The sequence below is a fragment of the Legionella londiniensis genome (assembly GCF_001467825.1).
Lineage (GTDB): Bacteria > Pseudomonadota > Gammaproteobacteria > Legionellales > Legionellaceae > Legionella_A > Legionella_A londiniensis.
Window position 1 is genome coordinate 1 of record NZ_LNYK01000010.1, and the last position, 112634, is coordinate 112634.

The following is a 112634-nucleotide window of genomic DNA, read 5'->3' on the forward strand; positions in this document are numbered from 1 at the left end:
TGACTACTATTCCCTTGAAATTGTGAAAAATAACAGTTTACGGATTTTTTTATTGTATTCAATTTAAATGGTGATTGAGCCTAACACAATACCTTCAAGCAGAAGGATTTGAAGTTAGCTGCGCCCATGACGGGGAAATTGGGGTTAAAAAAGCACTGAATCAACCCCTGGATGCGATTGTTCTTGATGTGATGTTGCCGAAACTCAATGGCTTTGAAGTCTTAAAGGCCATTCGCGAACATCTTGATACCCCTGTTTTAATGTTGACCGCTCGGGGCGATGATATAGACCGTATCGTGGGGCTGGAAATTGGCGCTGACGATTATCTCGCAAAACCTTGTAACCCGAGAGAGTTGGTTGCCCGTATGCGTGCGATTTTGCGCCGTGCCCAAAAAGCTCCCATGCACCGTCCGGTCATAGAACATGGAAATATCATGATAGACTGTTCAAAGCGTACGGCAACCATTGAGGGCAATCCGCTGGAATTAACAAACACAGAATTTAATATTCTGGAAATGCTGATGAAATCCCCGGGCCAGGCCTTTTCCAAGGAAGAGTTGACCGAATATGCCTTGGGCCGTAAATACACAGCTTATGACCGCAGTATTGATGTCCATATCAGCAATTTGCGCAATAAACTCGGTCAAAATAAAGCAGGTGAAGACTGGATTAAAACAGTTCGTGGTTTTGGTTATTTATTCAATGCGTAGTTTATATTGGAAAATATTTCTCTCTTTTTGGCTTGCTACGATTCTTATCATTTTAACCACAGCCTGGGTTACCAGCGAAATTGCCAAAAAATCTTCGATTCCTGCCCGCGAACAGTTATTTATGGACAGTTTTGCTAACGCAGCAGTTGTGACCTATGAAGCAGGACGTCATCAAGCATTAAAAGACTGGATGGCCAAAACCGGCTTGGAAAGGCATATGGAACTTTATCTGCTGTCAAGCAAAGGAGATATAATCGGTAATCAGCGCCCTCCTGCAAGCGTCAAGAAAGTGGCTGAAAACCTGAAGGATGATGAATTAAATGCCGGCATCATTAAATCAGGTAATTTAATCGTCAGTCATGAAATCCTTTCAACCACAGGCGTTGCCTACCGGCTGGCCGCGGTCAGTGAGAAACCTCTGGCTCATTTTGTCCAAATCCCCTGGGCAGGCCTGTCTCTTCGACTGCTTATCGCCATATTTATCAGTGGCCTTATCTGCTACCTCTTATCAATCTATCTTACCCAACCGCTCCGCACTTTGCGGCTTGCCGCCAAATCGATTGCACGCGGAAATCTAAAAACACGTGTTGGGCATTTCGCAGGGCACAATAAGGATGAAATTGACGAATTAAGCGACGAATTCAATCATATGGCTGAGCAGTTAGAAGCGCATATTCACTCTAAAGAGAGATTGCTACAAGATATTTCTCATGAATTGCGCTCTCCTTTAGCGCGTTTGCAAATGGCAATCGCAATTGGCCGCCAAAAAACAAATCATAGTGCAGAACAAGAATTTACCCGCATGGAACTCGAATGCATGCGCCTTAACACCCTCATTGGCGAAATACTTGAATATGCAAGGCTTGAGAAATCGACCAACACCTTGAAAAAAACCATGCTCGACTTGAAAAAGTTACTGTATGACATTATTGAAGACGCTAATTATGAGTTTCCCTCATCGCTAACCCGTGTTCAACCGGGACAAATAGATGATTGCCGCATTATGGCGGATGAACGCTTAATTCGCCGTGCCATCGAGAATATTTTGCGCAATGCGTTGCGATACTCATCTCCTGAAGAAGCCGTTTTCGTTTTGCTCTATCAAAAGGATGAAACAGCAACAATTGAAATTAAAGACAGAGGTCCTGGAATACCGGAAAATGAATTAACCAAGGTTTTTAATCCTTTTTACCGGGTAGACACATCCAGGGAGAAAAAAACCGGCGGCTTTGGTTTAGGGTTAGCCATAGCCCAACAGGCTGTAAAACTCCATGGCGGTGAAATTGAAGCAAGAAACCGCAAAAAGGCAGGATTGTTGGTTAGAATCATATTGCCCCTAACCAATAAACTCTATAAACAAACAAAACAATAGCCAAAAGGCTCTCCTCGCATCATGACTTCGTGCGTCTCATAGTGATACATTTAGGGTGCTGTTATGCTTTAGTATCATGATAACCGCCTGTTTCCCCTTGTGCATCAAATTCTTTATGAGTATAGTTCGTCCTTTCAATGAAGGAAAATTGTATGAATGAGTTAATTCAGAGGATGATCAAGGAAGCAAGCCATGCGCTGCAAAATGCGTACGCTCCTTATTCTCATTTTGCTGTTGCATGTTGCTTGCGAAGCAATGATGATTTGTTTACTGGCGTCAATGTAGAAAACAGCTCATATGGCCTGACCATTTGTGCTGAATCTTCTGCAATCAGCCAAATGATAGCGGCAGGAAAGCAGCGAATTAATGAACTTGTGCTCATAGCCGGCAATAATCTTCTATGTTCACCCTGCGGTGGATGCCGGCAAAGAATATATGAATTTTCCGACCTTGATACAAAAATACATTTATGTAGTCTTGAAACGGTTTTAAAAACAGCAACAATCGAAGAATTGTTGCCGTTAGCTTTTAACATGAAGTCTTAGAGAAATAAAAATGCTACAAAAAAACATAACTGACGCTCATCGTGCCGCAGAACTGATTAAACAACAACTCCCTTCTTTTTCCCCTAAAATTGGTGTGGTGCTTGGTTCAGGGCTTGGAAGTTTCGCCGAACAACTCGACGAACCAACTTACATTGATTATGAACAACTTCCCGGTTTTCCAAAATTAACTGTACATGGCCACAGCGGCAAGATGGCATTAGGGCACCTGCATGGTACCGGCGTTGTTTGTTTGCAAGGTCGCGCGCACTCTTATGAAGGCCCAAGCTGTGACTATGTAAAAACGTATGTTCGTACGTTAAAATTACTGGGATGCGAGTACTTTTTAGCCACGAACGCATCAGGATCGCTCCGTGAGGATGTAGGACCCGGCGAGTTAATGCTTATTACTGATCACATTAATATGCAGCCTGGCAATCCGCTGGTAGGTCCCAATGACGAAGAATTCGGACCTCGCTTTTTTCCCCTCGATAACGCCTATGACAAAGAATTACGCGAAAAATTTTTAAAAATTGCCTATGAAGAACATATTTCGCTCCATCAGGGCGTTTATTTGGCCGTTCTTGGGCCTAATTATGAAACTGCTGCAGAAATTCGGGCATTTCGTATTTTGGGTGCCGATGCTGTAGGCATGTCAACAGTCCCGGAAGTCTTGGTGGCCAATCATTGCAGGTTAAAAGTAGGTGTTATTGCTACCATCACCAATTATGCCACGGGACTTGCCAGCAGCAGCCACAGTCATGAAGCAGTTGTATCGATGGCATCCCAGGCTGCAGAAAAGTTAAATAGATTGATTAAACGAATCATCATGGAACTATAACGTGACCTGGGAAAAGGATTTTACTGAGGCCATATCCAGTGCCGCCCTGCATGCGGGCAATATGCCAGATAATAAGCAAATTATCAGCTTGATTGATCTAACATTGCTGAACAATAACGCATCCCTGGATGAGCTGCATGCATTAGCTGCAAAAGCAGAACGCTATTCTGTCGCTGCTGTTTGTGTTCTACCCAAACATTTAGATGATATCCCTCAAGAATGGCAGATTAAGCGGGCGACAGTAATCAATTTTCCAGGAGGCAATCAAAATCGTCACGATGCGCTTTTAGCGGTCGAAGCCATTATTAAATCTCGCAAAGCAGATGAAATTGATTATGTGTTCCCCTATAGTGCTTATCTTAACGGTGAACATGATTATGCACTATCCTGCTGTCATGAACAGTTTAAACTTTGTCAGGCAAACAACGTAATTTTTAAAGTGATTTTAGAAACAGGCGCATTTCCCGATATGGAACGTATTCATCAAGCAAGTTTAGATATAATAGGAAGCGGCTGCGATTTCCTAAAAACCTCTACAGGCAAAATCCCAGAAGGCGCAAGCCTTGAAGCGGCTTTTGCCATGTTGCAGGCAATCAAAAGCAGGAATGCAAGTTGCGGCATTAAAATATCCGGCGGAATCAAAACCAAAGCGCAAGCTTTGCAATATATTCAACTTGCACAATTCATGTTGGGAAGGCAAGCAGAGCAAAGCTGGTTCCGGATTGGTTCCAGCAGTTTATTAGATGATTTGCTTTGAAGCAGAGGCTTGTGAATAATGCAGACAGGAACAATTTAAAAAATGGTCTACCGACAAATGTCCAAGAGGCGCAGTACAGGTCATTATTATTAAGATCTAATATGTCCTTCACCAAGGACAACCCATTTATAACTTGTTAATGCGTCTAAAGACATGGGCCCACGGGCGTGCAATTTTTGCGTGCTAATTCCTATTTCAGCGCCCATGCCAAATTGGCCGCCGTCGGTAAATGCGGTAGAAGCGTTAGCATAAACAGCCGCGCTATCAATATGATCCAGAAAATAACTAATGCTTGCTTGGTCTTCAGCAATAATTGCTTCGCTATGACCAGAACTGTGCTCCATAATATGATCTACAGCTTCTTCTAATGAACCAACCGTTTTTATTGCCATTTTATAGGATAAAAACTCTTGGCAAAAATCATCTGATGTTGCTTTTCGGAGTAATTGTTTTGGATAAAAAGAGGTAAGTGCCTGGTGACTCGGTTCATCCGCAAAAATTTCAACCCGTTTATTAGCAAGTGGTTCTACTATGAGCGGTAAATCAACCAGGCAATCCTGATGGATAACCAATATATCGAGCGCGTTGCAAACACTGACTCTTCTTGTTTTAGCATTATCAATAATTAAACGGCCCTTCTCCACATTGCCGCTCTTGTCGAAATAAACATGAACAATGCCCGCGCCTGTTTCAATAAAGGGTATTCTTGTATGCTCACGTACAAAATTTATCAATGACTGGCTTCCCCTTGGAATGCACACATCTACAAACTGATTTGCTTTTAAAAGAATATGCACCGCTTCTCGCTCCTGGGGCAATAAATAGATAAGAGATTTATTGATACCGTGTTCATGCAAGATCTGATGAATCAATGAAACGAGGAATAGATTGGTGTGATAGGCTTCCTTTCCACCTTTCAAAACACATGCATTACCTGTTTTAAAGCATAAAGTAAAAGCATCTATCGTGACATTCGGTCTCGACTCATAAATAATGGCAACGACTCCCAATGGAACAGAAACTCTCTGAATGATTAAGCCATTAGGAAGTTTTTTTTGATCCAAAATTCTTTTTTTTGAATAAGGCAAGGAAGCGACTGTTTCAACATCTGCTGCTATTGCTTCAATACGTTCTTTAGATAAAAGCAACCGATCATGCTTTGGATCGTCTTCATGAATCAGTTCCAGGTCTTTTTTATTTTCATCAATAATTTCATTGATAGAATGACGTAATCGATTTGCAAGATCTAATAATAGGTTATTCTGCTTTTCTTCATCAATAAATCTTAAGCTGTAACTGGCTTTTTTGGTTGCTTGAAGCTGGTTGGTAATTTCTTCCGTCATGAAAGCCTCTTAAAAAATATGTAAATGATCATAATGAATAAATTCAGGCTTTGATGATTGCCCTAAATACTCATTTAGTTTAGCCGCATCGTATTTTGCAAGGCCAATCCCGATTTTTTCATTATTCGGCGTCATTATTTCTACCAGATCCCCTCGTTTGAAATGACCAGTAAATTTTTCAATTCCAACAGGCAGGATACTGATAATTCGTTTATTTTCTTTTATAATTTGTAATAAACATGAGTTTATCGTAATTGATCCAGTCTTGTTTTCACTATAAGCAATCCATTTTTTTATATTCGACCTCTTTTTAACAGGTAAAATAGTTGTACCCAAAGGCTCATCTCTGAGGATGCGCGTAATTACCGAAGGATGATTAATGCTGGCTATATGGGTTGTTACTCCCAGGCTCGACATTTTTCGAGCCGTCCCAAGCTTACTAATCATTCCGCCTCTGCCGTGAAGACTTTTTACAGCAGAAACTTCAGGCCAATCACGCATCGGATTAATAATTGAAATTAATTCTGAGCCGGCTTCATCAGGATGTTTGGTATAAACACCTTCAACGTTGCTCAAAATAATTAATTTATTTGCGTTTATCATTGCCGCGATAAGACCTGAGAGTTCATCGTTATCAGTAAACATCAGCTCTTCAATAGCAACGCTGTCATTCTCATTGATAATAGGTACGATATTCCTATGATCCAGAATTTCACGAAGTAATCTTGAAATATTTAAATAGTGCTGTCTCGTTTGAAAGTCTTGCTTTGTGAGTAACAATTGAGACGCAAGCATGTTATGTTTTTTTAGCATAGAAGCGTAAACATGCATCAACTCATATTGCCCTAATGATGCCAGAACCTGTTTTTCTCCTATTGAACTGCCATATTGACGACCAAGAAATTGGCGTGCGGCTTTGCGGCCCGAGGCAACAGCGCCTGAGCTTACTAAGACAACCTGATGGCCGGCTTTTTGCAGTTCAACAATCTGTTCAACTAAATGAAGCATAACAGGTTCAAATGGTGTTCCATCATTTGATAAAATGCTTTGAGTTCCGACTTTAATGACAATTTTCATGTTTGGCTCATTTTAATGAAGCTTCTTTCCATTAGGAACTTTGGGATCAACAGTAATCAAGCAAATCGCCCCATTCTCATCAGAGAAACCAACTAATAAAAATTGAGACGTAAACCCGGCAATATTTTTTTCGCCAAGATTGACACATCCTACAATAGAACGGCCTATAAGCGATTCTGGCGTATAATGTTTTGTTACCTGTGCTGAAGTTTGCAAGACTCCAAACTCAGGACCGAAGTCTGCCCATATTTTATAAGCAGGTTTTTTCGCGCGGGGGAATTCTTCCGCTTTAATAATCGTTCCTGATCTTAAATCTACTTTTAAAAACTCTTCATACGATATATTCATTTCATCAATCCTTCATTTATCTTCTTGCATACAAACAGAACAAGACCCATGCCAGCACTCCCGTGAAGCCAACTCTTCTCCTGATTTGATTCAACAGATCTCAATTTAATGCGCCATAAGCGCTATCCACATCAGTGTTCCATACCCGATATTCAAGTTAAATGCTTTAAAGCAAGCTTCTCTTTCGCGGCTTTTGACCAGTTTTTGCTGATAAATTAACCATAATCCTGCAATAAACCAAAAGCCAAAAAACCAGACTGTGAATTTTGCTTGATATGCCAAGGCGAGCCAAAGTGTGTGAAATATCCCTTGCAACAGCAGAAGAGCCAGGGAATCAAACTCAGCCAGTAACACTGCTGTGGATTTGACGCCAATTTTTAAGTCATCATCACGGTCAACCATGGCATACATGGTGTCATATGACATGGTCCATAAAAGGCATATCAGCATCAAAAGAGCCATATTAAAGTCGACAGACTTACCAGAAGCGCTATAAACCATCGGGATACTCATGGAAAATGCAATCCCCAGCATCAACTGAGGCGCCTGAAAAAAGCGCTTGCAAAAGGGATAAATCAGGGTAACTGGCAGAGCTAGCAAAGCATAGTAAAAACAGGCTATCGGCAATTGCAATACGATAAGACAGGCAGCCATCAATAATACGATTAACAGTACTGTGGCTGCCCGCAAGCCAATTTGCCCGCTGGTTAGTGGGCGCATTGATGTTCGTTTCACGTGTTTATCAATATTTCGATCAGCAATATCATTCACCACACAGCCCGCCGCCCGCATGAATATGGTTCCTAAAAGAAATAACATTACCAGCTTGGCTGGAGGATGAGCATTATTAGCAAGCCACAGAGCCCAGGCGGTCGGCAGCCAAAGCAGCGCTATGCCAACCGGTTTATGAAACCGCATCAATTTAAGATAAGCCACCATGTTCATCCGCATACCTTTCAATACCTGGCATCAGCAATTCTGCCAGGTAAAATGGGAATTGCTCATGTAACATAAAAACAGACAGGCGAAGCCAAATAACCTCTGCCGGCAACCGCAATCCGGGATCAATCCAATGATATTCTATATTGTTTTGATTAACCCCATAACCACAAAACAGGACTCGCTTAATATTGGGGTTATCAAAAATAATTTCGCCCAAAGATTCATACTGCAGACGCAAAAAAAGATGATCACCGGCTTGATAAGTATACTCAGGGATAACGGTGCGGGCATACCAGCAAGGTTCACCGTTAGAATGCATCATGATTTCACGGCACAATACCTTTTTATCATGAATAAGCAGCGCATAGTTATCCCACCAATCGCTTGGTCTCCAGCATTGATTTAAAATTTCAAGCCGGGCGTCTCCAGAAACTGACTTGAGTTTTTTGGTGAGCGAATAAGGATAGCTTAACCAGGTTTTCACATTTTGAGATGGCTTGCAAGTCACTTTTAACAATGAATCAGTGTTCAACAGCATAAAAACAATCATCAAAAAATTTCAGGCCTTTGCTTGGTGATGATCATGCTACAGTGAGGGAATTATGACAAGTATTATCTTCTTACGAACATATGCGCTCTATGCCTTGGGACATAAACAAAAGTGCAAACGCTGATATTGCAAATGAAATAGTTGCTAATAAAATCTCTAATTACAGGACCCAGTCACAACACTTAAACGGCCGCTGGACGACACATTGACCGTGCGCGCATTATTGCCCGTACAACCGGTTGCTCTCAAGTTCAGGGTAGAAGCTCCACTGCTTACGAAACCTGAACCATCATAACTGATGATGCTGGAAGTTGAACTGATTGTTGTTCCATTGGGCACTGCCTCGGCAATTTTCACTAAATCATTGGCTGAATCAATGGCATTGTTATTATCAGAATCGGTAAATACAATCCATCCTTGATTCCATTGAGTATTGCTTCCGCATGCTGTGAACGCATTATTAGCTGCAGGACAGACAGAAACCCGCACGCCTCTCTTGACAGCTTCCATACGAGCCATATTTAAACTGGCTGATAATTTATTGGTGATGGAAACTACCTTATTATTTTGAATCAAGGCCTGGTAACCTGGAACGGCCGCAATCAGAAATATTGCGCCTATCGCAAGAACGGCAATAAATTCAACTATTGTAAATCCTTTCATAGAATTCAGGCTTCACTACATTTTCCCACCATTGTGTATAATTATAGGACATCAATTACACGTTTGTGTTTTCATTCGTCCCAAACGATTGATGATCAACCGGTAACACCCGCTTTTGTTACTCACCAGGAAATGTCCATTAATCATGCTGTTTTTTATGCCGGGTGAAAAAAGTAAAAAACTGTTCGATTGCAAGCCATGCCACCGAATATCACACCCTTTCATTGCCGATTGCCCCCATTCATGAATCATGGTTGGGGATAAGCGCGTCTGGCGGATGCCGTCATCCACAAACAGCACTAAACCGTTTTTCCATTGATTCATACCAGATTTGGGAGCAAGCACAACTTTTCTGCTATAAATTAAGGCCTGATTTCTTGAAAAAATAACGATGCTTTTGAGTTCACTCACGGCAGCTTGCAGATGATTTCTACTCAGGATTGACTGAACAAACGGAGGCGCAAAAAAGAATAACATCAATAAAATGCCAGTAGACACCAGTAACTCAAGCAGGGTAAAACCTGATTTTTTATAAAAGCAAGGCGCTTTTTTGAATATATACAATGCTTAAACCTTCCATGGAATTAGGCTTTGCCCAGTTATGTCCAATAATCCTTATTCTTAAATGATAAACCGCTCAAAAATTGTCTGACTGCTAATAAGTCCTGGTATGCTTTTTTCTTATCTGCAGGATTGCGAAGCAGGTAAGCAGGGTGGTAGCTGACAAGAACCGGTTTTTGCTGGTATTGGTGAATTTTATTTCTCATTGCGTTAAGCGGCAATGTTTTCCCGATCAAACAGGAGCCGGCAAAGCGTCCAACAGCAAGTATCAGCTTAGGGTCAATCAGTTTTATTTGCTCCCTGAGAAAACCTGTGCAGGCATCAAGCTCTTCCCTTTTCGGATCACGATTATCCGGTGGACGGCATTTAAGCACATTGGCAATATAAACATCTTCTTCCATCAGGCCAATGGTTTTCAGCATTTTATTCAATAATTGCCCAGCCTTTCCAACAAATGGCATTCCTTGTTTATCTTCATAATACCCTGGCGCCTCTCCAATAATCATTAAATTACTGTTTGGGTTTCCCCGGGCAAAAACGGTGCGTGATCGGGTTTTATGGAGTGTGCACCGCTTACATGCTGCAACTTCTCTTGCCAGCTTCTTAAGCTTCTCATCATTGCAGGGATTAATCTGCCGCTCAACCCAAACATCAATTCCCATTTGCTGAAGATAGAAGTTGCGTAGCTGTTGGTCATGCATAATAAAAATTTCAGGGTAAGCTTGATAAAATTGATTTTACCATTTCAGAAGGGTTTTCGGCCTCTGTTATCGGTCGTCCTATTACCAGGAAGTCACTGCCAAGTTTAACAGCTTGTTCTGGAGAAATAGTGCGCTTCTGATCATTTTTTGCTGTATTGGCAAAACGAATGCCCGGTGTAACAGTTAAAAAATCATTCCCGCATGCTTCTTTAATCCTGCGCGCCTCTAAAGCGGATGAAACCACGCCATCCAAGCCAGCCCGCCTTGCCAGTAAAGCTAAATTCAAAACCTGGTCTTCAAGAGAATTTTCTATGCCAATTGAGGGTAACTCCCTTTGTTCCATGCTGGTTAATACCGTAACAGCTATCAGCAAGGGACGCTTTATACCAAATTCATCGAGTGCATTCTTAGCGGCAGCCATCATTGCTAATCCGCCTGATGCATGGACATTGATCATCCATACTCCGAGTTCAGCAGCAGCCACGCACGCTTTGGCAACTGTGTTTGGAATATCATGAAATTTTAAATCCAGAAAGACTTTAAAACCTCTTTTTACCAAATGGCGGACCAATTCAGGTCCGAATAATGTGAACATTTCATTACCAATTTTTAAGGCGCATTGAGCGGGATCAATTTTGTCAACCAATTCCAAAGCCTTATCTTTAACATGGTAATCAAGAGCAACAATCAGCTTTATAGACACGGGTTAATCACCCTCCAGGCCATGAATGGGTTTAATTCTACCCCAGTGTTTGCAACTTGGACAGTGCCAATGCAGCAGCTTACCGCTGAAGCCGCACTGCCCGCACCGATATACAGGTTTATTGTCTATAAATTTGCTGGTGATATCATAAAGCATTTGTAATTTATCGCGAACTTTTCCGTGTGCGGATTCCAAATGCCAATAAATTAAGCGGTTAAGTCCGCGAATTGAAGGGTGTTTACTTAATTGCATAGAAACAAAATCAATCGCATAATCGATATTATTCTCCTGCCGCAGATATTCACCTATCACAAAAATAACGGATGCCCTCGGATTATCAACCATGGTGTCCATTAAATACGCAATGCATTCATCCATTGCGTCTAACTCGCGATAGCAGCGCACCAGAGGCTCAATAATTTCTGTTAAAAATTCCGGATCCTGTTTTGGAACTTGTTTTAAAGCGTGGATTGCAAGTTTATATCGGCCTTTTTTGATTTCGAGGTCAGCAAGCATTAGGCTTGCACGTACGGAACGCTTATCAATTATTAATGCCTGGCGAATAACATTGTAGGCTTTATCAAAAGAATTTTCTTTCAAAGCCTGATTTGCCATTTCACAATAATAATGGGCGGCCTGCGAAGCCATGGAGACTCCCGTGCTGGTTTCTAACCGCTTGCAGATTTCCAACGCTTTTTCCCAGGCTTTTTCCTGCTGATATATCGCCAACAATCCATGCAGGCTGCAGGTCTCTTGAGTTCCTCCAAGTTCGAGTACTTCAGTAAAAATGCGCTCAGCACGATCAAACACACCGGCACTCATGTAATCATGCCCTAATGCCATCAGGGCCTCTTTTCGCTGAAGCACGCTTAGTTGGGGTCTTGCGATAAGATTTTGATGAATGCGAATGGCCCTGTCTACTTCACCGCGACGGCGGAATAAGCTACCCAGCGCCAAATGGGTTTCTACTGTATCACTGTCAACTTCCAGCAGTTTAATAAACACATCCACTGCTTTATCAGGTTGTTCATTTAAAAGATAATTCAAACCAACAACATATTCCCGCGATAAGCGATTGTCGAGCTGCCTCCCTTTATTAAGATAATTGCGGCTAGCAACCCACCAACCTGACCAGGCAGCTGCAGGCAATAATAATGGCCACAAATTAATCATTAAAATCTCCGCGAAGGTTTTTATCAGTTTTTTTAATTTAAATAAATCCTGAATATCCTGTGCCTTTTATATTTAATTTTGACAGCAACATTGAACGGTTTTTACTATTTTAATGCCATTCCCGCAAAGGCGGAAACCCACGCTTCACCTGACAGCACCAATTTTCAAAATAGCTTCCAGCGAAGCGGGAAGACAATAACCAGTCAACATTCAATAAAAACGGTACTAATGTTGATCTCTCAAGGGAATAGCACGCAAATTTCTTATTTCTTTTTCATTGATCTGTAATTGGCTTTTTAATTTACGGTATTCCAATTTTAACCGCCAATATTTAAATAAACAGATTATATAGCCAAGCAGCATACCTGCGCCAAACATCAAAGTCAGAAGTAAAGAAGTCGGAAGTGTAAAACGGGTAAAATAAAAATTAACCTGCATTGGTGCGGCATTGAGTACTGCAAAGCTGACGCCCGCCAAAACCAGTAAGAGATAAAATACAATCATGACTATCCGCATGCAATCATCCTTTTTAAATCGTGGAAGAGACTAATACACCAGAATCCTTGGAAGATAATGATTGTCACTCCATTTCAACAAAAACACAACCCGTCGAATAGCAATAATTCAGACCGTCATAAATCAGATTGACTAACCATTCTACATGTTATCTTTTTTGACCTATAGGCATTCAGGTGTGTAATTACAGTAAAAAAAAAGCGTAGGTAAACTACGCTTTTTTAAAAAATCACAAAAATTATTCACCTTCTTTGGAGCCCATTTTTTCCTTTAACAGATCTCCTAATGTGGTAGTAGCTTCGCCACTTCGAGAATATTTTTTAATGGCTTCAGCTTGATCCTGAGCATCTTTTGCCTTAACAGAAAGTGAAATTGTGCGATTTTTTCTATCAATGTTGATAATTTTTGCTTCAACTTCATCGCCCTCTTTGATCAAGGCAGAAGCATCTTCCACTTTTTCTTCAGAGAGATCATTTGCGCGGATTGTGCCAAAAACTTCATCAGCAAGCTCAACAACCACGTGTTTGGGATCCACAGCTGTTACCTTGCCTTTGACAATTGAACCCTTGCCATGAGCATCAACATAACTGGAGAAGTTATCGCCTTCCAGTTGCTTCAAGCCCAAGGAAATGCGCTCTCTTTCTGCATCAATACCAAGAATAACTGCCTCAAGCTCCTGGCCTTTCTTGTATTGCTTAACTGCTTCCTCTCCAGGCATGTCCCAGGAAATGTCAGAAAGATGAACAAGCCCATCAATGTCGCCTTCAAGGCCAATAAAGATGCCAAAATCGGTAATAGAGCGAATTTTTCCGCGAACTTTTTCGCCTTTGCTGTGATTTTGCGCAAATTGCTCCCAGGGGTTGCCAACGCATTGTTTCATACCCAGAGAAATGCGGCGACGCTCTTCATCAATTTCAAGAACCATTACTTCAACTTCATCGCCGAGAGACACAACTTTACTTGGATGAACGTTTTTATTTGTCCAGTCCATTTCAGACATGTGCACAAGACCTTCAACGCCTTCCTCGATTTCAACAAAGCAGCCATAATCAGTGATGTTGGTTACTTTTCCATGCAAGCGTTTACCAATTGGATATCTTTCAACCAAATCAACCCAAGGATCGTTGCCTAATTGCTTCATGCCAAGCGATACACGATTGCGCTCGCTGTCAAAGCTTAATACTTTAACTTTTACATCCTGGCCAACGCTTAGTACCTCACTTGGATGTTTAACCCGCTTCCAGGAAATATCCGTGATATGCAAGAGACCGTCAATACCGCCCAGATCAATAAAGGCGCCATAATCGGTAAGATTTTTTACGATACCATGCAGCACCTGGCCTTCGTGCAGAGATTCAAGTAATGCCTGACGATCAGCGCTGCTTTCCTCTTCAACTACCGCACGTCGGGAAACAACAATGTTATTGCGCTTGACATCCATTTTAATGACTTTGAATTCAAGCTCTTTGCCTTCTAAATAAGATGGGTCTCTAACTGGTCGAACATCCACCAATGAACCGGGCAGGAACGCACGAATAGAACCAATCTCTACTGTAAAACCGCCTTTTACTTTACCAGAAATTAAACCGGTAACCGTTTCGTTATTCTCATATGATTTTGATAGTTTACGCCATGCTTCCTGACGTTTTGCTTTCTCGCGAGACAGTATTGTTTCGCCGTGACCATCTTCAACCGAATCCAAAGCAACTTCGACTGAATCTCCAATACTAATTTCAATATCGCCGTTCTTGTCTTGAAATTCTTCAATTGGGACAATCCCTTCCGATTTTAAGCCGGCATTTAACGTGACATAGTCATCGTCAATATCAATGACTTTTGCTGATATAATTGCACCGGGATAAAACTGGGTCCCTGCGATACTTTCTTCGAATAATTCTTTAAAACTTTCAGACATGTTAATAAACTCTTTAGTAAAAAAATGGAATCAGAGATCCTCTCTTCATCCCCCCATTATCGATATTATTGATTTAATATACGATCATTAACTAATTTTAATACATAGTTAAATACTTGTACAACAGTTAGCCGCGTTGTATCCACAAAAACCGCATCATCAGCCGGCCTTAGCGGAGCATGAGCACGATTCTTATCCCTCTCATCTCGTGATCTGAGTTCTTCAGCGACTTGCGCGAGGCTAACATCATTTTCCTTTTCTTTCAACTGTAAATACCGCCGCTTGATTCTTTCTTCTTCTGTGGCATATAAATAAATTTTCAAATCTGCATTGGGAAATACAACTGTGCCCATATCCCGTCCATCTGTAACAAGGCCGGGGGGCCTTGCAAAATCCCGTTGTTTGGCAAGCAAGGCTTCCCGTACCTCAGGAATACTGGCTACTATTGAGGCATCCTGACCGCACTGTTCAGAACGAATTTCTTCGCTTACGTCTTTTCCTTCCAGAAATATCCGGCATTTCGAATCGTTGGTCTTAAAATGAAAATCAAGATCTCCTGCAAGCGCTGCAAGCTTGTTTTTTTCAGACAACCCGATATTTTTTTTATTCGCAGCCAGTGCCAGTACACGGTAAATTGCGCCGCTATCTAAAAAATTCCAATTCAGATGATTCGCTAATCGCAAACTGATAGTCCCCTTCCCAGTGCCGCTTGGTCCATCCAGGGTAATAATCGGGACATGGTTATTGGTCATAATCGGTTTCCTGCATTCTTATTGTTGACTGATTGCCAGATTGACTTGGCGTGCGGTATCCAAAAAACTTGGAAACGAGGTAGCAACGTTCATGCAATCTTTAATCACAACCGGTGATTTTGCTGCAGCGCCTGCAATTGAAAAAGCCATCGCTATACGATGGTCTTTTCTGCTGTCGACCACTCCGCCGCCAAGAGTGCCTCCTTTTAGAAAAACGCCATCATCGAGTGCCTGAGCTTCAATGCCAAGGCGCTGCAATCCATCGACCATGGCAGCAATGCGATCACTTTCTTTTAAGCGCAGCTCTCTCGCTCCGTGCAATAACGTATGTCCTTTGGCGCATGCGGCAGCAACCAGAATAACTGGAAATTCATCAATGGCAAGAGGCACAAGATTGGCAGGAATATCAATTCCTTCAAGCGGGGCATGACTGACACATAAGTCAGCGACCAACTCTTCGCCGCACAAACGCTTATTGCTAAAGCTGATGTCTGCGCCCATTAGCTGCAATATTTGAATAATACCTGTTCTCGTAGGATTTATACCCACATTTCTGATGAACAGCTTAGATCCTGGAATGATGGTTGCCGCAACAATAAAAAACGCTGCTGAAGATATATCTCCAGGCACAATCACATCTGTGCCCTGACACTCACTTGCAGCATTAATAATGATCGCATTATCCATTTTTTGCAAAGGATAAGAAAAAGCGGTCAGCATTCTTTCGGTATGATCACGCGTCAAGCCAGGTTCAATGATACAGGTTTCACCTTCTGCATACATGCCGGCCAAAATTAAACAGGATTTAACCTGGGCGCTGACTTCAGGCATTTCATAGGTAATGCCCTGAAGTTTCTGACCACCATGTATTCGGATGGGCGGCTTGCCGTCGGCAGTAGCAATATCTGCACCCATTTTAATCAAGGGACGTGCCACCCGCTCCATCGGTCGCAGCATTAAGCTCGCATCCCCCGTTAATTCGCTATCGAAGGGTTGAGCCGCTAAAAGACCGGAAAGCAAACGCATCGTGGTACCTGAATTGCCGCAATCAATTACTGATGATGGGGCTTTCAAGCCATATTTTCCAACGCCGTGTATGATAACTCTTTTAGCGACAGGCCCTTCAATACGGACACCCATGTCTTGAAATGCCCTAAGTGTTGCCAAACAATCTTCGCTTTCTAAAAATCCGTTGATGCTGGTGATGCCTTTGGCAATTGCGCCCAAAATTAATGCCCGGTGAGAAATAGATTTATCGCCAGGTACGACGATATCCCCTTCAATTGCCTTAACTGGCTTACTGATAAAATCATAGGGTGTCATGAATGGTGCTCCTCTGCAAAACACTGCATAAACTCTATCAGAGAATCAACGCCATCCATGGGCATTGCATTGTATATGCTCGCTCGCAACCCGCCTGTAATCCTGTGGCCTTTTAGGGCAATCAAGCCGTTTTTTCGCGCCTGTTGTAAAAACAGATCCTCAAGATCTTTGCGTACCAACGAAAAACAGACATTCATGATGGAACGCGCGTTTTTTTGCACTTTACACTCATAAAAAGTTGATGTATCAATAAATTGATACAGTTTATCAGCCTTCAGGCGGTTTTTCCTATATAATTCCCTTATCCCGCCCTGCGTTTTAACCCATTGGAACATTTTTGCAGCCAGGTAACAATTAAAAACAGGAGGGGTGGCATAAAGCGAATGATTTTGTGCGTGAACCCGATAGTCGAGCATGGTAGGGATTGGGTGGCTGGTTTTTTTTTCCAGTAAAGCGCTATCAATAATCACAATGGTTAGTCCGGCAATAGCAATATTTTTCTGTGCTCCGGCAAAAATTAAGCCATAATCCGAGACATTGATAGGCTCGGATAACAGACAAGAAGTCATATCAGCCACCAGGGGTATCCCGCCGGCATCTGGCTTTTCATGAAATTGCACCCCATTTATGGTTTCATTAGGGGTATAATAGAGATATGCGGTATCGTCCTGAATTATCCAGTCTGCAGGAGATGGCAGAGTGAAAAAATTCTGAGGAGAAGAGCTTGCGACACAATAGGCTTGTCCTGAACATTTTTGTGCTTCTTCATAGGCAAGTGATGACCAAACTCCCGAGATAATATAGCCCGCCTTTTTATCGTTGGCTAAAAGGTTCATTGGAATCATTGCAAATTGCGTTCTAGCCGCACCGCCTAAAAACAAGACATGATAGTTTTCGGGAATATTAAGCAAAATGCGCAAATCAGTTTCAGCTTCGCGCATTAATTGCTTGAATTCATCTGAACGATGGCCTATTTCAAGAATTGAAGCGCCTTGCCCCCGCCAATCAAGCAATTCCTCCTGCGCTTCTTTTAAAAGAGACTCTGGCAACATCGCAGGACCCGCACCAAAGTTGTATGGCCTACTCCTCTTCATCCTGAATGTCTTCAATTCGCTGCATACCCACGACCCGCTCCCCAGGGCTGACATTAATTAATCTCACCCCTTGCGTATTGCGGCCGATGACTGAGATTTCGTTCACTTTAATCCGAACCAAAGTTCCCTTATCGGTTATCAGCATGACTTCATCCTGTTCATTGACCTGCAAGGCTTTTACTGCCTTTCCATTGCGTTCGTTCACTTGAATGGAGATGACTCCTTGCCCGCCCCTGCCAGTGATGCGGTACTCATTCAGATTTGTCCGTTTGCCATATCCAAACTCAGTTGCAGTGAGTATTGTCCCTTCTTCATTATGAACAACAACCAGTGAAATCAGGGATTGCTTTTCTCCCAATCGAATTCCTCTGACACCTCTTGCGGTTCTGCCCATGGGACGGACATGAGATTCTTCAAAACGGATTACCTTTCCTGCATCACTGAAGAGCATAATGTCTTTGCTGCCGTCTGTAATATCCACGCCAACCAGCAAATCGTTCTCCTGCAAATCAATTGCAATAATGCCATTTGTGCGCGGCCTGCTGAAAGCATTCAAAGGGACTTTCTTAACCGTACCGTTTTTTGTTGCCATGAATACATAATATCCTTCCTGATACTCTCTTACAGGCAACATAGCATTGATATATTCCTTTTCAGCTAGAGGCAGAACATTGACAATTGGCTTGCCGCGGGAGGTTCGGCTGGCGAGCGGCAATTCATACACTTTCAACCAGTATAGTTTGCCAAAGTTGGAAAAACATAATAATGTGTCGTGTGTGCTGGCAATAACCAACCGCTCAACAAAGTCTTCTTCCTTAACATGGGTAGCTAACTTTCCTTTTCCGCCACGGCGTTGCGCCTGATATGCAGACAGGGGCTGATATTTGACATAGCCCTGGTGCGACAGGGTAACCACGACATCCTCTTCAGTGATCAGATCTTCAATCGTCAAATCTTCCTGAGAAGCAATGATTTCAGTACGGCGGGCATCACCGAATTGCGCTTTCATCTCAAGCAGCTCTTCACGGATAACCTGCATCAAACGCGCAGGCGACGCAAGGATTGCTAAAAGTTCCTGAATTTGCTTAAGCAACTGTTCAAATTCATTAATAATTTTATCCTGCTCAAGGGCTGTTAAACGGTGCAGCCTTAAATCGAGTATGGCCTGAGCCTGTGCCTCAGATAAACGATAACCTTGCTCGCTAAGGCCAAACTCTTGCGGCAAATCATCCGGGCGAGAACCGAGATTAACCGTTTTTTCAAGCATGGCCTTCACCATTCCAGGACTCCAAAGCCTGGCAAGCAGCGCTTCTTTGGCATCCTGAGGTGTAGGTGATTTTTTAATGAGCTCTATCATTTCATCTATATTGGCGAGCGCTATGCCTAAACCTTCAAGAAGATGGGCACGGCTTCTTGCTTTTTTCAGCTCAAAAATACAACGGCGGGTAACCACTTCACGGCGATGCTTAATGAATGCTTCAAGAATCTCTTTCAGATTCAATGTCCTTGGCTGGCCATCAACCAGAGCAACCATATTAATGCCGAACACATTCTGCATTTGAGTATGAGCATATAAGTTATTGAGCATCACCTCCGGAACTTCACCGCGTTTAAGCTCAATGACGACGCGCATGCCTTGCTTGTCAGATTCATCCCGTAGGCCTGAAATACCTTCCAGTTTTTTTTCACGAACCAGCTCAGCGATTCTTTCCACCAAACGAGCTTTATTAACCTGGTAAGGCAATTCGGTAATGATGATGGCCTGCCGGCCAGTCTGTTTTTCGGTTTCAATTTCTGTACGGGCGCGAATTAATATGCGCCCGCGGCCTGTTTTATAGGCTTGTACAATTCCTGTCCGGCCATTAATCATGGCAGCGGTCGGAAAATCAGGTCCGGGAAGGATCTCCATGAGTTCATCAATGCCGATTTGCGGGTCATCGACTAAAGCAATACATGCATTAATAAGCTCGCTGAGGTTATGCGGAGGAATATTGGTGGCCATCCCTACGGCTATGCCGGATGAACCGTTAGCAAGCAAATTGGGAATACGCGTGGGCAATACTACCGGCGCAAACTCAGTTTCATCATAATTGGGGCTGAAGTCTACCGTTTCCTTTTCAAGGTCGGCGAGCAAGGCATGGGCAAACTTTGACATTCTAACTTCTGTATAACGCATCGCCGCCGGCGCATCCCCGTCTACAGAGCCGAAGTTACCCTGCCCGTCCACCAGCATATAACGCATTGAAAAAGGCTGCGCCATGCGCACAATGGTGTCATACACGGCCGTATCGCCATGAGGATGATATTTACCGATAACATCCCCCACGACCCGCGCTGATTTCTTATACGGTTTATTCCAGTCATTACCGAGCTCGCTCATTGCATAAAGCACCCGCCGATGAACTGGTTTTAAACCGTCACGCACATCCGGCAAAGCACGCCCGACAATGACGCTCATCGCATAGTCAAGATAAGATTGTTTTAATTCATCTTCAATATTAACTGGTATTATTTCTCTGGCTGATACCATGGCTGGGATACATCCTCACATGATCATTTAAGAATGAGATTAACTTGCTAAGGATAGCACGATAAGCTATAAGAAGTCAGCTCATGCAAGAAGTTGTTACTGATTTTTGAGTTGTAATACAATGGGCAATGCTTTTGCAATCATTCCATCCATAAGCTCATGAACATTCGTCGCAAACGCTCCAGTTTGACGATTGGCCAAGGCAAGGCTTAATGATAAGCAGCGGTGTCCCAGCAGCTTTCCAAATCCCAGCAACGCTGCAGTTTCCATTTCAAAATTGACAATTTTTAGACCGGCAATTTTGAAATGAGCCAATTTTTCTAGTAATTGCGGAAATCTCAAGGGAGCGCGAACTTGCCTTCCTTGCGGGCCATAAAAACCGCCACAGGTTGCCGTGATTCCTGTTGTACCGAGATGGGAAAATTGCTTTAACAACCATAAATCTGCTTCAGCGAGATAAAATGGTCCGGATTCATTTGCCAGATAGAGTTCCATTTCGCGATGCAATTCGCCAAGCTGGATTGAATAATCATATTTATAATAATCAAATAATGAGTCAAAACCGACAGCATATTGCGTAAGGTAGATATCGCCTGGCTGACAGGACATCTGTAATCCGCCCGATGTCCCAAGGCGTATGACAGTCAGCTTTTGCGGATGCGAATAAGGCGTTCGGGCTTTTAGATCAATATTAACCAGCGCATCGAGCTCATTCATGACAATATCGATATTCGGAACCCCGATTCCTGTAGATAATACGCTTAATCGCTTGGCGCCAATATATCCAGTGTGGGTCACAAATTCACGATGTGATCTTTCTGTTTCTATCTTGTCAAAATGCCTGCTCACCTGGGCAACACGTCCTGGATCGCCTACTGTAATCACTGTATCTGCCAATTCTTCAGGAAGTAAATCCAGATGATAAACCGCACCTCTTTCGTTTAAAGGTAATTCAGCTTCAGAAATCATGTTATTAAATAAATTGACTGTGAAATGTCATTTTTATATAGTTCTCGGCAATATTGCAAGACTGCAAATATCACAAAGATAATTTGCCAGCGTCAGATTTACTTTTATGTAAAATAAGCTACCCTATTCTTCATTCTATTGAATAATCTCCGTCTGACGATTTGCTGGCAGCCCTAATTTAACAGGAGTCCATATGACACAAGATACTGCAAAATTGACATTGCCTGGGCATGACCCAATCGATTTACCCATTTTAACCCCGACCCTCGGGAAAAAAGTTATAGACGTAAATGATCTTGGATCCCATGGTGTGTTTACGTTCGATCCAGGCTTTGTCTCCACAGCTTCCTGCGAATCAAAGATCACATTTATTGACGGTGAGAAAGGCGTATTGCTTTATCGTGGCTATCCTATTGAGCAGCTGGCTGAAAAAAAGGACTTTCTTGATGTAAGCTATTTGTTGCTGAATGGCGAACTTCCCGATAAAAACGAAAAGACAAAATTCAACAGCTTAATTAATAACCATACCATGGTACATCAACAAATGTATCAATTTTTAAATGGATTTCGACGTGATGCGCACCCAATGGCGATTATGGTCGGCATCGTCGGTGCATTATCAGCGTTTTACCATGAGTCAATGGATCTGAATAATCAAAACGATCGCTATACCGCTGCCGTTCGTCTAATTGCAAAAATGCCAACCATGGCTGCCATGAGCTACAAATACTCAATAGGACAGCCTTATATGTATCCGCAAAATAAAATGTCTTATGCAGAAAATTTTCTGCACATGATGTTTGGCGTTCCCACAGAAGCGACCACACCCGACCCGGTCATTGTCAAAGCAATGGATACTATTTTTACACTGCATGCTGATCATGAACAAAATGCCTCTACCTCCACCGTGAGGCTGGCTGGCTCAACAGGAGCCAATCCTTTTGCCTGTATTTCTGCCGGCATTGGCGCTTTATGGGGACCTGCACATGGCGGAGCCAATGAAGCGTGTTTAAACATGCTTCGCGAAATTGGCGATGTAAGCCGAATCAATCAATATATTAAGCGCGCCAAAGACAAAGATGATCCGTTCCGTTTAATGGGCTTTGGACACCGCGTTTATAAAAGCTACGATCCCCGTGCCAAGGTCATGCGCGAAACATGCCACAATGTTTTAAAAGCTGTTGATGCTCATAATGAGCCTTTATTCAAATTGGCTATGGAATTGGAACGGATCGCATTGGAAGACGATTATTTCGTTGAGAAAAAATTATATCCCAATGTGGATTTTTACTCAGGGATCACACTCAGCGCAATTGGTATACCTACCAATATGTTTACTGTTATTTTTGCGCTGGCGCGAACTGTGGGCTGGATGTCCCACTGGATGGAAATGACAGCAAGCAAATCACGAATCGGCAGACCGCGCCAATTATATACTGGCGAGAAACAAAGGGACGTGGAATAATGATTTTCCCGCATCTTTTCTGATTCAGAAAAATTATGTGCTCCTCGGGTCAGAAAAGATGTAGAAATACGTAAGGAAAACTTTTAAACCCGGTTATCAGGCGAATATGAAAAAAACAATCGTTGAAATTTATGCGCTTGCAGTATGTTTCTTCACCATTATTTGTTTTTCATTCACAATCGTTTTTATGGCATATAATATTATCCGCGCTCTTGCCCCTTCATTCACAATCAGCGCATGGCAGTATGCAGAATATCAATCAAACGAACAATTTTGCAGTGGCGGAATAGTAACTTTTGATTCTGGTTCCAATAAATCAACTTCTAAATGTGGGGATAAATCTCCAGAAGAAATAACGAAATTAAGATTGAAAGCCTATACAAATGTGCTTGCTATAGAACAAAAAACCGCCATGCAAAATATAATTTATGCCTTGATTCTCTTACTCACCATCATGTTCATATATGTTTCCCATTGGCGCATCGCACGCAAGGCACGGCAATAATAATTCACAAGCAGACTTATCACGAAATGCAGGCAGCGGGGGATGTCTTGATTCCCCCATATTGCGCCATGCCAATATAGGCTATCGTGTATGCAAATAGCTGGTTTTTAATAAAAATAATGAGTATTCTATGGCGGTGTTTAGCTTAATGGAGATAAGCCGTGACAATTGTGGCAAGTTTTGAAATACCTTACCGCCAACTGCTTGATAAGCATGGCAAGTTATTAGGCCCCCTCCCTGCTTTTGCGCAAAAACATTCTACATTGATTGAATTATACAGGATGATGGTCCTGACTCGAACATTTGACAAGAAGGCGATAGCTCTGCAGCGTACCGGAAAGATGGGAACCTATGCCCCTATCAATGGTCAGGAAGCGATATCCACTGCAATTGGCCATGCCTTAAAACCCGAGGATATCCTTGTACCTTACTACCGAGACTATGCAGCTCAGTTCCAGCGCGGCGTTAAAATGTCTGAAATCCTAAGCTACTGGGGTGGAGATGAACGCGGCAGTGATTTTGCCTGCCATTCTCAGGACTTGCCCATCTGCGTTCCAATTGCGTCACAATGCCTTCATGCAGCAGGCATTGCTTTTGCATTTAAGCATCGCAAAGAGCAACGTGTGGCTCTGGTGACCATTGGGGAAGGCGGAACATCGGAAGGAGATTTTTATGAAGCGATGAATGCTGCCGGCAATTGGAATTTGCCTGTTGTATTTGTGGTTAATAACAATCATTGGGCTATCTCGGTTCCAGTAGAAAAGCAAACAGGAGCAAAAACCATAGCCCAAAAAGCAATTGCTGCGGGATTCGCAGGCATCCAGGTCGACGGAAACGATATTCTTGCGACTCGTCAGGTTGTTGAAGAAGCAATTGAGAAAGCAAGAAGCGGTGCTGGACCGACACTGATTGAAGCCCTGACCTACCGGCTATGTGATCATACGACTGCGGACGATGCAACAAGATACCAGCCCAAAGAAGAGGTAGAGCAGGCATTAACCAACGAGCCCATCAGTCGGTTTAAACAATTTCTGTTACATGAAAATATCTTAAACGCTGAAGAAGATAAAAAGCTGCACGATGACTGCGCCAAAGAAGTTCAAAAGTCTGTGGAAGAATATTTAAATCGCACACCGCAATCAATCAGCAGTGCTTTTGATTATCACTTTGCAACTGAGCCTGATTATTTAATTGAGCAAAAAGCAATTGCCATGGAGGAAGCAAATAATGCCTGATATTACCCTGGTTGAAGCAGTGACGCAGGCACTTGCCTATGAACTGGCGCATGATGAAAACGTGTTGGTCTTCGGCGAGGACGTGGGGAAAAACGGAGGAGTATTCCGAGCGACTGAAGGATTGCAAAAGCGATTCGGAGAAGAGCGTGTTTTTGACTCTCCTTTAGCGGAATCAATGATTGCCGGACTGGCTATTGGCATGTCTTTGCAGGGATTAAAACCAGTCGCTGAATTTCAATTCATGGGTTTTATTTATCCCGCAATGAACCAGATAATTTCTCATGCAGCCAGGATGCGTAATCGAACGAGAGGCCGCCTACATTGCCCTCTTGTTTTTCGAGCGCCATTTGGCGGCGGTATCCGCGCGCCTGAGCATCATTCTGAAAGTACGGAAGCTTTATTTGCTCATATTCCCGGCTTGCAAGTGGTTATCCCTTCCTCTCCCAAACGAGCTTATGGCTTATTGCTCGCCGCGATAAGAAATCCGGATCCCGTCATATTCCTTGAACCCAAGCGGATTTATCGGCTTGTTAAACAGCCCGTTGAGGATAATGGGGAAGCCTTGCCAATTGGAAAATGCTTTATTTTACAAGAAGGAACTGACGTAACGCTTGTTAGCTGGGGAGCAAGCATCCATGAAACCCTGCAGGCAGCAAAACAGCTAAATGAAGAAGGCATATCGTGTGAAGTGATTGATGTCGCTTCAATCAAGCCACTTGATATAGATACAATTTTAGCTTCTGTAGAAAAAACCGGGCGATGCGTTGTCATTCATGAAGGGGCAAAAACCTGCGGCGTTGGCGCAGAAATCAGCGCACAAATCATGGAAAATTGTATGCCGGATCTGATTGCTCCTGTACAGCGGGTCACTGGCTATGACATCGTAATGCCATATTTTCAATTGGAAAAGCACTATCTGCCCAGCGTCAAGCGCATCAAAGACAGTGTTATGATCATAATGGAGTAAGCATGAATATATTTAATTTACCCGATTTGGGCGAAGGTTTGCCAGATGCAGAAATTCATGAATGGTTTGTCAAGGAAGGTGATCATGTAAAAGCCGATCAACCTTTGGTATCGATGGAAACCGCAAAGGCTGTTGTTGATGTTCCAAGTCCACAAGATGGCGTGGTTATTAAATTCTTTGGAAAACCAGGCGATGTTATTAAAACCGGCGAACCCCTGGTTGCATTTGCAGCAGAAGAAGAAAAAACCAGGGACAAAGGCACTGTTGTTGGCAATCTCGAAGAAAGCAGCGACATCAGCGAGGATAATTTTATCATTGGCGGTTCCAGCGATACCCGCTTAAGAATGAAAACAACCCCGGCGGTTCGGATTCTCGCTAAAAAACTGGGCATAGATCTTGCCAGAGTCAAAGGCACAGGAGAAAAAGGTCTTATCACACGTGAAGATGTACAGAAAGAGGCGGACAAACAATCAAAACCTCCGGAAGGATTTGAACCGCTGCGCGGTGTTCGCCGTGCCATGTTAACCAGCATGACCCAATCGCACAGGGAGGTGGTACCTGTTAGTATTTTTGATGAGGCAGATATTGAATGCTGGCCATCGCAAAGTGATATTACGGTGCGCTTGATTCGTGCCATTGTTTATGCCTGTAAACAAGAGCCCGCATTAAATGCCTGGTTTAGCGCTGAACATGCTGCGAGACGTTGTTTTAATGAAGTCCATCTGGGGCTCGCCATGGATACGGAAGATGGCCTTTTTGTTCCTGTCATTCATGACGCTGCAAATCAAACGGATGAAGAGTTAAGACGGATAATTGATGAGTACAAAAATACAGTGCGCGAACGTTCAGTTCCAGGTGAAAAACTCAAAGGGGCTACTATCACGCTTTCCAATTTTGGCAAGTTTGCGGGTCGTTTTGCAAGTCCCATCATTGTGCCGCCTACAGTCGCCATTCTTGCAGTCGGGCGACTATATCGGGGAGCTGTGAATCACGATGACAGGGTCGCTGTACATCGGCTTTTGCCTTTATCTCTCAGTTTTGATCATCGTGCCGTAACTGGCGGAGAAGCTACTCGCTTTTTGGGAGCAGTAATAAGCGCCTTACAAAAATCTGAATCGTAACATTGTGAATGCCTCACTGCCTGGAAAGTGAGGCATTTTAAAATTAAACCTGTTTTTCTCTATACGCTAAGGTTTGTGCTCACTTCAGTAGTTGAACTCTCTTCTTCTTTTTTATCTTGATTTTTGGAGTCATTATTCTCTTTTGGCTCATTCTGGATTAGATTTTGGCTGGAATGACTGCTTTCAGTAATATTTGTTTGTTTTTCTTGATTTGAAAGTTCTTTTCTCTTTCCATCAATAATGTCTTGAGCTGCTTGAACCAAATAGTCATTTAACGATCCAAACGATTTTTTATGTTTCTCACATAATTGTTTGTTGTCTTGGATCAATTGATCAATACTCAGCAAAATGATTTCTTTAACAGCTTCTCTGTATCCTTTATGATTCTGTCCATCAAGCAGCACGCTTAAAACATTTTGTTCTTTTTGTACTGTTTCCTTAAGCATTGAGACATCAATGCGCCTTGCATATTGAGCATAGAGGTTAAGAACTTCGAGTTGGGCGGTGTTGTATTCTTTGTGATCTTCGCCAGAAGCCAACACTTCCAGAATCTTTTTACAGGTTTTAATGCGTTCACTTAACAGTGTTTCTTTATTTTTCCGTACCAGATTGTTATCCGTGATTTTTGGATTGCTCAAAAGACCCTCTTCTGCCTCTAATTTACGGGCAATATTTAACGCAAAGTAACGGGCAGCATGATAGAGAAACAAATTGAGCGGTTCATTATTATCAGGTACATCTAATAAGTTTTCTTCATTAAGTTTTTCATATAATTTTATTTCCATTGTTAAAAGTGTTGAAAGGGCATTACCGCTGTTCCCTTCATCATAATTCTTTTCACTGCTTTTTTTTGACAGTTCTTTTTGGCATGTCTCTATTAAATTTGTAATGTTAGTTGCCGCCGTATAATCATCATGGTTATCTTCAATTTCTTTAATTTTGCTTTTTAAAGCATTTAATTGCTCACGCTTGGTTTCTGATAAGGCAAAATCCCTGCCATATCCAAAAAAATAAAGCGCATAATTAGATAAGGAATAATCCAATTGCTTTGTTGTTTTTGTGACTTTATCAATTTCTTCCGTAATAATATTCTGAATAATTGTACGATATATAGTCATGGATACTCTCCTTAGTAAGCAGCTTTTCTATCATAACAACTTTATAAACTTCTGCAATTGTTTCAGTCTCTTACAAATTGATCTGGCGTGGGGTGTAAATCATCCTGATTTTTGCAAATCTAAAAGAGAAGTTTTCGAAGCTTTGGAAGACACTTTTCAGTCTATTCAAACGACAAATCACACACCAGCTCACGAAGGACAGTCGTTGCAAATCCCCCTTTTGGCAAGATAAAGGACATTGTATTATCCCTGAATTGAAATTGACTCGGATAGAGTACCATTGAGCGGTATGATTTTTTTAATCCATGCTCCTCGAGTTTCAGACACCATTCTTGCCAAGGTTCAAGCGCTTTGCTTTCAAGGTCAAGCGCGTCATCCTGGATGCGTTTTTTATCCTGACCCCAAAGCGGTGCCGTAGGATAAATATCACGCGCGCTTACGCGACGCTTAATTTCATCGTCAACTTCATCTAATCGGAAAATACTGTTAGTACCTGAAAGCATCATCAGATCACCGTTCACCGGCTGATCCCAGCAATCATTTAAAACACGGTAACTCAACACTTGATTAAATAAAAATGCCCGCGCTGCTGAATAATAGATGCTCCGTAAATGACGGTTTTTTACTTTTTTATTTTCAAACAATAAACTATAGGCATGGTTTAAATTACTGCATTGATTTCCAAACCGCTGCGGCCCAAAATAATTCGGCACGCCTCTTTTTATAATCTGCCGGATCCGCATATTGATGTCAGACTGGTCACATTGAAAATCCTGAATTTTGATAGAGAAGCGGTTTTCTTTTAAAGCGCCAATTTTGAGTTTTTTATGATGACGCACCGCTTTTAGCAGATGATAATTTTCTGAATTGAGCTGATTGAGATCAGGATCAGGCATACCAGGCAAATGCACGCTAAACCACTGTATGGTTCGCGCAAATTTATCTTTAAGGCCGGCATAAGATATGCGGTTTATATCTACTGCCAATTTTTGTGAAAGAATCCTAATCATTTCTTCAGTAGTCAGTAACTTTTTTTCAATCTGAAGAAATAAATGCTCCCCTTCGCCTGCAGGTTCAAACCCTAAAATTTCCTCAACGAAAAAATCTTCCGGACAAGCTTTAATTTTACCGCTTGATTTAGGACTGCCATAAGCAAATGCTAATTCATGCATCATAGGAAACTCAGTAACTGATGTAATTAAATTTAAAGGATCAACCAGCAGGCATTATTTTAATTTCGGCCTATTTTTAAATCAATTTATTCATTATTCGAGCTTATTGCTGATCCCAGGAAAGCATAAAAAGCTATATGAGACAGATTTTACCCTATGCTATAATAATGATGCATTTCTATATACATTACAGGGATTAGTATGAATCGACAGGAAAAAAAGAATACGGTAAAAGAAACCGCACTCAATCGTATATAAATGCTTTTATCATCAACAGCTTTTATTTTAGGGTTAGCTGCGCTTTTTTGGAGTGCTGAACGATTTATACGAAGCGCGGCATATGCTGCAAAATATTTTCATCTCCCCCCCTTGCTTATCGGTATGGTTATTGTCGGCTTCGGAACTTCTGTTCCTGAACTTGCCGTTTCCATATTGGCCGCAGCTCAGGGAAATCCAGGCATTGCTATCGGAAATGCCTACGGTTCAAATATTATTAACATTGCGCTCATCCTTGGCCTAACTGCCCTGCTCAGCCCTGTCATTGTCCATTCATCAGTCATTCGCCAAGAATTGCCTATTCTAATCGGGACTACAGGTTTGTCCATATGGTTACTTTGGGATATGAGAATCTCAAGGCTTGATTCTTTATTGCTACTCATTTTGTTTTTTGGGTTAATTTGCTGGAATATCCTGCAAGGGATAAAAAAGCACAATGATGCCTTGGAAATCGAAGTCGCTCATGAACTGGCCCAGTATCAATTAACCATTCAACAGGCGATGATGTGGCTAATCACCGGATTAATTCTGCTGATAATCAGTTCCAGGGTACTGCTGTGGGGCGCAGTCAATATTGCTCATCAATTTGGCATCAATGAAACGATCATTGGGTTGACGATAGTCGCTTTTGGAACATCTTTACCAGAGCTTGCGTCCTCCATCATTGCTGTACAAAAAAATGAACATGATCTTGCTTTAGGCAATATTATTGGTTCAAATTTATTCAATACATTAGCTGTCGTTGGCTTCGCGGGCATTATATCACCGATGGCGGTAGAGCCTTCAGTTCTTTACAGGGATATGCCTGTGATGAGTTCGCTTACGGTTTTTTTATTTATCAGTTGCTTTAGTATTAAAAAACCGGGGTTCATTAACCGTTTTGAAGGTTTGATATTACTGATTACTTATTTTCTTTATACCGCATTTCTTATATATACCCTATTTTGATTGCAAAAAACTCTCTGATTGTACCGGGCTCGGAATAAGATCATGCCGTTTTGATTCAATCCTGTCTTTCTAAAATATCTGAAGTTTTTTCTATTAAGAGATAAAATGAACCAGAGGCATACGGACAGATGGTTTTCCTAAGACTCATGGTTTAAAAAGTAATTGTTCAAAACCTCTAAAACAAGAGGTTTTAGAATTTGGCTGCCTGCAAATTGATTTTGCTCTTTATGAGGAGGATATTTATCGGTTAAATTACCAACAAAGATGTATTTTTGGGTGCCATTCTCAATAAATCCTATAAACCAGCCATCACGTAAAGTATGATCATCTGTTGTTAAATCAGCCTTATGAATCCCAGATCCTGTTTTGCCAAATAATGCCGCTCCATTTTTTATCCTGCCAAGATACATGTTTTGTTCAGTATTGATCAGTGCTTGATTTGATACAGGGAGCTTTCCAGTTAACATATTCTTTATAAATTCAAGTTGTTCATTTGCGGATATTTTCAAACTGCTGGATAACCATGCCCTGCTTAAGCCATTATTGAGGCCAGGATCGCCTGTGAAATCCTGATTACCGTAATTAAAATCTGCCAGATATTGTTTGATATTCGCTAAGCCGAGCTTTGGTGTGATTTCTTGCGAAACCCATACGGCAGAATTTTCAAGCCAGCTTCTTGGATTTTGATTTTGATTCCAGGCAGGCAATTCCCTTTGTTTGCCGTCCCAAAGAAATACAGTTTGCCGCGTAATGACTTTTTGATCAAAAGCCATTAAAGATAAGGCAATTTTGAATGTGGAATCTGGCGCTATTCTTTGCTTACAACGTTCATTCGGATTATGGTGTAAAAGGATTTTGTTCTGATTGAGGCTGTAGAGAATAAAACAAACATCATACTCCTTAAACTTATCTGCCATGTAAGAGTCAATAGTTTGTGCGCTAACAACATGATTCAGCATGACTATGATGCACATAGAAAGAAATTTCATTTTTTATGATTCCTTTTTGCCGCTTCTTACAGGCAAATCATTTAAATTAAAGATTTTTAAAACATGGCTCAGACTCATTGGAGGAAATGTTTCTAGTCCTATTTTGAGCTGGGGCAAACAGGCTTAATTGGGGAAGTGAACTTTCTCTTTTTGCATCAATACCATCACTTTTGTTCGCTTGAGATTTGAATTGGTTTTTTTTGTTATTTAACTGTAATTCTCTTTCGTTTCTCTGCACTCTACTGCTTGCGTTTAGTAATTGAGGAATGATCCTAACTTCATTCGCCTGATTATCCAAAGCCCCCAAACCTTGTTCCGGGGAAGTCTTGTAAACATTTGCTCCCTTTTGGGATAAAAACCGTATCAAAGAATCTGCGTTACTGTCTTCCCAGCTGACGCCTGAAGTGAAATCACTATCAGGAGTATTTTCATAATGGATAAATACGGCCTTATCAGGTAAAACAGGCATAGACATCTGCTCCATCACACTTAGTCCCCCGCCGCGAATCACCACGCAATTGCTGCGGGTCATAATCGGTGCCATTTCCTGATCAGTCTGATGGCCAAGAAGAACCAGCTTATTCCTGATGTTGACTTGTTCGACAGAAGAATATGTTTTAATAATCTCTTCAACCTTCCTTGAAATATGCTGGTTTAGTCCGCCAAAAATAAAAATATGATCATAATCTTTTTCAAGGAGGCATTTCACATAGTCTACAGTGGCAGTAGCTGCCAATGAGCCAATCATGATGGATGCAACTTTCGCGTTGGGATTAATAGTTATTTCTTTCAAACTGTAACTGGATGATTTTTCATCCTCAAATAATCGATAACCAAGTGTTACCGGTTGGTCTGTCACGGCAAAATTTTTTAAATTATCATCCTTAAAACCTTCCCTGACTAGCGGATTTTTAAGGGGATCAATATTATGAACCGCTTTAAAGCTCTGCTCCTGTCCAAAATAGGCAGCTTCCATGCATTCACTGATATTCACTGCATGTATTTCAAGCAACTGCTGCTGCCTGGATGACAAGTCATCCAAATTTTCCATAAAATTCGTGCAACCTGGCTCAGGTAAATCAGTTAAGTATTGATCAATATAAATGGAAGGGTAACCTGTTTTCTTGTTCCTGTTAAACGCAGGCAAAAATTCTCTATTATAATAATCTACAGCATCACATAACGCTTTTAACGAAAGGGCTTGAGTTGAAACTACCCTGGTAAATGGAGTCTTATTCGTGGCTGCTGTAATTAATAGATCCAGTGTTTTATGATAAACCGAATGATAATTATTTTCTTCAACGGAAGATTTGTTTGTCAAAAGCTTCTTTAAACTTTTTGTGCTTAAGGATAAGTGGCTGGCATTGTTTAACGCGGTAAACTCATAGCCTGCATCATAACAATCCTTCAATACATCTATATAAGGGCGATGTATAGGTTTAACAGTCTCTCCTTCCTTACATTGCTCCATTTGCTGAATTTTAGACATTTGATCCCAAAAGGTATCATAATCCGGCAAATCGGGATAACCAATCCAGTTCAGAATAAAACCAACAATTGCCCCAATCACAGGAACAGAATTTATCCATAATGCTGCTCGTAAAAAAATAGCAGTTAACGAATAAGGTTTATCTTGATACAGTTCGGCTCGATGCTGCGTAATAACAACAGATGGGTTATCTTTTTGAAGTTTATTAATAATTCCCTGGGCAGCCGAAATATGACCCGCCCCTCCGCTGCAGGAAAAAATTAGCGGACGCTCAACAATATTGGATGGGATGCTTATCATGTCATCCGCGCGATTTTCCACTTTCACTTCCATAGAATGGCTGGTTTTCTCGAACTCGAATTTCTGTTTCAGCTGATTAATAAAATAGTCATGATTCGTGTATTCCTCCCGATGGCCTAATTCGGCTATCAGATCGGTTCGCGATATAAAATGCGGCCCACGATACCCGGGCCTTTTAATAACATCATATTTAGGCTTGAAGTTAGGGGAACATTCCGAGCCTTCGCGCCCATCTTCCATTGACGCAATGGAACTCAACTGATCATGGATGATGCCGTCATATACATGTTGTTCATTGTCGCGAACAACAGAATAAATCTTGTCTTCATCTGGAATTTTTTCCCATGCGCTGGCAGCATCAACATGCCAGCCCGCTAGCCATAAAACAGGCGCGCTAATCAGATAGGCAATACCCGCTAATACAAAGCGTAAATAAGTTAATGGGTTCCACCAGTTAGCATTTTGTATTTCAGGTGCAATAAAACCAAATATCAAGCGGGGTAAAGAACGAAATGAACGTTCATTATTCAGTTTAACCTTATTTCCCTGGCTATGGAGTTCAGCTGCGGCAATGGTTGCTATAGCGCCGCCCAAAGACATGCCATCGAGACAAATGTTCTCAGGCCTTGCTCCAAGAGCTGTTAACCGCTCTACTTGAGCCCGGACATCATCAACCATATTCTTCAAAGTCCAGATTTGGCCTCGGCTATAATCAGTGCCTCGATAATTAAAGCTTATGGCGGTCGCGCCTAAATTTGTTGCTGTATATTTTAAATCCTTAATCCAATTAATATAGTTTTGATCGCGGGCAAGGCAGGTGATAACAAATTTTCTATCACGCATGTCCTTTAGGTTTTCTCCAGGAGCTGAAATTTGCACAGAATCGAGCTCAGCATTATCAGGCGTTTTTAAACTGAAAAATTCAATATTATTCTTTTTTGCATCTTTGTAAGCTTTCGCGCCATATTTATTGTCCAGCTGTTCATAAACATAGGCCCGCATCTTTACATCTAAAAATTCCATCCCTTTTAAATGAATATGAGACCAGTCAAATTTCCGATTGACACAGTTTTTTTCAGTGCAAGTGCCGTTGATTAGGTTATCAATTTTATCCAGTATCGAATCAACATATGCCTTATCTTTTTCATTTTCGTAGCAGAGCCTGTTTCTTAATCCGGAAGATAACCCTATGCTGCTTTTCAGTTTAATCAGCATATCATCCAGCCACTTTATTGATGGCTGCTTGTTAAAATTAACAACTGCTATATCCTCTTCAGGTTGATTACTGGTTTTTGTAATATGAATGGTTCGTTGTTTTGGAACGAAGCGGTAGTTAACCACCAGGTGGGCAATATGCTGCGCCAGAAAAAAAGAAATAATCCAGTTGAATATCTTTAAAGGGAGTAATAGAAAATTGAGCAAAGTTCGCCATAAGGAAAGCTTTTCTTGATTTAATGTATAATAATAGTGCTTTTTATCCATAAAATGGCCATCTAGTCAGAATTTAAATTAAAAATTAAAACCAGGCGATTATAATAAAAGACAGGAAAAATTGGCACTATTTTTTCAATATGAGCTTCTCGTAGACACTTTCTTCGGATCGTATTGCCTCTACCCTATTGATAAATAGGGTAAGTTATTTTTAATAACCTTAACGATTCCTTGTTCATTTATGTATACGACCAGAGGCTACTGACACTCCCAAATAAATAATTTTTTAAATTTCTCCCAAAAAGATTCTCCAAGCACAAAAAATCCGGTAATGGTAATCAGATCCAGGATAAAATGGGTCAACAAATACGCCCGGTTGCCTAAAATTAAAATCAATCGCGGAGCAAAATAAGTTGCAAGCCAACTGATAACAATGCTTCCAAAAAATAACCACAAACCCACTTTATATTGAACTTTCCCGACAGGCTTTACCGGCCGCTTTACTCTAAACCAGTCTTTTATTTTTTGCTTGATTGCCGTAATTGCTTCTTTTCCAGCCAAAGCCGCGCCTAAAATCAGAAACAATTCCGGCCCTCCTACCAAAAAAAAGCCAATTAAAGTGGCAGAGTAACTTGCGGATAAATGAAACATGGGAACCAAAAACGTCCCAAGCGGTAAAATGCAACCTAATACAATTAAAAATATACCTGTTTTATATCGAATGGTTGTTTTTTGCTTTGTCATCGCAGGCCTTGAAATTGTAAACAATAAGAATTAATTGGAATTTAAAATTTTCCAGTGCAAATTACTAAATTTGGCTTATCTATGTAATACTATTATCTCTAATTTCTTTTATTGCAAGCGCTTAAAAAAGGGATGTGCATGCTACAGCAATTCAATTATCAGTTTCATCTCATCATAACTCTGATTGTCTTATTGTTTGCGCTGATAAGTTTTATTCGTGAAAAAATTCCTGCCTATATTACAGCGCTTCTTGTGATGGCTGCCTTATTGTTTTTTGGTGTTATCAGTACGGGAGAAGCCCTAAGCGTTTTCAGCAATAGCGCGCCCATAACCATTGCTGCCATGTTTGTTATTGGTGCGGCATTAAAAAACACCGGTGTGATTGATCTGATGGTTCATTATATTATGCAAATTGCAGAAAAGCGCTTCTGGTTGGCGATAGCCGGATTTTATGGCTTTGTTTTAATTGCTTCCGCGTTCATGAACAATACCCCAATCGTGATAATCATGACGCCGGTAATCATTATGATAACCAGGAAATTTAATCAGTATCCCTCCAAATTTTTAATTCCCCTCTCTTATATTGCCATCATGGGAGGGACTTGCACTTTAATTGGAACATCGACCAATTTGCTGGTCAATGGAATTGTTATCTCATCAGATGTTCCTTCATTTAATATATTTGATATTACTATTCCGGGATTAATCATGGCAGCTGTTGGCATCCTGTTTCTTTTAGCATTCGGCCACAGATTGCTGCCCGTTCGGCCATTATTCACCGAAGAAATATTTACACCTGAGAATGGAAACAAGCATTTTATTGCCAATGCAATGGTCTTGCCAGATTCGAGGGCAATTGGTAAAACCCTGGATGAACTGGGGTTTCCAGAGAGCAAAGATTGCTTTGTAATCGATATTATCCGAAAGGACAAGAGCCTTTCGGAAACATTGCCTACCCCTCAAAAAAACATAAACTTGTTATTAAGAACCATACCATTGCAGCCGTTCGACAGGATTTTAATCCGCTCAAATAAGGAAAAATTAATAGCAATCAATAAATTACAAGGACTGATTTTAGGCGAAAGAGAAGGTTTGTCCGCTCTTCGAGAGACTAAAGAGACGATTATTATGGAAGGAATTGTCGGCCCGGACTCAAGGCTGATTAATCATCACATCAGCTCGTCATGGATCCGACGGCGTTACAACTGCCATATTTGGGCACTCCATCGAGACAATAAAATTATTAAAAAAAACTTCTACAAAATACCCCTGAAATTTGGTGATGTGTTGCTGATTGAGGGCACACATGAGGACTTGGATGATTTTTTTAAAAATGAAGAAGTCTTGAGCCTTACAAAATTTAAAAAAACGTCATTCGATAAAAAAGGATTGATAGCGCTTTTTACTATTATTTCCGTTGTTGTTTTTTCAGCGCTGAACTTTATGCCCATCACTGGCCTTGCCTTGATAGGAGCCATACTGGTTATAGTCACAAACTGCATTACAGCCCAGAAAGCCTATGAATCAATCGACTGGCGAATTCTAATGCTGATTTTTGGGATGCTCAGTTTATCCACCGCAATGGAAAATACAGGGATTGCTGAATATATTGTCCAAAATACCGCAGCCTTTACAGCTCAGTTTGGCCCAAGGGCCATTCTTGCATCAATATATATGATGACCAGTATCTTAACTGAGTTCATGACCAATAATGCGGTAGCAGTATTAATAACCCCCCTGATTATCAGCCTTACCATAAAATTAGGCTTAAATCCCGAGCCTTTTATCGTCGCGATTATGTTTGCTGCCAGCGCAAGTTTTGCTACCCCGCTTGGCTATCAGACTAATACTTATGTCTATAATGCAGGTAATTATCAATTTCGCGATTTTTTGAAAATTGGCATTCCAATGAATATCATTAATTTTATCACTGCAATTATCGTAATACCGTTATTTTGGGATTTAAAGAGAGCAATATAATGGATTATACAATGTTTACCCCATATAAAGGCCTGATTGGAGGATTTTTAATAGGACTTAGCGCGGTTTTGCTGATGTGGTTGAACGGCCGCATAGCAGGCGTGAGCGGGATGGTCCATGGTCTTTGCCCTCCAGGAAAAAAAACTGAATACTGGCGCATTGCTTTTATTCTTGGCCTTCTTGTCGGCGGGTTATCTTTTCAGATGTTTCCAGCCATTCAATTTTCCTTACGTACCCATTATCCAGTTATGATTTTGTTGCTGGGCGGTTTTTGTGTTGGCTTTGGAACGCGTATGGGGCATGGTTGTACTGCAGGGCACGGCATTTGCGGCATTGCCCGTTTATCCGCACGCTCCATCGTTGCAACCCTTACTTTTTTTATATCCGCTGTTATTACAACAATAGTCTTCAGACACATCATAGGGGTTTATTAATCATGAACCGCTCAATAGCCGCTTTTTTTACAGGGATGATCTTCGGAACCGGACTCAGTATATCCAATATGACAAACCCATATAAGATTTTGAATTTCCTGGATTTTTTTGGGCCATGGGATCCAACCTTGCTGGTTGTCATGATTACGGCTCTTATCACAGCTTTCATTGGGTATCAGATGGTTTTTAAAACAAAAAAACCGGTTCTCGAGCAAGTGTTTCATATCCCTCAAAAAACCAATATTACAAAAGGCCTCATTATTGGCAGCATTATCTTCGGTATAGGTTGGGGTTCCACAGGCTACTGTCCTGGTCCATCGATCACTGCTCTTTCCACCGGCAATCCAGATCCTTTATATTTTGTACTCGGAATGGTATTGGGTTCACTCGTTTATTGGATGCTTTTTGAACGGCGCAGTTAGGGGCTGTGCGCTTATTATTTGCCGGGGTATACTGATGAATTTCAATGAACGCTATTTTTTATGATCAACTTAAATCTTATTGGCATACTGCTCATTACCGGCTTATTTCTGCAACTTATGATTCTTGTTTTTCTTCTTTTGCGGCAAAGCCGCGTTCAGCAAATATTGACTGCAACGCTTCATCAGCTGCAACTGGATGTACAAAATGCCTACCTGAGCAACCAACAGGCAGTTTATGAGAAAATCTCCCAAGGCCATCTGACCAGCCAGCAACTCATTGCTGAAACAATGCAGCGCCAGATGACGGACGTTCGTGAACAAATAAACCATAGCTTTAAGCAGCATGCCAATGCTTTAAGTTCCCATCTGCATGCCCTGACCGAAGAAATCCGCAATCATCTGCAAGCGCTCACGCAGCAGGTTAACCATCGCCTGACTGAAGGATTTGAAAAAACTTCGACTACTTTCACTGATGTTGTTCGCCGCCTGACCATTATTGATGAGGCGCAGAAAAAAATTACTGAATTATCAACCCACGTGGTAAGCCTTCAAGATGTCTTGGTGGATAAACGCGCCCGGGGTGCGTTTGGCGAAGTGCAGTTATCCACTTTGATCGCCAATGTGCTTCCGAAAACACATTATGCGATGCAATACACCTTAAGCAATCAAAAAAGGGCAGACTGTATTTTGTTTCTGCCAGAACCTACAGGAAATGTCGTAATTGATGCGAAATTTCCTTTGGAAACTTATCAAAAATTGATGAACGCTGATATCAGCGTAACTGAAAAAAAATCATTGCAGCAGCAGTTTCGACAGGATTTACAAAAACATATTAAAGATATTGCTGAAAAATATATTGTTCCCAATGAAACTAGCGATGGCGCCGTCATGTTTCTTCCGGCAGAAGCCATTTTTGCAGAAGTGCACGCCAATTATCCCGAAATCGTCAGTCTCGCTCAGCGTTTGAAAGTCTGGATTGTATCGCCCAGCACTTTAATGGCAGTACTGACCACTGCCAAAGCAGTCTTAAAAGATGATGCCACCCGTAAACAAGTCCATATTATTCAAAAACATCTCCACTCATTGGCTGATGATTTTCAACGTTTTGAAAAACGCATGGATAAATTATCCAAGCATATTGATCTGGCCCATCAGGATGTCAGTGAAGTGAACACATCTGCAAAAAAAATTACCCAGCGATTCCAAAAAATAGAATCTGTAGATTTGGAATCGTCTGATAAGGCATTATTAGAGGAGCACTGATAACTGTTCGCTAAAAATTGATTTGCCGGATGTATGTGATATCCTAAATTTAATCCTAACAAAAAGGTTAACAATGCGACTTTTACGTTTGCCTGTATTCTTCTTATTGCTTGCGGCGCTTGCCGCATCAGCACAGAATTCCTGTGTCAATGATTACTGCACGAACCCCTGCCCAAAGCCCACACCGCCTCAATATAGCTCCTGTCCGGGCTGCTGTGAAAATATGGGAGGCATACATTACTGCGACTCTTCTGCCGGACGCTTTGTGTGCAAAAACGGTTATTATTCTTCCTGCTATTGCACGCGTCATGCAGTGATGGATTTACAAAAGCTTGAGGGTTGCTGTTTATGGAAAGGCGGCGTTCTAACCACCGATATACGATCCGGCCTGGTTATCTGTAACAACGGCGGCGTCTCTGAAGTCTGCAGTTTACAGACTTTTGAAGAGCGAGTGGCGGCCTGGTAATCTTCCTGGCTATCCTGTATGTAAACCTGCGTAATTTTTTTAAAGATATAGACTAAAATTCTTTCACTATACTGGACAACTTATGTGCGAACCATCATAATCGCATCCTTTTTAAACCCTATAGAGCAACGTCTGAATTTCATACGTTGTAATTTCTTTTAAACTGAAAATGCCAAAACCTCTCATTGAAATTCAACAACTTAACAAGTCATATGGATCTGCTGCCATATTGGACAACATTTCTTTGTCGGTTTATGCAGGCGAGTTTTTAACTCTACTCGGCCCTTCAGGTTGTGGAAAGACAACCCTTCTGCGCATGATATCGGGTTTTGAACAACCTTCATCTGGCCGTATATTGATTAATGGGCAATGTGTTAATCACCTGCCTCCACAAAAACGGGATGTTCATACGGTATTTCAAAGTTATGCCTTGTTTCCCCATCTCTCTGTCTTTGAGAATGTAGCTTTTGCCTTGCGCTGCAAGGGCGTGGCCGAGGATGAAATCATCACCCGTGTTGATGAAGCGTTGAAATTGGTTCGTCTTGAGGCTTTTTCTCAACGAAGAATAAAACAATTAAGCGGCGGCCAGCAACAACGAGTTGCCATAGCACGGGCAATTATTAACCGCCCTCAGGTTTTATTGCTTGATGAACCGTTAAGCTCTCTGGATTATCGCTTGCGAAAAGCCATGCAATATGATCTGAAGCAATTGCAAAAAACCCTGAACATGACATTCATTTTTGTTACTCATGATCAGGAAGAAGCGCTGTCCATGTCTGATCGCATTGTCATATTTAATCATGGGCACATCGAACAAATCGGAACTCCACGAGAGGTTTATGAAACACCAAGCAATTTATATGTTGCCGGTTTTATCGGAGAAGCCAATATATTTGATATTGAAGTCAAAGCATTAACAGACGACAGCCTATGGACTGAAATAGAATCTATTCCGTTTCAATGCAAAAACTCAGGCGGTTTTCAAGTCGGGGACAAGGTTCATTTAATGATTCGCCCGGAGGACATTCGCGTCTGGGAACCGCATGAGGTTTCAGATCCCGCAGGAATGTTGCCTGGAAAAATCGTCGATATTATTTATAAAGGCTCAACTGTTGACCTGAAGGTTCAGCTCACATCAGGCAAAATCATCAACGCCTCAGAGTTTTTTGATGAAGATGATGATAAATTGGAATACACCCTCAATGAGAGTGTATGGGTGCATTGGTTCTCTGGCTGGGAAGTGTTATTGCCTTATGAAAACTAGGCCTTGGTCAATTTATTTTATCTACATATGGCTTATTGTATTCAGCTTGCTTCCGTTTGGTTTGATCTTGTTTGCAAGCTTTCTGACGAAAGATCCGAAGCATCTTGTTTCCCTGCCTTTTACACTGGAAAATTATTATAATTTGTTATCTCCTGTTTTTGGTAAAGTCTTCCTGCGCTCTGCCTTAATGGCCGCAGTAACGACCTTTTTTTGTTTATTGCTCGCTTATCCATTCAGTTATTTGCTGGTGAAATCAAAACATCAATCCGCATTATTGATCTTAATCATCATTCCTTTCTGGACAAGCTCGCTTGTCCGCACTTATGCGCTTATGGCCATACTAAAATTCAAGGGTATTTTGAATACTATTTTGCTTAAGCTACACCTTATCAGTGAGCCTCTTACCTTGCTTTATACCAATTTTGCGGTTCTCAGCGGACTCGTATATAACCTTTTTCCTTTTATGGTTTTGCCAATCTTTACCAATATGGAGCGGTTTGATTTTCGTCTAATCGAAGCCGCTAAAGATCTGGGCGCAAACAAATGGTCTATCTTTTTTCGGGTATTTTTGCCCAATACGGCACCAGGAATTATTTCAGGATGCCTGTTGGTTATGCTGCCTGCCATGACATTATTTTACATCCCAAACATTTTGGGCGGTGCGAGATCCATTTTGCTCGGCAACATGATTCAAAGCCAGTTTTTAGTATTAGAAAACTGGCCACAGGGTGCCGCGACCAGCACTGTATTAACTGCATTATTATTGTTACTGCTGTTATTCTATCGCAGGCATAGCAGGGAGATGATTCATTGAAATCGTTTTTGCAAAAAACATACCTGGCTGCGGTTTATGGCTTACTCTATTTTCCGATTTTAGTGCTGGTTGTCTTTTCAGTGAACCAGGCCAAATTTTCTCTGCAGTGGAAAGGCTTTTCATTTCGTTGGTATATTGAACTCTTTCATGATTATGAACTTTGGTCCGCCTTTTTAAATTCGGTTTTTTTAGGATTGAGCGCTTCTCTTATTGCATCAATTCTCGGCTTACTGGCATGTGTCCACTTATTTTTATATGGGAGCCGGCACAGGCGTTCTCTGTTTGCAATTTTACTGCTTCTCATCATCATTCCTGACTTGGTGTTGGGCGTGGCACTTCTGATATTTTTTAATGTGATGTCCATTCCATTAGGTTTTTTCAGCTTATTGATCGCACACATTACTTTTTGCATCCCATTTGTCGTGTTAACCATCAATAGCCGTATCCACACCCTGGATGCCAATATTTATTTTTGCGCACTGGACCTGGGCGCAAGCCGATTGACCGCTTTGGTGAAAGTGTTATTGCCCTTATTATGGCCTGCCGTCATGAGCGCCTTTTTGCTCTGTTTTACTTTATCTTTCGATGATGTCATTATCAGTTACTTTGTGGCAGGACCAGATTATAACATTCTGCCGCTTACAATTTTTTCTTTAGTACGAGCAGGAGTCACGCCAGAACTAAATGCACTGTGTTCCATAACATTTTTTATCTCAATGGCTCTGGTTGTCACGGCTCATCAGCTAACAAGGAAATCAATATGAGACTTAAGTACTTTCCCCAGAATCAACTTTCTGGTGATGAGCTATTATGAAGAGCTGTTTTTTTAGCCTGATATTGCTGGCTTTCCTTGCCAATCCCCTTCATGCAGAAAAAATTGTTAACGTCTATGTTTGGGGCGGCGAAATTCCCAAAAAGGTTATTCATCAATTTGAGAAAGAAACCGGCATTCACGTGAACTTTTCTACCTACGACAGCAATGAGACAATGTTTGCCAAATTAAAAGCAAGCAGAAAAAACCCATATGATGTGATCCTTCCTTCAGGATATTATGTCGAGCGCATGAAAAAACAAGGCATGCTCACTGAATTGAACCATGAAAAACTGCCAAATATCAGTAATCTCGAACCTTTTTTTACAACGAACGAATTTGATAGAGGCAACCAATACAGTGTACCTTTCATCTGGGGTGCTACGGGAATTTTTTATAACAAGGACCGGGTTCAAAATCCTCCTGAATATTGGGGCGACCTATGGGATCGGCGCTGGAAAAATAAACTTTTATTATTAGATGACCCCCGTGAAGTATTTTCCATAGCTCTCTTAAGTCTTGGTTATCATCCCAATGATAAAACACCTGCCCATATTCACAAAGCTTACTTAAAATTATTGACCCTGGTTCCCAATATTAAGCTTTTTGCCAGCGAAAGCGTGATGGCAATTATGATTGATGAAGATGCAATAGCCGGATCTGCCTGGAATGGAGATGCTTTTAAGGCTAATCAGGAAAATAAGCAAGTTCAGTTTGTTTATCCTAAAGATGGATTTGTTATCTGGATTGATTGCCTTGCAATTCCCAAAAATCCACCTCATCCGATAGAGGCCTACCAATTCATTAATTTTTTACTGCGCGGTGATATTGCAGCGAAAGTCGCGCTAAAAGAAGGCCATGCCATCACGAACCGGAAGGGCAAGGCATTACTGCCGAAAGCGATTAGCCAAAACCAAGTGGTCTATCCCTCAGAAGAAATTCTGAAAAAAGGTTATTTTCAACGCGACGTGGGGGATAAAACCGCGACACTTTATAATCAGTATTGGGAGCAGCTAAAGCTCGCTTTTTGAGGCTTACGCCTGTCGATTTGCTCCCTCCTGCAATTTTTTTTGCCGCCCAAGAGCCTCTCCCAAGCATAATGCCATAAATAAAATAAAGAAATAACCTGAGCCTGAATAAAACAGTAAAGAATCAGACAGGTTCCCCGCCATAAACGGCAAAAGAATAGCAAATGCCATTGCTCTCATAGTATCCAGTCGATAAGCAGCTGCCAGTAAACTGGCAAAGAAAAACAGCAAGGCAGAAATTCCAACAAGGCCAAATTCCGCAGCAACAAGCCAGTAAAAACTATGAGGCTCAAGAAGCCTTCTATCCCATGAAGGCACGGGTTTCAATTCGCTGAATAAATAAGTAAAACTACCGGTTCCATTACCCCAATAGGGCTGGTGCATAAATAATTGCCTGGCAAAAGAATGAAACTGTAATCGATACCCTACTGATGTGTCTTTTTGATTCTGGCTATAACTTTGCAAATCTTCGACTATCTGTTCAACTCTGGTTTGTATGCCAGGATGTTCATAGTAAATGATTGCCAGTAAAGAACAGGATATCAAAAGAACAAGCAGACCTTGCCTCCACGAAAAAAATTGCACAATGAACAAGATGAGAAGAATAAGATAAATGACATACCCCGTACGCCCCGTATTCACAAACCAAATCTGATAACTGAATAAACCAAACAGCAATCCATAAATGAGGCGATTTCTTCCTGCTTGGCGAAAGGCTAATAACAGGGACAGATAAGCAGAAAACGCTATCATATAACCTGTCATGATATGGTTACGAAATACATGACCGGGATCGTCAATACCAAATGGGGAAACACTCCAATATTTATAAATTGAAACAAGTGCGGTTATGGTCATCGCCAATAAAAAAGCATTGAGCGCGTATTTTCTTGTGTTCTCATCACGAAAGCCAACAGCAAGGATGGGAAGAAACAATAATTTACTGTATTTTTCAAGCACCAGTATCCTTTCGCTGTATAAAGCAGGACTCCACAGGCAGGCAATAAGCGCTATAAAAAATAAAAATAACGCAGCCTTGCACCAGCCATGGGAAAAAACATCGCGTAATTGCTCCCGATGAGCAGGCCAAGATAAAACGAGAATAACTGAAGAGACTAAAAAAATACTTTTTGCTGTGGAGCTGATGGGCAAAGCCAAAAACAAAAGCCCGAGAGATGCTGTTATCAAGGTTTGAAAAGAAGCTGTTTGCAAAATCCTTTGCTGAGCTGACATCATGCTTTCTTATCCTCCACGTCAGGCAATTCATCAATCAAGTGATCAGGATAGAGTTGCTTCAATCCACGATACAACGTCCCCTGAGCATTCATCACCGCAAAAATAAACCCTTCTTTCCCATCAAGAAATCCCCTTTGCAATACAAAGCAGCGAAAAAACATCCACACGGTTCCAACAGCAGTTTTAGTAAAGCTGATTTTCTTTTTTTCCTTAATGCGTATTTTTGCGCTGTAAGAAGAATACCGGTTTAGCTTGTAAAGCGCGTGACTTAAATCACGAAAGGAATGATGGCGGATGGGCGTACTGATTTTACCGATTCTTGCATCCTTTGGCAGAATAATTTTTTCATGGACAATATCATGGCTGTATCTTGCACCCTGTCGTTTGAATAAGCGGATATGCCGTTTGGGACTTGAAGAGTATCGCAAAGCCTTGTTATAAAAATACATACGGATTGGGATGCGGTAAGCATCTGCCTTATTGGATTGAATGGCTTTTTCAATAGCATTTTTAAGCAATTCATCAACCGATTCGTCGGCATCTAGATTTAAAACCCATTCCCCTGAGGCATAAGCCAGGGCACGTTGTTTTTGAACCCCATATCCCTGCCAATCTGTTTCGTATACTTTATCTGTATATTCTTTAGCGATTTGCACCGTGCTATCGCTACTGCCTGAATCCAGAACAATGATTTCACCTGCAAAGCTTACTGACTCTAGACAGCGTCTAATATTCAACTCTTCATTTTTGGCAATTATAATGACACTCAGCATGTCTTTTTATCATTTTAACATCTAAATAGGGTTCATTTTAGCCGAACCACACTTGAAATGTAAGCTTTCCACGATAGAGCCAGCCTCAGGCTAGTTCGGCACTCCTTCGCGGTGGCTGTAGGTTTCAAAATAGAGTTTGCCGTCTTTCATTTTCAAAATCACATGGCCGCCATTGGTTAATTTTCCAAAGAGTAACTCTTCAGCCAAAGGTTTTTTAACATTATCTTGGATAAGGCGTGCCATTGGGCGTGCGCCCATGGTTTTGTTGTAGCCGTGTTCAATCAACCACTCCCGTGCAGGTTGCTCAACCTTAAACGTCACGCCTTTATTACTCAGTTGTTCTTCAAGTTCCATGATAAACTTGTCGACGACAAGTCCAATGGTTTTTACATCCAGTGCCGTGAAGTTGATGATGGCATCCAGGCGGTTTCTAAATTCCGGGCTGAATTGACGTTTAATCGCTGCCATCCCGTCATCGCTGTTATCCTGCTGAGAAAAGCCAATAGAGTTTCTGCTGATTTCCTGGGCACCAGCATTACTGGTCATGACCAAAATCACGTGCCTGAAATCTGCCTGCCGGCCGTTTGTATCGGTTAATGTGCCATGATCCATGATTTGCAATAAAAGATTGAACACATCAGGGTGAGCCTTTTCAATTTCATCAAGCAATACCACTGAGTGAGGGTTTTTGGTAACCGCTTCAGTCAACAAACCTCCCTGATCATATCCCACATAGCCAGGAGGTGCGCCAATTAAACGAGAAACCGTGTGTTTTTCCATGTACTCAGACATATCAAAGCGCAATAATTCAATCCCCAAAACGTTTGCCAATTGTCGGGTTACTTCTGTTTTACCGACTCCTGTGGGACCTGCAAAGAGAAAACAGCCAACAGGTTTTTGCGGCTCCCTGAGACCTGAACGGGCTAATTTAATAGCCGATGCCAATGCCGTTATGGCATCATCTTGTCCGTAAACCAACAATTTTAAATCTCGTTCCAGGTTGCGAAGGGTATCTTTGTCACGCGCTGAAACTTTTTTGAGCGGAATCCTTGCAATTTTAGCAACCACATTTTCAATTTCAGTCACACTGATGATTTTCTTACGTTTATTCGCAGATAATAAATTCTGATATGCGCCAGCCTCATCGACCACATCAATGGCTTTATCCGGTAAAAAGCGATCGTTGATGTATTTTGCCGATAACTCTGCGGCAGCACGAAGCGCTGGAATCGTAAACTTAACATTGTGATGTGACTCAAGCCTTCCTTTAAGCCCTTTTAAAATTTCAAATGTCTCATCAACGCTCGGTTCTGAGATATCAATTTTTTGGAAACGCCTGGCTAAGGCACGGTCTTTCTCAAAAATTCCACGATACTCCTGATAGGTTGTCGAACCAATGCATTTCAATTCACCGTTGGCCAAGAGAGGCTTAATTAAATTTGAAGCATCCATCACACCGCCGGAAGCTGCCCCTGCTCCGATGATGGTATGAATTTCATCGATAAATAGAATTCCGCCATCATGTTCGCCAAGCTGTTTTAACACAGCTTTCAGACGTTTTTCAAAATCTCCCCGGTATTTTGTTCCAGCCAAAAGCGCCCCTAAATCCAGAGAATAAACAACACATTTTTTAATGGCTTCTGGGACTTGGCCGTCTACAATTCGGCGGGCAAGGCCTTCTGCAATCGCGGTTTTTCCAACGCCGGCTTCACCAACCAGCAGGGGATTGTTTTTTCGCCTACGGCATAAAACTTGAATAGTACGCTGAATTTCTTCATTGCGTCCGATTAGGGGGTCGATTTTACCCATTCTGGCGCGCTTGTTGAGATTCATACAATAGCTTTCCAAGGGAGACTCATTACCCTCGGCAGTCATCATATCTTCATCCATAGCCGAATTCATATTGTCCTGCAAATCATTATTCTGATATTTGGAAACCCCGTGAGATATGTAATTGATCACATCAAGCCTTGTGATGTTTTCTCGGCGCAGGAAATAGACAGCCTGACTCTCTTGCTCACTGAATATAGCCGCCAATACATTAGCCCCGCTTACTTCAGTTTTACCTGCAGACTGCACGTGGAAAACTGCCCGCTGCAGAACACGCTGAAAACCAAGCGTCGGCTGTGTTTCCCTGTCCATCTCATCTTCGGGGATTCTCGGCGTTGTTTCATCAATAAATTCAGTTAAATCACGGCGCAAGGCTTCAATATTAGCATCGCAAGCCTGCAGCACATTTCCTGCTGCTGGATTGTCAAGCAGCGATAAGAGCAAATGTTCTACCGTCATAAATTCATGACGTTTTTCTTTTGCTTCTTTAAAAGCCAGATTTAAGGTGAATTCAAGCTCTTTGTTTAACATGGTCGCTGCTCCTCCTATCCAGCAATGCTTCAATCCGGTTCCATGCTGCATAGCAATGGATGTTCATTTTTCCTGGCGTAATCGTTGACCAGGGCTACTTTGGTTTCGGCTATATCCCGTGTAAATCTGCCGCAAACACCGCGTCCTTGGAAATGTACCTGTAGCATCACCTGTACTGCGGTTTCTTCATTAAAATGAAAAAATCGTCTCAATACCTCAACTACAAAATCCATTGGGGTATAATCGTCATTCAGTAAAATGACCTTATATTTTCTGGGTTCTTTAAGAGCCGGAGCGGCTTTAGATTCCGCGGTCTTATGCTCTACAATTTCCCCCAAATACCACCTACTCATGACAAACACCCTTTATTAAATTTATAGACTTTCAAGATGAATTTAGCCAGTAAATATACCCTAAACTTCATAAGAAAACGCATACATGTTTAAAATATTTGAAGTGATTATGAAAAAATATATAACAACTTGTTTAAATTTAAAAAATCAATCTGGATGTGCTATGATTATATTTTAAACATTTCTGAATCATATATCCGGGTGCAAGAAGGGATGGGAGGGGTTGTTAGAGTTTTATCTTGAGGATGATTTTGAGTTGGGCACGGCTAACCAGGCCATGCCCTTTTTAAATTTACATATGACTGATAACGGCTTCACCAAAACCTGAGCAACTCACACAAGTTGCATCCTCCATTAAGCGCGCAAAATCATAAGTTACTGTCTTTGCCTGAATGGCTCCTTCAACGCCTTGAATGATTAAGTCAGCTGCTTCCTTCCAGCCAAGATGACGAAGCATCATTTCTGCAGATAAAATAATCGAGCCTGGATTGACTTTATTTTGTCCGGCATATTTTGGTGCCGTTCCATGTGTTGCTTCGAATACGGCAACGCTATCACTCATATTAGCTCCGGGTGCAATTCCAATACCACCCACTTGAGCTGCCAGGGCATCCGAAATATAGTCACCGTTCAGATTCAGCGTTGCAACGACACTGTATTCTTCAGGCCGCAATAAAATTTGCTGCAAAAAAGCATCGGCAATAACATCTTTAATGATAATGGATTGGCCATTTTTGGGGTTTTTAACTTCAAGCCAAGGCCCGCCCTCAAATTCAACAGCATCAAAATCATCCTTGGCAACCTGATATCCCCATTCTTTAAAGGCGCCTTCAGTAAACTTCATAATGTTACCTTTGTGGACGAGAGTTACCGAATCACGGTTGTTATCAATAGCATATTGGATTGCCGCCTTAACTAGCCTTGAAGTCCCTGCTTTAGATACAGGTTTAATGCCGATGCCGCAGTGCTCTGGAAAGCGGATTTTTTTGACGCCCATCTCTTCCTGTAAAAACCGAATGACTTTATTGGCTTCCTTACTGTCGGCTTGCCATTCAATACCTGCATAGATATCTTCAGAATTTTCACGGAAAATGACTATATCTGTATTCCAGGGTTCTTTTACTGGACTTGGCGTACCGGAAAAATAGCGCACAGGCCGCAGGCAGACATAAAGATCAAGTTCCTGGCGAATGGTTACGTTTAAAGAACGAATCCCGCCGCCCACAGGGGTAGTAAGAGGGCCTTTTATGGATACGAGAAATTGCTTAATTGCCTGTAACGTCTCATCTGGCAGCCACTTATCCTTGCCATAAACTTTAACTGCTTTCTCTCCAGCATAAATTTCCATCCAGGAGATTTTTCTTTTACCTTCATAGGCCTTTTTTACTGCCGCATCGACAACCTGGATCATGACGGGACTTACATCAACACCTATCCCATCACCTTCAATATATGGAATAATTGGTTGCTCTGGAACATTGAGTGTTGAATTAGAGTTTAATGTGATTGCTTCGCCTTCACGGGGTACTTGTATCTTATCAAACATCATTAGAACCTCTTTGTCTGTTAAAGTGGGTCATCATAGCATGCGAAACAGAATTTTTCATTCCGAACCCTTACGGATGAACAAATAGTTTCGGCAAAAGGATTTTATCAGCCAGGCTTTTAAACCAGGGCCACAACAACATAGTCATTGCAGCGCGGCATAAACCGGGCCAAAACTCATAATGATACCCCTGGAAGGCATCCAGTATAATAAGCAAGAATTGATATACATAACAAAAAAAGCCTACAAGAATAATTTGCTGAGTCGGGGAAAAAAAGCTAAACCGGCGCGCTTTGCTTGCGGCAAGCCAGGTCGTCAAAAGCATTGAAAAGGCATGTTCGCCAAGCGTTGTCACGAGTAAAACATCAAGACACAATCCAATTAAAAATACTGCCGCGACGTTAAAATATTGGGGCATAAAAAATTGAAGATAAAGAACCAATATAAACGCCCATGACGGCCTTAAATCCCCAAGAAATTCCGGCAAGGGAATAATAGCCAGAACAAAACTGAGGGAGAGCAGTAATAAAAAGCGCGGTTTTAAAAAAATCATACATAGTCCCGATCAGTCATGCGTCTCATCCTGAACTTTAATCCGTTCATTGATTTCTTCGCTCAGCTTTGCATGTTCTTCTCCCTGCCATAATAACAGTACCAAGCGGTTGCGGTTGAGCATCGCAATCGGCTCTACATTCACAATGATAAACTCTTCGCCCGGTATATTTTTTATTTCCCTAACCCGGCCAACCGGATATCCTTCCGGATAGCGCCGACCCAAACCGGAAGTAACCAAGAGATCACCTTCAACAATGGAGGACGTTTTTGGAAGATTAATCAGTGACAATTCACTGATATTGTTTGTTCCAACGAGAATCGCACGTTCACCAGTGCGGTTGTTTCGCACAGGCACGGCGCTTTTGGAATCGGAAATTAATAAGACCGTGCTGGTCATCGTGCCGACATCAATAATTTGACCCATAACGCCTTTTGCATCAAGTACAGGCTGCCCCGGGAAAACCCCATCACGTTTACCCTTATTGAGCACAAGCAATTGTCGGGATGAGCTCGTATCTACGGCCAGAATCTCCGCAGCCATCGCTTGAATATTTTGATTTGCCGTCGCCAGCAGCAATTCTTTTAACTGGGAATTTTCATTACGAATCACCCGCAGTTTCTGCAATTGCGCCTCAAGCATGGTCTGTAAATAACGAAGGTGCATATTTTCATCAATTAATGCCTTTTTGCTGCCGACCATAGAACGCACCCAGCTAATAATACGCACTGGATAGTCAACTGCATACTGCAGCGGGGCAACAAATAGCGACACGCCGCATCTCAGTCCATCAAGATAACGGTAATGAAAATCTGCAATCATGACCGTAAACGACAAAACCACGGCAAGCACGAAACTTAAAGTTGCGTGCTTGCCGTGCGTAAAAAGCCGGTTACGTGAATTATTCGGTTGAAAGGAAATCACCGCCGCGCAAATCCATGGTTTCCAACGCTTTGCCACCGCCTCTTGCCACGCAAGTCAGGGGATCTTCTGCAACAAGTACCGGCAAGCCGGTTTCTTCCATAAGCAAAGTGTCCATATTTTTTAACAATGCTCCGCCGCCTGTCAGCACCATGCCGCGTTCAGCTATATCCGCAGCAAGCTCAGGAGGGGCCAGCTCCAGAGCAGCTCTCACAGCGCCTACAATCCCGGATAGTGGTTCCTGCAAGGCTTCCAAAATTTCAGCGCTGGTTAACGTAAAACTGCGGGGAACACCTTCAGCCAAGTTTCTTCCGCGCACTTCAATTTCGAATAAATCGCGGCTGGGAAATGCGGAGCCAATTTCATGTTTGATACGTTCTGCGGTGGTTTCGCCAATCAGAGTACCGTAATTACGGCGAACGTAAGATACAATAGCATCATCAAACTTGTCACCTCCAATGCGGACAGATTGGTGATAAACAATTCCGCTTAAAGAGATAATTGCCACTTCTGTGGTTCCGCCGCCAATATCGACGACCATCGAGCCGCTGGCTTCCTCAACCGGCATACCAGAACCCAGGGCCGCGGCCATCGGTTCTTCTATTAAAAATACTTCACGCGCACCAGCCCCCATGGCAGACTCACGAATAGCGCGCCTTTCAACTTGTGTTGAACCACAAGGCACACACACCAGCACCCTGGGGCTTGGCCGTAAAAAGCGATTTTCATGAACCTTATGAATAAAATGCTGAAGCATTTTTTCTGTTACAAAAAAATCCGCGATCACGCCATCCTTCATCGGCCTTATGGCATTGATATTGCCAGGCGTTCGACCCAGCATTCGTTTTGCTTCCAACCCTACGGCTGCAACCCGCTTTTGACCAGACTCATTGCGCAGAGCCACAACAGAAGGCTCATTAAGTACGATGCCTTTGTCCCGCACATAAATCAGCGTGTTAGCCGTCCCAAGATCAATTGACAAATCATTGGAGAATATACCTCTCAACTTCCTGAACATGTGTTCTGTTTCCTCTTTTTTTTGGTGTGCACTTTAACTCAATTTTGGATAAAAATCGACTGATCTTTAGCAAGAATTTCTAGAATAAAAAATGACTATATACTGAATACAACATTCGTTTAATTTTATCCCATCGAGCCTCTTACCGCTTTTCTCCTGCAGAAGGAGAAAAAAGATAGGAGAAAGATTAAACGAACGTTGGACGAGAGGCATGCTGGACGCAGAATATCGAAATAATCCTGGCTAATGCATTAACTCAGTTAATGCTCCAAATTGAACCCTCTGAAATCGAACTATTCTACCGCAAAGACCGCTTCGAGTTCAACCAGATGCGCTTTGACAAACTTTTCACCCAAACCATGGACGCGAGCCAACGTTTCAAGTGATTTGAAAGGGCCATGTTCATTGCGATACTGGACTATGGCTTCCGCACGCTTTTTTCCTATTCCTTTAAAGGAATGCGCGAGCGCTTTTGCATCTGCCTGATTAATGTTAATTTTAGCTGAGGAAACTTGAGACGAGCTGGCCGCAGGCTCCGTAGCGGCTGCACATAAGACAGGAGTACACAATGCAATAAAAAGAGACAAGACGATTGCTTTCATGAAAATTTCCTTATTTTAGATTGGACTTAAATTCAAGTTCCTGTTTTCTTTCAGGAACTTAAAAAATTAAACCATGAAATGTCCTGAATGTCGAGTTTTTGTATTCACTCAAGGTCTTTATGCAAAAATTGTTGGTGGAGAACATCGGATATACAGGCCGTGATTTTTTTTGCCATATCCAAGTGCAGAAATTCATTCGGGCCATGTGCATTGGAATGGGGGCCCAAAACGCCGGTAATCATAAACTGGGCTTTAGGAAACTGCTTGCCAAGCATTGCCATAAATGGGATAGTGCCGCCTTCCCCCATGTAAACAGGGGGTTTATTAAAGTATTTCATTGATGAGTCAAAAATGGCTTTTTGCAGCCACTTGGCCATTAAAGGCGCATGCCATCCTTCTGCGCTATCTGTGATATGAAAGGAAATTTTTGCCTGATAGGGCGGATCCCCGGTCAGCACTTTTTGCATTACCTGCGCTGCTTTTTCAGCATCAACCAAGGGCGGTAATCGCATGGACAGTTTGACGCTCGTGTATGGTCTTAAGACATTACCGGCATCAGCGACAGGAGGAAGGCCATTGGCGCCGGTTACGGCCAAATAAGGTCTCCACGTGCGATTTAAAATCAATTGCTGACAATCTGAATCCAAAGGTTTAACTCCCTCGTGCAGCGGAAATGCAGTAAATACTGCGTCGCCCAAAACTTCAGCACATTTTGCAGCCTCATTCACGCGCTGCGGAGGAATCTCGCAATATAATTCATCGAGAATGATTTCCCCGGTTTCCTGATTTTCAAGACGGCTGATTAACTGCCTGATGACCCTGAAACTGTCGGCAACAATACCGCTTGCGCTGCCTGAATGAACCCCCTCTGAAATCAAGGCGGCAGACAATTCGCCTACAACATTACCCCGCAGCGAGGTAGTTATCCAAAGCTGTTCATAATTACCGGCTCCTGAGTCAAGGCAGATAACCAGTTTTGGCTCGCCGATTATATCTCTAAATTGCTTGATATAATGGGGCAGATCGCAGCTGCCGCTTTCTTCGCTGCCTTCAATGATGATCACGCATCGGTCATGAGAAAGATGGTGTGTTTTTAAAGCGCGAATAGCTGTCAACGCCGAGTAGACAGCATATCCATCATCGGCGCTGCCCCTTCCATATAAGCGTCCCTCTTTGAGAACGGGACTCCAGGGGCCTAAACCATCGTGCCAGCCTTCCATTTCAGGTTGCTTGTCCATGTGGCCGTATAATAAAACTGTGTCATTCGATTGTCCGGGAATATCTATTAAAATAAGCGGCGTTCTGCCCTCAAGGCGCAGGACATCGAGCTTCATCCCCTCAACTGAATTTGCCCTGCACCAGGCAGCAAGATGCTCTGCTGCCTTATTCATATGTCCATGCTGATGCCAGTCTATGTCAAAATGCGGTGACTTATTGGGTATTTTTATAAATTCGCAAAGGTTTGGGATAATATTTTCCTCCCATTCCTTGTTTATGAATTCATACATAGCGCTTTGATTTGGCATGCACAGTTTCCTCAAGGATTCCGATAATTTGGTTTGACGCAGAATCAATCTGGAGACTTTTAATTTTAGCAGTAATTGCTTCCCTGTTTTGATAAACCTCGTCAATAGCTTGCAAAAGTGTATCTGCTGCTAATTCTGTTTCATTAATAACCCGACTGATCCCCTGTTGTTGAAAGTAACAGGCATTTTGCACCTGATCGCCCCGGCTGACGCTGGAAGAAAGCGGAACCAGAACGTGAGGTTTCTGTAATGCCAGTATTTCATAAAGCGCGTTGGCGCCAGCGCGAGAAATCACCACATCACTGGCCGCAAAAAAATCAGCCAGTTCTTCCGCGGCATATTCAAGCTGATAATAACCTGTTTTTTCATAATAATCAGGATCAACTTTCCCGCGGCCGCAGAGATGGATCACCTGAAAGCGCTCGCAAAGGGTGTCTATTGCCTCGCGAACACAGAGATTTAATAATTTTGCTCCCTGACTTCCCCCAATGACCAGGAGACAGGGCTTTTGATTGTTAAAATGGCAGCGGCTAAGCCCGTTTTCTTTTTTGCCTGAGAATAGAGCTTGTCGTAACGGTGTACCCGTGATTTCAACTTTCTGCATATTCTTAAAATGTTTCTTTGCAGCGGCAAAGGTCAGACAAATTTTATCAACAAAAGGAAAGCTCAACCGATTTGCAAGTCCCGGGGTTATGTCTGATTCATGTGCAATTATAGGAATACGGTTTAACCAGGCGCCAACAACGACGGGGAAAGCAACAAACCCGCCTTTAGAAAATACAACATCGGGCTTTAATCGTTGCAGCAACCGCCAGGACTGGATGATGCCAAGAAAAATTTTTAAGGGATCTTGAAAGTTTTGCCAGCTGAAATAGCGACGAAGCTTACCTGAACTCACAGCATGGTATGGTATATGAATTGCGGAAATCATCTCTTTTTCAATGCCGTCTTTTGATCCAACATATTCAACCTGCCAACCGCGCTGCTGTAGTGTTTCAATCAAGGCAATATTAGGATTTACATGCCCTGCGGTACCGCCGCCTGTTAAAACAATTTTTTTATTCATGTCATTCTACCAGCAAGCTTAGGTCGATGGCTTTTATGGATTTAGTGATGCTGCCAACAGAGATATAATCCACTCCAGTTTCTGCAAATTGGGATACAGTTTCCAGATGAATACCGCCTGATGCCTCAAGCTCGCAGTTCTTTGGCTGATTCATTGCGACTGCCTTTTTTATCATATCAAGGCTGAAATTATCCAGTAAGATGCGATGCGGCCTGGCGGATAAGGCCTCTTCAAATTCTTCCAGTGTTTCAACTTCAACTTCAATCAAAAGATCACTTCGTATTTCTTTTGCTTTTGCCACAGCACGCTTGATAGAACCGCACGCCTTGATATGATTTTCCTTAATTAGAAAAGCATCGTACAAACCAAAGCGGTGGTTAAGCCCGCCTGCGCAGGCTACTGCATATTTTTGTGCCATTCGCAAACCAGGCAATGTTTTTCGTGTGTCCAGCAAGCGTGTTTTATACCCTTTTAAACATTCAAGAAAACGATAAGTCTGAGTGGCAGTCGCAGAAAGCATTTGCATAAAATTCAGTGCGGTACGCTCTGCTGTCAACAGACTTCGAGCATTACCGCGCAAGAGGCAAAGTGTTGTAGGTTCAGACAGAAAGCACCCCTCCCGAACCTGCCAGGAGAGTTCAATTTCAGGATCAATTTCCGCAAAGACCGCCTCAACCCAGGGTATGCCGCATATAAGCATTGCTTCGCGGGAAATGATTTTAGCGGTAACGGTCAGTTCCCTGGGCAATAACAAGGCAGTTACATCACCGGTTCCAATGTCTTCAGCCAAAGCCTCGCGAATTTCAGCGATTATATGTTTTTTTTCAGGAAGCATCGCGTTTCCTCTTCTTTTTGCCATAGCGTGACTTAAGCCAGGGAGGAGCCAATAATGTTGTCACCATCACCATCAAAATAATCGCAGAAAAAAGCTGATCAGAAATAACGCCTATCGACCTCCCAATCGATGCAAAGACCAATCCCACCTCTCCCCTTGGAACCATGCCCATTCCAATTAAAAAACGGTCATCACGAGAGTTTGCCCCTATCCCGCTTAATAATTTTCCAATAATGGCTGCAGCAATCAATCCACTGGCCATTAACAACACATGCCAATCGAAAAATAATTCTATTTTCACCTGGATGCCAATGAGCATAAAAAAGAGAGGAGCCAAAACGAACTCCAGGGGCGCTACCAGATCTTTAATACTTAAGGCATTTTTATGATCTTTTTCCCGCTCAAAGAATCCATCATGAATGATAATGCCTGCGGCAAATGCACCAATAATAGTTGCAAGCTGCACTAATGTTGCAAGCCAGGCAAGAAGCATGACAAAAACAAAAGAAATAAATAATTTCACTTCCCAAATTTCAAGGAATTGAAAATATTGCACCGCCCGTTGCAAAACCCATGGCCCGATGAGCAATGAAAAAGAAAAAAAGAGTATGGCAGAAATGATAATTTGTGCTACCTGCATCAAATCAACGACATCGCTTATCACAATACTGCTGACTATGGCCAATATGACCAGCCCCAGAATATCATCGAGCATTGCCGCACCAAGAATGGTCCTCGCCTCACGAGTCCGCAGTTTTTTTAATTCTTTAAGAACGCGCGCCGTGATGCCTACGCTGGTAGCAGAAAGCGTGGCAGCAACAAACAAATCTGCTTTAAAGGTAGAGTTAGGAGCAAGGATATACATCGTCAGCAGCCCAAGAATAATTGGGGCAACCACACCTATAATAGCAACCTGCATGGACTCCCGACCGGTATGTTTCAGCTCCTCGACAGAAGTTTCAAGTCCCACCATAAATAATAAAAAGATAACGCCATAACGGGACAAAATATCAACAATATATGCAGTTTTAATCAAATCAATTGCGTTGGAACCGCTTAAGGCAGTTGCCACTTCCGCCGCGTAATGGCTGTTAGCGATGCTGATTTTGATGGCTTCAGGAAGCGCCACCCCATGCAGCATATCCGGCATAATATTAAAAATTGCTGATCCTTCCCGCAAAATAACAGCAAGATTCATCCCAAAAAAATAACAAAGATTGCCGACTAACGCGCCCATCACCAATTCGCCAAGAACGCCTGGCTGGTTAAGCCGCTGAGCAAAATAACGGCCCATGATTCCAAAAAGAAAAATTAAGGTAACCCATAGAATAACAGGCGCGACCGGATCAAGATGGGTACCGCTCATTCCTGCATACACAACGGCAGGAAACAAAATGGCTGTTAGAAACCAATATCGCTTGTATTTAGATTGCATGTTCATGTCGCATTCGTGAATTGTTATCCTGCCTTATGCTCTGCAAGAAACAAGCAGGTTTCCAGAACAGAATCAGGATTCAGTGAGATGCTTTCAATCCCCTCCTGCATTAGCCATTCAGCAAAATCCTGGTGGTCAGATGGCCCCTGCCCGCAAATGCCAATATATTTCCCTTCTTTTTTACAGGCGGAAATAGCCATATGCAAGAGCATCTTGACCGCGTCGTCCCGCTCATCAAACTGGGAAGCAATTAATCCTGAATCCCTGTCAAGTCCAAGTGTCAACTGGGTCAAATCATTTGATCCAATAGAAAAGCCATCAAAATATTTTAAAAACTCATGAGCCAGTAAAGCGTTTGCGGGAAGCTCGCACATCATAATGATACGCAATCCCTCTTTTGTGCGCTCCAAACCATGTTCTTTCAAGATTGCAATCACCTGTTGCGCTTCCATAACGGTACGCACAAAAGGAATCATGATTTCCACATTCTTAAACCCCATGCGTTCGCGAGCTCTTTTTACCGCCTCACACTCCAGCGCAAAACAGTCTGCGAAATCGGAAGATACGTATCTTGAGGCGCCGCGAAACCCAAGCATTGGATTTTCTTCACGAGGCTCGTAGAGATATCCGCCAATCAAATTGGCATATTCGTTTGATTTAAAATCCGAAAGCCGGACAATAACGGGTTTAGGATAAAAAGCTGCAGCAATGGTTGCAATGCCCTCTTTTAAGCGCTCAATATAAAATTCCACAGGGGAAGGATATGCCGCGGTCTTATCAGCAATCGTTTGTTTCAATTCTTTATCGCTTAGGAAATCATATTGAAGTAAAGCTTTTGGATGAATGCCAATTGTATTGGAAATTAAAAATTCAAGCCTTGCTAACCCAACTCCTGAATTTGGAATCGCCTGAAACGCAAACGCACGTTCAGGATTTCCGACATTCAGCATCACTTTAAGGGGCAATTCAGGCATGGTGTCTACATCTAATTTCGTATGCTCAAAAGCCAGCAATCCCTGATAAACATAACCATTATCTCCCTCGGCACAAGACACGGTTACTTCCTCGCCATCCCTGATTGAATGAGTTGCATCCCCGCACCCTACTACAGCTGGAATACCAAGCTCCCGCGCAATAATAGCAGCATGGCAAGTGCGCCCGCCGCGATTTGTTACGATGGCGGCAGCACGTTTCATTACGGGTTCCCAGTCAGGATCCGTCATATCTGAAACCAGAATATCACCCGGCTCAATCCGATGCATTTCACTGATGTCTTTGATCACTCGAGCCCGCCCTTGCCCTATTCTCTGACCAATGCTTCGCCCTTCTGCCAATATCACTCCTGTTTCCTTTAAACGATATCGTTCTAAAACCTGCTTGCTGGCGCGGCTTTTCACGGTTTCGGGCCTGGCCTGCAGAATGTAAAAATTGCCATTCACTCCATCTTTAGCCCATTCTATATCCATTGGCCTGCCGTAATGATCTTCAATAATCAGCGCCTGGCGAGCCAGTAATTCAATTTCCTCTGACGACAGGGAAAACTGCCGCTGGGCTTTCTCTTCAACTGCAATGGTTTTTACCGTCCTTTCCGCGCCTTCCTGGTCATAGACCATTTTTAAGGCTTTAGTGCCTAAATTGCGGCGCACAATGGCTGATTTTCCTGCGCGCAGCCCTGGCTTGTATACGTAAAATTCATCGGGATTAACAGCACCCTGAACCACCATTTCCCCAAGGCCGTAAGAAGAAGTAATGAAAACCACGTCCTCAAATCCCGACTCGGTATCCATGGTGAACATGACGCCGCTTACCGCAAGATCACTGCGCACCATTTGTTGAATGCCGACTGAGAGCGATACTTCCTGATGGGCAAACCCATGATGGACGCGATAGGCAATTGCCCTATCATTATATAATGATGCAAAAACAGTTTTGATAGCCTGCAATACCGCATCAATCCCGCAAATGTTAAGCAGAGTCTCCTGTTGCCCTGCAAAAGACGCGTCAGGCAAATCTTCGGCAGTCGCAGAAGAGCGAACCGCAACACTGAAATTTTCATGCCCAATAGAGTTTGCAAGATTTAAATAGGCAGTGCGAATTTCATCCTCAAAAGCGCCAGTAAAGGAAGATTTAAGGATCATCTCGCGGATTTGCTTCCCAACTGAAGCGAGTTGCCGGACATCATCGACATCCAAGTTTTCCAATAATGCCGAAATTTTTCTGTTTAACCCATTATGGGAAAGAAATTCCTGAAACGCTTCAGCGGTTGTGGCAAAACCACCGGGAACTGCAACGCCAGCTGAGGACAAATGACTTATCATCTCACCTAAAGAGGCATTCTTTCCGCCAACCTGGGGCAGATGATTGATGTTCAAGTCTTTAAATTCCATTGTGTATGCAGTAACCGCCATATCTTATCCCAGTTTTAATAAAATGAAGGTCATTCTACTTAAATTACCCTATTTTGTGAATTGCATGTGTGCTGTTTTAATATTCACATCTTAGTCCGCATCTAATATCATATGGGCATTTCTGATTGCCAAGAATTGCTAATGACCCTATCTGCCTTAACAGCCATATCGCCCATTGACGGACGCTATATCAAAAAAACCCGTCCTTTATGCGCTTATTTTAGTGAATTTGCTCTGACTTATTATCGCTTACTGGTTGAAATCCGCTGGCTTGAATCATTAGCTGCCAATAGTAAAATCCGCGAAGTACCAAAGCTTAAAGCACAACAAAAAACATTTCTGCAGGATCTGCTGACCAATTTTGATGAAAGCGAAGCTTTAAAAGTAAAGGAATATGAAAAGCAAATCAATCATGATGTGAAAGCTGTTGAATATTACTTGAAAGAAAAACTTGAACAATCTGAATTCCTTGAATTACGTGAGATTACAGGGTTTATTCATTTTGCCTGTACTTCTGAAGACATTAATAATCTTGCTTACGCCCTCATGATGAAAGAGGCTATTGGGCATGTGATTTTGCCTACTTTGGCAGAAATTACAGGAAGCATCACGCTTCTTGGAAAGCAGCATGGCAGCATCGCCATGCTGTCTCGAACACATGGCCAGCCGGCAACACCCACTACAATTGGCAAAGAACTGATTAATTTTGTAGCCCGTCTAAAACGGCCGCAGCAGCAATTGGCAGAAGTTTTAATTGCCGCAAAATGTAACGGTGCTGTAGGCAATTATAATGCCCATATGATAGCTTATCCCGATATTGACTGGCGAAAACACTGCGCGAATTTTGTGAACTCCCTGGGTCTTTCGTTCAATCCCTATACCACCCAGATTGAGCCGCATGACGGTATCGCTGAAGTATCACACCTCATGATTCGCATCAACAATATCCTTTTAGACTACACCCGGGATATCTGGAGTTATATTTCTCTTGGCTACTTTAAGCAAAAAACCGTTGCTGAAGAGGTTGGGTCATCCACGATGCCGCACAAAGTCAACCCGATTGATTTTGAAAATGCCGAAGGCAACCTGGGTCTGGCCAATGCCTTATTTGATCACTTTGCCAGCAAGTTAACCAAATCCAGGCTGCAAAGGGATCTTTCAGATTCTACCGTAATGCGTAACCTTGGAGTTGCTTTCGCTTATACGCTCATTGCTTTTCATTCTATTGCAAAAGGGAATGATAAATTGCAAATCAATAAAAATGCACTGAAAAAAGATCTGGAAGAGAACTGGGAAATTCTTGCGGAAGCCGTGCAAACCGTAATGCGCCGTTATCATATACCCAATGCCTACGAAAAGCTCCGCGACCTGACCCGCGGGCAGGGAATAAACCGCGAGAATTTACAGGAGTTTATCCGTTCATTGGATATTCCCCCTGATGCCAAAGAGCAGTTACTCTCGCTCACTCCGCATAAATATACCGGACTTGCTTCCCAGCTGGTCAAGGCATTTTCATGAATAATGCATTATCCCAGCAAGGGCAAACCTATGAATACGACGCCCTCGTCATTGGCACGGGGCTTGCGGGCCTTCATTACTGCATGCAATTAGTGCAGTTAGAGCCTCATATTAAAATTGCACTCATCAGCAAAGATCAGGCTTTGGAATGCAACAGCCGCTATGCCCAAGGGGGGATTGCCGCTGTATTCTCCCCTGAGGATACAATGGAGTCTCATATTGAAGATACTCTACAAGCTGGAGACGGCTTATGCTACCGGCCTGCTGTTGAATTTATCATCCGCCAGGGGCCTGAAGCCATCAAGCAATTACAACGCTATGCCATTCAATTTAATAAAAAGCCGAATGGCAGTTATGAACTGGCAAAAGAAGGAGGCCACTCTCACCGGCGCATTTTTAACTGCGGCGATCAAACCGGGTTAAATACAGTTGAAGCTTTAATTGAAGCAAGCAAGCTGCAAAACCAAATTCATTATTTTGAATATCATGCAGCCATTAATTTAATTACCCATTACCATCCCCACCGTACGGATAATCAAGGAGAAGTACTTGGCGCCTATATTCTTGATTGCAACAAAAACCTCATTCACACTTTTTTGGCCCGCTGTGTTGTACTCGCTACTGGCGGCGCTGGAAAAACGTTTCGTTATACTACAAATCCTATGGTCGCAACTGGCGATGGGGTTGCCATGGCTTATCGCGCTGGCGCGCGGGTAGGAAATATGGAATTTTATCAATTTCATCCTACTTTACTACACCATCATACCTTGACTAACTTTTTGATTTCAGAAGCTGTTCGCGGCGAAGGCGGAATCTTAAAAAATGCCGACACGGGAGAGCGCTTCATGAGCCGCTATGCTCCTAACCAGTTAGAACTAGCCACCCGTGACGTTGTAGCCCGCGCCATTTTCACTGAAATAGAACAAAGCGAACGCAGTTATGTTTATTTGGACATTACCCATCAATCCAAATCTTTTCTGCAAAAACGATTTCCTAAAATTTATCAAACGCTCCTTTCCATCGGCATCGATATGAGCCAGGATATGATTCCTGTGGTACCCGCGGCGCATTATCAATGTGGCGGAGTTTTGACTGATGTATATGGCCGCACTGATCTCTTTCGGCTTTATGCGATTGGTGAAGTCGCATTCACAGGGCTTCACGGCGCAAATCGCCTCGCCAGCAACTCACTGCTTGAGGCTGTGGTCATGGCTTCAAACGCTGCGCGCTGCAGCATAGAAGATATCCGCACTCCCTGGAAATCGACAGGTTCTATCGCCAGCTGGAACTCCCCAGGAGAGGTCAATATGCGCCGCGCCAGTCAAATCAACGCCCACTGGCGGAGTTTACGTGGCGAAATGACCTCTTATGCGGGCATTGTCCGGACTGAGGCAGGCCTTCAAGATTTGCTACAATTAATATTGAAAAGAAATAAAATAATCGAAGAATATTACTGGAAACACAGTATTACCAGAGATTTAATTGAATTGCGCAATATCATCCTGAACGCTGAATTAATTGTCCGGGCTGCCTTGTCCAGGAGAGAATCCCGGGGAGGACATTATCGTGAAGATTTTCCTTATAAAAAGCCGGAGACTCAGGAAAGCATTGCCCGTTCCAATTCACCGCAACCCCCTTTTATATGATTGTCAGGTAGTATATGTTTAAACAAGATGTCTCTTATCAGCCCGAAAAAACGTTGATGCACATTCATCATGACATGAGCATCTGCCAGAGTGATTACCCCCTCGATTGGTATCAGGAAGAGTTTATTCCTTATGCTGAAGAATATCAGGCTTTACCTGATCGTAAACTCAGCACAGTGCTGTCCTGGATGAAGCCCTACATGAAGAAAGCTGAGGCGCATTTTGGCGATCAATTGCTTCTTCTCGCCCATTATTATATGGGAGGAGAGATAGTGAGGCTGGTGGAGCAATTTGGCGGCAAGGTGGGTGATTCTTATCAACTGGCGCTCATGGCTGCCAATCATCCTGAAAAATCCATCATTATTGAATCAGCTGTGCATTTTATGGCTGAATCGATCAGCATTCTTGCCAATCCCGGGCAACAAGTCTATATCACAAATCCCAAATCCGGCTGCACCATGGAAATGCTTGCCAAGGATTTTATGGTTGAGCCTGCTTTTCTTGATTTAAATGAACGATACGGCCCAAAGAACATATTGCCTGTCTGCTATATGAATACTTCAGGGCGCGTAAAAGCCATGACCGGTGCCCAGGGAGGCGCTGTATGCACGAGTTCGAATGTTAAAAAAATATTTCAATGGGCAAGAAAGCAAAACAAGAAAATACTTTTTATCCCCGATCAGCACATGGGCGAAAATGTCGCCTGGTGGCTTGGGATAAACAACATTGCCTACTGGCCAGGCGGCACTCAAGGCGCGCAATATTCTTTGCTTGCCCAAGATAAAGAAACCATTTCACAATTTGATAGAGCTGAATTGATCCTGTTTGCCAGCGAATGTGCTGTTCACACTTACTATGAACCGGAAATGTGTGATTACTGGCACGGTCAGGGTTATACCACAGTCGTTCACCCAGAATGCCGCAATGATGTCATCCGCCTGGCAAATTATGCAGGCTCTACTGCATTCATTTGGGATTTTGTCGCAAATGATAAAGCAGGCACCAAACGCTATGCAATCGGTACGGAAAATCACCTGGTGGAAAATCTAAAGCAGTTTTGTAAACCCTTAGGCATTCAAGTTGTCAATTTGGCAGAAGTGCCGGCTACTCTCTCACAAAAAAGTATGGGTTGCGGCTGCGCTACGATGTCGCGTAATGATCCGCCTCATCTGGTTGCTTTGGTTGATCTGCTGCGCCAGGGTAAAATGCTTCCCTATAATGAGGTTAAAGCAGGCGATGTAGTGAATGAATTTACCGGGTTAAGAAACCGGCTGAAACAATTCGATCAAAACTGGGTCATCCACAACGCAAAGAAGGCATTGCAGATGATGATTGATATTACTGAGGAAAGAATTTAAATCCCACATCTGCAGGGAATCAAAAACACTTAGAAATAAAATAAACAAGCCGCAACTGAGGCAGTACACTCATAACCGCCAAGTGTTTTATGCCAGTTATAATCCATACTGGCCGGCACATGGACGCTTGCTTGTTTCCAAATGGTGTAATAACCCAAAGAATTTTCATAGGTGCAGGCGACGCCGTGGCCTCTGCCCGCAACCAAAATATTGGCACGAGTGAATTGAGTCCCTTCTTCTCCCTGCACACTGTTTTCAGAAAAAGGACTTAACTCCCAGGATGGCGGTACTTCACCCCAAAGTAAAGAGCTATTACCGGGATCAGGACAATTTGCCGCAAACGCGGCATTCATGCACAGCAGTAAGACTGAACCAAAGAGAATTTGTTTTTTCATTCACACCTCAATCACGGGTTTTGGGATAATGCCGATTTACTGAATAAACGATTGCGCTACGCCGACTATATCGCAATTCTTTTCCCTGCCGCAAGAGATCATATTCCTCCTGCTTTTTCGTCCCGTATGAAGAAAATTTTTAAAATACCCATTGTATCAGTAAAGTTCTTTGCTATAATGAGCCACCTGTGCCGGGGTGGCGGAATTGGTAGACGCGCCGGATTCAAAATCCGGTGGTGGTGACACCGTGTGGGTTCGAGTCCCACCCTCGGTACCATTGAATAATTTAAAACACTTCTCAATCATTCACAAAAACACCTAATTTGCTGATTGCCTTAATCTTATTGAGTTATTTTCAACGAGCCGTTATTTTTAATATTGAAGCGAAATGATTCACAAAACTTGTATTACCTTTACCCTGAGCCGCCGTGTCAAAAATTAATACTGTTAACTGCTTTGACTTGACTGATTGAATGGCCATCCCAAAGATATTCAAAATGTTTTCCTTGAACGGGAATAGTTAATGCCGGCGGTCTTAGAATTGCAGCGCAGAATGAGTTCTGGCTTCGAACACTTGGGTAATATATTCCCCATTGATTGTCATTCTTTACTTTTTTTCCAAATGCTTGACTAATCTTGTATTGATTTGGATTTGGGTTCAATAAATGATGATACTCGCTGCCTGTTATATCAACTAGAGGCTTTACAACGTTTGCGACATATTCCCGCATGGTTATTTTGCAAGCAGGCTCGTTGGAAGCGCTATAAAACAGCTCACGGTGAAAAACTGTTTCCTTTATAGCAGCCTTTTGCGAATCTGCCGCATAATAAATACCAAAGGTTTCATCGGAGAATCGAGATGGATATCCGATATGGGTAAAAGCCGCCATAAGTGGTGTAGCCCCTTGCCCTCCTACCCAATCCTCCTTAGGCACTAAATTCAGTTTTCCATATTCTGTGCTAAGCCTGTCATTTGTAAGTCCCTCAAGAGCTGCTATTTGCTCTAACTCCTCCCGGTTCTCTGCCCAATCAAATAGAGAAACCGGCGGAAACTTGGAAGGAAGGATTCTATGAACTCTCTTTTGTACATCGATGTAATGATACACTTAATACCCTCGCCAAAAATCCAAAAACCGCCTTACCTCGGACAATCTTACGATACTGCCTTCCAGCATAAATTCTTTTGGTGTTTTTCCATAGAAAGGCGGCAGTGAGTTATTGCGGATTATCCAGCTCATAGCTTGCTGCCTGTCATCAAATAGAATGACAAGAGCCTTATAGATACCTAATAAATAGGAAATACGCTCTAACTGATCCCGATTTAATTTTCCTTGATAATGCCCAATGCCTGCATAATAAGTTGCCTTGGGTATATCTCCCATCAAGATCATAGCTTCTCTGGGTTTAAAGCTAAATTTATATACAAGTTGTTTTAAAGATTTCCATGCGATAGCATCTGAAATCTTCAGTGAATTTGCAGTTGCCAGTTGCACTGTGTTCTCCCGTTAATTTTTTATAATGTTAGTCTAAATTTAGATTTTTGTCTAATTTAAGACTAAATAAACAACCATGCCAGCCGCATCTAAAGACCAAAATATGACAGATTGGCTATCGACAATAAAACCTGATACTGTAATAGGGTTTTACCGCAAAGATAAAGGACTATTGGCTATGGCTACTTTTTTTGGATATGAGTTTAATATGCCGTCTCTACAAAATATTTTCGGTGCCGCAACCTCATCCTCCTGCGCGCGAAACGCCGGGCGTTTGAATTTGGGAGCGCAAGTTTTAGGTTCGAGCCTTAGCATCATTCCAGGCTCAAATATTCCTGCTAAATTTTCCCAAATATTAATTTCAGGGTTTACAAGCATCCGCCCGGAAACCCATGTTCCAGAAAGACTCCTTCATATTCTACAAGCCTTAATCGCAGCGACTGAAATGGGATTAGAAATTACTTTGTTGTTTCAAAACCAACAATGTCATGACTTAACATACAATATTTGTAAAGCAGCCTATCTAACAAAACTTCTATACGCAGGCATCCTGACGACAGGGCAAGTTTTCAGTGAAATATCTAAAGATCCATATGTCCCGAACACTCAAGATCAAGAGCAGCAAACAGAGCACTCACATAATCATAAAGAGCAGACAAATGAGGCACAACATGATGAAAACCGCACACAAGTTATCACCATTTAATTGCCTGGTTATAAGGATTAATTCCACCAAATTCGGTAAATTTGATATCATCATTACCAGGGAACAGCCCTATTTGAGTACTGAGCTATCCTTGTACTTCAGCCATCTGCCACAAGCTACGATTTAAAATGAGAAGGAAGGGAATAAAGCCCAGTGCCAGTAAAACTGAAATTTGATACAAACCTACCCAGCCAAACCAGGATTGCAGCAGCGCCGCAACTGGGCCGGAAAAAACCCGGGGGATTGTTGCCAGTGTCGCCAAAAGAGAAAATTGTGTTGCAGTGTAGCGCTTATCGACAATACGCATAAACAATGCGACCAGGGCGGTAGTTGCCATGCCGGCCACAAAATTATCGCACACTATCGCAAATGCAAACAAAGTCAGATTTTTTCCCGCAATTGCAAGGAGCACAAATAAAGAATTAGCCATCGCCTGCATAATGCCAAACCACATGAGCGCCCTGTAAACAGGCCATTTGGTTAGAATGAATCCGGCAGTTAATCCACCGGCTAAAATTGCAACGATCCCCATGAACTTATTCACATACCCAATTGTCGACAAAGAAAATCCCACACCCTGGATTAAAAAAGGCATAACAATACCGCTGGTGGTAGTAGTAAATGCTTCTCCAAATTTATAAAAAAGAATAAAAAGGATAAGCGAGACAAAGCGCGGTCGGGTAAACAGTTCTTTAAGGGGAGCAAAATACGCGTTTACCATAGAAATTTTTTCAGTCGATTTTGAAGGTTCAGGGCTATAAAATACAGCCGCCATGCCAAAAATCATCAAAAACCCCATGAGGCGGTAGGTCACGGCCCATCCCGCATACTGCGCAAGAATCAATGCCAGACTTCCAGAAACCATCAGGCCCAACCGATAGCCGAAAGTAGCATAAGAAGCGCCAAGGCCATGTTCATGCAAAGGCAAATATTCCGTACGATGCGCTTCAATCGCCATATCCTGAGTAGCTGCAAAACAGGCAAATAAAAACGCCAGTACTGCGAGCATCTGAGATGAATCTTCTGGTGAAAACCAAGCCATGAAGTTGAATCCCAAAAGCAGTACCATTTGGGTCGCAAGAATCCAGCTTCGTCTTTTTCCCAATGAAGTCAGCGTATAACGATCAAGAAGAGGCCCCCAGAGAATTCGATAAACATAAGGAAGGCCAACAAGACTTAATAATCCAGTTGCCATGATTGAAATGCCAGATGCAGAAAACCATGCTTGCAAGGTACTGGTAAGTAGTGATAAAGGGAGGCCGGAAGAGAATCCCAAAACAAAAACAATAAATAGACGTTTATTCATATTATTTTTTCTTAGGCTGGCTCAAGTGAAAGTAGAGCCTGGGCTACAGAAAAGGATAAATAATAAAATTCTGCTCAGTTACTCCATGTAAGCTGGGAGTATTTCAAAACCATCTCTTTTTGCAACCCAGCGAAAACTCAATAGGTAATGGCGAGTGCAATTTGCACGCTTATAAAATATTCACCTGAATAGCTAGAGCCGCCATCCAGATGAATTCAATGTATTTTCAAAAATGCGTGCTAATTACGCTTCACTTTTATTGACTTCAAGTAAATGAATTTTAAATATCAAGGTTTCATTTGGTCCAATTGGCCCGCCAACACTGCGTGGACCGTATGCCAGATCTGAAGGGACATAAATTTCCCATATCGCGCCTTCTGACATTAATTGCAGTGCTTCTGTCCAACCGGGTATAACCTGGGAGAGCTTGAATGTCGCGGGTTTACCTGTTTTTTCAGTGCTGTCAAACACTTCGCCATTAATCAGGCGTCCGGTATATTCGACAGTTACAGTATCCTCTTTACCGGGCTTTTTTCCGGAACCAGATTTAATGATTTTATATTGCAAACCGCTCGGCAAAGTTACAACGCCTTCTTTGGCTTTATTTTCTTTCAAAAAGGCTTCACCCTTTGCTTTATTTTCTTCGGCCTGCTTCTTGTATTCGGCCGTGCGCTTGGCCATTAAATCCTTTTGAAACTTATCAAGTACATCCCGCATCTGATCTTCAGTCAACAAAGACTTATTGCCGCTGATACCGTCTTGCAATCCTTTGACTAAAATTTCGGGATTTACATCAATGCCCTGGCGTTTAAAATTTTTTCCAAGATCAATGCCAATGCTGTACGAAAGCTTATCAATATCGCTATCCAGCGCAGGTGTTGTGGTTGCAGCCATTGTTGTTGTCATTGCAAGACTCATCGCAGCAGCAGCGACCAGTTTCATTTTCATAACTCATCCCCTTTGTCTTCCATATGATAAATAATGCAAAAATGCCCAGCTATTTTGCCTAAACTAAATTTGAAATACTAGGGTTTGGCAACATTTTATGCGATACGAGGAAACTCTAATTATGGAGAAAGAATAAATGTTATGCTGGCAAATGGTTCAGGCAGATCAATTGCCTGAACCAAAATTGATAACCGGTTTTAGACAAACATGCGCTGAACTGCAAGCAGCTCATTTTTCCCCTTGCAATGGGCAATCATGGCATCCCCTCTGGACAACAATTCATTGACCAGCGGTTTGATATGGCCAGGCACTGCGGACATTCCCTCACGCAAGGTTTTAATCAGATTGCTTAGCTTTTCTTCCGTAATAGCCTCATCTCCGGCATGTGCTTCTTTAAAATTAAAGACAGCGTTTGATATTTTCCGAAGCGCTTCCCTGTGACGTGCCGGATTACTGAAAAAATTACCAATCTTTCTTAAAATGTCGTTATTCCTTGGATCATCCGGGCTAAGGTAAGTTTCCTCACAGTGATTTGATAATGCGGTAAAGAGTGACCCTGCCAGGGATTTGAATTGTTCCTGGTGTACCTGTTGATAAACCTGAAACTGTTGCAGATGCGTCTTGTCTTTAGACCAGTGGCGAAGCACCATATCCTGCATCTGGTTTAACGTGTTCAATAAGCGGCTTTCTCCTCCACGGTTGATCTTAAACCAGCGAGGACGCAATGTATTTTCTTGCAGATCAGCTTCGAGAATAAGCATTTTCGTCTGCATGATGGCCGTTAGCACAGCCTGGTATCTGCTCTGCCCATCAATTCCTGCATTAAAACTGTCATCTATACCCTGTTGAATTTGATCACACTCCATTCTCCTGGTAATTGATTTAAACCAGCAGGATCGGTATTTAGCCAGCAACATATTGAGATCAGATTGCAATTGGTTAAAATCCGTATTCGGCTCAAACACCGAGGCGGAAGGATCAGCAATTGTTGCCAGTTCATCCGTCAAACGCAGCAACTCACTGTGCTGACCTCCGGTTAAATCAGAGATCCGATGCACGCTTTTGCACGGCTCACCCAGCAAAGTCTTGGTATGATTCGTATACCGCTCATAAGCAAGGCTTAGAAGCTGATTATTGGATTCCATATCCCACAGGGTTTCCTCACCGATTTGGGTTTCGGATACGGCATCATCCTTGTTAAAGACTTGCTGATAATGAAGATGCATATAAATGCTTCGCTCTTTTTGGGTATGTTGATTAACAAACTCAAAATATTCTGTAAGAGAAGCATCCCCAAACATGGCTTCTGGCTTGGAGTTATTGCGAGAAGCTACCTCATAGAAGCGCTTCATGACTTTCAGCACATCTTCTCTGGCTTCTTCACTGACAATCTTTGTTGCCAAAAATTCTGCTGCATTATCAAACAGCGGCATGGCAGTAATAGTGCCGTCAAATAGTTTAAGCAAAGAGTGTAAAATGGCCTCTTCTTTGCCTTTAAAGCGTTCAATACCTCGAAGTAATACGGTTATATCTGCATTTTGATGGTTTTGCCTGTACTGATGAACCCGCATTAAAAGCTCTGTCAACAGATCGATTTTAGCCAGCGGTATTGATTCATCGCTGAGATATTCCATCAATGCAGCAAGAAGCTCAGGCTGGCAATCAAACGCTTCTTTGTATTTTTCTGTATCATCCAAAAGCTTCATCAAGCGCGTATGATTCAATCCAGAGAGCGCCCTCAGCAGACCTTCTTTTTGGTTGTTTAATCTATTTTCAATAAAATGACGCATACTCTCTAAAGAAACAGCATAACCTCCAAATTGCTCATTTTTCTCCTGCTTTGTCGTTAATATTGTATCCAAATGGTTCCAAAGCTCTAATAATTGTCGGCTATGCATGACTATTGCATCAATTGACATCGCTTTGAAACAAATGGTTGTAACCTCAAACCAGGATTTGCCGCCAAGCTTAATGCTCCACTGCAAAAAGCCGTTCAGGGATCCAAGCGAATGTTTGCGCAAAGCCAGCTCTTGCCAGAGAGCCCGCAATTCCTGGGTATATTCACCATCACCTTTAGCCCACCAGGTATTGGTTTGTTTCATGAGAGTCAAAAACGTATCCCAGTTTTCCCCTTCCTTGCAATGCTCCATGACCTGACAAAAATCAAGCAAAAATGGAACTCTTTCTTCTTTTGGCAAGGTACCAGCCCAGTTTTCCAATTGCGCCAAGGCACGAAGGCGCTGCTCGGGAGCGTTCTGGATAGCTATATTTAATTGCCTTAAGGCGGGGTCAAGTTCTCCCTGTTTTAGATCAAAGGCTTTCACCAACCGCCAGATAGCGTCAAAATGCCGGTAGCCAAGATGTTTGCTGTGCTTCAGGCGAAGCTTGAGTTCATAAGGCGCATCTTGATGCATATGCATCAGTTCAGGCAGATGCTCAATGTACTCTCCCACCCACATTTCCTGCTCATGCACTGTGAATTTTTGCAGATCACCTAGATGCTGAATGACCGGCAATGCGGCATGCCACCGCTTTTCTGCAGGCAACAGGCTTGGTGCGCGCAAAAACTGCAAAATGCCTTCTTGGTGTTCTGGCAATAGATTGTTTAATGCTTTCTTGCAGGCAAGCTTGGTATTTGCGCTCACGCCGTCAAATAACCTGCCCTCAGGAATTTCTATTTCAGAATGGTCAAGGATTGATTGCCATTCCTTGGATGGCTTTTCGATTTGTTCTACAGCAATTCGTAATTTTTGCAGAAACTGTGAGAAAGAATCGCAACTTGCAGCATCCCTTGCAAACTCCATCAACCTGGCTTCATTCTTTTCAAGAATAGCGAGCCACCCTGGTATTGTTTTTTCCAGTTTCGCATCATGGGCATCAAACTTTGCCAGTACACGGCAAATCTCTGCTTTTGCCCAATCCCTCATTGAATGCTTTTGTTCAGGGCGCGGTACAACGAGTTGAATCCTGGTCTTTGCATGCCGATTAAGTTGCAAAGGCTTGATATCCTGTTTTAGCGCTTGCTGGCATTGGTTGGAAAAAATATGAGTCCCACGCTCAATTTCCTGGCCAATGGCTGCTATTTTTTTATTTACACCAAGCTTGTGATCGCTGCTGATATCAATCCATTTTTTATCCAGTTCTTTTAATAACGCGCTGAATTTACTGGTTAACTCCGAGCGAATTTTAGGATCATCAATTTGACCTAAATTTTCCATACCCCAACTTGATAACTGCGCAAGATAACTTCGATAGCCCTGATTAGCTGCGTTTTGGAGGGCAAACACATATTCGCGAAGCAACATAACCCGTTCAAAACATCGTTCAGCATCAGAACTGCCGGCAACCTGCTTTAATTTTTCATCAACTTCAGCCATTGATTTTTTTGCCAAAAAATTCACTTGTTGCAATAAAGCAAATTCTTCGTTTTCCAATTCAGAATTGATATAAAACTGAAATACTTCTCCTTCGGCACCATTTCTTGCAGTGCGTCCGCCTTTTTGCAATTTGTCGTTGGTATCGCTGACATCAAACAGAAAAACAGCTTCAACGCCAACATTATCCCCCCGGCCAAAACCTGAAGCCACAAGCCCTACAGCCTGCTGTTTTTTACCTCCCCGCCATTGCTCTAAAATCTCTTTATCTTTTAAAACTTCAGGAGCGCTCCTATGCTCTTCGTTGGTATAAAAGATAAATTGCTTAAGTTCCTGCTCAGTTAATTTTTGCTTAAGTTGCGCTTCAATTGTTTTAACATGCTTGTCATTTTTACAGGAAAAAAGAATGGACTGCCTGTTTTTCAGGCAAATGCGAATCTGCTTAACCAACGCATCCAGGCGTTGATTCTCGTTTTCATAAAATCGAGGTTTATGCCATAAGCGTAAATCACGTTGATTGGTTGGAACCTGCAGTACCTCAGTACCTTGCTCAGCATGTAAAGCCGCAGCCTGGGCTGCAGAAATGGTACCGGAAAACCCTTCCCATTGGCCCCAAAGCTCGCGCATGCGCTGGGCTGCAACCTGAGAGCTGATAATGTTGCTTTCCGGGTGAATATGGAAATTCTGTGCTTCTCCTCTCTGCCTTGCTTCCGTATTCAAGCGCACAGCAAGCAACTGCTGAACGCCCGCGCTAAACGTTGAACCAATCATTTTCTGATTATCAGATGAAAGCGGAATAATTTCCCTCATCGGGTAGGATTCATCACCCACTTCAATATTTTCTTCGCGGACAGTAAAGCCAACTCCCCATTCCAGGGCGTGCGTTTCATGCGCTGCCTGCAACCATTGCACCAATTGTAAGGGATCGCGGACGATCCGGTCCAAAATGTTTTCACGCTCTTCATTGCCTTCTGCAGCCTGTTTTAAGGCCTTATAAAATTCCTGAAGTATTTTTACATCAATTGTTTTTGTCTGCATCAAGAACGTTTCATTCTGCTTGTAGAAAGCGTTGACTTCCTGATAGAACCAGGTCATCTGTTTTGGCGTTTTGCCGGTAGGACGCGCATAGTTGTATTCTGTTTTCGTCCCTTCTTCAAAGCGAATAAAGTCAAACTCATCAAATAAAGCAACCCGTTTATGAATCTCTATCCTGACCGGCGTTCCAGAATAGCTTTGTTCATCAAGAAACAATGAGATATCGCCAGTGGTTGAGTAGCGTATTTGACTTTTAACATAATCATCATGCGATGATTTGGGGTGAATATAGGCGGTCTTGAGATTAAGGTAGTCAAAGAAAGCTTTGTAATCTTCGAGATCCCGCTCTGCAAGCGTTCTTTTTGCGGTACAGACATCAACAGTTTTACCAAGACCGGCATGTCTTGCCGCCCGCATTGCAATAAAGTGACTCTTGCCTTCGCCAGTTTTCAAAAGCACTATGCGTGATTGGGCATTCATACAACTGTCATTGGCTATCAATGAAAATTGCTGGGCAAGGTGGGGATATTTTTGCGTAGTACGACCCATCACTTCAAACAACACAGCCCAGATTTGTGCTGCATATTGAGTGCTATCCGGGTGTTTTCTCGTTTTATCAGAAAGCTCCTGATAAGCCTTCGCCAGTTCTTCCTGACTCATGTGAGCCACAGAATGTTCATATCCATCGATACGCTCAGAACCATTTTCCAAATGCTTCAAATGAGCAAAAATCAGTGTCAAACGAGAGGCATCGGAGAGAGAGAGGCTCGTTTTCTTTTCTCCTTGCATCACAGTTGCCTCTGAAATCATACGCTGCAAATCGACTTCACGCATGGCGCTGACTGTTCCATAATCCACGCGCAACAGGGAATAGGGATGACGTAAATATCCATCAAGGCACTCTTTAAAGCTTAGATGATTATCCTTTTGTTTTTTCAAAAGCCTAAGTATGTCTTCAGCTGCAGGTGAGGGCTGCCTGGGATAGCAGGCTGCTAAAGAAGCCAAGTCCTCAAGAGCCATCTCACCTAAACGGCTCACGAGTTTTGGCGCCTTTTTATTTAACTCGTATTCATACACATCATGGTCTTTCAAACCGGGATGCAAGGCGCTGTAAGCAATGATTTTTAAAATAAGCGCCTGTTTTTTTTCATCCTGAATGGATGATTTAATCTGACTATACAATTTCTCCTCATGCTCACGGGCACTTAAGGCTTTCATCCATATCGCCGTGATATCAGACCAATCAGATAAACCGGAACCTTCGGCATGCTGCAACAGCCAGCAACAGCTATGAAAGCGTGATTCAAGCTCGTTATTGTGTTTGGCCTTGGCCAAAATTTCCAGGACATGCCCACGGCTTGCGGCATAGGTCTCCGTAGATAAAGTAGCCATAATCTGGTTAACCAGTGCGATCCGACCTTGCCAATTAAATTCTCTGAGCGCAAGCTGACACAGCCTGGCTTGCTCATCACGCTCAAAAACCGTATTTTTCAAAATATTTTTGATGGCAATTTCTAAAGAATTTGGAAAATTCCTTTCCACACTGTCGATTGATTTTGCAGATATTGCCTGCTCTTTAAGCAATACTTTTAACAATGAGATAGGGAATGAAATTTCTTCATTTTCGGGCTGCAAGGCACGAAGCATTTGATAAAAATAACTTGCGCTCCAGTATTTTCCTTCATCGGTCTTTTCAAGGGTAGACAATAAAGGTTCAATTTCATTCAAGTAAGTGCGATTGAGCTGCAATCGTTTCAGAAAACGCATGATGGGTTGTAAAGCTTCTTTTGCATCTGACTCAATCGGCACTGCAATATGCCCTTTGATAAAATTCCACAAACGAGCTTCATGATCCACAAAGAAATTAAGCTCATGGGGTCCATCCTGCTCTCTGGTAGTCAAGGCTCTGAATTCACCGTTTTTTGAATATTTAAAAAGAATATTTTGCTCATTTAACGATTCGATAAAACGAATACGAAATCCAGCTGTTTTGCCTGGCTCTTTATTCATTGCCTTGAGGCAGTCAATGAATGCTTGCCAGTTTTCATGGCTCTCTAACGCTGACAAATCGCTGTTTTGGTAATCAATGGATAATAACTGCCTGATCAGAAGATTTAATTCCTGCATTACCACAGGTTTAATTTCATGCGTGGCCTCATAAAACTGTTTTAAGTTATCGGTATTATAGACACCAAAAAGAGTTGCCAGCTTGAATCCTGCAAGATAGAGTGACTCTGGATATCCAATATCAGGCTTAAGGGAGCCCTCTGCCCCTTTAGCAAACAAGGCATAAAGCTTATCAAAATCCTTTTTCTCTCGGTGCTCACATTGATACAGAATACTGAAGGCTTCAAGAAACGTACCGTTGGGATATTGCTTGAGAATATTCCCTATATTCTGCTGCTTCATAAACTCAGTAAGTGCTGCCATTGCTTCCAGACTGAGATTTAACTGCTGATTGCCGAGTACATAAACTGCCTGATGCAGGTGCAATGCGATAAGCTGAAATTGAGTTGCATCCACTTTTTGCAAGGTTTGCAAAATATCGTTTATATCATGCGCATTATACTGGGTGTAGAAGAGCCATATTAAATAATGCCTGGAGACAAGTTCTGCATTGCCCAGAGCCTGTACGAGAGTCCTGTATGCTTCATGGCTAAACCGTGACTGGGAAGCCAAAGCCCGCTTGATATTAAGCGGCGCGTCACCCATTCCCCACTGGTACAGATTAGTCAAATCCGGAGCATAGGTAGGAGTTCCTCCTGCAAAATCATATAACTTCAGGTCTTCACTAAAACGCTTAAAGTTTTCATGCTGAAGGGCATAATGGACACCGCCATGGGTTAGATCGAGCTTTCCGAGGCTGGCTAGAAAGCGCTGCTGCTCATCGGCATTAGGAATATGCTTGAGACTTGCGAGGATTCTATCCATACAAATCAACATATTTCCTGGCTCGACTGCGTCAAATTCATTGCCTTTCAGTTCGAGTCCTAACTGCTCCAACTCAGCCGTGAAGTAGTCAAAGCCGCGCCAAAGGGTTTCAATGCTTTCCCAGTCAACTCCCTGCATTTGTTTGGTTAACACGGCTTGCAAGGCAAGCTTTTTGCCCAGCGCTTGATTGGGATTTAATTTTGTCATCATGTCATCCAGCGTTTTAAAGCAAGCGGGAGACATAAAGCAGTTAAATGTGTTTGTTGTGCTTAAAACAGATTGGTGGAAAACAGCGAAAAATCCCTCGCCCAGGGCATTTTCAATTTGTGAAAACTTGCGTAACAGCAAAGTGACGCCAGAATCGCCATATCGGTAGTAAACCTGCCCTATGGCGCGCAAAAATTTCTCATCAAATCGATGCTGATCCAACCAAATCTGAAGTTCTTTTGGCTGGTTTTTAAATAACAGTTGGCTGATTTCCTGATTCGATAGCCTTATCGTTTTCTCATCCAACGCTAAAAATTGCTTAACTCCCTCTTCACCAGCATAATGCCAGGCCTGCAAAAATATCAGCCAGTTATTGAGAATTTTTTGCTTAGCACCGACTTTGCTGCCAAACACGGATGATAAAATAGAGGATTGCTCAAGCTTTAACGACGGATTATTGATTTTAAAAAGCTCATACTCTTTAGAGTAATCTTTCTGCTCTAGCTGTAGTTGCGCAAAAAGCTTAATGTGTTTCCAGGCACTCTCATCAAGTTTATTCTTGCTTAAGTATTGTTTTAAATCAAATTGGCGGAAATCCCCTTCCCAGGATTCTGCCTTAGGTTTTCTGGCATCTAAATTAATTGTCAGATTAGTTTGTGTATTCACATAGGAAAGTTCAGGGCTGTAACATAAAATCAAATGTCCATTTTTTGAGCGTTGCGTATAAAATCCTTTTGGCAAGTTATCAAGATTTAATCCGGAAGCAAGCTTGCCATGCTTGCGTAATAATGCCTTGGCCGCATCCTGGGTCATGAATTTGATGACATGTTGCGCATCCACTTTGGGCGCAGCATTAATCCAGGTGTGGAAAAATTTCTGCAGCAAGGTTTCATGTTCTTGCTTTAAAGGAGCATACCGTTCATCAATATCGTTTTCTTCCTGATATTTTTTTAAAAAACCACCCAAAAGACGGTCGATATTTGTGTAATCAACCAGTTCTTCGGCAATGGGATCCTCAATGACATTAATAATGACTTTTTGCTGCTCCTGCTGAATCTGACGGTTTTGTTCAATTTGCATTTGCTGCTGCAGCTGCAATTGAACAACGCCGCCCTTTTTAAGAGGCCAGGTTTTATCAAAGTCATTAAAGTTCAGCTCATTAACTTCTTCTTCAGAGTCATAGTCTATGTCATCGTTTATTTCATCTATAACATCCTGCTTTTCTTCGGCCAAAAAAGCAGTAAAGTCACTCTCTTTTTCTATTTCCTTAAGTGTTTTTCTGCCCGCCAGTTCATGGCGATTATGCAAAATAATGTCATTTAACAATGAATACTGATTGTAAAGCAGTTTCAAATCGCCTTTCTGATTCTCTTTATCTTCAAGTTCAGGAATAACCACAAGGCTGGTCCATGATTCTTTCACGGCAATTTCAGATAATTTTTGCAAAAACTGATAACGCGCTTGTAAATCAAAATCGTTCGTTAAAAATTCAGTGAGCTTTAGTTTTTCAAATCGTTCAAGCTTATTGATTTCACCGAGCATGACGCATAATAACTCGTCATTTCCCGGATGATAGGCAATACCGAGCTCATTAAAAGGAAAGTACTCATTCTTCTTGAGGTAATTAATGAGTTCTTGCAGATACTCTTTAAACTGATGAGGCTCACATGAAGCATAAAACTGAGGTTTGTTGCGGCCATAAACCCGCTCAAGAAAATCACGCTCTAGGGGATCTGATAAAAAGCCCAGTAAATGCTTTAATCCCAAAAGTCCCATCTCATGAACGCAGCGCTTAAAGAGCTGATGTTCCTTTTTGAGTTCAAGAATCGCTGGTTCTTCATGTAAATGTACCAGCCAGTACTTTGCAGCCTGACGCCAGTAATCATCGATCAGCGGCGGCAGGTAGCCTTTTTCTTTAAGCCAGCGATTGCGGGCAAGGATTGGCAGCAATTCTGCCTTAACAGCAGTCAAAGAAGAATTACCCCCAACAATGAATTCCGTGACGAATGCATTGTTAGTCATATTTTGCACAATAAATTGTTGCTCTTCTCGATTCAAAGCGAAAGGACTGGGCAAATCGATTTCAATGCGTCGCTTTTTAGACTTGGCCCGCATCAGTGCCAGTACCATCATGCTGGCATAATATTCATCCTTCGAACCTGCGCGGCGCACTGTTTGGGGTAAAAAATTGAGCCATCTATGATTCGCTTTTGTTTCTATACAGAGACTTTCATGCGCTTGGGATAATGAAAAAAAATCTATTTTTTCAGGAACCGTCAACTTAATGGAGGCAGCATCTTCATGAACAAGCTGCGGGTAATTTTTTTCCTGGCATTTTTGCATCGTTCTTGCAAAACCAGGGGGCAACGTGCGCTGTGCGCGATTATTACTGGATTCAAGAGTTTCAGTAGGATCTGAATGAGCCAATATTTTTAAAACATGAGAAATATCACCTGCGCAAAACCGCGCCTTTTTTATTTCTCCCAAGACGCTTGCGCTGGCAACTTTCACCAAAGGCGAAGAAGGATACATTTCATTTGCTGGAGGCAAAAGCATTTTAAAGCCTTTGCAGGCAAAAAGATCATATTCCGTTTTATCGAGTTTATAGCTTAATCCAGGGTTATCCCCGCCAAAATGAAGCAGGATAAAATCTTTTAAGAGAGAGGGAAAATCGGCATCAACATCAAAATTCCAGGCATGGGCAATGTTTTGATCAAGCCACGCGATGGCTGCATATCCTGTAGATGGCAGGCTGTTTGCGGTGGATCCAAGGTAATTTTGATGGTTAATTTTGAGATTCAGGTTAGATTCTAAAGATTTTTTTTCTCGTTCAGTCAGCGGCGATTCGCAATAAACCCGCGGTTCAGATTGAGACAAATCTATAACGCCCCATTTGGGTACTGATTTTAAATCGTGATTAAAGTTAACCAACAAAGCTTTTTTTTGTTTCAGGGCTTCTATATCCAAAAACGGCATATGTTGTAAATGCACAGCCGCAATTTCATCTGCAGTATTTTTCTTTTTTAATTTTCCGATGCCACAAATGAGGCGTTGCATGTCTATCAAGCTTAGAGGTTCTGCGATTCTTAACTCTTCAGTCGCCATTTTTTCAAGAAATGCAATTTGCCTTGTCTGTTGATTGCCGGCAGACGGTACAAAAATAAATTGTTTATAGTCGTAGTTATCGATATTCTCTTGTAGTTTTTGAACCACTTCCCCGACCGTGTATAACTCCTCCAGCTCTTTCATGCAGGTTTCAAAAAAACGCCAGTAACTGCCTGTGTTTTCATCCTTCCTTGCCTCAAGCTCCAATGCATCGAGCCGGAAAATATCACCAAAATATTCATCAATTGCTTTGGCAATGGTTTCAAAATTTTCAACATTCAATTTTGCTTTAAGATGAGGATAAGCATCGGCGTACATAGTAACGATCTTCCAAGTATTGAGATAGAATTAGGGCAATGTTGTTTGTTGCGTAATTACATCTGCTTAAATTATGGATGGTTAGTATAAATTAAATACTTTATTTCAGCAAATATAATTCTGGACTTTGGCCATTTTTGATTTTTGACTTAAATCAATCTAAATTGTTGATTTGTCATCCCCGAGAAAGCAGGATCCATGTACAAATTGGCATATAATTGTCTTGAAAGATAGATTCCCGCCTTCGCGGGAATGACAATATCAAAAATCGCTAAAGTCGAGTTAATTTACGCTTGCTTAATCGGTCATAAAAAAATCAATAATAAAACTATGCAAATATTAACTGTCAGTGAACTAAACCGCGCGGTTCGAAATCTGCTCGAATTTGAAATGGGTGAAATCAGTGTAAAAGGTGAGGTTTCTAATTTAAGTAGACCTTCTTCCGGACATTTCTATTTCACTCTGAAAGATGAACATGCGCAGCTGCGCTGCGTATATTTCAGAAACCGCCACCATACTGCTCCTTGCAGCTTGCAGAACGGCTTGCAAATGATGGCTAAAGGAAAATTGAGCATTTATGAAGCCCGCGGCGATTACCAGCTGATTGTTTCTGAACTTTCTGAAATGGGCGAAGGTGATCTGTTTCGCCAATTTGAGCTTTTAAAAAAGAAACTGGCGCTATCGGGTTTATTCGATACTGCAAAGAAAAAACCTTTACCCCGATTTCCGCGATCCATCGGCATCATCACATCAAGCAGCGGCGCTGCACTCCGCGATATCTTAACCACTTTAAAAAGACGATATCCGATTGCAACAGTCATCGTTTATGCCAGTGAAGTACAGGGCAAGCAGGCAGCACCTCAATTGATTAAGGCGCTAAAAGCCGCAAACCTGGATAAACGATGTGATGTTTTAATTCTGGCTAGAGGGGGCGGCAGCATAGAAGACTTATGGGCATTTAACGACGAGAAATTGGCTTATGCCATTGCTGAAAGTTCCATTCCTGTTGTTTCCGGCGTCGGCCATGAAACAGATTTTACCATTGCAGACTTTGTTGCAGACTTTAGGGCAGCAACCCCAACCGCCGCGGCAGAAACGATAACTCCAAGTTACACTGATCTGTTCAATTACCTAAAGGATATGGAGACAAGGTTGTATAATGCAATCCTTCGGCTCCTGCAGCATAAAAAATTGTTGCTGAAGCATCAAATGGAAAAAATCATCGCGCCCAGGTGGCTGATTGAAACCCAATGGCAAAAACTTGATTACCTGACCAATCATTTACATCGCAATATGCAGCATAGCTTGCAGGAAAAAAAACATAGGCTGCATTTTTTACTCAATCGCTTAAAGCATCAAAATCCCAGAATCTTATTAGCGCAAACTAAAATACACCTGAAGTTGCTTGAAGAAGAAATAAAACGGCATGCCATGCGGCAAATTACTATTTATCGGCAGCATTTGCAGACCTTGCTTGCCACTTTGCATGCGGTCAGCCCTTTAGCTACACTCGATAGAGGGTATGCGATTGTCAGCCACCAACAAAAGATCCTGTTTTCTTCAAGTCAGGTTGAAATAGGCGATGAAGTCGATATACGCCTGGCGCAAGGAACATTGTGCGGTAAAATTACGGGAAAAGGAGATTAACAGCATGAATTTTGCAAATAAACTAATCAGTTCCTGGGCTTTATTCTTATTTTCTACAGGCAGCATATATGCCGCAAATCTGCCGGAAAACCATGCAGTCAACGGCGGCCTTACAATTGTACCCATAGATATCAAGGAGAAACCTGAAGTATTTTACAAAAATTGCCGCATTGCTGTCACTGAAAGCCCCAAGCCAAATCAATGGCTGCTGGTGGTTGGAGTTCCCCTCGATAATAAAAACCCAATACAGGAATTAGAAATGATTAAGCCGCATCGAGGCAGCATTCCTTTTCACGTTAGCAATAAATATTACCCAACCCAGTCTTTAACCATCAGCAATCAGCGTAAAGTTGATCCGCTAAAGGCAGATCGAAAGCGCATTGAAGATGAAAAAAAACGTATGGCTGATATTTTTGCCCAATATTCAGGAGAAAATCCTTTCAAAGAATCATTTTCAGCCCCTGTACATGGCCCAATCAGCAGCCTTTTTGGCTTAAAACGGGTATATAATAAAAAACCGCGCGCACCCCATACTGGATTAGATGTCGCAGCACCTGAAAACTCCCCGGTGAAAACCATCAGTCGGGGTACAGTTGTTGATGTGCATGATTATTTTTTTACCGGTAATACTGTTATTGTTGATCACGGCATGGGTATTTTTTCTCTATATGCCCATCTAAAGGATACTCATGTGGAAAAAGGCCAAAAACTGAAGAAAGGCGATTTAATCGGTACAGTAGGAATGACAGGCCGTGTTACAGGACCGCATTTACACTGGTCCATGATCATGAATGAAACATTTGTTGACCCTTTGCTTTTTGTCTCAGCCCAAGAAATTCGCACGATATCTGAGAAACCCCAAAAAAAGGATGGACAGTAGGCTTTGTTAGCAAAGCGCAATATGGGAAGAGAGATTTATTGTTCCCGGATTAAGATCTTCGGTCTACGCCGGGCTACCTAATCTGGTTTAAATATATGCTCCAAGAATTAACCATCAGCATGCAAAGGATTGTTTATCAAACCCAGGCGAATCTGCCGACCCTTGGCATCATCATACTCATTCCCTGGATAACGTATATCCTTACCCTTTTGAACAGGCGGCTGTTATGTCTTGGCATTTATCCACGCAGGATGCATGGTTTATTGGGTATTGTATTTTCTCCCTTTTTACATGCAGATTTTAACCATCTTTTTTTTAATACAATCCCGCTGCTTGTGTTGAGCAATTTTTTGCTTATCAATGGCCTTGCTTATTTTATTTGGGTGACAGCTGCCTTAATCCTCATCAGTGGATTATTGCTCTGGTGTTTTGGCAAGCCTGGCTTGCACATCGGTGCAAGTGGCGTCATTACAGGGTATTGGGCAATTCTGGTCAGCGATATTTACCAGCAAGGAACCCTGACAGCTACCCTGCTTGGCATCATCAGCGCCTATTATTTTGCAGGCATTTTTTTAGGCGTCTTTCCCGGCAAAAAAGGCATCTCCTGGGAGGGACATTTGTTTGGTCTTCTTGCCGGATTTGGTTTAAGTTATTTTCTTGCTGCAATTTAGGTTCTGCGCATGCCATCAATTATTTACCATTTTTTGTATAATGTGATATATACTTTCGCTTTTGTAAAAACTACGTGTTAACGCTTTATCATGTCCAAATCGATTTTAATTCCTGCAACTTCCAGCAAATTTCAAATCTGGGGCCAACTGCACGGCAGCAGCCTGTCTTTAGCTCTGGCAGAATTTTGCGAGAAAACTTCAGGAATAAAACTTGTTATTGCTCCGGATAATTTCACTGCAGGCCAGCTTCAGGAAGAAATCCGTTTTTTTCTGGCAAAAGATAATAACCCTCAGGAAATTTTGGTTTTCCCGGATTGGGAAACTTTGCCCTATGATCAGTTTTCGCCCCATCAGGACATTATCTCAGAGCGTCTCTCTACCCTAAATCGCCTTTCCCAAACCGCTAATGCCATAGTCATCAGTGCTGTAAGCACGCTGATGCACCGTATCTGCCCCCAAACATTTTTGCATCAGCACAGCCTCGTTCTCAAACATGGGCAAAATTTAAATATCGAACAGTTTCGAAAGCACGTGCAGCATGCGGGCTATCATTGCGTCAACAAAGTTCTGGAACACGGAGAATTTGCCGTTCGCGGTTCAATAATTGATATTTTTCCGATGGGAAGTCATCTACCCTATCGAATCGAATTATTTGATACTGAAGTGGAAAGCTTGCGCCAATTTGATCCAGAAACACAGCGAACCATCGACAAGATCAAAGAGATTCAACTGCTGCCTGCTCGTGAATTTCCCTTAAACGACCAAAGTATTACTTTATTTAGGCGCTCATTTCGCGAACAATTCTCCGGCAACCCAAGTCTTTGTCCTGTTTATGAGGCAGTGAGCAATCATCAGTTTCCCCATGGCATTGAGTATTATTTGCCATTATTTTTTGAAAGCAGCGCTGTCTTTTTTGATTATTTACCTGAAAACTCCACCGTTTGCCTGATTGAGTCAATACCGGAGCAGGCAGAGCAATTCTGGCAGGAAGTCAATAAGCGTTATGAGCAGCGAAGCTATGATATCACGCGCCCAATCCTGAAGCCCAATCAGATGTTTATATCACCAACCGAATTCCTGACTTCCGCCAGGCAATACCGGCAATTGCGTATTTATCACCAAACCCAGGATAAAAAAGGAGCTCATAATTTCAACATAAAAAAAGCGCCTCCCTTGCCGGTTGACCGACAGTCGCCTGAACCATTACAGAGTTTGCGCAAGCATATGGAAGAAGACACCTGTCGATACCTCATCGTTGCAGAAAGCCCAGGACGCCGGGAGGTATTGCTGGATCTTCTGAAACAAAGCGGCATCAGTCCTAAAATTCAGCCAACATGGCATGATTTTCTGCATGACGACAGCAAAATCAACATAGCGGTGGGCCCTTTAATCTCCGGCGCAGAATTATTGGACAAGCATATTTCGATTATTGTTGAATCTCAATTATTTGGCGAGCAAAGTACCCCCCAAAGACGCAGTGCCTCAAAAGCAATCGATCCGGATTTAATCATAAGGGATCTGGCAGAGCTTCGTATTGGCGCGCCCGTCGTGCATCTTGAGTTTGGCGTGGGCCGTTATCAGGGATTACAAACCATTAAAAATCAGGGGCACCTCAATGAATTTTTAATTTTATCCTATGCAGGGGATGATAAGATATATGTTCCGGTCACCTCGCTTCACCTGATTAGCCGCTACACGGGCGCCGACAGCGAACATGCGCCATTGCATCGCCTCGGCAGTGATCAATGGCAGAAAGAAAAGAAAAAAGCAGCCGAAAAAATACATGACGTTGCCATAGAATTACTCGATATTTACGCCAAACGGGAAGCAAAAGCAGGTTTTACCTACCGTTTCGATGAGTTTGAATACCAGCGTTTTGCCAGCGGCTTTCCTTTTATTGAAACTGCAGATCAGCTGCGTGCCATTCAGGAAATCATCAAGGATATGGAATCACCCCGTCCGATGGATCGCCTAATCTGCGGCGATGTTGGATTTGGTAAAACAGAAGTCGCCATGCGTGCGGCTTTCCTTGCTGTACAGAATGGCAAGCAGGTTTGTGTTCTGGTACCAACCACCCTGCTTGCCGGACAACACTTTGAAAATTTCCGCGATAGATTTGCTGATTTCCCCATAACCATTGAACTGCTTTCCCGATTTCGTAGCGGCAAAGAAGCGGATCGTGTGATTGAGTCGTTAAAAGATGGACGGGTGGATATTGTTATTGGTACCCACAAATTATTCCAGAAAAATATTCATTTCAAAAATTTGGGTCTTTTAATTATTGATGAGGAACACCGTTTTGGTGTTAAGCAAAAAGAACATATTAAATCACTCCGTACTCAGGTAGATATACTGTCTATGACCGCAACGCCTATCCCGCGCACCCTGAATATGGCCATGGCAGGGATTCGGGACATTTCGTTAATTTCCACACCTCCTGCCAAACGCCTTGCGATTAAGACTTTTTGGCAGGAGCGAAATGATTTTGTATTACGGGAAGCTGTATTGCGTGAAATCCTCCGGGGAGGGCAGGTTTTTTTCCTGCATAATAATATTGAGACCATTGACCGGATCGGTCAGGATATTCAGGCTCTGGTTCCAGAAGCGAAAGTAAAATGCGCCCATGGCCAAATGCGTGAACGCGAACTGGAACGCATCATGTCTGATTTTTATCATCATCGCTTCAATGTGCTGGTATGCACAACCATCATTGAAACCGGTATTGATATCCCGACCGCCAATACGATTATTATTGACCGCGCGGATAAATTTGGCCTCGCCCAGCTTCATCAACTACGTGGCCGCGTAGGCCGCTCCCACCACCAAGCCTATGCTTATTTGCTGACACCAAATAGAAAATTATTAACGGCAGATGCGATAAAACGGCTTGAAGCCATTGTCTCTCTGGAGGATCTGGGAGCAGGATTTACTCTTGCGACCCATGATCTTGAAATCCGTGGAGCGGGTGAATTGCTGGGTGAAGAGCAAAGCGGAAACATGCATGCAATCGGCTTTAATTTATTCATGGAAATGCTCGATAAAGCGGTCAATGATCTTAAAGCGGGAAAAACTCCGGCACTTGCCGCACCCATGCATGCAGGTCCAGAAATTGACTTAAGGATAAGCGCTATAATTCCCGATGACTATATTGCAGATATCCATACCCGCTTAATCATGTATAAACGAATTGCCAATGCCAAAAGTAAACAGGAACTACGTGATCTGCAAGTTGAATTGATTGACCGCTTTGGCTTATTGCCAATGCAGGTTAAATACTTACTTTTAGTGACGGAATTAAAATTACTTGCTGCCAATTTGGGTATTAACCGCATACAGGTAGCAGGCCAGCAGGGCAAAATTGAATTCAATGAATCACCCAATATTGATGCCGGCGTATTGATCAAATTGATTCAAGTGCATGCTGCACGGTACCAGATGGATGGTCCATCACGTTTAAAATTTACGCTTGATAATACAGCTCACGAAGCCCGTATTCATGAAATTTTTGATTTACTGTATAGGTTAGGTCAAGTTCCAAAGCAATAAACTATCCAGCACTTTATTCCCAGATTATGGCATTGTGTTTTTCAATGGCTTCCTGAATAAAGTCATGATAGCGGTCTTCAACTACTCTCCGTTTGACCTTGAGTGTTGGAGTCAAAATATTGTTCTCAACAGTCCATTCATCCGCAACCACCAGAACATGGCTGATTTTTTCGTAATTTTTTAAATCATGGTTGGTCTGATGTAAACGCTCCTGTAAATAATCTTTTATCTCATCCTTCGGCATATTTCGAGCTTTTTTGCTTAAATCAACCAATAAAACATTGCTTGATAACTCCCGCCCCACCAAACATAAATTTTCTATGAAATCATTTTGCGCAAATTTTTTTTCGATAGGGGTTGGCGAGATGAATTCCCCTTTCAGATTTTTAAATTTTTCTGATAGCCGTCCTAGAATCTTGACACGCTGTTCTTCATCAATCTCGACAATATCGCCTGTACGAAGCCAGCCATCCTCGGTAAATGCCTCTTTGGTTGCCTCTTTATCTTTAAAATAACCTTTCATCAAACAAGGACTTTTGATTAAAAGCTCATCTTTTTCACCTTTTTTTATCTCAACCGCAAGTCGCGGCGTACCGACATACTTAGGCTTACGGTTCTCAAGCATCGATAAAGTGGCATAGGCAAAATTTTCAGTCTGTCCGTAACCTTCCTGGATTGGAATATCAAGTTTATCGAAAAATTTCAATATGGAGACAGGGAGGTGGGAGGCGCCAGAAAAAAACCCTTTGCACCGTTCAAAGCCCAGCTCATGTTTGATTTTGTTTTTAATCAAGCCTGAAACAACAGGGATCTTCAACAAAATGTTTAACAGGGCAGGCGGCAGTTTTTGTTCAATTTTATTCTGAAATACATCCCAGATGCGTGGAACCGCGGCAAAGAGAGTTGGTTTTACCTCACGCAAATTTTTAGCAAAGGCGTCAAGGCTTTCGACAAAAGATACATCACATGAAATGTTGATGCTGCCAAGCTGAATTGCCGAGCGTTCATAGACATGGGCAAGGGGCAGATAAGATAAAAGATGATGATGAGCAAGCCGCGCAACTCTGCTGATATCTTCAGGAAACAGGGTTAAATATTTCGCGATGATTTCATGCGTATACATCGCCCCTTTGGGTTTTCCTGAAGTCCCAGAAGAATAAATAATCGTGTACAGGTCTTCCCGTTCAGGCAAAAGAATTTCTTCCAAAGGTTCGCCCTGCATTATCTCCCGCCAGCGAAACGTTGTTTCAAGGTCGGAATAGTAATCAAAATCAACAGTTTGAATATTATCAGGGATATGTCTTCGGGATGCTAAATGATTATCAAGTTTACCGACAAACACCAGCTTGACCTCAGCATGCTCCAGTACATATTGAATGCTTTCTTCATGCTGATTGGGAAATAAGGGCACATTCACCATGTTCGCGAGGCTGATGCCAAAATCCGCGATAAACCATTCGGCACAATTTTTTGAATAAATGGCGATGTGCGTTCCTTTTTTAAGGCCTGAATTTTTAAGAAATGCGGCTACCTGACGCGCTTTATGCATAACCTCAGCCCAGGTATATTCATGCCATTGACCTTCCCGCGGCTGCCTCAGGTAAATTTGCGATGCCCGTTTTTTTTCGTGTTCAAGTAAGAGATGGCATATTGATCCTGTGAATTCTTCTGATTTCATCCCTGCTCCTTGGCAAAATAACCTCAATTCCCGCGGCAGTAGTTTAAAACTTTAGCCTGTCTCGCCACAAATAATATGAATGATATTGTTTTGCATTACAAGACTTCATGTGTTGAGTTCCGCAGTCATGACAGTAGAATGCTTGCTGAATAAAAAATAAACTTCAAAGGATCAGAGTCAAACCATAAAAAAAGCAATTTATCATCCCGATAAAGCGTCTTAGCCTAACCGGATTATCCTGCCTGACTCGGCAAAAGCTTCATATACGGGTTCCACCCACGGTAAGCTCATCAATTTTCAAAGTAGGTTGCCCAACACCCACAGGAACCGATTGGCCGTCTTTACCGCAGACGCCCATACCTAAATCCAGTTTCAGATCATTGCCAATCATGCTGATTTTTTTCATGACATCGGGACCATTGCCGATTAGGGTCGCGCCTTTCACCGGTTTGGTAATCCTGCCGTTTTCAATCAGATACGCTTCACTCGCTGAGAAAACAAACTGGCCTGAAGTGATATCAACTTGTCCTCCTGAGAAATTAGCAGCAAAAAGGCCTTTTTTAACCGAACGGATAATTTCATCAGGCTCGTAAGAGCCGGCAAGCATATAGGTATTTGTCATTCTGGGCATGGGAGAATGAGCATAAGATTCGCGCCGGCAATTACCTGTAGGAGACATCCCCATCAATTTGGCGTTCAGCTTGTCTTGCATATAATTAACGAGGATGCCATTATCAATTAATGTTGTGCACTGTGTCGGTGTCCCCTCATCATCTATAGTCAATGAGCCTCGCCGATTAGCCAAAGTTCCATCATCCACTACGGTAACCCCAGGAGCTGCTACTTTTTGCCCAATTCGTCCGCTGAAAGCTGAGAGTCCCTTGCGATTAAAATCGCCTTCCAAACCATGGCCGACGGCTTCATGCAGCAAAACACCAGGCCAGCCAGGTCCCAACACAACAGGCATTACACCCGCAGGAGCTTCTTCTGCATTCAGATTTACCAGGGCTTCCCGAACGGCTTCACGGGCATAACCCAAAGCCCTCTCCTCTTCCAGAAAATAAGAATATCCAACCCGTCCGCCGCCGCCGCATCTTGCTGACTCCCTACGCCCGTTCTCTTCCACGATAACACTTACATTGATGCTCACAAGCGGCCTGATATCTGCAGCCATGCTGCCATGCATACCAGCAATGATTACCACTTCATAACAGCCGGACAGACTGGCGTTAACCTGGATAACCCGTGGATCTATGCGCCGTGCTTCACGATCAATAGACTCAAGTAAGGCAATTTTTTCCTGCTTGCTCATGCCTTCGATGGGATTGATGCCGGGGTATCGAATAATTGGTGAACGGGCTACGTGGATTGGCTGTATTTTGGATGTACCGCCATGAGCTATGGAACGTGCAGCAGTTGCGGCGCGCTCCATAGCGGGTAAAAGGATATCGTCACAATAGGCATATCCTGTTTTATCACCGCTGATTGCGCGTATCCCTACACCCCTGTCGATGGAAAAATTGCCGCTTTTAACCTCTGAATCTTCCAGATACCATGATTCATAACTGCAACTTTGAAAATAAAGGTCAGCGTCGTCTACTTCTTTTTTTACAATCGTCTGGAACAATTTGTCTATTGCTGACTTGTCAATTTCAGCGGGTCTTAATAAAAGATCCTGTGCGATCGTTAGTGTATTTAACTTCATAATAAGCTCTACAATATGTGATGTTCGTTGCAGGGAAACTGTCGGCGTAATTGATGCAGGCGTACCAAATCTATATCTGCAATTTGTATCCCAATCCCTGCTTTTTGTTCCGCAAGCTTTTTACCCCAAGGTTCAATAATCATGCTGTGCCCGTGAGTTTTCCGGCCGTTTTCATGTACTCCGCCCTGATTGGGAGCCAAGACATAACACAAATTTTCTATCGCTCTGGCGCGCAGTAATATTTCCCAATGCGCTTTTCCAGTTACTGCGGTAAAAGCTGATGGAATGGAAACAATTTCAGCGCCCTTTAGTATTAATTGTCGGTATAATTCAGGAAAACGCAAGTCATAGCACACGCTCAAACCAATTTTTCCAACAGGCGTCTCCACCACCACTACTTCCTTTCCAGGTGAAACGGTTAATGATTCCCGATGCGCTTCTTCCCTGGATACACGAACATCAAACAAATGGATCTTGTCGTATCGCGCGACTCTCTGACCGCCAGAGTCATACACCAGAGAGCTTGATTTTACGCGTCTTGGATCATCGCTTTGCAATGGGATAGTGCCTGCTATGACCCAGAGTTTAAATTGTTTTGCAAGCTTACTGACAAAGCGCTGGATTTTACCATCGCCGTCTCTTTCTGCAACAGCCAGCTTGTCTGCTTCATTGAAGCCCATGAAAGCAAAATTTTCAGGCAACACCAAAAGCTTGGCCTGATCTTTTTGCGCTTTTGCAAAAAAATCAGGAAGTTGATTGAGGTTTTCCTCTATATTTGCCCTGGAATTCATTTGCACTATCGCTACACGAGTCATCTTCATACCTTTTCTTGCAATATACTTTGGGCACTTGCCAGCCTGAAATCGTCTCGATACACTTGAAAAGTCGGCAAGCCATACCTATCTATGCTACACTACTATCGTAAATAATCGGAGTACATATGAACAGAAATCACATTTCAGTATTAACACAAGGCAGGGAATCAGCCCTTCAGGCCAATAAAGTCTTACGCAACACGTATTGGTTACTGGGTATGACTTTTATATTCAGCGCAATTACAGCATTCGCTTCTTTTGCGATGAATGCCCGTCCCCATCCATTATTGGTGATAGCAGGCGCTTACGGCTTAATGTTTCTGACCCATGCATTGCGAAACAGCCCTTGGGGATTGGTCAGTGTATTCGCATTCACCGGCTTTCTTGGCTATACCGTAGGCCCTTTACTGAACGTCTATATATCAAGCTTTTCTAATGGCCCGCAACTCGTCGGCACCGCATTAGGAGGCACAGGTTTGATATTTTTTGCCTTATCCGGCTACGCCTTGACCACGCGTAAAGATTTCAGTTACCTGGGCGGTTTTCTATTTATTGCTGCCATAATCGGCTTACTCGCCATGATTGCCAGCATATTCTTTGCAATACCCGCCTTGCATCTTGCAATTTCTGCACTGTTCATGCTGATTGCTTCAGGATTAATTTTAATGCAAACCAGCGCAATCATTCATGGCGGCGAAACCAACTATATATCTGCCACGGTGACTTTATTCGTATCCATATACAATTTATTCGTAAGCTTGCTGAATCTCTTGGGCGCTTTTGGTGGCCGCGAATAAAGCTTTCCTTTAAGCACCCTTCTGTTGTTTAGGGGGTGCTTTTCCCTTTACCTATGCTTAATTGAACAGCCAGGCAGGATTGTCATGTGATTCGTTAAACCTGATTCCAGCTGGTTTTTGCACATAAAAGTGCGTGCATATCTTCTTTTGTTTTTTTAACTTCTCCTTTTAACTGATATACATCCCGGATTTCTTGATAATAAATCCCCAAAGGGACAGGAAATTCACCAAATTTCAATCTGGCAAGTTCAGTGGCTGCGAGGTAATTAGAAGGGTCATGGCGGTATGAGGCTTCGTGCGCAGGAACAACCTGAAAGGAAGAACCAATTAAATCCAAAGCACACGCATGATTTTCGCCAAAGAATAAATGCTCGCCTTTGGCGAGCATAAGTGTATTTTTTTCGCGGTTTGCCTTGACAGCAAAATCATCAAAAGCACCGGGGTTAAATATATGGCAATCCTGATATATTTCTATAAAAGCACAACCTGGGTGCTCATGAGCTTTTCGAAGGACTTCTGCCAAATGGTTGGGATCCTTATCGACTGCGCGAGCCACAAAACTGGCGCCGCTTGCCAATGCCAGCGCCAGTGGATTGATAGGCATGCTATTGACACCCATAGGCGATGTTTTTGTGATTTGGCCAGGTTTGGAAGTAGGCGAAAACTGTCCCTTCGTTAAGCCGTATACTTGATTATTCAAAAGCAATATATTGATATTCACATTGCGCCGCAGGCAATGAATCAGGTGATTCCCGCCGATGCTTAGCGCATCACCATCGCCTGTAATTACCCATACAGACAAATCCTCACGCATGGCTTTAAGGCCGGTGGCCACCGCGGTTGCGCGGCCATGGATGGTGTGAAACCCATAAGTGTTCAGATAATAAGGCAAACGGCCGGCACAACCTATTCCTGATACAAATACATGCTTTTCAGGCGGCAACCCAAGTTCCGGCAATATCCGCTGAATTGCCGCTAATACTGCATAATCTCCGCAACCCGGACACCAGCGAACTTCATTATTATTGATAAAATCCTTACGCTGTAACATGTTATTATTCATAACTGGCTTCCACGTTCATATTGATAGCCTTGACGAGGTACCCTACAGAAAAGGGTTGGCCGTTGCATTGATTGATTAACTGCGCATCAACCAGATATTTCGCCCGCAGCAGCTGGCATAAGTGTCCTGTATTTAATTCAGCAACGAGAATTTTTTTATACATCTGCAAAACCTTGCCTAAAGCATCGGGCAAAGGATTAAGATAACGAAGCGGAAGAAAAGCAATGGCCAATCCATTTTCTTGACAACGTTGAACGGCTGATTTTATTGCACCATAAGTGCTTCCCCAACCAATGATTAACACATCGGCATCCTTATCGCCCTCTAAATCCAAATCACGATACTCTCTGGCAATGCCCGCTATTTTTTGTGCACGTAATACGACCATATTTTGATGGTTATCGGCATCGTAGCTGACTTTGCCTTCTTCGCCCTGTTTTTCAAGCCCACCGATCTGATGAATCAGATTCCTGGTACCAGGAATATTCCAGCTTCTGACGAGATGTTCGTCACGCTGATAAGGCTTTTCGAAGCGATTAAACCTCGGTAAAGGAATGGGCAAAGAGTCAATTTCAGGAATTTTCCAAGGCTCTGCAGCATTAGCCAGATAAGCGTCCAGCAGAACAATAACAGGCGTCATATAATTTACAGCAATGCGGAACGCTTCAATAACCGTTAGATAACAATCAGCAGGAGAACTAGCGGCGATAACAGGAAGGGGCGCTTCGCCGTGCCGTCCAAAAAGCGCAAGATTAAGATCACTTTGGCCTGTTTTTGTCGGAAGTCCGGTAGATACTCCGGCACGTTGCACATCAATCAATACGAGAGGCAATTCGGCAGCAACTGCCAATCCCAGGCTTTCGCTCTTTAAATCAAAACCTGGTCCTGACGTACACGTTAAAGCAAACCTGCCGCCAAATGAGGCGCCAATAGCGGAGCAAACGGCAGCAATTTCATCTTCTGCCTGAAACAGCTCCACACCGTAGTCCGCAAGCTTTGCGCATTCCTGTAAAATAGCGGATGCAGGTGTAATCGGGTAACCCGAAACAAGCATCGGAATGCCTGTACAAACTGTTATGGTCGCAGCAGCGAGAGCTACCGCTTCTACACCGGTAACCTGACGGTATGTCCCGGGTGAGCGATTGAGTTTTCCCAGCATAAAATGACGCCTGCTGAGCTCCAGTGTCGCCGCATAATTATGTCCTGCCACCAAAGCGAGTTCATTGGCCCGGGCAAGCAGCGGCTGTTTCTTAAATTTATTTTTTATAAATTGGAGGCAATGTTCTTTTGGCAAATCAAAAAGCCAAAGAACCATACCTAATATATAAAAATTTTTGGTTTTTTTAGCCTGATTGTGGCTGATGTCCAGTGTCTCAACCGCCCGTAGCGTATTGGTGATTAAAGGGAGAGAAATAATCTGATATTGGCTTGCTATGGTATCCAGATAGTCGGGGGCGAGGCCTGCTTTTTCCCAATCTTTTTCCTGCAAGCTGTCTTCATTAAGAATAAGCAATCCGCCATGATTTAAAAATTGCAGGGAGTGCTTTAGAGCTGCAGGATTAAGCGCTACTAAAACATTGAGATTTTCGCCGGCTGTAAATATCGCCTGCTCCGCCATAGCAAGCTGAAATCCGGATACCCCGCCTGGCGTACCGGCTGGCGCTCTAATCTCGGCAGGGAAATCAGGAAGGGTGCGGACATCATGACCGGCCAATGCCGCAGAGACCGTCAGCTGCTCACCGATAAGCTGTACGCCGTCGCCTGAATCTCCCGTCAGGCGTATCACCAAAGATTCAGTCATGGACATAATGTCTTGCTTCCTGCATTAATTGCCTCATATGCTTAACCGCTTCCTTTAAACCGCAGAACAGGGCTCTTGAGATAATGGCATGGCCGATATTCAACTCATGCAATTCCTTGATAGCAGCCACAGCCTGCACATTGTGATAATGCAAACCATGTCCGGCATTCACAATTAAATTTAGCTTAGCAGCATATCGCGCTGCTTGTCTAATACGCTCCAGCTCTTCTTTCTGTAAAGTTTCATCCCGGGCATCAGCATAACAACCGGTATGAAGTTCAATCGCCTCAGCGCCTGTTTCTGCTGCTGCCTCAATCTGACTAATCTCAGGATCAATAAACAGTGAAACCTGGCTGCCCTGCTTTTGCATACGTTTCGTTGCTTGCTGTATTATATTAAAGTGGGCTTTCACATCTAACCCGCCCTCAGTTGTGAGTTCTTCCCGTTTCTCGGGAACAAAGCAAACATGTTCAGGTTGAATTTCTTCGGCGAAAGAAAGCATCGCATCGGTGACCGCCAATTCAAGGTTCATTCGCGTTTGTAATACCGCTTTAATCAGCCTGACATCACGAGCCTGGATATGGCGCAAATCTTCGCGCATATGCAAAGTGATGCCATCTGCCCCAGCTTCTTCGGCAATCATGGCAGCCTGCACTGGATCAGGATAACGGGTACCCCGTGCCTCGCGCAGCGTTGCTATATGATCAATATTAACCCCAAGTAAAAGATTTTTATTCATTTATCACCATTAACGAAAAAAACATCATAATTGAGCGCTGAACAATTCGCGAGCCTTAAGGCGTTTCCCTTCCAAAAAATAATCGATTGCAGAGCGCATGATTTTTTTTGCAACACGCAGTACGTCAGGATCATCAAGACGGTTGCCCGCAAAACCCAGTATATGCCTGCCTAAAATTCCATTCGCTGCAGGATAAAAACCATCTCCTGCAATATAATTGTAATATTCCAGTGCATTGATCGGATTTTGCTTGGCGTCTTCTGTCAGTTCGACTGCATAGCCGCAAGCCGAGAGCAAATGATACTCAAAACGCCTTAACACAGCTTCAAGTTCAAACTGGCCTTGCGCTGTCTGCAAACTGTTTATTGTCGAGACATAAGACTCGAAGAGTGCAGGCTGCACATCAAAAGGCTGCAAGAAATGATGCAGAAGTTCATTCGCATAAAAAGCAGAAAAAAGATTGCGGCCGCTTAAATCAAGCGTTTTGCCAGTAATCTCAATTTCACGAACAAAACAAAAATCCTGGCGCTGATTCACTGAAAGCCATAATGGCGTAAATAGTTGCAATCTTGATTGGTTTTTGGGCGCTCTCGCACCTTTTTGCAAACAGCGGACCATTCCCTTTTCCAAAGTGAAAAATTCAATATGCGCACTGGTATCCCCTACCCAGCGCTTATGCAAAATCCAGGCGTGCCATGCATCAGTGATCATAACCTAATTGCCGCAATATCCGCTCATCATCAGACCATCCCGCTTTCACTTTGCACCAACATTTCAGCAACACTTTCTTATCCAGCAATTTTTCCATATCGATACGCGCGCTGGTAGCGATTTCTTTGAGCTTTTGCCCGCGTTCGCCAATAATCATACGCTTGTGATTCTCCTTATCGACTAAAATCAAGGCATGGATACGCGCCAACCCTTCCTCCTCTTTAAAGGATTCAATTTCAACAGTGGTGGAATAAGGCAATTCCTGGCCGCACAAGCGAAAAATTTTTTCACGCAACAATTCAGCACATAAAAATCGAGTCGGGCGATCGGTCAATTGATCGCTTGCAAACAAATGCGGACCTTCTGGCATGATCTCTTTCAATTCAGCCTGAAGCTCATCTACCTGAAGCCCGGTTTTAGCTGAAAGCGGGATAATGGCTGCAAAATCGTGGCGCTCACTGATTGTCTTGATAATGGGCAGCACTTGGGACTTGTCGGCAAGTTTATCTATTTTGTTAATCACCAGGAAACAGGGTACATCGATTTGTTTAATGAGACTCAAAATATATTCATCTTCATCAGTCCAGCGCGTGCCCTCAATCAAAAAAACAACGGCATCCACATCACGTAATACACTGATTGCGGCTTTATTCATCAAACGATTAATTGATTTTTTTATCATTTGATGAATGCCTGGCGTATCCACATAGACATACTGATAATTACCCTCAGTACGAATCCCTAAAATGCTATGTCTTGTCGTTTGTGGTTTACGGGAAGTAATGCTCAGTTTTTGTTTTAAAATTTGATTCAACAACGTAGACTTACCGACATTAGGCCGCCCGATTAAGGCGATGTAACCACAATAAGTTGGCATGAAACAATGTTCCTGTAGTTTGAAAAAAAATGTAAATAGTACAATATTATAACTCATTACCCTGTTGCGGTACATTAGCGCAATCAAGCTTTCAGGCTAAAGCGTACAGACTCGAAGTTTCGGCTGAATAAGGCTAAACTGCTTACATGCTGCGAGTCGGCAAAAGTAAAATAACTGATGCTGCTTGAAGTAAAAAGGCGCAAATTATTTCATATAACTTATTGGATTCAAGAAAGGACTGGATTGTGAAAAAAGGGTTTTCACTGATTGAGCTGTTAATCGTGCTGGTCATAGTCGGCATACTTGCAAGCATTGCCTATCCCAGCTACCAGGAATACATCACACGCGCCCGCCGCAGTGACGGCCAGGCTGCGCTACTGACTCTTGCAAGCCGTATGGAACGCTATTACTCAGAACATAACACTTATCAAACGGCAACGATCGGCACGGGAAATAATACGGATATATTAAGCAGTAACCTTTCACCCGAAGGGTGGTATCAATTGTCGATTAGCAATGCAACAAGCAACAGTTTCACCCTTCAGGCAGCACCTTTAAATGCACAGGCAACTAACGACACCCGTTGTCAGACGTTAACATTAAATAACATAGGCGTAAAAGGGATCGCGCCAGGTCCTGCCGGTACGCCCACTGGCACCGCAAACCAATGCTGGTGATTCTTGCACTTGGGGTTGCAACATAAAGCACAAAATGTAATTTTAATATACAAAATATTCGTGTTATAATTAATAATTAAAGATTACAACGTTTAGAGGATTGCCATGGCGAAGAAAGAGCCGACCGTTATGACTGATTCAAAGACCAATATACCCCCCGTACAAAAAACGCAAGCCAGGCAACCTGAGTCCATGCAAAAGGATTTACAATCTAAAACAGATATACAGCAAGGCCCTGCAAAACTTGAGCAATGGTTTGCCAATATTATTCAAGATGCAGCCAGATCACTGCCCCAGTCTCAGATAAAAAGCGACCCGCTATCCTTAACCAAGGCTGCCTCAGAACTCATCAGCCTGTATGGGTTTAAATCTCCAGAAGACACAAGAAACTTTTTTTTGAGGCCTGAAAGCGACTCAATCAAAAAAAGAATGAGCGATAAAATAGTATTTGAGCATAATTTAGAAGAAGCACAACGCATCCGTCTTCAGGACGAGGAAATTCGAAAAAGCCGCTTTTTAGCTTTCTTGCTGCACTTACTCCTTAGCAAAAAGAAAGCCAACGCCCAATCTCTAAACGAATACATACAGCAACAAATCGATAACAGATTGCATACTAAAACCGCGAATAAACCAGCATCGGCTACAGGAAACAATAAGGTCAGCGATACGTGGACTAAATCCTACCAGGAATTAAATCATAAATTGCAAGCAAAAAATGCCAAGTTAACTGAGCTGGATAATCAAATAGAATCCCTTGAGGCTCTGATAGAAAATATTGAAACCGAATATAGCGAGTTGCTCAAATCAGCAAACCAAAGCGACAATGAGATAAACGCGGAACTTAAAGACTATGCCGCAAACCTTAATGCTCTGCTTGCCCCGAGTGCTGAGAATCAGCCTACTGCTGTGCGAGACAAGACAGAGTTGCTAAGAACGATTGATCTTAAAATTCAATCTCTTAAAGATAAAGCTGATGATATTGTCAAGAATATTATCGAAAATCCTGAAATTCTTGAGCGCGATCCTCTATTAAAAACCAAAATGAATACCCTTTTCGTGGAGGCAGGCGCTTGGGAAGATTTAAAATCAGTGCTTAAAGGCAACAAAAATCTCTGCAACGAAAATGGCCAGGAAACGCATTCACTCTTCGATGCCAAATATTATGTTTCTAAAGATCAAAAACTTCATAAGGACGAAAAAACCGGCAAGTTTTACTTATTGCAAAAAGATCAGGATTTTGACCTGATGACTGAAGATGAAAAAGCCAAGGCTCATGAAAAATTCGTGAAACATGAGCCTGAACTTAAACGGGTTAGCGAGCTGGTCACTCATAACAAATCCCTGGTTTTGCAGGAAATTGACAGTCAGCTTAAAGGACATATGCAAGAAAAAGAAAAAGTTCTTCTGGAGAAAAAAGAAATTGAATCGGAACTTCAGCTTCTGGCACGCAAACAAGCTGTTCTTGCCTATGAACAATCGCAAGGCCCAAAAGAACAGGATGAGGAGCAGGAGCTAAAAAGCAGCAAGCAGCTGAACAATCAATTCTCAAAGGTAATGACTCCTACTCCCAAACCATCGGTAAATATCAAACAGAAATTAGATCCGGCAGCAATAAGGGATAAATTCGTCAGTTTACTCAATACGATCCGCAACAATCCTTCTGCACAAGCGATGGATGGCCTGCGCGATGCATTAACGGAAGCGGCCAAAAATAATCCGGAGTTAAAACTGGCCTTGCGTGATTTTCGCGGCCATGAAAACCTTCAGGGCGAAACATTCCGTTTGATCATGGAGCTCACCAAATCAATGAAAGCCGAGCACATGCAACCCTTAATGAGCTCTTTGGAGAAAATTGCCGCAACCAAACCTGAACCCCAGGCGCCGAACCCATTTAACATGACCCCAAAATTTTCACGATAACAGGTCATGTAAAACAAGGCAGCCACAAAGGTTAATGCCAAAATGCGCCTTGCCATTTAAATTTATTGGCATTGGTAGGCTCTTTTTTATTATTCGCTTTTGCCGATGATCAAAAAAAACCGAGATGCCTCTATAAATTAACTTGCTAACTCTCAACATCTCTTCTAACATGATTGCATGGGAATTGTATACCAGTGAACAGCAGGCTATGGAAACATTAATTGACAATCAACCTTACATCATTACGCTTGATGTCGATGAATTTCTTTTTGAGAGGCTGCAAAAAATTTCTCAAGCAGGCTTTGCGGTGGCTGAAATTAATTCAGTTGATGAACATGTGTTAGGCAACGTTTTAAAAAAATTTCCTCAGCTAAAAATTGGAGCAGGTAATATTATTGATATCCAGCAACTGGAAACCTGTTACCAGGCAAATGTGCATTTTATTACAAGCCCCGGATTTTTACCGGCACTTGCCCAGACAGCCAATATTTATTCCATAAAATACTTGCCAGGTATTGCAACGATTTCTGAAGCAATGCAAGCGATGTCATTTGGGTGCTATCATGTCAGACCTTATCCTGCAAGCTTAGCTTTTTGCAGCGCGTTAAACAAATGCCTGCCCAAGCTTCGGCTGTATCCTGCTGAAATTGAATGGGAAGAAGCAGAGCATTTTTTCAACTTGCCGTCTGTCGCAGCAGTTAGCTTGCTTAATCCGGAATATACGCAGCTTACTTCTTTAGAAACAGCATAAGATACCCATAGCTGCCTACTCCGAAAGGCCAGAGTCAGCAGCTTGGTTTTTTAGGAAATCAATAAACAATAACAGAGCGCCAAGAGAAATCGCGCAGTCAGCAAGGTTAAAAACTGGCCAGTGGTAATGATGATAATATACATCAATAAAATCAATAACATAACCTAAAACCACACGATCAACAAGATTACCCAAAGCGCCGCCTAAAATCAAAGTGAGTGCGGTTAACTGCAAATGTGCCGAGCTGGGTGAGCGAATAATCCAAACAGTTAAAAAAATACTCATGCCAAGACTGAACAACACAAAAAACCACTTGTGCCAGACACCCGCATTGCTTAAAAAGCTGAAAGCAGCGCCGGTATTATATGCCAGGGTTAAATTAAGCATGGGAATGACGGGTTCTGGTTGGTACGGGGATAAACTTGCCAGCGCCCAATGTTTACTGCCCTGATCAAGCAATATAATAAGTAAGGCCAAAATAAACCAAGAAAATTTTTTCATGCGTACTTTCTCAGCTCTGCGTCACCTGTGATATTGCCAATGCAGCGATGGCATAAGCCTGGATGATTCTTATCCAGGCCAACTTCTTCACGGCGGTGCCAACAGCGCTCGCATTTGGCGTGTGCTGAAGCTTCCACTTGAATTGCTATACCAAGTTGTTCGTTAAAATTATCCAGGTAACCGCTTTCTTCCAGAGGCAATACTTGGGCGCTTGAAGTTATCAAGACGAAACGCAACTCATCGCCGAGGAGCTGCAGCAGGGATTGCGCGCGCTCATTGGCAAACAGCGTGATATCTGCTGCTAATGCGGAACCAATAACACCTTCCTGGCGTTTTTGTTCCAAAGCTTTATTCACTTCATCGCGGATAGCTTGAATTTGCTGCCAGTAATTCATATCCACCGGACTTACAACCGGCCAGTCCTTATACCACACTGCAAGAAAGACCGAATTTCCCCGCTTGCCCGGGATAGATTGCCATATTTCTTCTGATGTAAAAGACAATATAGGCGCAAGCCATCGGGTAAGCGCTTCCAGTAAATGATACATTGCTGTTTGACAAGAACGGCGCGCAATGCTGTTGACAGGCGTTGTATATTGCCTGTCTTTAATGATATCAAGATAAAAACTGCCTAACTCAATAGCACAAAAATTGTGGATTTTTTGATATATCACATGAAAGTTATATTGCTCGTAGGCTTTGATAATTTCCTCCTGGAGGGCCTGGCTTCGGGCAATTATCCATTTATCAAGCTCAACCAGATGCTCGGAAGAGAGTGCGTCACGACCGGGCTCAAAGTCAAACAGATTCGCCAATAAAAACCGTGCGGTATTACGAATACGACGGTACGTATCTGTAGTACGCTTAATAATTTCATCAGAAATGCTCACCTCGTTACGATAATCGGTCGAAGCTACCCATAACCGCAGGATATCTGCGCCATGTTGATTAATGAGCTTATCCAATGCGACATAATTGCCTTTTGATTTGGATAATTTCTTGCCTTCCGCATCAACTGTGTATCCATGAGTTAATACCGTCTTATAAGGGGCTTTGTCCTGCATAGCAACAGAAGTCGTCAATGACGAATTGAACCAGCCACGATGCTGATCGGAGCCTTCAAAGTAAACATCAGCCGGGAAATTTAAAAGATTATTCTGTTGCAATATGCAATAATGTGAAACGCCAGAATCAAACCACACATCCAGTGTATCATTGACCTTCTCATAATCGTCTGCTTCATCCCCTAAAAATTCTCTGATATCCAAATCAAACCAGGCATCGATTCCTTCTTTCTCTACCCGCTTTGCCACCTCTTCTAACAAAGCAACTGAATCAGGGTGAAGACTTCGGGTTGATTTATGAACAAAGAGCGGAATTGGCGTACCCCAGGCTCTTTGCCGCGAAATACACCAATCTGGCCTGTTCTCAATCATTAAGCCGATACGCGCCTTACCCCAGTCAGGCATCCAGGTCACATGCTCAATTTGATCCAGCATCTTCTGACGCAGGCCATTTTTATCCAGGGCAATAAACCACTGAGGCGTGGCAAGAAAGATAACAGGGGTTTTATGACGCCAGCAGTGTGGATAGCTATGATGCGTCAACTCCTCATGCAGAAGTGTTTCTTGATTTTTTAATTCCTCTATAATCAATGGATTGGCTTTTAAAACATGCATTCCTGCGAATAAGGGTACATCCTGCGCATAACACCCATTGGCAAGGACAGGATTAATCAGGGGCAAGCCATAAGACAGACCTACCAAATAATCGTCTGGGCCATGTGCAGGAGCTGTATGTACGCAGCCTGTGCCGGACTCGGTCGTAACGTGTGTACCCAGTACAACAGGTACCTGACGGTTATGAAAGGGATGCTGCAACCATAAATGTTCAAAGGCTCTGCCCTTGCTTCGGCCTACCCTTGAAAATTTTTCAATGCCAAAGCGCCCCATAGATGATTCTATGAGTTCTTCCGCAACTATAAAGTATCGGCTACCTGTATCAAGCAGAACATAATCCAAATCAGGATGGAGGCATACCGCTTCATTGGCTGGCAAAGTCCATGGCGTCGTGGTCCAGATAGGTACTATCAACGGTTTTACGGTAAGTCCTTCAGCTATTCGATGAAGGAATTCGTCCGGTTTTCTTGCATAAAAAGCAACATCTATGGATGGCGAAGTTTTATCGTCATAATCCACTTCTGCTTCGGCCAGGGCTGAACCGCAATCAATACACCAATGTACAGGCTTGAATCCCTGATGCAAATGTCCATTAGCAATAATTTTTGCCAGGGCACGGATGATATTTGCCTCATAAGCATAGTCCATGGTGATATAAGGATTTTGCCAATCTCCAAAAACCCCTAAACGCTTAAATTCATCACGTTGGATATCGATTTGGCTCGCAGCATACTTCCGGCATTCGTTGCGAAACTCCCGAGCGCTGATTTTCTCGCCTGCTTTGCCGAGTTTTTTTTCTACATTTAATTCAATCGGCAATCCGTGGCAATCCCAGCCAGGAACGAATGGTGCGTCAAAACCACTTAAGGTTTTTGATTTAATAATAATATCCTTAAGGATTTTATTGAGGGCATGCCCGCAGTGCAGATGCCCATTGGCGTAGGGCGGTCCATCATGAAGCGTAAATCGCCTCATGCCTTTTCTTGCTTGCTGAATTTGTTCATATATTTTGTTTTCTTCCCAATATGCAAGCATTTTGGGCTCACGCTCTGCAAGATTAGCCTTCATTGGGAAAGAAGTATGCGGTAAATTTAAAGTATCTTTATATTCAGCCATGTAAATTACTCATCCAAAAATAGGGCTATACCCAAGTTTTGCGGTATAGCATACGCTACATTGTATTTTAATCCAGTTTAACGAATTCAAGCCCAAACTTGAACATCTTTTTATCATTGTTTTTCACGCAGGGACAAAATTTATTTTTTCTATCCAAAATGCAGCGCCGAGCCTGCTTAAGTCATTTTACTGGCAGAGCATGCAAAATAGTTCTTAGCTTCCTTGATATCTTTATGTATTTGCTCAATTAAATCATTCAGTGATGAAAATTTTACTTCATCACGCAACTTATATAGGAAAAACACCTGTAACATTTCCCCATAAATTGTCCCATGGAAATCAAACAGGTGTACTTCAAGAGTGGTTTTTTTCCCGCTAACCGTAGGACGAGTGCCTAAATTTGCAACTCCCTGGAATAGCAGCGAGCCCTGGCGCTTTACCTGTACGCAAAAAACTCCGCGAATTGGAGTAAGATGATGTTGCAAGCGAACATTGGCAGTAGGAATGCCCCATTGCCGCCCCCGACCTTCTCCCTGAACAACCCGTCCGCAAAGGCTGTATGGCCTGCCTAATAAAAGAGCCGCTTTTTGTAACTTATCATCCTGAAGTGCCCTGCGAATTTTAGTTGAACTGACGCGTTCATTGGCAATTAAAAAATCAGCATATGCCTCAACTTCACATCCTCTAAGCGCTGCCAAATCTTTCAGCAGATTAAAATCTCCTTCTCGATGGCGTCCAAAGCGAAAATCCTGGCCTATCAACAAATATTTTACATTCAGCAAAGAAAAGATTATTTTTTGAGCAAAATCCACGGCAGACATATTGGATAAGGCCTTATCGAATTTCAGGCAATATACATAATCAATGTCTAATTGCTCTAATACCTGTAGTTTTTCACGCAAACTAGAAAGCCTTGCAGGCGCCAGATTTCCTTGAAAATATTCACTGGGTTGCGGTTCGAACAAAATCACAATCATAGGCAGTTGCTTCTCTCGTGCCTTATGCTGCAACTTTTTAAGCAGAGCCTGATGGCCTAAATGAACGCCATCGAAGTTTCCGATGGTTGCTGCTGCCCCATGAGCAAATTTGGCAACTGACTTAAAACCGCGCAATAACTTCATATTAACTGAATAATAAACAAAAAAGGGGATTATACCCCCAATGTGATGGAATGCGAATAATCAATTTTTCAATTAGAAATCTTGAGCCTAGATTATGTCATAATGGCTAATTTTTTAGCTTTCTTTGGGTGGTCGAACAATCAAAACATCACATTGTGCGCCATGCAGTATAGCATTGGCAGTAGATCCTAGCAGCAATGCCAGACCATGCTTGCCATGGCTTCCTGTTACAATTAAATCAACTTTTTGCTCTTCCGCCACACGCAAGACCTCATTTTTTGTGGAGCCAAACTCAAGAAAGCGGTGCTCTTCATCAACGCCAAGCTGCCCTGCTAATGTATTTAACTCTTTTTCAGCTTGTTCACGAATTGATACCTCAACCTCAGCAAATCCGGCAAATCCGGGATAAGCATAAGCCGGGATAGGCTCTACCACATGAACCAGCAGCAATTCCGCCTGATTTTCATCGGCTATCTTTTTTGCTTTGTGTGCGGCATTAATACCAACTTCGTCAAAATCCGTTGCAAACAGTACCTTTTTGTACATGCGCTTCTCCTTAAATCCTGCTGACGGTTAAAAGAGTAGCAGATATCAATTGAATTTCCTAGCGCAAATCATTGAATCAATACTATCTATTAAAAATAGAATGAATTGGCTAAATAAGATAAAATAAAGCCAATTGGGGTGCTTTTATACCTTGATGTATAAAGGCTGAGATCAAACCCATTGAACCTGTACGGATAATGCCGGCGAAGGGAAAGCATGATTTATGATTTTTTGGGCGCACTGGCGTCACTTATCTCCACATATTATTTTATCCGCCAGGACAAGAGAGCCTGGCTAATTGGACTCATTGCTACATCCTTGAATGGCTGGCTTTACTGGCAAAACGGCATCTATGCCGACATGTGCCTTGAGTCGTTTTACGCCTTGACTACAGGATATGGCTGGTATCAATGGTCAAAAAACAAAAGCCATCAGCAAAAACACTACCTAATAACAAAGCCATCTCCTAAACAGGCTTTAATTGTTTTGTTGGCTGTCGGCATTATATTTTTACTCATCTATTATATTTTATGTTTTTTTCATTCGACTATTGCCGCACTTGACGCCCTGACCAGCTCATTAAGCCTGGTTGCGCAGTGGTTGATGTGCCATAAGATAATAACCACCTGGATATTATGGTTTGTGACCGATGCCTTGTACGCCCTAATCTATATCCAAAAAAACCTGCCGGCACATGTCATTCTCATGCTTTTATATATGTTTTTAGCCATTTCTGGATACAAAATATGGCTTAAGTCCACCTCGAAGGAAAATTCATTATAGATAGCCATCTACTATAATTGATTATTATGGATAACTATTGGTTTTTTTAGTGTTTCTATGATTTAGGAGAAGTTGTTTTAGAGCCGCGAATTGCCGAACATAAGCGCTGAGTAAGGCGCGATTAGGCAAAATTACAAGCATTAAATAATCAGTTATGAGGCTCTTGGAATAAGGACTGTTGTCATGTTTGAGACACTGGATACCCTAAGCCTTCTGAAGCAAGGATTACCTGAGAAAAAACTCAGCAAGGATATCATCATTGTTGGCGCAGGCATTGCGGGTCTGGTTGCAGCCAGAATACTGAGCCAGGCTGGCCATAATATCAAAATCATCGAAGCCAAATCACGGCCTGGCGGGAGAATTTTTACCAAACGATTGCATGATGGCCGGTTCGTAGAACTTGGGGCAATGCGCTTCTCAAAGAAACATACTCATGCAATGGAGTTAATCAGCCAACTGGGATTAAAACTTTCCCCTTTTCATCTTCGAAAAAAGCAGATCTATATTGGCGGAAGATTATATAAAATGAATGATTTCCTGCCAGGATCCGTTGGCTTTAAGGTATATCGAAATGAAGATATTCCGCCCCCCTTGTTACTCAACAACATTATGAAGCCTATCTTTTCCCTTTACAATAGAAAAGATCAAGATGAGACGGAAGCCTGGTTTGAAATGCTTCATCGCTATGATCGATTTTCTATTCTGGATTGGTTTAAAGAGTGCAAACTATCTGATGCAGCAATTGCCGTGTTGAGTTTATACAACAATATTGAAGGGCGGCTAGGATTTAATTTTGCAGAATGGTCAGAATATATCAGGCAAGATGCGTTTGGGGATGATTTAACGTATATCAAGCAAGGTGCTGACACAATCATTGAAAAACTGGTGCAACCTTTTAACGATCGAATAAAATACGGATGCAAACTGGTAGAAGTAAAGCAAAGCCTGACTCATGGGATCATCAAATATACAACAGCTTTCGGCAAGGTTGTATCCATGAAAGCTGATGAAGTGATTCTCACAATCCCCCCAATTGTGCTTCGCCACATTCCAATTGAAGGTTTTGATTTGGAAAAGCTCTCAGCCTTAAGGGCAACATATCAAGGCAGGGGAGCAAAAGTATTTTTGCAATTTAACAAACGATGGTGGGATGACTTAGGTTTTGGTATAGACGGCGGGCTGGTTGTAACCGACCTTCCTGCGCGCAATATTATCTTTACTCCCGCAGGCCAGGGAAGGGACAAAACCCGAGGCTTGATTTTAGGCTCATACACCTGGGAAGCCGACAGTATGGTACTGTCCAATCTCCCTGAAGCAGAAAAAATTGAGCGGGTACTTTATGATGTCATAAAAATCTTTCCTGAAGCGGAAGGCAGTTTTGAGCGAGGATATACGCATGATTGGGGCACTGATCGCTGGGCTGGTGGCATCGGCGGATTATTTCAGCCGCATGAAATGACTGGGCAACATTACCGCAATCTGCTGCGTCCAGTGGGTCGAGTATGGCTCAGTGGCGATACTTACACCCGAAGATATAGAAGATGGATTGAAGGAGCCATTCGTTCTGCAATAAAAATTTCTTACGCGGTGCATATGGATATCCGGGGAGAAAAATTATGGCTGGATTAGAAGCAGATGTAACCGTCACAATCTGTGAAGAAGGTAAGATCATAGAAATTGAAGGCAATTTTAAAAAATTATTTGGGTGGGAAATTAAAGAAGTTCTTGGCAAGTCGGTCGAAATTCTAATGCCGTATAAGTACCGCGAACGTCATAGGGCTGGATTTGAGCGTTGGCGCAGGACTGGAGAAAAAAGGGCTATTGGTACGTGGATGGCTATCGAAGCAAAACATAAAGATGGCCATGTCTTCCCTATTTCAATGATTCTTGCTGAACGCATCATTGGCAAGCATAGGCGGGTAACAGCTTATTTCATTACAAACAGGCACATGATAAGCAATTCAACATAAGCGCTCACCCGTCTTTATAGCTTCATGCCTTCCAGAATGCAACGCGCTTCTGAATCAGGCTTGAGTTTTTGCTGGTATTGCATGATAACGACATGCCAGGCGCAAGCCTTAACCTATATCGCGCAGCTCTGCTATAGGTCGAACCCAGGGGTTTAATTGAGCAAGCTTCAGCGGAAGCCTGGACGCAGCAAGCTTTGCAGTATCTCGTTTATCATACTCGCCCAATGTTAGTACATACCAGTCAATGCCTTGCTTTTGGGTTCTGCGGATTTTGCTTTTTTCCTTAATATGATTCATTTGGGCAAAATGCTCTAATGAATGAGTGTTATGGCTGGCTAGCAACTGAATTGTATACTTTCCGCGTTTTGCCATATCTTTGGTTAAACGGTTTGTTTGGCGAGTTACTGGTTTTTGGGCTTTTCCATTTGCTTTAGAAACAGATGGATGATTGTGCTTTTTCTCGGACAGTTTTTGGGGTTCATTGCTTTCTTTTTTGATATTTTTAGGTATAACAATCACTTTATCAAGCAAGACCAATGATTCATCAACTTCAACCTCATTTTCAATTTCATCAAGATCCATTAATGATGTCTTTTGATTTAATGAGACATGCACAAGATCCTGCCTTTCTGCATTAATTTGATAACCGGGGATATAGCTGTTTAATAAAGGTGCAGTTTCCACTTTTGCTTGTTGAATTGTTGCTGGCTGTTGAGGCAAAGGCGTGACCACGGCAACCGTTTCTTTAGTTTGAGTTCTGTCAGGTTGCGTGATTTGGCGATGCGGCTCAACAATAAATGCGATGCCTAGCGCCACGAATACCGCGGCTGCAACCAGCGTAAACCGCATTCCTGTTTTATTGGATTTTTTATGTACTTTTTGTACAAGAGATGGGTTTCCAAAAAAACTATCCAACTGGCTATTAATACCGACAATATTGCCATCGGTTAATTCATAAAACTGTTTTAACCGCTCGTCGGTTAAAAAGCCAAGCCTTGATAACAATCGATAACGGATATAATCCTTCGCTTCACTTTCACTGAGGGCACCCAGCTCTATCGAATGGATCATATCCTGATTGAGGTCTTTTCCTGCCTTATTGAGGGTGCGCAAAATAGAATAATTAGAAATAAGGCAAACATGAAAATAACAGGATGTCCCTTGTTCCTGGAGGGCATGGATGAGATCTTGAATAAATTCTTCAGAAAGGTAATGGGCATCATCAATAATAATCAAGGTATGTGTCTTCGCATTCTGGCTCTGTTCAATATAGCCTCTGATGCTGTGATCTCCTTGATGATTTAAAATAAGCCCCAACTGCGATAGGAAAAAAGCGTGGTCAAATAAAGGACTTGCGGCCACAAAATAAGTCTTTATCTGTTCATCAATATTGGCTTTTAAAAGATGCGCAAAAGTTGTTTTACCCCCGCCCTGCTCTCCAAGCACTGCCAGTAAAACATTATTGTTTCCTTTGATTAAATGATTGATAAACGCAATTTTAGTTATCCAGGAAGCAGGTTTATAAATCGCTTCTGATGCGTTATTTTGTTCAGCCTTGAACTGGTTTAATCCGCTATTCATTATGGTTATTCTCCTTCAACCGCACTTAACATTGCCTGATGCACAGATTCTTTCGTTACTTTATCTTCAAGATAACAATTTCCAGATTGCTTAATGAGTACAAACCGTAATCGCTTATTTTTAACTTTTTTATCACTGAACATCAAAGCATACAATAAGTCCAGATCAATTTCTCTTGGTATGCGGCGAGGTAATCCTGCTTTTCTTAATAACTCATCAATCATTTGTAATTCAGAATAAGGAAGCACACCCTGCTGATGAGAAAGCAATGCGGCGCAAAACAGGCCAATTGCCACCGCCTCTCCGTGAAGCCACTGCTCAAAATGTGTACAAGCCTCAAGTGCATGAGCAAAAGTATGCCCCAGGTTGAGTAACGCCCTTTTCCCTGATTCACGCTCATCACATTCAACAAAACGAGCTTTAACCATGCAGCAACGGGCAATAATGGGTGAAAGGTTGTCTAAAGAGACAGCAGACAATCCATGATGCAAATACGCTTGCACCATTTCCAGTAAGGCGCCCCCTTCTAACAGGGCATACTTGATGATTTCTCCAAACCCCGCCCGAAATTCGCGAATGGGTAATGTGGTCAAAGTCTCTAGATCCATAATGACTGCTTGCGGCTGATAAAAGCAGCCAATCATATTTTTTGCAAGAGGGTGGTTAATTGCTGTTTTACCGCCGATAGAAGCATCAACTTGCGCAAGCAACGTAGTCGGCAGTTGGACAAAACCCACCCCTCTTTGATATGTTGCCGCGGCCAGTCCTGCAATATCTCCTATTACACCACCGCCTAAAGCCACTATCGTTGTATCGCGATGATGATGTTTTTTAACCAAAATTTCATAGATCTGGTTGAGGCTTTCCTGGTTCTTGTACGACTCTCCATCTTCCAGGACTACAGAATTGCATTGCGTGATAGAAAGCGCATTCTTTACTTGGTCAAGATAGAGGGCTCCAACGGTTTTATTGGTCACAATTAATGCCTGGTCAGCCTGGATGACCTGACGCAACATTGCCCTGTCAGAGAGGCATCGGGAACCAATATAGATTGGATATTCATGGCCTGGCACACGAATACTAAGCCTATGACTTATTTCAGATTTCACCATAAATATACTTAATGATATTATTGGCCACAGCCTTAACAGTCAGTTTATCTGTTTCAAAGCTGATATCGGCCAATTCTTCATAAAAAGGCTCTCTTTCTTCACGCAGCACTTCCAAGCGCTTTTCCAGGTCATCGGTCTGCAAAAGCGGTCTTTTTGTATCGCGCTTGGTACGTTCAAATTGTTGCTGCAAGGAAGTTTTAAGATAAATAACCGTCCCGCGCGCGGCTAGAGCATTACGATTTTCGGGAGTCATCACAACACCGCCGCCCGTGGCCAGAACGATATTGCTTTTTTGGGTTAATTCTTCAATGACTTTTTGTTCGCGACGACGAAATCCTTCTTCACCTTCCACATCAAATATCCAGGATATATCTGCCCCAGATCTCTCTTCAATCACCTCGTCAGAATCATAGAACTCAAGTTTGAGCTCCTTTGCCAAAGTACGGCCAATTGTACTTTTACCAGCACCCATTGGCCCGATGAGAAAAATATTTCGTACTTTAACTATGCTCATTTTTAACTACATACCTCTATTTGCTAAATACATGAAAAATCCAAATTGTTAACTCTGCATCTTTTGGCAGAAAGCATTTCAGAAAACCTATTCTTTCCAGGGCTTTGCTCTTACAGGAGCAGGGGGCACAGCAACTGGAATTGCCGGACCAACAGGCTTGCCAAATTTATCCAGCTCAATTCCCTTGACAACCTGCGGCAATTGTCCCTGGATAGTCGAGATCGACAAATTGTTGGTTATTATCCTAGGAGTTATGAAAATGAGCAACTCCTCATTAGTAAGTCTAGCTGAACTACGCGTGAATAAATTTCCAACAATTGGCAGTTCACCCAGAAACGGTATTCTCGTTATGTTATTGTTTTTATCCTGTCGGTAAATACCACCCAAAACGATGGTTTGTCCATTATTAACCAAAACATTTGTTTCAATTGATTTAGTGATAATAATAGGCACGCCTTGTACACGACGTCCCGAATCGGAATCCTGGTTGATTTGAAGATCCATTAACAGCTTGCCATCCGGGGTAATTTGCGGGGTAACCTTTAAGCTTAATACCGCCTTTTTAAACGCCACAGCAGTAGCGCCGCTTGATGTTGCTTCCTGATAGGGGATATCTTCACCAGATTCTATGACAGCAGCCTGTTGATTCGTTGTCATTAGGCGGGGGCTTGCAATAATCTCCGCGCGTCCTTCACTTTCAAGCGCTGATAATTCCAAATCAAGCAATACATCATTACCAAGTTTAGCCAACGCAATACCAATTGATCCAGGCGAGCCGGTAATAGGCAATGCCCCTAAGTCCACATTCAAGCGATCCGCAATCGGTACATCGGCGG

The 112634-nt window shown here is 42.6% G+C and carries 93 protein-coding genes, 1 tRNA gene and 1 riboswitch; of the genes, 36 read left to right on the forward strand and 58 right to left on the reverse strand.

The window, feature by feature from the left end; genetic code table 11:
* Positions 1-74 precede the first annotated feature (74 nt).
* From cpxR to deoC, 5 genes are all read left to right on the forward strand, one after another.
* The gene (gene cpxR, locus Llon_RS02870; protein WP_058528568.1) at positions 75-710 is read left to right on the forward strand and encodes a two-component system response regulator CpxR; all 636 of its coding nucleotides are present in this window, start codon (positions 75-77) and stop codon (positions 708-710) included.
* Entirely contained in the window at positions 703-2082 is a 1380-nt protein-coding gene (gene cpxA, locus Llon_RS02875) for a two-component system sensor histidine kinase CpxA (protein ID WP_058528569.1), read from the forward strand. Before cpxR ends, cpxA begins: the two co-directional genes overlap by 8 nt.
* A gap of 152 nt (positions 2083-2234) precedes the next feature.
* Positions 2235-2627 (forward strand): cytidine deaminase, encoded by a 393-nt coding sequence (cdd, locus tag Llon_RS02880; RefSeq protein WP_058528570.1) that lies wholly within the window; start codon positions 2235-2237, stop codon positions 2625-2627.
* Positions 2628-2637: 10 nt separating this feature from the next.
* Positions 2638-3465 (forward strand): purine-nucleoside phosphorylase, encoded by an 828-nt coding sequence (locus Llon_RS02885; protein ID WP_058528571.1) that lies wholly within the window; start codon positions 2638-2640, stop codon positions 3463-3465.
* A gap of 1 nt (position 3466) precedes the next feature.
* Positions 3467-4222 carry a deoxyribose-phosphate aldolase gene (gene deoC, locus Llon_RS02890; RefSeq protein WP_237758243.1) on the forward strand — a complete coding sequence of 252 codons (756 nt, stop codon included), beginning with the start codon at positions 3467-3469 and terminating at the stop codon, positions 4220-4222.
* Between the two features lie 89 nt (positions 4223-4311).
* Here deoC and Llon_RS02895 read toward each other — a convergent pair whose 3' ends face one another.
* The 17 genes from Llon_RS02895 to Llon_RS02975 all read right to left on the reverse strand — a co-directional run bounded on the left by Llon_RS02895 (position 4312) and on the right by Llon_RS02975 (position 21382).
* Positions 4312-5565 (reverse strand): glutamate-5-semialdehyde dehydrogenase, encoded by a 1254-nt coding sequence (locus Llon_RS02895; RefSeq protein WP_058528572.1) that lies wholly within the window; start codon positions 5563-5565, stop codon positions 4312-4314.
* A 9-nt stretch (positions 5566-5574) separates the two neighbouring features.
* Positions 5575-6642: a glutamate 5-kinase gene (gene proB, locus Llon_RS02900; RefSeq protein WP_058528573.1), complete on the reverse strand. Its 1068-nt coding sequence runs from the start codon at positions 6640-6642 to the stop codon at positions 5575-5577.
* Between the two features lie 12 nt (positions 6643-6654).
* On the reverse strand, positions 6655-6990 hold the full coding sequence (locus Llon_RS02905; RefSeq protein ID WP_058528574.1) for a tRNA-binding protein: 336 nt from the start codon (positions 6988-6990) through the stop codon (positions 6655-6657).
* Between the two features lie 105 nt (positions 6991-7095).
* Positions 7096-7935 carry a 4-hydroxybenzoate octaprenyltransferase gene (ubiA, locus tag Llon_RS02910; protein ID WP_115336851.1) on the reverse strand — a complete coding sequence of 280 codons (840 nt, stop codon included), beginning with the start codon at positions 7933-7935 and terminating at the stop codon, positions 7096-7098.
* Positions 7913-8470, reverse strand: a complete 558-nt coding sequence (locus Llon_RS02915) for a chorismate--pyruvate lyase family protein (RefSeq protein ID WP_065238265.1) — start codon at positions 8468-8470, stop codon at positions 7913-7915. Before Llon_RS02915 ends, ubiA begins: the two co-directional genes overlap by 23 nt.
* A 168-nt stretch (positions 8471-8638) precedes the next feature.
* Positions 8639-9145, reverse strand: a complete 507-nt coding sequence (locus tag Llon_RS02920) for a GspH/FimT family pseudopilin (protein ID WP_058528576.1) — start codon at positions 9143-9145, stop codon at positions 8639-8641.
* Between the two features lie 51 nt (positions 9146-9196).
* A complete protein-coding gene (locus Llon_RS02925; protein ID WP_058528577.1) occupies positions 9197-9709 on the reverse strand; it encodes a pilus assembly FimT family protein in 513 nt (170 codons plus the stop codon).
* A 35-nt stretch (positions 9710-9744) separates the two neighbouring features.
* Complete coding sequence (locus Llon_RS02930) at positions 9745-10407, reverse strand: uracil-DNA glycosylase (protein WP_058528578.1); 663 nt, start codon at positions 10405-10407, stop codon at positions 9745-9747.
* A 10-nt stretch (positions 10408-10417) separates the two neighbouring features.
* Positions 10418-11110, reverse strand: coding sequence for an orotidine-5'-phosphate decarboxylase (gene pyrF, locus Llon_RS02935; protein WP_058528579.1), 693 nt, complete (start codon positions 11108-11110; stop codon positions 10418-10420).
* A gap of 3 nt (positions 11111-11113) precedes the next feature.
* Positions 11114-12283, reverse strand: a complete 1170-nt coding sequence (gene lapB, locus Llon_RS02940) for a lipopolysaccharide assembly protein LapB (protein ID WP_058528580.1) — start codon at positions 12281-12283, stop codon at positions 11114-11116.
* 225 nt (positions 12284-12508) lie between these two features.
* Entirely contained in the window at positions 12509-12799 is a 291-nt protein-coding gene (locus tag Llon_RS02945; protein WP_058528581.1) for a LapA family protein, read from the reverse strand.
* A 238-nt stretch (positions 12800-13037) separates the two neighbouring features.
* The gene (gene rpsA / locus Llon_RS02950) at positions 13038-14714 is read right to left on the reverse strand and encodes a 30S ribosomal protein S1 (RefSeq protein ID WP_058528582.1); all 1677 of its coding nucleotides are present in this window, start codon (positions 14712-14714) and stop codon (positions 13038-13040) included.
* Positions 14715-14779: 65 nt separating this feature from the next.
* Entirely contained in the window at positions 14780-15466 is a 687-nt protein-coding gene (gene cmk / locus Llon_RS02955) for a (d)CMP kinase (RefSeq protein WP_058528583.1), read from the reverse strand.
* 18 nt (positions 15467-15484) lie between these two features.
* A complete protein-coding gene (gene aroA / locus Llon_RS02960) occupies positions 15485-16789 on the reverse strand; it encodes a 3-phosphoshikimate 1-carboxyvinyltransferase (RefSeq protein ID WP_058528584.1) in 1305 nt (434 codons plus the stop codon).
* Positions 16786-17883 carry a 3-phosphoserine/phosphohydroxythreonine transaminase gene (gene serC / locus Llon_RS02965; RefSeq protein WP_058528585.1) on the reverse strand — a complete coding sequence of 366 codons (1098 nt, stop codon included), beginning with the start codon at positions 17881-17883 and terminating at the stop codon, positions 16786-16788. Before serC ends, aroA begins: the two co-directional genes overlap by 4 nt.
* Positions 17870-20413 carry a DNA gyrase subunit A gene (gyrA, locus tag Llon_RS02970; protein WP_058528586.1) on the reverse strand — a complete coding sequence of 848 codons (2544 nt, stop codon included), beginning with the start codon at positions 20411-20413 and terminating at the stop codon, positions 17870-17872. Before gyrA ends, serC begins: the two co-directional genes overlap by 14 nt.
* Before the next feature lie 96 nt (positions 20414-20509).
* Positions 20510-21382, reverse strand: a complete 873-nt coding sequence (locus Llon_RS02975) for a nucleoside phosphorylase (RefSeq protein ID WP_058528587.1) — start codon at positions 21380-21382, stop codon at positions 20510-20512.
* Positions 21383-21575: 193 nt separating this feature from the next.
* Here Llon_RS02975 and gltA point away from each other — a divergent pair, with 193 nt between their 5' ends.
* The 5 genes from gltA (at position 21576) to Llon_RS03000 (ending at position 26675) form a co-directional block, all read left to right on the forward strand.
* Entirely contained in the window at positions 21576-22847 is a 1272-nt protein-coding gene (gltA, locus tag Llon_RS02980; protein ID WP_058528588.1) for a citrate synthase, read from the forward strand.
* A 106-nt stretch (positions 22848-22953) separates the two neighbouring features.
* Positions 22954-23352 (forward strand): hypothetical protein, encoded by a 399-nt coding sequence (locus tag Llon_RS02985; protein WP_058528589.1) that lies wholly within the window; start codon positions 22954-22956, stop codon positions 23350-23352.
* Between the two features lie 161 nt (positions 23353-23513).
* On the forward strand, positions 23514-24587 hold the full coding sequence (pdhA, locus tag Llon_RS02990) for a pyruvate dehydrogenase (acetyl-transferring) E1 component subunit alpha (RefSeq protein WP_058528590.1): 1074 nt from the start codon (positions 23514-23516) through the stop codon (positions 24585-24587).
* Entirely contained in the window at positions 24580-25554 is a 975-nt protein-coding gene (locus Llon_RS02995) for an alpha-ketoacid dehydrogenase subunit beta (RefSeq protein ID WP_058528591.1), read from the forward strand. The genes pdhA and Llon_RS02995 overlap by 8 nt, the downstream gene beginning before the upstream one ends.
* Positions 25555-25556: 2 nt before the next feature.
* Positions 25557-26675, forward strand: a complete 1119-nt coding sequence (locus Llon_RS03000) for a dihydrolipoamide acetyltransferase family protein (RefSeq protein ID WP_058528592.1) — start codon at positions 25557-25559, stop codon at positions 26673-26675.
* Positions 26676-26734: 59 nt separating this feature from the next.
* On the opposite strand, the gene Llon_RS03005 is transcribed toward Llon_RS03000, so the two are convergent.
* Together Llon_RS03005 and truD are read right to left on the reverse strand one after the other, a co-directional pair.
* Positions 26735-27793 (reverse strand): hypothetical protein, encoded by a 1059-nt coding sequence (locus Llon_RS03005; protein WP_058528593.1) that lies wholly within the window; start codon positions 27791-27793, stop codon positions 26735-26737.
* A 161-nt stretch (positions 27794-27954) separates the two neighbouring features.
* Positions 27955-28968 (reverse strand): tRNA pseudouridine(13) synthase TruD, encoded by a 1014-nt coding sequence (truD, locus tag Llon_RS03010; RefSeq protein WP_058528594.1) that lies wholly within the window; start codon positions 28966-28968, stop codon positions 27955-27957.
* Between the two features lie 255 nt (positions 28969-29223).
* Here truD and Llon_RS03015 point away from each other — a divergent pair, with 255 nt between their 5' ends.
* Entirely contained in the window at positions 29224-30189 is a 966-nt protein-coding gene (locus Llon_RS03015) for a calcium/sodium antiporter (RefSeq protein WP_058528595.1), read from the forward strand.
* Positions 30190-30326: 137 nt separating this feature from the next.
* Here Llon_RS03015 and Llon_RS03020 read toward each other — a convergent pair whose 3' ends face one another.
* The 3 genes from Llon_RS03020 to Llon_RS03030 all read right to left on the reverse strand — a co-directional run bounded on the left by Llon_RS03020 (position 30327) and on the right by Llon_RS03030 (position 35142).
* Positions 30327-31178, reverse strand: coding sequence for a penicillin-binding transpeptidase domain-containing protein (locus Llon_RS03020; protein ID WP_058528596.1), 852 nt, complete (start codon positions 31176-31178; stop codon positions 30327-30329).
* A 46-nt stretch (positions 31179-31224) separates the two neighbouring features.
* Positions 31225-34449, reverse strand: coding sequence for a hypothetical protein (locus tag Llon_RS03025; RefSeq protein WP_058528597.1), 3225 nt, complete (start codon positions 34447-34449; stop codon positions 31225-31227).
* Between the two features lie 207 nt (positions 34450-34656).
* Complete coding sequence (locus Llon_RS03030; RefSeq protein ID WP_058528598.1) at positions 34657-35142, reverse strand: transporter suffix domain-containing protein; 486 nt, start codon at positions 35140-35142, stop codon at positions 34657-34659.
* A 138-nt stretch (positions 35143-35280) separates the two neighbouring features.
* Between Llon_RS03030 and Llon_RS03035 the strand changes: the two genes are divergently transcribed.
* The 9 genes from Llon_RS03035 to Llon_RS03075 all read left to right on the forward strand — a co-directional run bounded on the left by Llon_RS03035 (position 35281) and on the right by Llon_RS03075 (position 43627).
* Positions 35281-37122: an SLC13 family permease gene (locus Llon_RS03035; RefSeq protein ID WP_058528599.1), complete on the forward strand. Its 1842-nt coding sequence runs from the start codon at positions 35281-35283 to the stop codon at positions 37120-37122.
* An 11-nt stretch (positions 37123-37133) separates the two neighbouring features.
* Positions 37134-37556, forward strand: a complete 423-nt coding sequence (locus Llon_RS03040) for a YeeE/YedE family protein (RefSeq protein ID WP_237758245.1) — start codon at positions 37134-37136, stop codon at positions 37554-37556.
* 2 nt (positions 37557-37558) lie between these two features.
* Positions 37559-37978 carry a DUF6691 family protein gene (locus Llon_RS03045; RefSeq protein WP_058528601.1) on the forward strand — a complete coding sequence of 140 codons (420 nt, stop codon included), beginning with the start codon at positions 37559-37561 and terminating at the stop codon, positions 37976-37978.
* A 60-nt stretch (positions 37979-38038) separates the two neighbouring features.
* Positions 38039-39241 carry a DNA recombination protein RmuC gene (locus Llon_RS03050; RefSeq protein ID WP_058528602.1) on the forward strand — a complete coding sequence of 401 codons (1203 nt, stop codon included), beginning with the start codon at positions 38039-38041 and terminating at the stop codon, positions 39239-39241.
* Between the two features lie 73 nt (positions 39242-39314).
* A complete protein-coding gene (locus Llon_RS03055) occupies positions 39315-39707 on the forward strand; it encodes a hypothetical protein (RefSeq protein WP_058528603.1) in 393 nt (130 codons plus the stop codon).
* 169 nt (positions 39708-39876) lie between these two features.
* Positions 39877-40971, forward strand: a complete 1095-nt coding sequence (potA, locus tag Llon_RS03060) for a spermidine/putrescine ABC transporter ATP-binding protein PotA (protein WP_058528604.1) — start codon at positions 39877-39879, stop codon at positions 40969-40971.
* The gene (locus tag Llon_RS03065; protein ID WP_058528605.1) at positions 40961-41785 is read left to right on the forward strand and encodes an ABC transporter permease; all 825 of its coding nucleotides are present in this window, start codon (positions 40961-40963) and stop codon (positions 41783-41785) included. Before potA ends, Llon_RS03065 begins: the two co-directional genes overlap by 11 nt.
* A complete protein-coding gene (locus Llon_RS03070; RefSeq protein WP_058528606.1) occupies positions 41782-42549 on the forward strand; it encodes an ABC transporter permease subunit in 768 nt (255 codons plus the stop codon). Before Llon_RS03065 ends, Llon_RS03070 begins: the two co-directional genes overlap by 4 nt.
* Positions 42550-42595: 46 nt before the next feature.
* Complete coding sequence (locus Llon_RS03075; protein WP_058528607.1) at positions 42596-43627, forward strand: ABC transporter substrate-binding protein; 1032 nt, start codon at positions 42596-42598, stop codon at positions 43625-43627.
* A gap of 3 nt (positions 43628-43630) precedes the next feature.
* On the opposite strand, the gene Llon_RS03080 is transcribed toward Llon_RS03075, so the two are convergent.
* From Llon_RS03080 to ppsA, 14 genes are all read right to left on the reverse strand, one after another.
* The gene (locus Llon_RS03080; protein WP_058528608.1) at positions 43631-44860 is read right to left on the reverse strand and encodes an O-antigen ligase family protein; all 1230 of its coding nucleotides are present in this window, start codon (positions 44858-44860) and stop codon (positions 43631-43633) included.
* A complete protein-coding gene (locus tag Llon_RS03085; RefSeq protein WP_058528609.1) occupies positions 44857-45633 on the reverse strand; it encodes a glycosyltransferase family 2 protein in 777 nt (258 codons plus the stop codon). The genes Llon_RS03080 and Llon_RS03085 overlap by 4 nt, the downstream gene beginning before the upstream one ends.
* A 90-nt stretch (positions 45634-45723) precedes the next feature.
* On the reverse strand, positions 45724-47994 hold the full coding sequence (gene clpA, locus Llon_RS03090; RefSeq protein ID WP_058528683.1) for an ATP-dependent Clp protease ATP-binding subunit ClpA: 2271 nt from the start codon (positions 47992-47994) through the stop codon (positions 45724-45726).
* 29 nt (positions 47995-48023) lie between these two features.
* The gene (gene clpS, locus Llon_RS03095) at positions 48024-48347 is read right to left on the reverse strand and encodes an ATP-dependent Clp protease adapter ClpS (protein ID WP_058528610.1); all 324 of its coding nucleotides are present in this window, start codon (positions 48345-48347) and stop codon (positions 48024-48026) included.
* A 292-nt stretch (positions 48348-48639) separates the two neighbouring features.
* Positions 48640-49896 (reverse strand): NADP-dependent isocitrate dehydrogenase, encoded by a 1257-nt coding sequence (icd, locus tag Llon_RS03100; RefSeq protein WP_058528611.1) that lies wholly within the window; start codon positions 49894-49896, stop codon positions 48640-48642.
* A 67-nt stretch (positions 49897-49963) separates the two neighbouring features.
* The gene (mreD, locus tag Llon_RS03105; protein WP_058528612.1) at positions 49964-50446 is read right to left on the reverse strand and encodes a rod shape-determining protein MreD; all 483 of its coding nucleotides are present in this window, start codon (positions 50444-50446) and stop codon (positions 49964-49966) included.
* A 12-nt stretch (positions 50447-50458) separates the two neighbouring features.
* A complete protein-coding gene (gene mreC, locus Llon_RS03110; protein WP_058528613.1) occupies positions 50459-51370 on the reverse strand; it encodes a rod shape-determining protein MreC in 912 nt (303 codons plus the stop codon).
* The gene (locus Llon_RS03115) at positions 51348-52385 is read right to left on the reverse strand and encodes a rod shape-determining protein (protein ID WP_058528614.1); all 1038 of its coding nucleotides are present in this window, start codon (positions 52383-52385) and stop codon (positions 51348-51350) included. Before Llon_RS03115 ends, mreC begins: the two co-directional genes overlap by 23 nt.
* 293 nt (positions 52386-52678) lie before the next feature.
* Complete coding sequence (locus Llon_RS03120) at positions 52679-52987, reverse strand: ComEA family DNA-binding protein (protein ID WP_058528615.1); 309 nt, start codon at positions 52985-52987, stop codon at positions 52679-52681.
* 104 nt (positions 52988-53091) lie between these two features.
* Positions 53092-54513, reverse strand: coding sequence for a M20 family metallopeptidase (locus Llon_RS03125; protein WP_058528616.1), 1422 nt, complete (start codon positions 54511-54513; stop codon positions 53092-53094).
* Positions 54488-55579, reverse strand: a complete 1092-nt coding sequence (locus tag Llon_RS03130) for an undecaprenyldiphospho-muramoylpentapeptide beta-N-acetylglucosaminyltransferase (protein ID WP_058528617.1) — start codon at positions 55577-55579, stop codon at positions 54488-54490. The genes Llon_RS03125 and Llon_RS03130 overlap by 26 nt, the downstream gene beginning before the upstream one ends.
* Position 55580: 1 nt before the next feature.
* Complete coding sequence (gene nadC / locus Llon_RS03135) at positions 55581-56414, reverse strand: carboxylating nicotinate-nucleotide diphosphorylase (RefSeq protein WP_058528618.1); 834 nt, start codon at positions 56412-56414, stop codon at positions 55581-55583.
* Positions 56404-57855, reverse strand: coding sequence for a cation:proton antiporter (locus tag Llon_RS03140; RefSeq protein WP_237758246.1), 1452 nt, complete (start codon positions 57853-57855; stop codon positions 56404-56406). Before Llon_RS03140 ends, nadC begins: the two co-directional genes overlap by 11 nt.
* 17 nt (positions 57856-57872) lie before the next feature.
* Positions 57873-60257, reverse strand: coding sequence for a phosphoenolpyruvate synthase (ppsA, locus tag Llon_RS03145; RefSeq protein ID WP_058528619.1), 2385 nt, complete (start codon positions 60255-60257; stop codon positions 57873-57875).
* Positions 60258-60398: 141 nt separating this feature from the next.
* Between ppsA and purB the strand changes: the two genes are divergently transcribed.
* Genes purB through nadA form a run of 3 tightly spaced genes read left to right on the forward strand, consistent with a single transcriptional unit; the run spans position 60399 to position 64779 of the window.
* On the forward strand, positions 60399-61775 hold the full coding sequence (gene purB, locus Llon_RS03150) for an adenylosuccinate lyase (protein ID WP_058528685.1): 1377 nt from the start codon (positions 60399-60401) through the stop codon (positions 61773-61775).
* Positions 61772-63421 carry an L-aspartate oxidase gene (gene nadB, locus Llon_RS03155; RefSeq protein WP_058528620.1) on the forward strand — a complete coding sequence of 550 codons (1650 nt, stop codon included), beginning with the start codon at positions 61772-61774 and terminating at the stop codon, positions 63419-63421. Before purB ends, nadB begins: the two co-directional genes overlap by 4 nt.
* Positions 63422-63435: 14 nt before the next feature.
* The gene (nadA, locus tag Llon_RS03160; protein ID WP_058528621.1) at positions 63436-64779 is read left to right on the forward strand and encodes a quinolinate synthase NadA; all 1344 of its coding nucleotides are present in this window, start codon (positions 63436-63438) and stop codon (positions 64777-64779) included.
* Between the two features lie 29 nt (positions 64780-64808).
* Here the strand turns inward: nadA and Llon_RS03165 are convergent, their stop codons facing one another.
* Entirely contained in the window at positions 64809-65174 is a 366-nt protein-coding gene (locus Llon_RS03165; protein WP_058528622.1) for a DUF3757 domain-containing protein, read from the reverse strand.
* 190 nt (positions 65175-65364) lie between these two features.
* On the opposite strand from Llon_RS03165, the gene Llon_RS03170 reads away from it, so the two are divergent.
* Positions 65365-65451 (forward strand) — tRNA-Leu (locus tag Llon_RS03170).
* Between the two features lie 154 nt (positions 65452-65605).
* Here Llon_RS03170 and Llon_RS03175 read toward each other — a convergent pair.
* Positions 65606-66280: an RES family NAD+ phosphorylase gene (locus Llon_RS03175; RefSeq protein WP_058528623.1), complete on the reverse strand. Its 675-nt coding sequence runs from the start codon at positions 66278-66280 to the stop codon at positions 65606-65608.
* A complete protein-coding gene (locus Llon_RS03180) occupies positions 66281-66667 on the reverse strand; it encodes an MbcA/ParS/Xre antitoxin family protein (protein ID WP_058528624.1) in 387 nt (128 codons plus the stop codon).
* A gap of 103 nt (positions 66668-66770) precedes the next feature.
* Between Llon_RS03180 and Llon_RS11605 the strand changes: the two genes are divergently transcribed.
* The gene (locus tag Llon_RS11605; protein ID WP_176579706.1) at positions 66771-67373 is read left to right on the forward strand and encodes a hypothetical protein; all 603 of its coding nucleotides are present in this window, start codon (positions 66771-66773) and stop codon (positions 67371-67373) included.
* A gap of 85 nt (positions 67374-67458) precedes the next feature.
* Here the strand turns inward: Llon_RS11605 and Llon_RS03190 are convergent, their stop codons facing one another.
* From Llon_RS03190 to Llon_RS03205, 3 genes are all read right to left on the reverse strand, one after another.
* On the reverse strand, positions 67459-68679 hold the full coding sequence (locus Llon_RS03190; protein ID WP_083503249.1) for an AmpG family muropeptide MFS transporter: 1221 nt from the start codon (positions 68677-68679) through the stop codon (positions 67459-67461).
* Between the two features lie 243 nt (positions 68680-68922).
* On the reverse strand, positions 68923-69627 hold the full coding sequence (locus tag Llon_RS03200; protein WP_058528628.1) for a BamJ family beta-barrel-assembly machinery protein: 705 nt from the start codon (positions 69625-69627) through the stop codon (positions 68923-68925).
* Positions 69628-69824: 197 nt separating this feature from the next.
* A complete protein-coding gene (locus Llon_RS03205; protein WP_058528629.1) occupies positions 69825-80597 on the reverse strand; it encodes a hypothetical protein in 10773 nt (3590 codons plus the stop codon).
* Positions 80598-80927: 330 nt separating this feature from the next.
* On the opposite strand from Llon_RS03205, the gene xseA reads away from it, so the two are divergent.
* From xseA to mfd, 4 genes are all read left to right on the forward strand, one after another.
* The gene (gene xseA / locus Llon_RS03210; RefSeq protein ID WP_058528686.1) at positions 80928-82244 is read left to right on the forward strand and encodes an exodeoxyribonuclease VII large subunit; all 1317 of its coding nucleotides are present in this window, start codon (positions 80928-80930) and stop codon (positions 82242-82244) included.
* A 4-nt stretch (positions 82245-82248) separates the two neighbouring features.
* On the forward strand, positions 82249-83124 hold the full coding sequence (locus Llon_RS03215) for a M23 family metallopeptidase (RefSeq protein WP_058528630.1): 876 nt from the start codon (positions 82249-82251) through the stop codon (positions 83122-83124).
* A gap of 95 nt (positions 83125-83219) precedes the next feature.
* Entirely contained in the window at positions 83220-83795 is a 576-nt protein-coding gene (locus Llon_RS03220) for a rhomboid family intramembrane serine protease (protein ID WP_058528631.1), read from the forward strand.
* Positions 83796-83885: 90 nt separating this feature from the next.
* Entirely contained in the window at positions 83886-87341 is a 3456-nt protein-coding gene (gene mfd / locus Llon_RS03225) for a transcription-repair coupling factor (protein WP_058528632.1), read from the forward strand.
* Positions 87342-87354: 13 nt separating this feature from the next.
* Here mfd and Llon_RS03230 read toward each other — a convergent pair whose 3' ends face one another.
* From Llon_RS03230 to Llon_RS03240, 3 genes are all read right to left on the reverse strand, one after another.
* The gene (locus Llon_RS03230; protein ID WP_058528633.1) at positions 87355-89019 is read right to left on the reverse strand and encodes an AMP-binding protein; all 1665 of its coding nucleotides are present in this window, start codon (positions 89017-89019) and stop codon (positions 87355-87357) included.
* A 259-nt stretch (positions 89020-89278) separates the two neighbouring features.
* Positions 89279-90724, reverse strand: a complete 1446-nt coding sequence (gene tldD / locus Llon_RS03235; RefSeq protein ID WP_058528634.1) for a metalloprotease TldD — start codon at positions 90722-90724, stop codon at positions 89279-89281.
* Positions 90725-90732: 8 nt separating this feature from the next.
* Complete coding sequence (locus Llon_RS03240; RefSeq protein WP_058528635.1) at positions 90733-91539, reverse strand: carbon-nitrogen hydrolase family protein; 807 nt, start codon at positions 91537-91539, stop codon at positions 90733-90735.
* Positions 91540-91664: 125 nt separating this feature from the next.
* Between Llon_RS03240 and Llon_RS03245 the strand changes: the two genes are divergently transcribed.
* Positions 91665-92336, forward strand: coding sequence for a Bax inhibitor-1/YccA family protein (locus tag Llon_RS03245; protein WP_058528636.1), 672 nt, complete (start codon positions 91665-91667; stop codon positions 92334-92336).
* Between the two features lie 94 nt (positions 92337-92430).
* On the opposite strand, the gene Llon_RS03250 is transcribed toward Llon_RS03245, so the two are convergent.
* From Llon_RS03250 to era, 5 genes are read right to left on the reverse strand one after another with little or no spacing between them, the layout of a single operon-like run.
* The gene (locus Llon_RS03250) at positions 92431-93399 is read right to left on the reverse strand and encodes a 2-oxoacid:ferredoxin oxidoreductase subunit beta (protein WP_058528637.1); all 969 of its coding nucleotides are present in this window, start codon (positions 93397-93399) and stop codon (positions 92431-92433) included.
* Positions 93392-95206: a 2-oxoacid:acceptor oxidoreductase subunit alpha gene (locus Llon_RS03255; RefSeq protein ID WP_058528638.1), complete on the reverse strand. Its 1815-nt coding sequence runs from the start codon at positions 95204-95206 to the stop codon at positions 93392-93394. The genes Llon_RS03250 and Llon_RS03255 overlap by 8 nt, the downstream gene beginning before the upstream one ends.
* Positions 95193-95939, reverse strand: a complete 747-nt coding sequence (gene pdxJ, locus Llon_RS03260; RefSeq protein WP_058528639.1) for a pyridoxine 5'-phosphate synthase — start codon at positions 95937-95939, stop codon at positions 95193-95195. Before pdxJ ends, Llon_RS03255 begins: the two co-directional genes overlap by 14 nt.
* A gap of 24 nt (positions 95940-95963) precedes the next feature.
* Positions 95964-96650, reverse strand: a complete 687-nt coding sequence (recO, locus tag Llon_RS03265) for a DNA repair protein RecO (protein WP_058528640.1) — start codon at positions 96648-96650, stop codon at positions 95964-95966.
* Positions 96640-97527: a GTPase Era gene (gene era, locus Llon_RS03270; RefSeq protein WP_058528641.1), complete on the reverse strand. Its 888-nt coding sequence runs from the start codon at positions 97525-97527 to the stop codon at positions 96640-96642. Before era ends, recO begins: the two co-directional genes overlap by 11 nt.
* A gap of 245 nt (positions 97528-97772) precedes the next feature.
* On the opposite strand from era, the gene Llon_RS03275 reads away from it, so the two are divergent.
* The 3 genes from Llon_RS03275 to Llon_RS03290 all read left to right on the forward strand — a co-directional run bounded on the left by Llon_RS03275 (position 97773) and on the right by Llon_RS03290 (position 100875).
* Positions 97773-98204 carry a type IV pilin protein gene (locus tag Llon_RS03275; RefSeq protein ID WP_176579705.1) on the forward strand — a complete coding sequence of 144 codons (432 nt, stop codon included), beginning with the start codon at positions 97773-97775 and terminating at the stop codon, positions 98202-98204.
* Positions 98205-98309: 105 nt separating this feature from the next.
* On the forward strand, positions 98310-100124 hold the full coding sequence (locus Llon_RS03280; protein ID WP_058528642.1) for a hypothetical protein: 1815 nt from the start codon (positions 98310-98312) through the stop codon (positions 100122-100124).
* Between the two features lie 169 nt (positions 100125-100293).
* On the forward strand, positions 100294-100875 hold the full coding sequence (locus tag Llon_RS03290) for a bifunctional 4-hydroxy-2-oxoglutarate aldolase/2-dehydro-3-deoxy-phosphogluconate aldolase (protein WP_237758247.1): 582 nt from the start codon (positions 100294-100296) through the stop codon (positions 100873-100875).
* A gap of 15 nt (positions 100876-100890) precedes the next feature.
* On the opposite strand, the gene lspA is transcribed toward Llon_RS03290, so the two are convergent.
* The 4 genes from lspA to Llon_RS03310 form a co-directional block, all read right to left on the reverse strand.
* Entirely contained in the window at positions 100891-101376 is a 486-nt protein-coding gene (gene lspA / locus Llon_RS03295) for a signal peptidase II (RefSeq protein ID WP_058528644.1), read from the reverse strand.
* Positions 101373-104171 carry an isoleucine--tRNA ligase gene (gene ileS / locus Llon_RS03300; RefSeq protein ID WP_058528645.1) on the reverse strand — a complete coding sequence of 933 codons (2799 nt, stop codon included), beginning with the start codon at positions 104169-104171 and terminating at the stop codon, positions 101373-101375. Before ileS ends, lspA begins: the two co-directional genes overlap by 4 nt.
* A 176-nt stretch (positions 104172-104347) precedes the next feature.
* A complete protein-coding gene (gene ribF, locus Llon_RS03305) occupies positions 104348-105292 on the reverse strand; it encodes a bifunctional riboflavin kinase/FAD synthetase (RefSeq protein ID WP_058528646.1) in 945 nt (314 codons plus the stop codon).
* Between the two features lie 114 nt (positions 105293-105406).
* Positions 105407-105838, reverse strand: coding sequence for a universal stress protein (locus tag Llon_RS03310; RefSeq protein WP_058528647.1), 432 nt, complete (start codon positions 105836-105838; stop codon positions 105407-105409).
* A gap of 124 nt (positions 105839-105962) precedes the next feature.
* A riboswitch (TPP riboswitch) is annotated at positions 105963-106067 on the forward strand.
* Between Llon_RS03310 and pnuC the strand changes: the two genes are divergently transcribed.
* The 3 genes from pnuC to Llon_RS03325 all read left to right on the forward strand — a co-directional run bounded on the left by pnuC (position 106055) and on the right by Llon_RS03325 (position 108591).
* On the forward strand, positions 106055-106621 hold the full coding sequence (gene pnuC / locus Llon_RS03315) for a nicotinamide riboside transporter PnuC (RefSeq protein WP_058528648.1): 567 nt from the start codon (positions 106055-106057) through the stop codon (positions 106619-106621). (Overlaps the previous riboswitch by 13 nt.)
* A gap of 183 nt (positions 106622-106804) precedes the next feature.
* A complete protein-coding gene (locus tag Llon_RS03320) occupies positions 106805-108250 on the forward strand; it encodes a flavin monoamine oxidase family protein (RefSeq protein WP_058528649.1) in 1446 nt (481 codons plus the stop codon).
* Positions 108238-108591 carry a PAS domain S-box protein gene (locus Llon_RS03325; protein WP_058528650.1) on the forward strand — a complete coding sequence of 118 codons (354 nt, stop codon included), beginning with the start codon at positions 108238-108240 and terminating at the stop codon, positions 108589-108591. Before Llon_RS03320 ends, Llon_RS03325 begins: the two co-directional genes overlap by 13 nt.
* Before the next feature lie 108 nt (positions 108592-108699).
* On the opposite strand, the gene Llon_RS03330 is transcribed toward Llon_RS03325, so the two are convergent.
* The 4 genes from Llon_RS03330 to Llon_RS11690 all read right to left on the reverse strand — a co-directional run.
* Positions 108700-110172: an AAA family ATPase gene (locus tag Llon_RS03330; RefSeq protein ID WP_058528651.1), complete on the reverse strand. Its 1473-nt coding sequence runs from the start codon at positions 110170-110172 to the stop codon at positions 108700-108702.
* Between the two features lie 5 nt (positions 110173-110177).
* Positions 110178-111284, reverse strand: coding sequence for a 3-dehydroquinate synthase (gene aroB / locus Llon_RS03335; RefSeq protein WP_058528652.1), 1107 nt, complete (start codon positions 111282-111284; stop codon positions 110178-110180).
* On the reverse strand, positions 111271-111798 hold the full coding sequence (gene aroK / locus Llon_RS03340; RefSeq protein WP_058528653.1) for a shikimate kinase AroK: 528 nt from the start codon (positions 111796-111798) through the stop codon (positions 111271-111273). Before aroK ends, aroB begins: the two co-directional genes overlap by 14 nt.
* 87 nt (positions 111799-111885) lie before the next feature.
* Positions 111886-112634, reverse strand: a 749-nt coding sequence (locus Llon_RS11690; protein ID WP_475001235.1) for a type IV pilus secretin PilQ, incomplete at its 5' end; no start/stop codon positions are given.

Bases quoted from the DNA above. Each gene is read 5' to 3' on its own strand.
- cpxA (WP_058528569.1), top strand. From the start codon at position 703: ATGCGTAGTTTATATTGGAAAATATTTCTCTCTTTTTGGCTTGCTACG.
- cdd (WP_058528570.1), top strand. From the start codon at position 2,235: ATGAATGAGTTAATTCAGAGGATGATCAAGGAAGCAAGCCATGCGCTG.
- Llon_RS02885 (WP_058528571.1), top strand. From the start codon at position 2,638: ATGCTACAAAAAAACATAACTGACGCTCATCGTGCCGCAGAACTGATT.
- Llon_RS02895 (WP_058528572.1), bottom strand. From the start codon at position 5,565: ATGACGGAAGAAATTACCAACCAGCTTCAAGCAACCAAAAAAGCCAGT.
- proB (WP_058528573.1), bottom strand. From the start codon at position 6,642: ATGAAAATTGTCATTAAAGTCGGAACTCAAAGCATTTTATCAAATGAT.
- Llon_RS02905 (WP_058528574.1), bottom strand. From the start codon at position 6,990: ATGAATATATCGTATGAAGAGTTTTTAAAAGTAGATTTAAGATCAGGA.
- ubiA (WP_115336851.1), bottom strand. From the start codon at position 7,935: ATGAACATGGTGGCTTATCTTAAATTGATGCGGTTTCATAAACCGGTT.
- Llon_RS02915 (WP_065238265.1), bottom strand. From the start codon at position 8,470: ATGCTGTTGAACACTGATTCATTGTTAAAAGTGACTTGCAAGCCATCT.
- Llon_RS02920 (WP_058528576.1), bottom strand. From the start codon at position 9,145: ATGAAAGGATTTACAATAGTTGAATTTATTGCCGTTCTTGCGATAGGC.
- Llon_RS02930 (WP_058528578.1), bottom strand. From the start codon at position 10,407: ATGCATGACCAACAGCTACGCAACTTCTATCTTCAGCAAATGGGAATT.
- lapB (WP_058528580.1), bottom strand. From the start codon at position 12,283: ATGATTAATTTGTGGCCATTATTATTGCCTGCAGCTGCCTGGTCAGGT.
- Llon_RS02945 (WP_058528581.1), bottom strand. From the start codon at position 12,799: ATGCGGATAGTCATGATTGTATTTTATCTCTTACTGGTTTTGGCGGGC.
- rpsA (WP_058528582.1), bottom strand. From the start codon at position 14,714: ATGTCTGAAAGTTTTAAAGAATTATTCGAAGAAAGTATCGCAGGGACC.
- cmk (WP_058528583.1), bottom strand. From the start codon at position 15,466: ATGACCAATAACCATGTCCCGATTATTACCCTGGATGGACCAAGCGGC.
- aroA (WP_058528584.1), bottom strand. From the start codon at position 16,789: ATGACACCCTATGATTTTATCAGTAAGCCAGTTAAGGCAATTGAAGGG.
- serC (WP_058528585.1), bottom strand. From the start codon at position 17,883: ATGAAGAGGAGTAGGCCATACAACTTTGGTGCGGGTCCTGCGATGTTG.
- gyrA (WP_058528586.1), bottom strand. From the start codon at position 20,413: ATGGTATCAGCCAGAGAAATAATACCAGTTAATATTGAAGATGAATTA.
- Llon_RS02975 (WP_058528587.1), bottom strand. From the start codon at position 21,382: ATGATTTCTGAAGCTGAATTACCTTTAAACGAAAGAGGTGCGGTTTAT.
- gltA (WP_058528588.1), top strand. From the start codon at position 21,576: ATGACACAAGATACTGCAAAATTGACATTGCCTGGGCATGACCCAATC.
- Llon_RS02985 (WP_058528589.1), top strand. From the start codon at position 22,954: ATGAAAAAAACAATCGTTGAAATTTATGCGCTTGCAGTATGTTTCTTC.
- Llon_RS02995 (WP_058528591.1), top strand. From the start codon at position 24,580: ATGCCTGATATTACCCTGGTTGAAGCAGTGACGCAGGCACTTGCCTAT.
- Llon_RS03000 (WP_058528592.1), top strand. From the start codon at position 25,557: ATGAATATATTTAATTTACCCGATTTGGGCGAAGGTTTGCCAGATGCA.
- Llon_RS03005 (WP_058528593.1), bottom strand. From the start codon at position 27,793: ATGACTATATATCGTACAATTATTCAGAATATTATTACGGAAGAAATT.
- truD (WP_058528594.1), bottom strand. From the start codon at position 28,968: ATGATGCATGAATTAGCATTTGCTTATGGCAGTCCTAAATCAAGCGGT.
- Llon_RS03015 (WP_058528595.1), top strand. From the start codon at position 29,224: ATGCTTTTATCATCAACAGCTTTTATTTTAGGGTTAGCTGCGCTTTTT.
- Llon_RS03020 (WP_058528596.1), bottom strand. From the start codon at position 31,178: ATGAAATTTCTTTCTATGTGCATCATAGTCATGCTGAATCATGTTGTT.
- Llon_RS03025 (WP_058528597.1), bottom strand. From the start codon at position 34,449: ATGGATAAAAAGCACTATTATTATACATTAAATCAAGAAAAGCTTTCC.
- Llon_RS03030 (WP_058528598.1), bottom strand. From the start codon at position 35,142: ATGACAAAGCAAAAAACAACCATTCGATATAAAACAGGTATATTTTTA.
- Llon_RS03035 (WP_058528599.1), top strand. From the start codon at position 35,281: ATGCTACAGCAATTCAATTATCAGTTTCATCTCATCATAACTCTGATT.
- Llon_RS03040 (WP_237758245.1), top strand. From the start codon at position 37,134: ATGTTTACCCCATATAAAGGCCTGATTGGAGGATTTTTAATAGGACTT.
- Llon_RS03045 (WP_058528601.1), top strand. From the start codon at position 37,559: ATGAACCGCTCAATAGCCGCTTTTTTTACAGGGATGATCTTCGGAACC.
- Llon_RS03050 (WP_058528602.1), top strand. From the start codon at position 38,039: ATGATCAACTTAAATCTTATTGGCATACTGCTCATTACCGGCTTATTT.
- Llon_RS03055 (WP_058528603.1), top strand. From the start codon at position 39,315: ATGCGACTTTTACGTTTGCCTGTATTCTTCTTATTGCTTGCGGCGCTT.
- potA (WP_058528604.1), top strand. From the start codon at position 39,877: ATGCCAAAACCTCTCATTGAAATTCAACAACTTAACAAGTCATATGGA.
- Llon_RS03065 (WP_058528605.1), top strand. From the start codon at position 40,961: ATGAAAACTAGGCCTTGGTCAATTTATTTTATCTACATATGGCTTATT.
- Llon_RS03075 (WP_058528607.1), top strand. From the start codon at position 42,596: ATGAAGAGCTGTTTTTTTAGCCTGATATTGCTGGCTTTCCTTGCCAAT.
- Llon_RS03080 (WP_058528608.1), bottom strand. From the start codon at position 44,860: ATGATGTCAGCTCAGCAAAGGATTTTGCAAACAGCTTCTTTTCAAACC.
- Llon_RS03085 (WP_058528609.1), bottom strand. From the start codon at position 45,633: ATGCTGAGTGTCATTATAATTGCCAAAAATGAAGAGTTGAATATTAGA.
- clpA (WP_058528683.1), bottom strand. From the start codon at position 47,994: ATGTTAAACAAAGAGCTTGAATTCACCTTAAATCTGGCTTTTAAAGAA.
- clpS (WP_058528610.1), bottom strand. From the start codon at position 48,347: ATGAGTAGGTGGTATTTGGGGGAAATTGTAGAGCATAAGACCGCGGAA.
- icd (WP_058528611.1), bottom strand. From the start codon at position 49,896: ATGATGTTTGATAAGATACAAGTACCCCGTGAAGGCGAAGCAATCACA.
- mreD (WP_058528612.1), bottom strand. From the start codon at position 50,446: ATGATTTTTTTAAAACCGCGCTTTTTATTACTGCTCTCCCTCAGTTTT.
- Llon_RS03115 (WP_058528614.1), bottom strand. From the start codon at position 52,385: ATGTTCAGGAAGTTGAGAGGTATATTCTCCAATGATTTGTCAATTGAT.
- Llon_RS03120 (WP_058528615.1), bottom strand. From the start codon at position 52,987: ATGAAAGCAATCGTCTTGTCTCTTTTTATTGCATTGTGTACTCCTGTC.
- Llon_RS03125 (WP_058528616.1), bottom strand. From the start codon at position 54,513: ATGCCAAATCAAAGCGCTATGTATGAATTCATAAACAAGGAATGGGAG.
- Llon_RS03130 (WP_058528617.1), bottom strand. From the start codon at position 55,579: ATGAATAAAAAAATTGTTTTAACAGGCGGCGGTACCGCAGGGCATGTA.
- nadC (WP_058528618.1), bottom strand. From the start codon at position 56,414: ATGCTTCCTGAAAAAAAACATATAATCGCTGAAATTCGCGAGGCTTTG.
- Llon_RS03140 (WP_237758246.1), bottom strand. From the start codon at position 57,855: ATGAACATGCAATCTAAATACAAGCGATATTGGTTTCTAACAGCCATT.
- ppsA (WP_058528619.1), bottom strand. From the start codon at position 60,257: ATGGCGGTTACTGCATACACAATGGAATTTAAAGACTTGAACATCAAT.
- purB (WP_058528685.1), top strand. From the start codon at position 60,399: ATGACCCTATCTGCCTTAACAGCCATATCGCCCATTGACGGACGCTAT.
- nadB (WP_058528620.1), top strand. From the start codon at position 61,772: ATGAATAATGCATTATCCCAGCAAGGGCAAACCTATGAATACGACGCC.
- nadA (WP_058528621.1), top strand. From the start codon at position 63,436: ATGTTTAAACAAGATGTCTCTTATCAGCCCGAAAAAACGTTGATGCAC.
- Llon_RS03165 (WP_058528622.1), bottom strand. From the start codon at position 65,174: ATGAAAAAACAAATTCTCTTTGGTTCAGTCTTACTGCTGTGCATGAAT.
- Llon_RS11605 (WP_176579706.1), top strand. From the start codon at position 66,771: ATGACAGATTGGCTATCGACAATAAAACCTGATACTGTAATAGGGTTT.
- Llon_RS03190 (WP_083503249.1), bottom strand. From the start codon at position 68,679: ATGAATAAACGTCTATTTATTGTTTTTGTTTTGGGATTCTCTTCCGGC.
- Llon_RS03200 (WP_058528628.1), bottom strand. From the start codon at position 69,627: ATGAAAATGAAACTGGTCGCTGCTGCTGCGATGAGTCTTGCAATGACA.
- Llon_RS03205 (WP_058528629.1), bottom strand. From the start codon at position 80,597: ATGTACGCCGATGCTTATCCTCATCTTAAAGCAAAATTGAATGTTGAA.
- xseA (WP_058528686.1), top strand. From the start codon at position 80,928: ATGCAAATATTAACTGTCAGTGAACTAAACCGCGCGGTTCGAAATCTG.
- Llon_RS03215 (WP_058528630.1), top strand. From the start codon at position 82,249: ATGAATTTTGCAAATAAACTAATCAGTTCCTGGGCTTTATTCTTATTT.
- Llon_RS03220 (WP_058528631.1), top strand. From the start codon at position 83,220: ATGCTCCAAGAATTAACCATCAGCATGCAAAGGATTGTTTATCAAACC.
- mfd (WP_058528632.1), top strand. From the start codon at position 83,886: ATGTCCAAATCGATTTTAATTCCTGCAACTTCCAGCAAATTTCAAATC.
- Llon_RS03230 (WP_058528633.1), bottom strand. From the start codon at position 89,019: ATGAAATCAGAAGAATTCACAGGATCAATATGCCATCTCTTACTTGAA.
- tldD (WP_058528634.1), bottom strand. From the start codon at position 90,724: ATGAAGTTAAATACACTAACGATCGCACAGGATCTTTTATTAAGACCC.
- Llon_RS03240 (WP_058528635.1), bottom strand. From the start codon at position 91,539: ATGACTCGTGTAGCGATAGTGCAAATGAATTCCAGGGCAAATATAGAG.
- Llon_RS03245 (WP_058528636.1), top strand. From the start codon at position 91,665: ATGAACAGAAATCACATTTCAGTATTAACACAAGGCAGGGAATCAGCC.
- Llon_RS03250 (WP_058528637.1), bottom strand. From the start codon at position 93,399: ATGAATAATAACATGTTACAGCGTAAGGATTTTATCAATAATAATGAA.
- Llon_RS03255 (WP_058528638.1), bottom strand. From the start codon at position 95,206: ATGTCCATGACTGAATCTTTGGTGATACGCCTGACGGGAGATTCAGGC.
- pdxJ (WP_058528639.1), bottom strand. From the start codon at position 95,939: ATGAATAAAAATCTTTTACTTGGGGTTAATATTGATCATATAGCAACG.
- recO (WP_058528640.1), bottom strand. From the start codon at position 96,650: ATGATCACTGATGCATGGCACGCCTGGATTTTGCATAAGCGCTGGGTA.
- era (WP_058528641.1), bottom strand. From the start codon at position 97,527: ATGCCAACTTATTGTGGTTACATCGCCTTAATCGGGCGGCCTAATGTC.
- Llon_RS03280 (WP_058528642.1), top strand. From the start codon at position 98,310: ATGGCGAAGAAAGAGCCGACCGTTATGACTGATTCAAAGACCAATATA.
- Llon_RS03290 (WP_237758247.1), top strand. From the start codon at position 100,294: ATGATTGCATGGGAATTGTATACCAGTGAACAGCAGGCTATGGAAACA.
- lspA (WP_058528644.1), bottom strand. From the start codon at position 101,376: ATGAAAAAATTTTCTTGGTTTATTTTGGCCTTACTTATTATATTGCTT.
- ileS (WP_058528645.1), bottom strand. From the start codon at position 104,171: ATGGCTGAATATAAAGATACTTTAAATTTACCGCATACTTCTTTCCCA.
- ribF (WP_058528646.1), bottom strand. From the start codon at position 105,292: ATGAAGTTATTGCGCGGTTTTAAGTCAGTTGCCAAATTTGCTCATGGG.
- Llon_RS03310 (WP_058528647.1), bottom strand. From the start codon at position 105,838: ATGTACAAAAAGGTACTGTTTGCAACGGATTTTGACGAAGTTGGTATT.
- pnuC (WP_058528648.1), top strand. From the start codon at position 106,055: ATGATTTATGATTTTTTGGGCGCACTGGCGTCACTTATCTCCACATAT.
- Llon_RS03320 (WP_058528649.1), top strand. From the start codon at position 106,805: ATGTTTGAGACACTGGATACCCTAAGCCTTCTGAAGCAAGGATTACCT.
- Llon_RS03325 (WP_058528650.1), top strand. From the start codon at position 108,238: ATGGCTGGATTAGAAGCAGATGTAACCGTCACAATCTGTGAAGAAGGT.
- Llon_RS03330 (WP_058528651.1), bottom strand. From the start codon at position 110,172: ATGAATAGCGGATTAAACCAGTTCAAGGCTGAACAAAATAACGCATCA.
- aroB (WP_058528652.1), bottom strand. From the start codon at position 111,284: ATGGTGAAATCTGAAATAAGTCATAGGCTTAGTATTCGTGTGCCAGGC.
- aroK (WP_058528653.1), bottom strand. From the start codon at position 111,798: ATGAGCATAGTTAAAGTACGAAATATTTTTCTCATCGGGCCAATGGGT.